The sequence below is a fragment of the Halomonas salipaludis genome (genome assembly GCF_002286975.1).
GTDB lineage: Bacteria > Pseudomonadota > Gammaproteobacteria > Pseudomonadales > Halomonadaceae > Franzmannia > Franzmannia salipaludis.
Genome location: NZ_NSKB01000006.1, coordinates 338,218 through 451,619, shown reverse-complemented (window position 1 = coordinate 451,619; position 113,402 = coordinate 338,218). Strand labels below are relative to the sequence as shown.

The following is a 113,402-nucleotide window of genomic DNA, read 5'->3' as shown; positions in this document are numbered from 1 at the left end:
AGCGCCTCGAGAATCTGCTGGGCACGGCCACGCTGGCCGCTCTCGGCGGCGATCAGCCCGGCCTCGAGCAGCGCCTGGGCCGGCGCCTGGCCGCTGGCCAGGGCCGCCTTGAGCGATGCGCCCTTCCACTCGCGCAGCGACAGCATCCACATCAGGTGACTGGGAATCGGCCCGGGGACCGTCACCGCGCCGCAGCAGTGCTTGGTCTTGCGCCCCGAGTCGCACCAGCAGGGCTCGTTGCGCCCCGGCCGCGCCAGCGGCTCACAGACGTAGCCGGCACGCTCGAGCGGGGTCTGCGACCACAGCTCTGGCGCCAGCGCCTGGGCCAGCGCCAGGTCGTCGCCGACCAGGGCGCGGCCCTCGTCGCGTGCCCAGGCCATGAACGACGGATAGTGCTCGTTGTCACGAATCGCGCCAAGGGCTCCCGATGCAAAGCCCAGCAGCTGTTCTACCCATACCGCCAGCATCGCCATCTCCGCCGAAAAAAATCGCGCTAGTCTAGCACGCCGGTGGGCTGGGACTCACCTCCGACACGGCGTCGGCGCGCCCACTCCAACAGCGGCTGGCTACGCGCCTGCATGTCGAGGCGCGCGCCGAGCCGCACCAGATTCCAGTAGTGGCCGTTGAGCGCCCGCGACAACAGCAGGGTATCGGCCGGCGGCTGCAGGCGATCCATCGCCGCCCACACCCGCGGGCTCAGCTCGCGCAGACGACGATGCACGCGCACATCGCCGAAATCCTGTTCGCCGGGGGCGAACAGCGGCGCCACCGCCTCGGCGGCCTCGCGATACAGCGCCAGCGGCGCGCCCTCGCCCTGGCGCCCGCCCATCTTGAGCAGCGCGGCATCCATCGCCAGGGGATCCCCCAGCAGGGTCGACTCGAGCAGCTCGATCAGCTGCGCCAGGCGCGTCTCAGGCACCGCGATCACCGCGCCCAGGTCGTAGATCACCAGCCGCCCCTGGTCGTCGCAGGCAAAATTGCCGGCGTGGGGGTCGGCGTGCAGTTCGCCGAAGCGAAACAGCTCCTCGGTGAGCCAGTCGGCCAACGCCTCGGCGATCTGCTGGCGCGTTGCCGGCTCGGCCTGCTCCAGGTCGCGCAGCGGGGTGCCCGGCACGTAGTACATGGCCAACACTCGCGCGCCGCAGTAGTCCAGCGCCGGGGCGGGTATCACGATCCGTCGGTGGTCGGCATAGCGCTGCCGATAGCGCGCCAGGGCCGCGGCCTCGGCGCGGTAGTCGAGCTCACCGCGCAGGCTCTCGGCAAGTTCCTCGAACAGCGCATCGAGACGCGCCTGGGGGACCTTGAACCAGCGCCCCAGGCGCATGATGCGGCGCACCTGGGCCAGGTCGCTCTCCAGCACGTCGACCAGCCCCGGATACTGCACCTTGAGCACCAGGGTCTCCCCTGAGTGGGTCACCGCACGGTGCACCTGGCCCATGGAGGCACTGGCAAAGGGCTGTTCCTCGACCTCACGGAAGTGTGCCTCCAGGTCGCCGTACTGCTCGACCAGGGTGGCACGGATCTGCGCCCAGGGCATCGGCTCGGCCTGGCGCTGCAGGCGCGCCAGCTCGTCGGCCAGGTCCGGCGGCAGCAGGTCGTCCCACTGCGAGATGATCTGGGCCAGCTTCATGGCCGGCCCCTTGAGCTCCGAGAGTCCGACGAACAGCGCCTCGCCCAGCGCCCGCCAGTCGCTGTTGCCGCCCATCCGGCTCTTGAGCATGGCGCCGCCGGTGCGTGCTCCCAGGCCCAGTAGGCGTCGTGTCCGTCCGCGCTCGCGCATATCGATACAAACCCTATACATTTATCAGAAACAGTACACCTGGCGAGACCGCCGCGATACTGGAAGAATATCCACCACCACAGATGACGAGACAGCCATGCGCCTGATCATCGCCGAAAAGCCCAGCCTGGCCAGGGCCATCGCCGACGCCCTGCCCGGCAAGCGCCGCAGCGTCGAGGGTAGCATCGAGGTCGGCGATACCACCGTCACCTGGTGTTTCGGCCATCTGCTCGAGCAGGCCCCGCCCGACGCCTACGACCCACGCTACAAGCAGTGGCGGCTCGACCACCTGCCGATCGTGCCGTCGCCCTGGCAGCTGATGCCGCGCCCCAAGGCACGCGGCCAACTGGCAGTGATTCGCCGCCTGCTCAAGGCATCCAGCGAGGTGGTCCACGCCGGCGACCCGGATCGCGAAGGCCAGCTGCTGGTCCAGGAAGTGATCGAGCACCTGCGCTGGCGCGGGCCGGTCAAGCGCCTGCTGATCAGCGACCTCAACCGCCCCGCGGTGGCCAAGGCCCTCGGCCGACTCGAGGACAACGCCCGCTACCAGCCACTCTACCGTGCCGCGGAGACCCGCGCCCGGGCCGACTGGCTGTACGGCATCAATCTGACCCGCGCCTGGACCCTGACCGGGCGCCAGGCCGGCCACGACGGCGTGCTCTCGGTGGGCCGGGTACAGACTCCGGTGCTCGGCCTGGTGGTACGCCGCGACCGCGAGATCGCCGACTTCACACCGCGCCCCTTCCACGTGCTATGGGCCGACTTCGCCGTCGCCCACGGCCAGGTCCGCGCCTGGTGGCAACCCGGCGAGCAGCACCCCCTCGACGACCAGGGCCGGCTGCTGGCCCGCGCGCCGGCCGCCGCACTGGCCGTCCGGCTACCCGGCGCCGAAGGCCGGCTCAGCGAACTCGACAGCCGCGACAAGCGCCAGGCGCCGCCGCTGCCCTACTCGCTGTCGGCGCTGCAGGTGGATGCCGCACGGCGCTACAAGTACTCGGCCAAGCAGGTACTGGACACCTGCCAGGCACTCTACGAGCGGCATACCCTGATCACCTACCCGCGCTCGGACTGCCGCTATCTGCCGCGCGGCCACCATGCGTCGCTGGCCAGCGCGCTGCCAACGCTGGGACAGGTCGATGCGACGCTGGCCGAGTGGTGCCGCGGCGCCGATTTCACGCGCCGCGGCCGGGCCTTCGACGATGCCAAGGTGGGCGCCCACCACGCCCTGGCGCCCACCGGCAAGATACCCGATATGGCAAGACTCTCGGCGCCAGAGGCCAATATCTACCGGCTGGTGGTGCGCAACGTGCTGGCGCAGTTCCACGCCCACCTCGAGACCCGCGAGGTCAAGGCCTGCTTCGAGGTGCTCGGCGAGCGCTTTGCAGCCAGCGGCAGCGAGGTGCTGGTGGCCGGCTGGAAACCGCTGTTCACCACCCGCGACGAGCCCCCGCCGCTGCCCACGCTGGTGCGCGGCGAGCCGGCGCGGGTCACCGCCGCCGCGGTCGAGGATCGCGAGACGCGTCCGCCGGAGCCCTTCAATGATGCCAGCCTGATCAAGGCGATGATGAACATCGGCCGCTACGTCGACGACCCGGACGTCAAGCGCACGCTGCGCGAGTCGGACGGCCTGGGGACCGAAGCGACCCGCGCCGGCATCATCGAGACGCTGCTCGAGCGCGGCTACCTGGTACGCGTCAAGAGTGCCCTGCGCGCCAGCCGCACCGGCCACGCGCTGATCGCCTCGCTGCCCGACCCGGCCACGCGCCCCGAGCGCACCGCGCTATGGGAGCAGCGGCTGAGCCGCATCGCCGAGGCCGATGATAGCGAACAGGCGTTCCTCGACGCGCTGCTCGGCGACCTGCGTAGCCTGCTCGACGCCGCCGACGCCGAGCGCATGCGCCAGGCGCTGGGCAGTGCCCAGGGCATCGAGGCGCCAGCGCCGCGGCGTGGCGGCCGCAAGCCCGCGGCGCGGCGCCGCGGCAGCAACGCCGCCGCTGGCAAGACCCGCCGGCGTCGCAGCAGCAAGGCCAGCGGTGGCCGCCAGTGACATCGCCACAGCTGATCGTCGGCTCCGGCGCCATCGGCCGGCTGCTGGCCGTGCGCCTCGCTGGCGTGGCGCCGGTGACCCTGCTCGGGCGCCGCGCACCACCCGCTGAGCTGACGCTGACCAGCCCCGAGGGTCACACACTCGCGCGGCGGTTGCCCGGTGCCACGCCAGCCAGCCTGGGTGCGCCGTTTCGCGGCACCCTGCACCTCACCACCAAGGCCTACGATGCCCAAGCCGCGCTGGATAGCCTTGCAGCGAAGCTCGCCCCCGATACACCGCTGGTGCTGTGGCAGAACGGCTATGGCGTGCAGCGAACCTTGACCCAGCGCTGGGGCGGCCCGGTACTCTGCGCCACCACCAGCGAGGGCGCCTATGTCAGCGAGGGCGGCGTGGTACATGCCGGCCACGGCGAGACCTTCCTCGGCCACCTCGACGGCGAGCATGCCGACCTTGCCGAGCAGCTGGCCGCGCTGCTCAGCCACGCCGGCCTGCACTGCCGGGCCGTCGGCGATATCGATACCCGGCTATGGCACAAGCTGGCCGTCAACGCCGCCATCAATCCGCTGGTGGCGCGCTGGCGGATCCGCAACGGCCAGCTCCGCGACCGGCCGTTTCGGCCGCTGGTCGAGGCGCTCATCGATGAACTGGTGCTGGTCATGAAGGCCGAGGGTATTGCGCCGCCTGCGGAGGGCTGGCGAGCCCGGGTGTGGCGGGTCATCGAGGGCACCGCCAACAACCGCGCCTCGATGCTGCAGGACGTGCTCGCCGGCCGGCCCACCGAGCGCGAGGCAATCCTCGGCCCGCTGCTCGCCGCCGCCCGGCGCCACGCTCTCGCGGCACCGCAGCTGAGCGCTCTCTACGATGCCGCTGATTGAGGCCAGCGCAGCCAGGCTTCCAGGCCACCCGTAGAAGCGTTTGTCAGCTGCAGCGTCAACTGCTGGCGGCGGGCCACTTGCAGGGCGATCGACAGGCCCAGCCCGCTACCCTCGATGTCGCGGTTGCTACCGCGACGAAACCGCTCGGTGACCGAGGCCAGCAGCGTCGCGTCGATGCCCGGCCCACTGTCGCGCACCACCAGCCACGCCGCGTCGTCGTCGCCCATCGAGACCTCTACCCAGCCGCCGTGGGGTGAATAGCGCAGCGCGTTATCGAGCAGGTTACGGATCAGCATGCCCAGCTCGGTGGCATTGCCCTCGACCCAGACCGCGTCATCGGTGGCGATGCTCAACAACTGTTGGCGAGCCCTGGCCTGGGGCCACATCTCTGCCGCCAGCGTCTGGGTCACTGCCAGCAAGTTGACCCGCTCGGCGCTGGTCTCGCTCTCCTGGTCGAGGCGCACCAGCGTCAGCAGCTGCTCGACGACCCGCTGCAAGCGCTCGATGCTGGCATAGGCGCGAGGCAGAGCATCCCGCTCACCTGCCATGGCGTTGTCGAGATGCACTTTCAGTGCCGCCAACGGCGTGCGCAGCTCATGCGCGGCATCGGCGCTGAAGCGCCGCTCACGGGCCAAGGCATCCTCGAGCCTGGCCATGAAGTCGTTCAAGGCATCGCGAAGCGGCCGCAGTTCGCGCGGCACCGCCAATCGAATGCGGCCAAGCTCGCGCTCGTTACGCCCGGCGACCTGCCGCGACAGGCTCAGCAGTGGACGCAACCCCTGGTGTATCACCAACCCCACCAGCAGCAGCAGCGCCGGCAGGGCGATCAGCAGTGGTAGCAGATTGCCCATCGCCAGCTGACGCGCCAGATCGTCATGGAAACGCTCGCGCAGACCGATACTCAGCCAGCGACGCTGGTCGTCGAGAATCAAGCTGAACACACGCCAACGTTCGCCAGCGTAGGTTTCCCAGCGATAGCCCTGCTGTTCGGGCGCCGGAAAAGGCCCGGCATCGTTCCACTCGGCCCCCATCAGCCAGGGCGTACCGTCGGCCTCCCAGAAGCCCAGGGTAAGCATGCGCTCGTCGGCATGGAAACGCTGGGCGATGCTCGCCTGCGGAGACGCCTGCCCCGCTTGCGGACTCGCAGCATCACCGAACCAGCGCGAGGGATGCCCCGGCTGATCGAGATGACGCGCAATGCGCGCATACTCCTGCTCCGGAGTACCCGGGGCCAGTAGTGACGCGACGATGCGGCCCTGCAGACTGAGCTGGACGTCGAGGACATCCTCGGCCTTGTGATGGGTGACCCGATAGATGACGGCGATGATGATCAGCGTGGCGACGGCAAGCACCAGTGTCAGCGTGACGATCAGATAGCGGCGGATCGAACGCATCAGGCCGGTACCTCCAGACGGTAGCCGATGCCACGCAGGGTCACGATCAAGGACCTATCGAGTTTCTTGCGCAAGTGGTGGACATGCACCTCGAGGGCGTTCGATTCGACGTCTTCATCCCAGCCATACAGCAGGCTCTCCAGCCGTGAACGGGGAATCACCTGTCCAGCATGGCGTGCCAGCTCCAGCAGCAAGGCGAACTCGCGACGCCCCAGGCTGATCGCTTGGCCCTGCCAGGTGACGGCATGCCGCGCCTCGTCGATCACCAGCGCGCCGAGCTGCAACTGGGCACAACGACGCCCCTCGCCGCGCCGTGTCACGACGCGCAGCCTGGCCAACAGCTCGGCGAGATCGAACGGCTTGAGCACATAGTCGTCGGCCCCGCCGTCCAGGCCTCGCAGTCGGTCGACCAGGGCATCACGGGCGGTGAGCACGACCACTGGCAGGGTATGACGGCGGCGCAGTAGCGCCAGCACCTCGAGTCCATCCATGTCGGGCAAGCCCAGGTCGAGGATCAGCGCCGAGAATGCATCGCTATCGAGTGCCGCCAGCGCGTCACTGCCATTGCGCAACCAGTCGACGGTATAGCCCTCCCGATGCAGGGCAACGCGCATGCCCTCGCCCAGCGATGGATCATCTTCTACCAACAGTATTCGCATCCCGCCGTTCCCTATCGAGCGTTGCAGGAGATCGGCCGCGCCGATGTTAAGTCTTCCTTAAGCCAAGACTGCCAGGGTAGTGCTTAGCGAGGTGCCACCTCGCCCTGTCATAGCCAAGTAAGCGAGAGTCTTTGCCATGTCCCTGTCACTCCATGCACCACGCACCTTGAGCCACCTGCAGCAACATCCCGTCATCGAACGCCCCGATGGGCCAGCGCATCTGTCATGGGATAGCCCCGCCATCGACATCATGCTCGATCTATCCCGGGTCGAGCTGCCGACCATCGCGCATGATGCCGCCATTGACGAGGCGCATGCCAGCATGCAGCAGCACCAGGCCCAGCAGCTGCTGGTGACCGATGAGCATGGCCGCCTGAGCGGTCTCGTGACCCGCCGCGAGCTCATCGGCGGTCGCCGCATCACCATTGCCATGCAGCAGCGCGACATTCCCAGGAGCGAAGTCACCGCGGGCATGGTACAGACGCCCTGCGAGGCCCTGCACGCCATGGCGCTGGCGCAACTGGAGCGACTAAGCCTCGGCCAACTGCTCGAGACCCTGCGGGCCTCCGGCGACCAGTACCTGCTGGTGACCCAGGGCGACCGAGATCAAACGCCGCGGCTGCGTGGACTGGTGTCGGCGGCGGATATCGGCCGTGCCCTGAAACTCGATATGACGTTACTGCCAGAAGCGCGCTCGTTTGCCGACATTTGCCAGGTGGTGCTGGGCCACGAGCTGTGAGCTGACCACACCAGGCTCAGGTGCGACGCTGGCCTAGCCGGTATTGCGCAGCCCGGCGGCGATCCCCGCCATGGTCACCATCAGCGCCCGCGACAGTTCGGGGCTGATCGCGCCGTCGGCGTCGCGGTTGCGCTGCAGCAGCTCGGCCTGCAGGCCATGCAGCGGGTCGATGTAGGGATTGCGCACCTCGATCGCCTGACGGATCAGCGGGGTGTTCTCGAGCAGCGCTTGCTGATCGAGGATCTCCAGCAGCACGCCCTGCAGCCGAGTGAAGCGCTCGCGCAGGTTCATGCCCAGCGCCAGCAGCGCCGGTTCGTCGACCAGGCGTCGCTCGTAGTAGGCAGTGATCTCGACATCGCCCTTGGCCAGCAGCATCTCGAGCATGTCGAGGTAGGTGCCGAAGAATGGCCATTCGCGGCGCATCTCGCGTAGCCGCTCGAGGCCGCCCTCCTCTTCCAGCCGAGTGATGAAGGCATCGCCGCTGCCCAGCCAGGCCGGCAGCATCAGACGGGTCTGGGTCCAGGCGAAGATCCAGGGGATCGCACGCAGCGTCTCGACGCCACCATCCTGGCGCCGCTTGGTGGGGCGTGAACCCAGCGGCAACCGCCCCAGCGCGCCCTCCGGTGTCACCGCGCGGAAATAGGGCACGAAGTCGGGATCCTCGCGCACCACCCCGACATAGCCGCGGTGAGCGATCTCGGCCAAGCGGTCCATCTCCTCGCGCCAGTGGGGCTTGGGCGCCGGCGGCGGCAGCAGGGTCGCCTCGAGCACCGCACAGGCGTAGATCTCCATCGAGCGCAGCGCGATCTCCGGCTGGCCGAACTTGAAACGGATCATCTCGCCCTGCTCGGTGACCCGCAGGCTACCGTTCACCGAGCCCGGCGGCTGGGAAAGGATCGCCGCGTGGGCCGGGCCGCCGCCACGACCGACGGTGCCGCCGCGGCCGTGGAACAGGGTCAGATCCACGCCGTGCTGCTCACACACCTCGACCAGGGTCTCCTGGGCACGATACTGGGCCCAGGCAGCAGCCAGCTGACCGGCATCCTTGGCCGAATCGGAGTAGCCGATCATCACCTCCTGGCTATCCCCCACTAGGCGCCGATAGCCGGGTAGCGCCAGCAGCCGATCGATCACATTGCCGGCACGATTGAGGTCATCGAGGGTTTCGAACAGCGGCGCGATGGGCAGCCGCACGTCGCCGCCGACCTCCTGCATCAATAGCGCCACGGCCAGCACGTCGGAGGGCTGCGCGGCCATCGAGATGATGTAGGTGCCCAGCGCTTCGCGCTGCTCGCGGGCGATGACGCGGAAGGTATCGATCACCTCGCGGGTCTCGGTGGAGCACTCCCAGCGGCGCGGGATCAGCGGCCGCCGCGATTCCAACTCGGTGAGCAGGAAGTCCTGGCGCTGCTGCTCGTCCCACTCGCGGTAGTGGCCCAGCTCGAGAAAGTCGGTGAGCTCCTCGAAGACCTGCCTATGGCGGCTCGCTTCCTGGCGCACGTCGAGCTTGGTCAAGGTGACGCCGAACACCGCCACCCGGCGCAGGGTATCCAGCAGGGTGCCATTGGCGATGGTGTCGAGGCCGACGTCGCACAGCGAGCGGTAGCAAGCCAGCAGCGGTGCGTAGAGCTGATCGCGGGTCTCGATGATCGGCCCGCCCTCGTGGCTGCGCCCGTCGAGGCACGCCTTGGCCCAGTCACGGGTCGCCTCGACCCGCGCCGTCAGGCGCTTGAGCAGCGCCCGATAGGGCTCGGCCTCGTCGCCGACCTCGGCCTTGAGGGCACTGTTGGCCTTCCACATCGACAGCTCGGCTTTGAGCTGCTCGAGGTCGCGCAGATAGAGATCGGCGGCCATCCAGCGCCCCAACAGCAGTACCTCGCGGGTGACCTTGGCGGTGACGTTTGGATTGCCGTCGCGGTCGCCGCCCATCCACGAGGCGAAGCGCAGCGGTGCGGCATCCAGCGGCAGGCGCTCGCCGGCGGTCTCGAGTAGCAGGCTATCGAGGTCGCGGTGGAAATCCGGCACCGCCTGCCACAGCGAGTTCTCGATCACCGCAAAGCCCCACTTGGCCTCGTCCACCGGCGTCGGCCGCTCGTGGCGGATCTCGTCGGTGTGCCAGGCCTGACTGATCAGCTCCTCGAGGCGGCCATGGGCGCGGCTCGACTGCTCGGGATAGTCACTCGCCGACTCGATCACCGACAGGCAGTCGTCGATGGCATCGTACTTCTGGATCAGGGTGCGCCGGATCACCTCGGTGGGATGGGCGGTGAGCACCAGCTCGACGCGCATTCCGGCCAGCGTCTCGACCAGCGTCCGCGGCGCATGCCCCTCGGACTGGGCGCGACGCAGCAGTTCGCCGAGCACCGGCTGTGAGCCCGGCTTGTAGTCCTCGACGCGGCGATAGCGGGCACGGTAGTGCTGCTCGGCGATATTGGCCAGGTTGAGGAACTGGTTGAAGGCGCGAGTCACCGGCAGTAGGTCGCGGTCGGGCAGCTTGCGCAGGAACTCGATCAGCTCGCGGCGGCTGGGCTGGTCGCCCTGACGGCCGCGCTTGGCAAAGCCGCGAATGGTCTCGATCTTGTCGACGAAGGCACTGCCCTGGTCGTCGGCAATGGTGCGCCCCAGGCTGTCGCCCAGCACGCGGACGTTATCACGCAGCGATTCGTGTAGGTCGTCACTCATGGGCAGCGCCCTCCTGGTGGCATTCATGGGTGGCTTCGCGGCGCTTGGCGTCTTGCCAGTGCGCCTCCATCTCGTCGAGGGTTACCGACGCCGGCTGCTGACCGCGCGCGGCCAGGGCCGACTCGACGTGGCGAAAGCGCCGCTCGAACTTGGCATTGGTGGTGCGCAGGCACTGCTCGGGGTCGGCCTTCAGCGTACGCGCCAGATTGGTCACCGCAAACAGCAGGTCGCCGACCTCTTCGGTGGCGTGGTCGCGGTCGCCGGCGTCAAGCGCCGCCTCGACCTCGGCCAGCTCCTCGCGGATCTTGTCGATCACGCCGCGGCTGTCGGGCCAGTCGAAGCCGACCCGCGCGGCGCGCTTGGAGAGCTTGGCGGCCCGCGACAGCGCCGGCAGCGTGCGCGGCACGTCGTCGAGCACCGAGCCGCCTGCCACGCCATCGGCGCGGGCGGCGCGCTCCTCGGCCTTGAGCGACTCCCAGCGGCTGTTGACCTGGCGGGTCTGCACCTGCTCGGCGCTTACTCCGGGAGGTCGCCGCGATGCCAGGCTGCCATCGGGGAAGACGTGGGGATGCCGATGCAGCATCTTGGCGGTCAGGGTATGCACCACGTCGTGGAAGTCGAAACGCCCCTCCTCGGCGCCAAAGCGGGCGTAGTAGACCACCTGGAACAGTAGGTCACCGAGTTCGCCGGGCAGCTCGTCGAAGGCGCGCCGCTCGATGGCATCGGCGACCTCGTAGGCCTCTTCGAGGGTATGCGGGACGATGCTGTCCCAATCCTGCTGGAGGTCCCAGGGACAGCCCTGCTGCGGGTCGCGCAGTACCGCCATCAGGCTCAGCAGGTCGTCTAGATCATAGCGTGACTGGCTCATGACTGGGGCCTCCGCTGGCGCCCGTGGCGCGGTTTGGCGCCGCTGCGCAGGCGCTTGACGTCGATCACGTTGGGCAGTTGCTGAATGCGCGAGAACAGCCGCCCCAGAGTTTCCAGGCCGTCGACCTCGACGGTAATCGACATCCGCGCGATGCCGTCGTCCTGGTTGGTCAGAGTGTTGACCGACAGCACGTTGACGCGGTCGTTGCTGAGCACCCCGGTGACGTCGCGCAGCAGCCCGGAGCGATCCCAGGCCTCGATCTCGATGTCCACCGGGTATTGCGTACGCGAGCGCTCGCCCCACTCCACCTCGATCACCCGCTGCGGCTCGTCGAGGCGCAGCTGCAGGATATTGGGGCAGTCCTGGCGGTGCACGGTGACCCCGCGCCCCTGGGTGATGAAACCGACGATCGCCTCGCCGGGCACCGGGTGGCAGCAGTTGGCCATGCTGGTCTTGAGGTTGCCGACCCCGAGCACGGTGATCGCATCACCGTCGCCCTTGGTCGGCCCGCGGCGTGGCTTGGCCAACAACCGATCGAGCTGCTCCTGGTCATCCGACTCGCCGAACAGCTGCTGGGCCTGATGCAGCACCTGGCCGATGCGCAGGTCGCCGGCGCCAAGGGCGGCGTACATGTCCTCGACGCTGGTGTAGTTGACCTTGCGCGCCAGGGTGAGGAGATCCATGTCCTCGACGTCGAGGCGCTTCATCTCCTTGTCGAACAGCGCCTTGCCTTCTTCGAGGTTCTGGCTGCGCGCCTGCTGCTTGAACCAGGCCTGGATCTTGGCCCGCGCCCGTGAGGTGCGCACGAAGCCCAGCGAGGGGTTGATCCAGTCGCGACTCGGGCCGCCCTTGGTGGCGGTGAGGATCTCGACCTGCTGGCCGGTCTTGAGCTTGTAGGTGAGCGGCACGATGCGCCCATTGACCTTGGCGCCACGACAGCGGTGGCCGATCTCGGTATGCACGCGGTAGGCGAAGTCGATGGGCGTGGCGACCTTGGGCAGGTCGATGACGTGGCCGTCGGGGGTGAACACATAGATGCGGTCCGGGGCCACGTCGCTGTTGAGCCCCTCGCGCAGGTCGCCAAAGTCGCCGACCTCGTCCTGCCACTCGAGCACCTGACGCAGCCAGGCGATCTTCTCTTCGTAGCTGCGGCTCTTGGCGTTGGTGTCGTGGCCCTTGTAGCGCCAGTGGGCACACACGCCGAGCTCAGCCTCCTCGTGCATGGCGAAGGTGCGAATCTGGATCTCCAACACCTTGTTCTCGGGTCCCAACACCGCGGTGTGCAGCGACTGGTAGCCGTTCTTCTTGGGGTTGGCGATATAGTCGTCGAACTCGTTGGGCACATGGTGCCAGCGCGAGTGGACGATACCCAGCGCGGTGTAGCAGTCGGCCACCTCGGGCACCAGAATACGCACCGCGCGCACGTCATAGACCTGCGAGAAATCGATGCGCTTGCGCTTCATCTTGCGCCAGATCGAATAGATGTGCTTGGCGCGGCCGTCGACCTGGCTGCGCGAAATGCCCTGGGCCTCGAGCAGCCCCTCGAGGGTCTCGACCACCTCGTGGATATAGCGGTCGCGGTCGAGGCGCTTCTCGGCCAGCTGCTTGGCGATCGACTTGTAGTCGTCCTCGTGCAGGTAGCGGAAGGAGAGGTCCTCGAGCTCCCACTTGAGATGGCCGATGCCCAGCCGGTGGGCCAGCGGCGCGTAGATGTCGAACACCTCACGGGCCACCCGCAGGCGCTTGTCGCGGGTGGCGTCCTTGACCTGGCGCAGCGCGCAGGTGCGCTCGGCGATCTTGATCAGCGCCACGCGCACGTCGTCGATCATGGTCACCAGCATCTTGCGCAGGTTGTCCTGCTGGTCGTGCTGGGTCATGCCGTGGCTCGGCGTCTGGTGGCTGATCGCCGCCATCTGCAGCACGCCGTCGATCAGCCCGGCCACCTCGCCGCCGAAGCGCTTGGCCACCGCCTCGATGCTGAGCAGCCCCTCGCGCACCGCGCGATATAGCACTGCCGCTTCCAGCGTTTCCTGGTCGAGCTTGAGCTCGCCGAGAATATCGGCCATCTCCAGGCCCATGCGAAAGCTCGAGCCGTCGGCCAGCCACGCCTTGTGCGGACGTTCGGCGTGCCTGGCCAGATGATCGGCGAGCTCGCAGGCCTCACGCATCTCGCCTTCGTCACGCAGAGTGACGTCCTCCTGCAGGCGTGCCAGCCATTGTTGTATGTTGACCGCCCCGTCGGCGGTCAGCGGCTGGTCTTCACGCACCTTAACCATGGGGTTGCGTTCCTCTCGTTGGGTGGCTCATCCGCCGCGTTCGAACAGCAGCATGGCTTCCAGATGAGCGGTCTGCGCGAACATGTCGGCCACGGCCGCGCGACGTATTCGATAACCGCCTTGCACAAGGCGTGCCGCATCCCGCGCCAGAGTGGCCGGGTCGCAGGCGATATACAGCACCTGAGGCACCGCGCTTGCCGCCAGCTGCGTACAGGCCGCCTCGGCGCCCTCGCGGGGCGGGTCGAGCAGTACCAGGCTCGGCGCCCAGGCCAGCACCTCGCGTACCGCGGCGGGCTGGGCGAGGTCGGCCTGGCGCGCCTCGACATTCACCAGGTCATTGCGCCGGGCGTTGGCGGCGAGGCGTTCGACCATCGCTGGGTTGCCCTCCACGCCTAGCACCTCGCCGCCGCGGCCGGCCAGCGCCAGGCTCAGGTTACCCACCCCCGCGTAGAGGTCGAGGATACGTGCCGCAGCATCGGGCGCGAGCCATGCCAGCGCGGTATCGATCAGTTGCTGGTTGACCGTGGCATTGACCTGCACGAAGTCGCCGGGCGCGAAGCCGAACGTCAGGCTGCGCCCATCGGCAGTGACACAATAGTGCAGATCGGGCGCTGGGCTTAGCCACTCCAGCTGCGCCTCGTCGCGCCCCAGCCACCACGCCAGGCTGACGCCCTGGCCGTCGGCAAAGGCCTGCCAGCGCACGCGGTCGCCAGCCTGCTCGCGCAGCTGACGCACTACCAGGGTGGCGCCCGCGTCGCTGTCGATGAGCTCGATGTGTCCGACATGGCGCGGCGCCTCCAGGGCCGCCAGTTGGCGGTGCAGCGGTGCCAGTAGCGCCGCCAGCCGCGGTACCAGAATGGTGCACTGCTCGATATCGAGCAGGTGGTGGCTACCCTTGGTGCGAAAACCTAGATGGATCGCGCCCTGGGCGTCGACCTTGACACCGAGTCGTGCCCGCCGTCGATAGCCGTGGCCGTGCGCGGCGAGTACCGCGGGATCCGCCGGCAGGGTCAGCCCCTCACGCGCCAGGTGCTCACCGAGCACCGCCAGCTTGTGCTGGCGCTGCCCGGCTTGATCGAGGTGCTGCAGGTCGCAGCCGCCGCACTGGCCGAAGTGTGGGCAGGCCGGCGCAACGCGTCGAGGGGAGGCCTCGAGCAGCTCACGCACATGGGCTTCGTCATAGCGCTTGCGCTGGCGATGTACCGCTGCCATGAGCCGCTCACCGGGCAGCGCGCGGTCGACGAAGACTGCCTTGCCATTGGCGCGATGGGCCACGCCGCGGCCGTCGTGGGCCAGGCGCTCGATCACCAGGCTGTCATCGGCGGCGCTGATGTCGCGACCCGGCGCCGGGTCGCGCTGGCGCAGTCCCGATGTGCCCGAGGCCGGACGCCCACGGCGGCGCTTGCCGAGCATCGCCATCAGGCCTCCGGCGCGTAGAGGCCGGTGGACAGGTAGCGATCGCCGCGGTCGCAGACGATGAACACGATCACCGCGTTCTCGACCTGCTCGGCGATGCGCAGTGCGCCGGCCAGCGCGCCACCCGACGAGACCCCGGCCAGGATACCCTCCTCGCGAGCCAGGCGGCGCATGTGCTCCTCGGCTTCATGCTGGCCGATGTCCAGCACCCGGTCGACCCGACTGGCATCGAAGATGCGCGGCAGGTAGGCCTCCGGCCAACGGCGAATCCCGGCGATGCTGGCACCATCCTCGGGCTGCAGGCCAACGATCTGCACCGCCGGATTCTGCTGCTTGAGGTACTCGGAGACGCCCATGATGGTGCCGGTGGTGCCCATCGAGCTGACGAAGTGGGTAATGCTGCCCTGGGTCTGCTGCCACAGCTCCGGCCCGGTGGTACGAAAGTGCGCCAGGGGGTTGTCGGGGTTGGCGAACTGGTCCAGCGCCTTGCCCTCGCCACGGGCGATCATGGTGTCGGCGAGGTCGCGGGCGCCTTCCATGCCGGCGTCCTTCGACACCGTGATCAGCTTGGCACCGAACGCTGCCATGGCCTGCTTACGCTCGCTGGAGGCGCTTTCGGGCATGATCAGGGTCATGCCGTAGCCCTTGATCGCCGCGGCCATGGCCAGGGCAATGCCGGTATTGCCCGATGTCGCCTCGACCAGGGTGTCGCCGGGATGAATCTCACCGCGGGCCTCGGCCTGCTGAATCATCGACAACGCCGGGCGATCCTTCACCGAGCCGGCCGGGTTGTTGCCTTCGAGCTTGGCCAGCAAGGTATTGTTGCGGCCTGCGGCAATGCGTTTCAGGCGCACCAGGGGCGTGTTGCCGACCACATCCTCGAGCGTGGGGAAGTGCATGCGAAGCGTCCTTCTCAACGGGTATATGTCGATTATATCCATGCCCGTCGGTGGGTGACAGGGATGGCCCCATGGTGTGGCATAATGCCGGCACCGATTGCCGCGCGGATCCAAGGCCATGCCGATCAGAACCCGACTGCTGTTGTTGGCGGTCGTCGTGCCGCTGGCACTGATGCTGACCCTGACCCTGCTCGCCCTGCTGCACGATAGCCAGATACGCCGCGCGGCGCTGGAGCAGCGCACCCTGGGTAGTGCCGAACTGCTGCGCCCCTCCCTCGAACACGCCCTGCTCGACCACCATCACACCTGGCTGCCCAACCTCCTCCAGCGCCTGCAGGACATTCCCGAGGTGCGCGCCGTCAGCCTGCGCGAGGGTGGCGGTGTCGCCACCCTCGAGCTGGGGCAACAGCAGCCGGTGCTCGACGACTATGCCGCGGCCCCGCCGCTGGGTGAGCGCGACGGCGACTGGCGGCTGGTGTTGCCCCTCGAGCACGCAAGCGAAGACTACTACCTGGATGTCAGCGTCGACACCACCGCGCTGACGCTCGCCTTCTACCGCCACCTGACGGCGGCGGCACTGGTGTGGCTGGTCTCGGGACTGCTGCTGTTCCTGCTCACCTATATCGTCTATCGCCGCATCGACCGCCCCATCGAGGAGCTGCAGGAACTGCTGCGACGCCTCAATGCCGGTGACTACCAGCTGCGCCTGGCTCGCCAGGGCCCGCCCGAGCTGGGGCGGTTGGCCGCCAGCGTCAACACCCTCTCCGATCATCTCGAGAACGCCCACGAGGACATGCAGCGGCACATCGACCAGACCACCCGCGATCTGCAGGAGTCAATGGAGACCATCGAGATTCAAAACATCGAGCTCGATATGGCCCACCGCCGGGCGCTCGAGGCCAATCGCATCAAGTCGGAGTTCCTGGCCAACATGAGCCATGAGATCCGCACCCCGCTCAACGGCATCATCGGCTTCTGCCAGTTGCTGTCGCGCTCCCCCCTCGACACGCGCCAGCGCGAGTGGCTCGACCACGTCAGCAAGGCCTCGGATAGCCTGCTGGCACTGATCAACGACATCCTCGATTTCTCCAAGCTCGAGGCCGGCAAGATGGAGCTCGAGTGCGTCAACCTCGATGCCCAGGCGTTGGTCGACGAGGTGCTCGGCCTGCAGGGCCCCCAGGCTCACCACAAGCAGTTGCACCTGCTGGGGCTGGTCTACGACGACGTGCCCGAACAGCTGCAGGGCGACCCGCTGCGCATCAAACAGGTGCTCACCAACCTGGTCCACAACGCCATCAAGTTCACCCAGCGCGGCGAGGTGATCGTCAGGGTGATGCTCGACGACAGCGACAACCAGCGGGTGACCCTCAGGATCAGTGTTAGCGATACCGGCATCGGCCTCAGCGAGAGCGCCTGCCAGCGACTGTTCCAGGCCTTCAGCCAGGCCAGCGCCAGCGACAGCCGGCACTATGGCGGCACCGGCCTGGGCTTGATGATCAGCCGCCAGCTGGTCGAACAGATGGGCGGCGAGATCGGCGTCGAGAGCGAACTTGGCCACGGCTCGACCTTCACCTTTACGCTGCCGCTCGAGGCCCAGCGGCTCGCCCCCCGGCCCCCGGAGCTGGCCCTCGGCGGCCTGCGCGTCGCCTTCGACGAGCCCCATCCGGCGACCCGCCATGCTCTCGCCCACCTGCTCGAGCAGTGGGGCGCCGAGCTGGTCACGCTGGATGCCGACAGTGCACCCGACCTGCTGATTGCCGGGCTGGCCCACGAGGATCTGGTGCCGGCGCGCCTGGCAAGCTGGCAGGCCTGCCTCAACGCTTGCCACTGCCCGTGCATCCTGCTGGTCCAGGCCGGCCCGCTGGAACTTCCCGACCTGCACCTGCCGCATGGCGGCGAGCTGCTCAGTCGGCCGCTGTCACGCCGGGTGCTGGCATCTAGCATCGAGCGCCTGATCACGCCCCAGGCACTGCCCGCGCCGGCTCCCGAACCGTGCCCGTCACAGCTGCTGGTGGTCGATGACAACAGCGCCAACCGCTTGCTGCTGGAAGCCATGCTCGAGGATCTCGGGCTCGACGCCCAGTTGGCCGCCAGCGGCGAGGAAGCGCTGGCGCTGGCGCAGGGCCAGCACTTCGATATGGTGCTGATGGATATTCGCCTGCCGGGCATGGACGGCATTGCCACCACCCAGGCACTGCGGCACCTCGACGAGCGCTGGCGGCAGTGCCCGGTGATTGCGGTCACCGCCCATGCCATGCAGGAAGAGCGCCAGCGGCTGCTGAGCAGTGGCCTGCAGGAGGTGCTGATCAAACCGGTCGATCATGCTGCGCTGCTCGACCTGCTCAAGCGCCGACTGACCATCGCCGAGCACCACGCCGAAGCAATACCGCCGGCGGACCAGGACGAGCTGGCGGTGGTCGACCTGCCCCTCGGTACCCAGCTGGCCGCCGGACGCGAGGCGCTCGCCTGGGACACCCTGCTGCTACTGGTCGACAGCCTCGACGCCAGCGAAGCCGCCCTGCGTAGTGCCTGGCAAGCCGGCGACGAAGAGGCCTTCCTGGATGCCATCCACGCCCTCAACGGCGCCTGCCGCTACTGCGGTGTGCCGCAGCTGGCGCTGCTCGCCGAAACCCTCGAGACGCGCCTGCGCAGCCGCGGTCTGAACGGCGTGGCGCCGCTGCTGGACGACCTCTATGCGGCCATGGCCCGCCTCGCCGACTGGCGTCGACAGCACGCCCCCTCCGCTCAGCCTTCGAGCACCACGAAGGCCAGTGCCAGTCCGTCATCGTCCGACAGCGACAGGTGAAGCGTCACCACCCCGGCGGCCTGGGCCTGCTCGCGGGCACGCCCGGCCAATGACAGCGAGGGCCGGCCGAGAGTGTCGTTGACCACCTCGATCTCGGTCCAGCGCATGCCGTGGCGCAGCCCGGTACCCAGCGCCTTGAGGAACGCCTCCTTGGCGGCGAAGCGCTTGGCGAGAAACGCGGCCGGCTGAGGGTGGTGGTGAAAGCGGGCCAGCTCGCTTGGCCCCAGCAGGCGCTGTGCGAAGCGCTCGCCGTGGCGCGCCATGCCCGCCGTAAAGCGGTCGATGCGCGCCAGGTCGTTACCGATCCCCAGGATCATCGCAGCTCAGCCATGCTCGTGGTCATGGTCATGCTCCTCGAGCGCCGCCAGCAGCCCGGCTTCCTGGCCGGCGATCACCAGCCGCTTCATCTCGGCCACCGCCTCCTTGAGCCCCACGAACAGCGCCCGGGCGATGATCGCATGACCGATATTGAGCTCGTGGATGCCGCCAATCGCGGCGATGGCCTCGACGTTATGGTAGTGCAGGCCGTGCCCGGCGTTGACGGTCAGCCCCAGGTCGAGGGCCATCTCGGCCGCCACGGCGATCCGCGCATGCTCGTCTCGCGCCGCCTGGCCGACGGCCTCGGCGTAAGCGCCGGTATGCAGCTCGATGACCGGCGCGCCGGCGCGTACCGCGGCCTCGATCTGGGCCGGGTCGGGATCGATGAACAGCGACACCTCGCAGCCTGCCGCCGCCAGCCGCCGGCAGGCGGCCTGTACCGCCGCGAAGCCGCCGACCACGTCCAATCCGCCCTCGGTGGTCAGCTCCTCGCGTTTCTCCGGCACCAGGCACACATGTGCCGGGCGTATCTCCTCGGCCAGACGCATCATCGCCTCGGTGACCGCCATCTCGAGGTTCATGCGGGTATTGAGGGTCTCGGCCAGCAGCCGCACGTCGCGCTCCTGGATATGCCGGCGATCCTCGCGCAGGTGAACGGTGATGCCGTCGGCGCCGGCCTCTTCGGCCAGCAGAGCGGCCTGGACAGGGTCAGGGTAGCGGGTGCCGCGAGCCTGGCGCAGGGTGGCGATATGATCGATATTGACGCCGAGCTGGATACGGGGCGCATGCATGGTGGAGTCTCCAGGAGTCGAGAGTCGTAAGAATCTAGGGGTTGGCTTGCGGTTTCAAGCTTACCGCTCGCGACGCAACCGCTTGTCGGCGAGCTGACGCATCAGCTCCCGCGAGCGCAGCGGCCGGCTACCCAACAGCGGCGCCAGCGCCGCACGGGTCACCGCCTTGGCAGGGCCGGCAAGCCCCGCGGCCTGCCACTGGCCGCTGGCCAGCAGGCGCAGGGTACGACCGTCGAGCCCCTGCGTGGCCCCTGCCGGCAGCGCCTCGAAGGCACGCGCCTCGGCGCGATAGACGTAGCGACGCTGGGGGTCGAGCTGGTGGTTCCCCAGGTCGCGGAACAGCGGTTCGGCGTCGAGCAGCTCGAGCAGCGCCAATTCCAGGCGGCGCAGCGCGCCGGCACGCGCCTCCGGCCGTGGCAAGGCCTCGAGGGTGGCACTGTAGAAGGCGAACACCTCGCGCCCCGGCAGTTCCAGAGGCAGCACCCGGGCCAGCAGCTCGTTGGCATACAGCCCGCACAGCAGGCCTTCTCCGGCCAGCAGCGCCGCGCTGCCGGTGCTCTCCATCAGCCGCAGGCGCTTGAGCTCGCCGCTGCCGACCCAGGTCACGTGCAGCGGCGCGAACGGCTGCAGGCGCCCCCGCGAACGGCTGCCGGGACGCTGTACGCCCTGGGCCACCGCCCTGACCCGACCATGATCCAGCGTCAGCAGATCGACCAGCGCACTGGTCTCACGGTACGGCCGCTTATGGAGCAGGAAGGCGGGTTCGGGCTGCATGATCGGTCCTTGGGCAACGCCGGGCGAGCACGCGACTCAGTCCAGGTGGTAGCCCAAGCTCTTGAGCGCGCGCTCGTCGTCCGACCAGCCGCGCTTGACCTTGACCCACAGGTTGAGCATCACCTTGCCACCCAGTGCACGCTCCATGTCGAGGCGCGCCTCGCGGCCGATGCTTTTGATGCGCTCGCCGTTCTCGCCGATCAGGATCTTCTTCTGGCCCTGACGCTCGACCAGGATCAGTGCACTGATATGGGTGACACGATCGGTCTCACGAAACTCCTCGATCTCCACCGTCATCTGATACGGCAGCTCGTCGCCGAGCTGGCGCATGACCTTCTCGCGCACCAGTTCGGCGGCCAGGAAGCGCTGGGTACGATCGGTGACCTGGTCGTCGGGGTAGTAGTGGATGCTCTCGGGCAGATGCTTGGCAACCTCGACCTCGAGTTCCGGCACGTTGCTGCCATGCTTGGCCGACAGCGGCAGGATCGCCGCGAAGTCGCGCTTGGCGCCGACCTCCTCGAGCCACGGCAGCAGGCTCGCCTTGTCCTCCAGCCAGTCGACCTTGTTGACCGCCAGGATCACCGGCGCCTTGACGTGGGTCAGCTTGTCGAGCACCACCTGGTCTTCGGGCATCCAGCGGGTGCGGTCGACGATGAAGACCACGCAGTCGACGTCGCGCAGCGCCTGGCTGGCGGCCTGGTTCATGAAGCGGTTGATCGCCTTGTTGCGATCCTTGGACATGATGTGCATGCCGGGGGTATCGACATAGATGACCTGGTCGTCGCCCTCGGTCTTGATGCCCATCACCTGGTGACGCGTGGTCTGCGGACGCCGCGAGGTGATGGAAATCTTCTGTCCGAGGATACGGTTCATCAGCGTCGACTTGCCGACGTTGGGGCGGCCGACGATGGCCACGAATCCACAGCGCTGGGTCATGCTCGCCCTCCTCGCGGTTCGAGCAGCGCCAGCGCCTTTTCGGCGGCCTGCTGCTCGGCATGGCGTCGGCTCGAGCCGACGCCGACGGTAGCGGCCTCGAGCATCTCGACCTGACATTCGATGGTGAAGGTCTGGGCGTGAGCCTCGCCCTCCACCGAGAGCACCTCATAGCGCGGCAGCGGCGACTGCCGCGACTGCAGGAACTCCTGCAGCCGGGTCTTGGGGTCTTTCTGGGTATCCTGCAGGTCGATGGCCTCGAGGCGCTGGGCGTACCACGACAGCACTCGGGCCTTGGCCACGTCCATGCCGGCATCCAGGTAGATGGCGCCGATCACCGCCTCGACGGCATCGGCGAGGATCGAGTCGCGCCGGTGGCCGCCACTCTTCATCTCGCCTGAGCCGAGCCGCAGGCATTCGCCGAGATCGAACTCACGCGCCAGCTCGGCCAGGGTCTGGCCCTTGACCAGCTGGGCGCGCAGCCGCGACAGCTGCCCCTCGCGGGCATCCGGGAAGCGCCGGAACAGTGCCTCGGCGATCACGAAGTTGACGATCGAGTCGCCGAGAAACTCGAGGCGCTCATTGTTCTGCCCGCCAAAACTGCGGTGGGTCATGGCCAGCTCCAGCAGGCCGATGTCGGCGAACGCATGGCCGACCCGACGGCTGAAACCATTCAAGGGGTTACTCACGAAACTCCTGCTCTTTGTTGTGTCCTGATTAAATGAATAGCCCGATGCACGGCATTTCGCCATGCATCAGGCCGTATCGCTTGAGCCAGCCAAGGCGTGGCGTCAGTGAATGCGGCGTACCGAGCCGAAGCTGGGCAGCCCGCCGTCCCAGTGCATCCATACCGCAAATGCCTGACCGACGATGTTCTCTTCGGGCACGAAGCCCCAGTAGCGACTGTCGTTGGAGTGGTCGCGGTTGTCGCCCATGGTGAAATAGTGGCCCTCCGGCACCTCCAGCTCGCGCATCTGCGGACCGGGGTCGCGGGGATTGTTGTAGATCTGGTGGGCCTGGTCACCGAGCAGCTCCTCGAGCAGCTGCTCGCCGGGCTGATCGCGGGGATCGGCCTCCAGCAGGCTACTCGGTACTGCCTCGCCGTTGACGTAGAGCTGCTTGCCTTCGTAGCGAATGCGGTCGCCGGGCAGCCCTACCACGCGCTTGATGAAGTTGACCGACGGCTCCTGAGGGAAGCGAAACACCATCACATCGCCGCGCTCCGGGTCGTTCATCTCGACCAGGCGGGTATTGATCACCGGCAGGCGCAAGCCATAGGTGAACTTGTTGACGAGGATGAAATCGCCCACTTCCAGGGTCGGGCGCATCGAGCCCGAGGGGATCTGGAACGGCTCGACCACGAAGCTCCTCAGCACCAACACCACCAGCAGCACCGGGAAGAACGAACGCGAGTAGTCGACCGGCCACGGCTCACGCGCCAGCTTGCGCCGCGAGTCGTCGTCGAGGCGCTCGCCGTTGCCGGCTTCCATCGCCGCCAGGCGCGCACGGCGTGCACGTCCCCACCACACCGCATCCAGCAACCAGACCATACCGGTGACCGCCACGGCCACCACCAGCAACAGCGAAAAATCCATGCCTATCCTCGTCCCTAGTCATTCACCTTGAGCACGGCGAGGAAGGCATCCTGGGGAATTTCCACCCTGCCGACCTGCTTCATGCGTTTCTTGCCCGCCTTCTGCTTTTCCAGCAGCTTCTTCTTGCGGGACACGTCGCCGCCGTAGCACTTGGCGGTAACGTTCTTGCGCAGCGCCTTGACCGTGGAACGCGCTACCACCTGACCACCGATGGCGGCCTGGATGGCCACGTCGAACATCTGCCGCGGGATCAACTCCTTCATCTTCTCGACCAGCAATCTACCGCGGCCGTGGGCGTGATCGCGATGGATGATCGCCGCCAGGGCATCGACCTTGTCGCCGTTGATCAGTACGTCGAGACGCACCAGCCTGGCCGCCTCGAAGCGCTCGAAACTGTAGTCCAGCGAGGCATAGCCCTTGGAGATCGACTTCAGGCGATCGAAGAAATCCATCACCACCTCGGACATCGGCAGTTCATACACGAGCTGGATCTGATTGCCCAGGAACTGCATGTCGAGCTGGGTGCCGCGGCGCTGCTCGCACTCGGCGATGACGTTGCCGACGAACTCCTGGGGCACCAGGATACTGGCACGCACGACTGGCTCGCGCATCTCGTCGACGTTGGCCATGTCGGGCAGCTTGGAGGGGTTGGAGACGTAGCTCACCTCGCCGTTGTCCATGGCCAGCTCGTAGACCACCGTCGGTGCGGTGGTCAGCAGATCGAGATCGTACTCGCGCTCGAGGCGCTCCTGGATGATCTCCATATGCAGGGTGCCGAGGAAGCCGACCCGGAAGCCAAAGCCCAGGGCGTCGGAGTTTTCCGGCTCGTAGGCCAACGAGGCGTCGTTGAGGGCCAGCTTCTCGAGGGCATCACGAAAGTCCTCGTAGTCGTCGGCGCTGACCGGGAACATCCCGGCGTAGACCTGCGGCTTGACCTTCTGAAAACCGGGCAGGCGCGGCACGTCGGGGGTCTTGGTATGGGTGATGGTATCGCCCACCGGGGCACCCTGGATCTCCTTGATCCCGGCCACCACGAAGCCCACTTCGCCGGCACGCAGCACGCCGGTTTCGCGGCGCAGGGGCGTGAACACCCCAACCTCGTTGACCTGCCAGTCGCGCCCGGTCGAGTTGATGCGAATCTTCTCGCCCTTCTTCAGGGTGCCATCGAACAGCCGTACCAGCGATACCACGCCCAGGTAGTTGTCGAACCAGGAATCGACGATCAGCGCCTGCAGCGGTGCCTCGGGGTCGCCCTTGGGCGGCGGAATATCGCGCACCAGACGCTCGAGCAGCGCCTCCATGCCCAGACCGCTCTTGGCCGAGACCTGGCAGGCGTCGGTGGCATCAATGCCGATGATCTCCTCGATCTCCTGGGCCACCTTGTCGGGGTCGGCCTGGGGCAGGTCCATCTTGTTGAGCACCGGCAGCACCTCGAGCCCCTGCTCCACCGCGGTATAGCAGTTGGCCACCGACTGCGCCTCGACGCCCTGGGCGGCATCGACCACCAGCAGCGCGCCCTCGCAGGCGTAGAGCGAGCGCGACACCTCGTAGGAGAAGTCGACGTGCCCCGGGGTATCGATGAAGTTGAGCTGGTAGGTGTTGCCGTCCTCGGCGTGGTAGTCGAGGGTCACCGATTGGGCCTTGATGGTGATGCCCCGCTCGCGCTCGATATCCATCGAATCGAGCACCTGCTCCTTGAGCTCACGGTCGCTCAGCCCGCCGCATATCTGGATGATGCGGTCGGAGAGCGTGGACTTGCCGTGGTCGATGTGGGCGATGATCGAGAAATTGCGGATATGTTTGAGCTTATCGTGGGACACGTCGTTGGCCATCGAGTCAGTTCTGCCTTTCAATGAATCGGCGTCCTACGCCAGGACGTCACTATCGAGACCGCTATCGCAACATAGGGAGGGTCGACAGGAGGGCAGCAGGCGCATGCCGGTGAGCAAATTGCGCTCATTGTACCGGCATGCGCCTGGCAGGAACAGCGAAGCCGCGCTGGCGTCGCCGTTGGCTTTACTCGTTGGCGTCGAGACGCAGCGCCACGAACAGCGAGCGACCGTCGCGGTAGAGACGTAGCGGCACGGCGCGATCACCGTCGATGGCCTCGACTACCTCGAGCAGCCGCTGCGGCGAGTCGATGCTCTGCTGATCCAGCGATACGATCACGTCCCCGGGCCGGATGCCTGCCGCGGCAGCGGCACCGTCTGGATCTACATCACGAACCTGGACGCCACCTTCAATCTCGAGGCGCTCACGCTCGGCTGCATCGAGCTCGACCACGCTGAGCCCGAGGCGCGTCTGGCGGTCGCTGGCGTCCTGCTCGGCGGCAGGCTCGTCGCCATTGGCATCCGGCCAGCTACCCACGGTGACATCCTGGGAACGCTGCTCGCCGTCGCGCATCAGGGTCAGCTCGACGTCGTTACCGGGGCTGACCCGACCGATCAGGCGCGGCAGCGTGGTCGAGGACTCGACCTCCTCGCCATCGACCTGCATGATCACGTCGCCGGCGCGCAGGCCGCTTTGCGCGGCGGGGCCTTGCGGGTCGAGATCGGCGATCAGCGCCCCGCTCGGGCTATCCATGCCGAACGACTCGGCCAAGTCCCGCGATACCGGCTGAATCACCACCCCCAGCCAGCCGCGGCTGACCCGACCGTCATCGCGCAGCTGGTCGGCGATATCCATCGCCACGCTGATCGGGATCGCGAACGAGACGCCCATGAAGCCACCGCTGCGGGTGAATATCTGCGAGTTGATGCCGACCACCTCGCCGCCGAGATTGAACAGCGGCCCGCCGGAGTTGCCGGGGTTGATCGCCACGTCGGTCTGGATGAACGGCACATAGGCATCCCGCGGCAGAGTGCGGTTGATGGCACTGACGATGCCTGCGGTCACCGAGTGGTCGAAGCCGAACGGCGAGCCGATGGCGGCCACCCACTCGCCGACCCGCAGATGATCGGAGTTGCCCAGCGTCAGGGTCGGCAGACCCTCGGCGTCGACCTTGAGCAGGGCCACATCGGTCTGGCTATCGGCGCCGACCAGCTCGGCCTCCAGCTCACGGCGATCGTTGAGCCGCACCAGGATCTCGTCGGCGCCATCGACCACATGGGCATTGGTCAGGATGTAGCCATCTTCGCTGATGATGAAACCCGAGCCCAGCGAATGGCGCTCCTGGCTGCGCCCACGCCCCTGGCCAGGCGGGATCGGAAACTGGTCGCCGAAGAAGTGGCGGAATATCTCGGGGATATCCTGCCCCCCCGGACCGCCGAACTGCTGGCTGCGCGACGGCACAACGCGAGTGCTGGCGATATTGACCACCGCCGGCGCGGCGTCCTCCACCAGCTCGGTGAAATCAGGCAGACTGCGGGCCTGGGCGGACTGCCAGGCGAAGGCAGCGATGGTCAGTAGTAACCACAGTGAAAGATGTCGTGTCGTGCGTTCCATAAGGCGCTCCTGCGACGGCGTTGGGACAATCAGTACGGGGGAATTCGGGGGCATCATGGCGTCGACTCCTGGGCGCTATCGTCAACGTCGCCCGCTACCCGCTCAGGCTGCCACTCGACCTGCTCGACGATCTGCAACAGCACCTGCGGCGGCAGCTCGCCCATGGCAACGATCTGCATGGGCTGGCCGCCCAGCTCGGCATGGCGCACCGCCGCGAAAGAGATGCCCAGGCGGTGCATGCCTGGCGACAGCACCTGGCCGTCGGCGTCGAGGGGCTCGACGAACAGGCTAAGGCTCGACAGCCCGTCGCTGAACAGGCGATGCCCCACGGCATCATCGTGAACGCTGCTGCGGGTGGATACTGGCTGCGGCGCGAAGCCCGGCGGCAGCCAGCCCGGCGCCCAAGGATCCGGTGGCGCCTGGCGCAACTCGTCGAGGCGTACGTGGCCATCGTGAAGATAGGCGTTCTCGAGCTCAGTGATCTGAAAGGTCTCGAGCACGCGGCCATTGTCGTCAAGGAGTAGCTGCTTGAGCGGTAGCGCGGTGGCACGGTCGAGCCATAGCCGATGCCCGTAGCGCAAGCTGTCCAGCGGCTCGATGTCCAGGCGTACGGCGTTACGCCCGGCAATGCGCTCGCTGCCGTCGAGCTGCAGCCGGTAGTGATCGCTGAGATGGGTCATGATCGCGGTGGGCGAGGCGGGCACCTCGCTGCCCTCCTCTGCCCAGCCACCACGACCGATGCGCCCACGGCGCTCGAACACCAGCGGCGGGCCGTCGAGAAACTGCGCCACTTCACGCTCGACGCCATCCTTCACCTCGTGAGATAGCGCCAGGGTGCGCGCGCCCTCACTGCTGATGCGTACCGCTCTGGCGTGAAACACATAGCAATGGTTGGCCCACAGGCTGAACTCGAACCAGCCTTCCGGCGAATCCGGCGCGGCCACCCCATCCAGCACCGAGCAGTCGAAACCGGCATCGCTGTCCCAGGCAGCGGCAAGGGCTTCCTGGCCAGAGGGTTGCTCAGCGGCGGCGGGCCCGGACAGCCCGAGCATCGCCACGGCTACCAGCAACACATGGCGACGTAGGGAGGTGTGTAGCGGAGTACGCTGCTGCGCAGTGCGCAGCGGATGACGGAAATACGCGGTCATCCCTGCCCTCATTAACGCTGCCCCAGGGTCTCGAGCCCCGACGCGCGCAGCAGCGGCATCCAGGCGTCGCCACTACGATAGGCCGCGCCCTCGGCGTGACGATCGAGATAGGACTGGAGGAGCTGTGCCTGCGCCTGGTCGCCGCGCTGGGACTGGCGTGCACTGGGCGCCATGAACATCGGCATCTCGGCGGATGCCCCCACGGTCATGATGCCACTGTTGCCACCACCGCCCTGGGCGGGAGACTGGAACATCGGCAGGTCGACCAGCGACGGGCGTGACACCGAGGCACCGGCACCTCCGGCAGTAGCAGGCACCGCCTGGGCCGCGCCCTGAGCACCACTGCCGCCGGCCAGGCTTGGCTGGCTCGCGGTACTGCCAGCGTCGCTTCCGTGATAGACCTGTACCCCGGTGATCACCATCAGCGACACGGCAGCGGCAATCGCCGCGCTACCGGTAAACGACAATCCGCTGCGCTTGCGCGCCAACGACTTGTCGGTGGCGGGCAACGGCTCGTCGGCAATCTTCGCCATGATGCCTGCCGAGAGGTCGGTGCTGACATCGACATCACGATCGCGCTGCATGAGGCTGCGGGCCAGATGGTAACGACGCCAGGCGTCGGCATCGTCGCTGTGCCCGTCAAGCGACTTGAGTACGCGACGCAGTTCGAGCTCATCACCCTCATCATCCATCAGGGCAGACAATGACTCTCGTGCCTGTTGATTCATTACTTACACCCTCATCCTCGACAGGGCCTGACGCCCATTGGTCATTAGAATCCTGATGCCATATGGCAACGGTCATGCCGCTACCCGACTGACGTGACCGGGCATCGGCTGCAGCACTGCCCGTCACACCATTGCCCCCGGGAAGCGCCAGCGGCGACCATCCTTGTGACGTCATCGCTCGCCAACAGTTCAGCGACATAGACGAAAAACTCATTCATGGATCATGTCTCGAGTCCGCGATGTGGTCACCAACGGCTGGATGTGCTTGTCCACCGCCTCACGAGCGCGAAAAATCCGCGAGCGCACCGTGCCTACCGGACAGTTCATGACATTGGCAATGTCTTCATAGGAGAGCCCGTCGAGTTCGCGCAGGGTGATCGCGGTGCGCAGATCCTCCGGCAGGTTCTCGATGGCCTCGAACACGGCGGCCTCCAACTGGTCGCGCGCCATTGCCGCCTCGGGGGTCTCGGTATCCGACAGCCGCCCGCTGTGATCGACGATCTCGGCATCGACGATATCCAGATCGCTGCCCGGAGGGCGCCGCCCACGCGAGACCAGATGGTTCTTGGCGGTGTTGATGGCGATGCGATACATCCAGGTGTAGAAAGCGCTCTCGGCGCGGAACTTGCCCAGCGCGCGGTAGGCCTTGATGAACGCCTCCTGGGCCACGTCATGCACTTCGGCGTGGTCGTGCACGTAGCGTCCGATCAGGCCAATGATCTTGTGCTGGTATTTCTTTACCAGTAGATCGAAGGCCCGGTTGTCTCCCTGCTGGGCACGCTCGACGAGTTGCTGGTCGGTTTCCCTCGTGCCCATTCAACCCCTCCCCGATCGGGAGAGTAACGTGGCGGGCATAGCAGGCAGTGCCAGCACAGCGGCAACATAAGCAAATCTGGTAGTCATGGCGTTAACCTGGGCCCTGTCAGGCAAAGTGTGATGGTTACCCGTAAGTGTTCCTGTTTATTGGCATTCCATCAAGCAGGGTCTACCGACCTCAACCAACGACCCGCTCAGACCGGAACGGTGCGCCGGAGTTCCATGCCGGCGTTGATTTTTCAGGCCCTGCCAGGCGATAGTAGTGGCACGGATTTTCCCCATTTCACGCGCGAATCACGTCACAGGTAGCGGCATGTCACAACAGCAGGTCAATAACCTCAACGTCCTCGCCCAGGACGTCCTGATCTCTCCCGATGCACTGAAGCAGGAAATTCCTCTGACCGAAGGCGCCGAGCGCACCGTGGTCGAGGGCCGCGAGACCATTCAGCGCATCCTCGATGGCAGCGACCCACGCCTGCTGGTGGTGGTCGGCCCATGCTCCATCCATGATGTGGATGCCGCCCTAGACTATGCCCGCCGCCTGCGCCGACTGGCCGACCAGGTCAAGGATAGCCTGTACATCGTGATGCGCGTCTATTTCGAGAAGCCGCGCACCACGGTGGGCTGGAAGGGACTGATCAACGACCCCCACCTCAACGGCTCGTTCGAGATCGAAGAAGGCCTGCATATCGCCCGCAGGCTACTGGTGGAGCTGGCCGAGATGGGCCTGCCGCTAGCCACCGAGGCGCTCGACCCGATCTCCCCGCAGTACCTCCAGGACTGCATCAGCTGGTCGGCGATCGGTGCGCGCACCACCGAATCCCAGACCCACCGCGAGATGGCCTCCGGCCTGTCGTGCCCGGTGGGCTTCAAGAACGGCACCGACGGCAGCCTCGACGTGGCGGTCAACGCCCTGCAGTCGGTGGCCCATCCGCACAACTTCCTGGGTATCGACCAAGCCGGCCAGGTGGCAATCATCCGCACCCGCGGCAACGCCTACGGTCACGTGGTGCTGCGCGGCGGCAACGGCAAGCCCAACTACGACAGCGTCAGCGTGGCGCTGGCCGAGCAGGAGCTGACCCAGGCCGGCATCAAGCCCAATATCATGGTCGACTGCTCGCACGCCAACTCCAACAAGGATCCGGCCTTGCAGCCGCTGGTGATGGAGAACGTCACCAACCAGATCCTCGAGGGCAACCGCTCGATCATCGGCCTGATGGTCGAGTCGCATATCGGCTGGGGCAACCAGAAGATTCCCGAGGATCACAGCCAGCTCAAGTACGGCGTGTCGGTCACCGACGCCTGCATCGACTGGGATGCAACCGTCGAGGCCTTCACGGCGATGCACGACAAGCTCAAGCCGGTACTCGCGGCGCGCATCCAGGCCGCCTGAGCCCAGCCCCCTGCAACCACACTGCGCCCGCCACTCGGCGGGCGCAGTGCGCTTGCGACAGCACTCAGCATGGCACTGAAGACGGCCCGACGGCTCAGGGCAGCTGCGCCACGCCGTCGATCTCGCGACTGAAGGGTGGCAGCGCATCGAGCAGCGCGCGACCGTAGCGGCGCGTCAGCACCCGGCGGTCGAGCAGCGTGATACGCCCGCTATCCTGCTCCTTGCGGATCAGCCGCCCGCAGGCCTGGACCAGCTTGATCGAGGCGTCGGGTACGCTGATGCGCATGAAGGGATTGCCGCCGCGGCTCTCAATCCACTCGGCCAGCGTCGCGCCCACCGGGTCGTCGGGCACCGAGAACGGCAGCCGGGTGATCACCACGTGAGTCAGGTAGTCGCCGGGCAGATCGATGCCCTCGGCGAAGCTCGCCAGGCCGAAGATGATACTGCCCTGCCTGGCGTCGACCCGCGCCCGATGGCGCTCGATCAGCTCGCGCTTGGGCAGCCGGTCCTGGGCCAGCACGCGCTCGCCGAGCGCCTTGGGCAGCGCCTTCTCCACCGCGCGCAGCTGAGCCCGCGACGAAAACAGCATCAGCACGGCTTCACGGCTGTCCAGTGCCGCGACGAAGTCGACGATGGCCCGCTCGTGGGCCTCGCGGTTGCCGGGATCGACCGCCTCGCGCGGCACGCTAAGCACCGCCCGGGAGTAGTCGAAGGGGCTCGGCAGGCGCTGGTAGCGGTAGCGATTGGCCAGCCCGGCGCGCTCCTGCAGGCGCTCGAACCGGCCCAGCGCGGTGAGCGTTGCCGAGGTCACCACCGCCCCGTAGCAGCTGCCCCACAGCGTCCGCGCCAGGGTATGGGCGGCGGAGACCGGGCTCGCCGAATAGACCAGCTCAGGCTCGCCGGCTACCGGCTCGAAGGTCAGCCAGCGCGCCCGCGGCGGCTCGGCCGGGTCGTCCTCCTCGCTGAATGCCAGCCACAGCGCATGCGCCTCCAGCGCACGACCGTGCAGCAGCGCAATCAGCGGCAGCCAGGGCTCGGCCTGCTCCTTGGGAAGCCCGGTGTGCTTGTCCGGGTCGAGGCTCTCGCGCAGGATATCGGCCATGCTCTCGAGGTTGCGCGCCAGCGAGGCAAACACCACCACCAGGGCGCTGGCCTGCTCACGCAGCGCCAGCGGTGCACGGCCCATCTCGAAACGGTGGTGGCGGCTCTCGTCGCCACTGCCCTGGGGCAGCTGGGCGAGCTGATGGCCCAGTGCCATGACCTCGCCCAGCCGCGGTTCGATAGCGGCGATCGCCTCGGGAAAACCGGCCAGCAGTCGCGCCAGGGTCGGCTGCACGGCGAGTGCCGCATTCAGCTCGGTAAGCGATTTCTTCAGCGTTCTCAGCCAGCGCAGCGCGCCGTTAACGGCAAAGCGGTGGGTAAAGTGCTCCACCGCCTTGTCCGGCAGATGGTGGCCCTCGTCGAAGACATAGATGCAGTCGGCGGGCTTGGGCAGCACCATGCCGCCGCCCAGCGACAGGTCAGCCAGCACCAGGTCGTGGTTGGCGACGACGATGTCGGCGCTGTCGAGATGGCGGCGGGCACGAAAGAAGGCACAGGCGTTGAAGTGGCCGCAGCGACGGTTGGTGCACTGACGATGGTCGGTGGTCAGCCGCCGCCACTGCGGATCGGCGATGGTCTCCGGCCAGCTGTCGCGGTCGCCGGCCCAGCGGCCGCTGCCATAGGCCTCGGCCAACTGCTTGACCAGGGCATGGAAGTCGTCGCCGTCGCGCGACTCCATGGCCTGCTCGAACATCGACAGGGTCGGGTTCTCCTCGGCACCGTCGAGCGCCTTCTCGAGATTGGCCACGCACAGGTAGCGGCCACGTCCCTTGGCCAGGGCATAGTCGAAGCTCAGCCCACTGTGGGCCTTGAGCGCCGGCAGGTCCTGATGCAGCACCTGCTCCTGCAATGCCACGGTGGCAGTGGAGATCACCAGTCGCTTGCCGCGCGCCTGGGCCACCGGTAGAGCCGCCAGCAGGTAGGCCAGGGTCTTGCCGGTGCCGGTGCCCGCCTCGAGCACGCAGACGTGCTCATCGCTGACCCGCTTGCCGCTATCGTCGGCCTCGATGCCCGCCAGGGTGCGGGCGATCTCGGCGATCATCAGCCGCTGGCCGTAGCGCGGCGTCAGCTCGAGCCCCTCGAGCACGCGGCGATAGGCGGTCTGGATATCGCCCTTCAGGGCCTCGTCGAGCATGGCCTCACTCTCTAGAGAACTTGAGGGGAATGGCTTGAGCGTATCGTCCCCCGCCCATCGCAGGGGAGCCGGGGGCAGGTTGGAGAGGAGGTCTTTTGCCATGGATGGCAAAAGTAGCGCCCATGGAAGGGTTCACAGCGCCTCCTCGTAAACCTGTCGACGGCTCCGAAGCCACCACCGCCAGGCATTCCCTGTACAGCAGTTGTTGGGCGTTACAGCAACCCTTCAGGGGGGTGCTCACAGGGTAGCTTGTCGTTGATATAGCGCTCGATCTCGGGCAATGAGAAGGCGTCTTCTTCGCCGACGAAGCTGATCGATACACCCTTGGCACCAGCGCGGCCGGTGCGGCCGATACGGTGCACGTAGTCTTCCGGATCCTCCGGCAGGGTGTAGTTGATCACGTGGCTGACGTCGTCGATATGGATGCCGCGCCCGGCCACGTCGGTGGCCACCAGCACCTGTACCTCGCCCTCGCGGAACTGCTCGAGGGTCTTGATGCGCTGCACCTGGGGCACATCGCCGGACAGCATCGCCACATTGATGTCGGCCTTGCGAAGCAGCTCGTCGAGCTTGCGCACCAGGTCGCGGCGATTGCCGAACACCATCACCCGCTCGAAGCTCTCCTGCTTGAGCAGGTTGATCAGCAGGCGCTGCTTGTCGTCGTCACCGACCATATAGACGCGCTGGTCAATGTCGGCGGCATTCTCCACCGTGACTTCGATCTCGACGTGGGCCGGATTCTCGGTCCACTGGCTGGCCAGGTTGAGGATGTCTTCGGTGAAGGTCGCCGAGAACAGGAAGGTCTGGCGCTCCTCCTTCTTGGGCGTATGCCGAATGATGCGCTTGACGTCGGGGATGAAGCCCATCGACAGCATGCGATCCGCTTCGTCGAGCACCAGCACCTCGACCTGAGTCAGGTCGACGTCGCGCTTCTCGTGGAAATCGAGCAGCCGCCCCGGCGTCGCCACCAGGATATCCAGGTTCTTGCCCAGGCTGTCGCGCTGCTTCTGGTAGTCCATGCCGCCGACCACGCTTGCCACGTTGAGCTGGGTGAAGCGCGCCAGCGCCTTGGCATCCTTCTCGATCTGCAGCGCCAGCTCGCGCGTCGGCGCGATGATCAACGCCCGCGGTGCGCCGGGCTTCTGGGCGTTGGGCGCCTCCTCCTCGAGGAAGTAGGCCAGCATCGACATCAGAAACGCCGCGGTCTTGCCGGTACCGGTCTGGGCCTTGCCGACGATGTCGCCGCCGAGCAGGGTCTGGGCCAGCGCCTCGGCCTGGATCGGCGTGCAGTACTCGAAGCCCTGGGCATGGATCGCACGCATCAACGGCAGCGGCAGATCGAAGTCGTGGAAGCGCCACTTGCCCGCCACCGGCGGGACCTGGAACTGACGCAGATCCCAGTTGGATTGCGACTTGCGCGGCTTGCGGCGACGACGCTTGGGCTTGCGGTTCTGGGCCGGTGCGGTGGTCTTTTCCGACTCGCTCATAGGCTGTGATTCTGTCCGTAATATGAGTGGATGTAATGCCAGTCCAAACCTGCCTGGACGTTTTCAGGCGGCCTATTGTAGCAGCCATTGACGACGAGGGCGCCCCCGGCTGTGTGGTACCCGTCGCGCCTGTTAGAATGGCACTACACGCAACAGGAGGTCAGGCGTCATGACACGCAGGAAGAAGACCCGTTCGCTGGCCGACAAGGTGACGCTGCGCACCGGCAAGCGCAAGGATTTCAAGAAATGGCGTCACGAGAATCCCGACCAGGTCACCTCGTCGCGCCGTTTCACCGAGAAGAAGCGCCAGCAGCGCAAACTGCAAGCGGTACGCAAGCTGGCCCGCCAGCAGCAGGCACCGAGCATCCAGGTGCATCCCGAGCGCGCCCCGGAGCGCGACGACTGATGCGCCTGGTCTCGTTCAATATCAACGGCATTCGTGCCCGGCTGCATCAGCTCGAAGCGCTGATCGAGGCGCACCGCCCGGCGCTGATCGGCCTGCAGGAAACCAAGGTACAGGACAGCGAGTTTCCCCGTGAGGCGGTGGAGGCGCTGGGCTACCGAGTCTATTTTCACGGCCAGAAGGGCCACTACGGCGTGGCCATGCTGTGCCGCGACGAGCCCGAGGCGGTGCACTACGGTTTTCCCGATGATGGCGAGGACGCCCAGCGGCGCATGATCGGCGTGCGTCTGGCCATCGCAGGCGGTGAGCCGCTGACGGTATGGAACGGCTACTTTCCCCAGGGCGAGAACGTCGAGCACCCCACCAAGTTCCCGCACAAGCAGCGCTTCTATGCCCAGCTGTCGCGGCTGCTGGAGGAGGATTGCCGCCCCCAGCAGCGCCTGGCGGTAATGGGCGACTTCAATATCTCGCCGCAGGATATCGATATCGGCATCGGCGAGGACAACCGCAGGCGCTGGCTGCGTGAGGGCAAGACCAGTTTTCAGCCCATCGAGCGCGAGTGGCTGGGGCGGGTCAAAGGCTGGGGCCTGAGTGACAGCTACCGGCTGCGCTACCCCGAGGTCGATGACCGTTTCAGCTGGTTCGACTACCGCTCGCGAGGCTTCGAACGCGAGCCCAAGCGCGGCCTGCGTATCGACCATATCCTGGTCACTGCGCCGCTGGCCGAACGCGTGGCCGATGCCGGTATCGACTACGAACTGCGCGGCATGCAGAAACCCTCGGATCACGCTCCGGTGTGGACCGAGCTATCGCTCTGAGAGCCGTGCCTGGGGCGGCGACCGATCCAGGCCGGTGAGCCACGCCTCGGCCTGTTCGGCGCCCAGTGAGGCGGCTCGCTGCCAGGCCGTCCTGGCAGCCTCCTCGCGCCCCCACGCATAGGCCAGCTGCCCCAGCCGAAGCCAGTCGGCAGCAGCACCGCTGCGTTCGGCCAGCGCCTGCCACGCCGCCAGTGCCGCCTGGCGATCTCGCGCCGCCTGCCAGGCCTGGGCCAAAAGGCGTCGGTGCGCCAGGCTGTCTGCCACCTCGCCCGCCTCGAGGGCAGCCTGCAACTGCTCGGCGCCACGCGCGGGCGTGCCCGCCGCCATATGCAGGCGCACCAGGGTCGACAGATCCTCATCCGCGGAGAACACCCCCAGCCGCCAGGCGGTGTCCCAGAACACCGCCGCCTGCTGATCGAGTCCGGCCTGCTGCGCCAGCGCCGCGGCGCGGCGCCACTCCTGGGCGGGCGAGTCGACGTCCAGTTCACCGCCAAGCAGCGCCAACGCCTGATCCCCGGCGCCGCTGTGCTGATAGATCGCCACGCCCAGGCGACGCTGGTTGGGCGACAGCGAGGCCGTCTCCGCGGTCGCCCGGGACAGCCACTCGCGGGCCTCGTCCCAGCGCTCGAGCCCCGCCAGGGTCCTGGCCATGCGCCAGTAGTCGTCGCTCTCCCCCGCATGACGCGCCAGCCAGTCGGCCAGCAGCTCGGCGCCCGGCTCGTGCTGGCCGGCCGACAGCCGCAGGCCGGCCTCCTGGTACTGCCAACGATCGCGCTGGCTCGATGACGCCTCGCCGCTGCTTCTGGCCTGCTCGAGATAGTCGGCGGCCTCTGCAAAGCGCTCCAGCCTGGCGGCGGCATGTGCCGCCAACTGGAGATACAGCGCACTCGCCCAGCGGTCTGCGGCATTGCCGCCCGCCAGCCGCCGCGACTGGGACTCGGCGTGCTGCAGCACCTCACCGGCCGCCCCCGCCTGAAGCTGCTGCTGCAGGCGCTCGAGATCGCCAATGAACTCCGCCGGCAGCGGCGGCTCGGCCAGCGCCGTCAGCGGCGTGGCAACCAGCCAGACCCAGACGAGACCCGCCAAGTGATGTCTAAGGCGCATCGCTCACCTCAACTGAAATTCGAGACGTTGCTGGGCCCGCCGCAACCCCCCGGCCGGCTCGAACTGCCAGCGCTGCACCGCTTCTATCGCGGCGCGGTCGAAGACGTTGCGCGGCTGCGCGCTGGTGACCTGGACGGAGGAGGGATCCACGCTGCCATCCGGCCGGATCACGAAGCGCAGTTCGACGAAGCCCTCCAACCCTCGCCGCTGTGCCCGCGAAGGATACTCCGGCGGCACCCGGCTGGTCGGCGACAGCTGGCCGACGTCCACCGGCGCCTGGCTGTCCGCTTGGACATCGCTCTGGCGGGTCGCGGTGGTGTCGGGCGCCACCTCGGTCGACTCGGCGACGGGGGACGGCTCGGGCTGTGGCTGTGGTTCCGGCTCGGGCTGTGGCTGTGGTTCCGGCTCGGGCTGCGGTTCCGGTTCGGGTGGAGGCGGCTCGGGCGTTACCTCGCTCATCTCCGGCAGCGTCTCATCCAACTCAAGCGGCACGTCGTCCTCCGGCAACGGCTCCGGATCCGGCAACGCGATGGAGTTCTCCTGGGGCGCCAGCTCGGGGGCGGATGGCGGCACCGCGGCAGGTGGCGGCGGAGGTGGTGCTTGCGCCGCTGGCTCGGCCACCTCCTCCTGGGCCACCTCGGGAGCCTCCACCATGGTCATCGTCAACGTAGTGTCGAGCATTTCGACCTCGGCCTCGGGAGGGGCCACCAGCAGTGCCAGCAGCCAGAACAGCGCCAATGCCAGCGCGATGCCGCCAAGCGCCGATACAGGCACTCGCGTCATGACCCGCTCCGGCTGGCCGCTACCGCCACCTGCTCGACACCGGCAGTGCGGATGCTGTCCATGACTTCAATCAGGATGCCGGTGGCCGCTTGCCGATCCGCCTGGATCACCACGCTGCCATCATCGCTGACCAGGTCGGCCACTGCGTCGCCGACGCGATGCAGATCGATGGCCTGGCCATCCACCCACACCGCCCCCTCCGCGGTGATGGCGACCATCACCTGCGCCTCCGGCTGGGGTGTCGCCGAACTCGACTCGGGGCGCTCGATCTCCACGCCGCTCTCGCGAATGAAACTGGTGGTCACGATGAAGAAGATCAGCATGATGAAGACCACATCGAGCATCGGCGTCAGGTTGACTTCACTGGCCTCGCCGCTGTCGGTCGTCATTCGGCGCCTACGCATGGGATTCCTCCACGGCACGCGCCAGGCGGTCATGCAGCCGCTGGTCTTCGCGCCGGATGATGTGTTCCAGACGACTGGTGAAAAGTAGCCCGACCACCGCCACCGCCATGCCGGTCAAGGTCGGCAGCGTGGCGCGCGCCACGCCGTCCGCCATCGAGCGTGCCTGGCCGCTGCCGCTGAGGGCCAGGCTATCGAATACCGCGATCATGCCGGTCACGGTGCCCAGCAGCCCCAGTAGGGGGCACAGGGCGACCAGCAGCTTGAGCCAGGGCAGCGGGCGGCGTAACCGCGCGATCAGCTCGCGCGTCCAGGTTTCACGTAGCGTACGGGCGCTCCAGCTAAGGTGATCGCTGCGCTGCGTCCAGCGCTCGATCAGCTGCCGACGATGGCGGCGATAGGTCACGCGAAAGTACCACCAGCGCTCCAACGACAGGCTGAACAGCAGCATGGCCACGACGGCGATGACCACCAGTACCTCACCGCCCGACTCGACCAGGCGCTCCAGGGGTTCAAGCCAACGCGGAATCATGCGACCTGCGCTCCTGGGATGTCGGTGCAGCATTCAGCGAGCCCGCTTCGAGGTGCCGGGCCAGTGCCGCACTGGCCTGGCCTTCGACGACACCGGTCAGGTGTCGGCTGCGGCCGGCCAGGGCGGTATGCATGAACAGCAGCGGCACGGCGGTCACCAGGCCCAGCACGGTGGTCACCAGCGCCTGGCTGATACCACCGGCCATCAACTGCGGGTCGCCGGTGCCGTAGACGGTAATCGCCTGGAAGGTCACGATCATGCCGGTCACGGTACCCAGCAAGCCCAGCAGCGGTGCGATGGCCGCCAGCAGCTTGACCAGTGGCTGGCCGCGCTCGAGTCTCGGCAATTCGGCCAGCACCGCTTCGTCGAGCCGCGCTTCCAGCGCCTCGGGTACCTGATTGGCCTGCAGCTCGCGAAAGCGCTGCAGCACCCTGCCCAGCGGGTTGTCACTACGCAGCTGCGCAAGCTGGGCAAGCTGCCGGCGCATGGTCAGAGTGACGCGCAGCAGGTAGCCATACTGCAGCAAGCCCACCAGCAAGCCGAAGGCTCCCAGGGCGACCACCACGTAGCCCACCACGCCACCCTGATGGAAGCGCTCCACCAGCGTGGGGCGCTGGGCCAGTGCCGCGATCACCTCGCCATGGGTTGGATCCAGGGCGACGTCACGCCGCTCGCCGGCATGAAATTCGGCCAGCCCCCCGGCCACCGAGCGCGGCGTGCGCTCGACCACCGCCAACCCCGCGTCCCCCACACCGCGACGCAGCAAGGCATCATCGGTAAAGGCCGCGAAGTCGCCCAGGCGCACCACACTACGCGGCACTATCTCGCCGTCCGCGCCGGCCACCGGCGCCTCGAACCGCACCACACGCCCGGTCTCTTGCGTCAGCCCCAGCAGCCGGTCGGCGAAAGCTTCCAGGTGCCCCAGCTCGAGCACGGCGACATCGTCCAGCCGCTCCGGCAACCGTCCCTCGCCGAGGGCCACCCAGCTGTCGTTGAGGGCGTCGCGCAACTCACCGGTATGACGCGACACCAGATCGAGGATCGCAGCCAGATCACTGCCCTGCTCCTGCTGCCGCGCCTCGAGCTCGGCACGCTGCTGGGCCTGGATCTCGCGCTGGTCGCTCAGCGCCGCATGGCGCTCCTGGGCCGCGCGATGCGCCTCACGACTCTGCTCCAGCGCCGCCTCGAGACTCTCACGATCATCGAGCAGCTCACTCAGGCGCGCCCGGTCGCGCGCCTCGGCCGCCTCGCGCTCGGCGCGTAGACTGCTCAGCGTCTCGGGATCGCCCTGCGCCATTACGCCAACGCTGAACAACACGCCCAGCATCAGTAGCGTCACCAACCTAAGCGTGCTCATGCGCCAACCTCCCCGGACAGTGGACCATCCTCGCGCTCGAGGGGCTGGGAGACCGGCAGCTGCAAGAGCTCGGGGGCGCGCTGGTCACGCGCCATGCGCAAGCCTTTGCGCACCTCGCGGCGCTGCTGGTCATCGAGCGGCGCCCAGCCGCCCTCTTCAGCCAGCCACACCCCGCCCTCGCGGCCATCCGGCGTGAGGTAATAGAGGCCCACACGCCCCAGACGCAGGTAGTCGACTTCGCGCCGCGTCGGCCGCGCGTCATCCGCCGCCAACACCAGGTGGTCGCGCCAGGCATCCATCTCCATCCCATAGGCGAGCTCACGGCGCCAGACATTCAGGATTCGCTCCATGCGTTCGGCATCATCGAGCTCGGGGTCGCCGAGCGCCTCCTCCAGGCTGGCCACCCGGGCACGCCGCTGTGACTGCATGAACGGCAGGTCATTCTCGACCCAGGCATCCAGCCTCGCCACCAGGCTCGCCTGCAGGGAAGGCAGGGCCTGACGCGTCACATCGAGGGTATCCAGCGCCGCTTCACGACGGCGTAGCTGCTCCGCCTGCTCGACCAGATGAGGAACGAGGCGCGCATTCTCCTGCTCGAGCCGCCGCGTCTCGCTTTCGCGTTCTCGCAGCTCGGCGAGCATCGCACGACTCTCGTCGTCCGCGGCGTCGATCTGGGCCTGGAGTTCCGCCTGCTGCCGCTGAGCGTCTCCCGCCTCCGCCGTCAGCGAGGCAGCGTTGGCCGTTGCGGCCAGCAGCAGGGCGCATAGCGCAGCGCCTGGGCGAAGATAATCTAAGCCTTTACCACGCACCGTTCTCTCCCGTCCTGATAGAAAGGTATCGACAAACAGGATACCACCCTGAGCGCGAATAACAATGACTTTCATTATCAAAGAGATGCCTGGCCGCGGGACGCCCCCAGGGACAGGCGGCGCAGGTTGGTCAACAGCGGGGTGCCGGTGACGGGGTCATGCATCAGGGTGCAGTCGATGTCATATAACTCGGCGACCAGCTCGCGGGTCACCACGTCACGCGGCTCGCCCTGGGCGACGATGCGCCCTTCGCGCATCGCCACCAGGTGATCGGCATAGCGACAGGCGCTAGCCAGGTCGTGCAGCACCATCGCCACAGTGCGCCCCTCGCCGGCCAATCGCCGCACCAGTTCGAAGACCTCCAACTGATGGCCCAGATCGAGCGCCGAGGTCGGCTCATCGAGCAGCAGCAGTGGCGTTTGCTGGGCGATGGTCATGGCGATCCAGGCGCGCTGCCGTTGCCCGCCGGAAAGCGCCTCCAGCGGACGCTCGGCCAATGCCTGCAGGTCGGCGGCCGCGAGCGCCGCCTCGACGGCCAGGTGATCCTGGTGTGACCACTGCCGCAAGAAGCCCTGGTGGGGCTGGCGACCGAAGCGGATCAGATCGCGCACCGTCAGCCCCTCGGGAGCAACGGCCTCCTGCGGCAGCAGCGCCAGACGACGCGCCAGTTCGCGGGCCGGCAGCCGCTGGATGTCCTTGCCGTCGAGCAGCACACGGCCGCCGCCCGGGGCATGGAGTCGCGCCAGCCCTGCCAGCAGGGTCGACTTGCCGCAGCCGTTGGGGCCGACGATGGCAGTCACCCGTCCCGGCGGCAGACGCAGGTCCAACCCTTCGATCACCCGCCGTTGACCGTGGGCCAGGTCGAGCCGGCGCGCCTCCAGCGAACTGCTCTCAGCCACGTCTCTCATGCCAGACTCCTGTGAGGCCTCAACAATATCCACAGCAACCAGGGGCCGCCGACGACGGCGGTGACGATCCCCACCGGCAGTTCGATGGGCGCCAGCAGCACCCGGCCGAGCAGGTCGGCCAGCACCATCACCAGCGCCCCGGCCAGCGCCGAGGCGACGATCGGCACGCCGCGAGGGCAGGAGAGCGAGCGGGCGATCTCCGGGCCGATCAGCCCCACCATGCCCACCGGCCCGGCCACCGCCACCGCCAGCCCGGTGAGCAGCACCGACACCGCCAGCACCTGCCAGCGCCGGCATCCCACCCGGGAGCCCAGCCCCTGGGCGACGGCGTCGCTGAAGCGCATCAGCGACAGCGCCCGGGATAGCTGCAGCGCCATCGCCAGCCCCACCGCCAACCCCGCGCCGAGCACCAACAGCGCCCCAGCAGGCCGCGCATTGAGCGTGCCCACCGTCCATGGGTAGGCCGCATTGGCGGTATCCATATCGACCCGCGCCAGCAGCAGCTGGGTGACGGCGCCGAACACCGCCCCCACCCCGATGCCGGCGACGATGAAGCGATAGCCGCGGCTGCCACCTCCAGCGGTCAGGCCGAAGGTGATCGCCGCCGCGGTTGCCGCCCCCGCCAGCGCCATCGCCGGCGGCGCCAGCGATACGCCGAGCCCCACCACCGAGGCCACCGCAAACGCCGTGGCGCCATTGTCGATCCCGATGATGCCCGGCGTGGCCAGGCGATTGCGGGCCAGGGTCTGCATCAGGCAGCCGGCTACCGCGAACGCCGCCCCGGTCAGGCAGGCGGCCACCAGCCGCGGCAGGCGCAGTTCGATCACCATGAAGCGAGCCACGGGGTCGCCGCCGCCCACCAGCACCGCGGCCAGCGAGCGCGGCGCCAGGTGCACACTGCCCAGTGCCAGATAGACGCCGCTGGCCACGAGCAGCGCCAGCAGCAGGCCGGCATTGGCCAGCGCGCTGCGCCGAGTGATCAGCAGGCTCGCCTCGCCGCCGCCCGGCCGCTGCCAGGCCAGCCGCCAGCAGCCGCTGGGCGGCGGCAGTGCAGGCGCGCGCTTGGCGGCAGTGGCGTCACGCGCCAGAGGAAATAACGACATCATGTCTCCGCGAGTAGCGCATCACGATTAAAGGATCGGCATACGCCTGGCGCGCACCACCGCCACCAGCACCGGGGCACCGCATAGCGCGGTGAGCACGCCAAGCGGCATCTCCGACGGCGCCACCAGCAGCCGCGAGAGAATGTCCGCCGAGATCACCATCAGCGGCCCCAGCGGCAGGCATAGCCACAGCACACGGCGGATGTCAGGCCCGGCCAGGGCCCGCGCCGCAAACGGCACCACCAGTCCGACGAAGGCGACCGGCCCGGCGACCGCCGTGGCCGCACCGACCAGCAGGGCCACGGCGACGATCACCAGTAGCCGCACCCGGCCCGGGCGATGGCCAAGCCCCGCGGCCACCCGCTCGCCCAGCGACAGCGCCGCCAGCGGCCGGGCAATGCTCACGACGATGGCCGCGGCCAGGGCAAGGCCGGGCAGCACCGCCAGCAGATCATCGGCACGCCGCCCCGAGAGGCTGCCGATCACCCAGAAGCGAATCTCGTCGGCGGCGCGCTGATCGAACAGCAGCAGCAAGGCGGTCAGTGACCCCAGCAGGCCGGAGAATGCCGCCCCGGCCAGCACCAGGCGTACCGGGTCGCTGCCCACGCCGCGCAGCCGCGTTACGCTCAGCACGCACAGGCAGCCGGCCAGGGCGCCGAGCTGCGCCGCCGACACGCGTAGCGTGGTGGCACTGGCCCCCAGCAACAGCGCCACCGCCACGGCAAAGGCGCTGCCTGCACTGACGCCCAGCAGGCCAGGCTCGGCCAGCGGGTTGCGCGTGACCGCCTGCAGCAGCGCCCCGGCAACGCCCAGCGCCAGCCCCACGGCGACACCGACCAGGGTGCGCGGCAGGCGCAGCGAACCGACCACGAAACGCGCCTCCGGATCGCCGCTACCCGCCAGTACCGCCAGCGCCCTACTGGGTCCGACCTCCCCCGCTCCCAGCAGCACGCTGAGCAGCACCACGCCCATCAATAGCAGCGCCAGCGTCAGCCAGGTGGCGGCCAGGCAGGGGCCAGGCCTCGCAAGCAGGGCCTGGCTCACGGCAGCAGCACGCGCTCGAGGTCATCGAGGATCGCCTGGGCGGCCAATGGCCCCTGGGCGCTGCTCCACAGCTGGCCGTCGACGCTGACCACGCGATCGCGCTGCACCACCGCGAGTCGTTCGAAGGCGGGCGACTGGCGGGCACCGGCCAGCGCCTCCTCGCCGTCTTCGTTGAGCGTCGCCAGGAACAGCCAGTCGTCATCGATACGCGACAGGTTCTCGAGGCTCAGCGGGTCGCTATGCCCGGCCTGCTCCGGCACCAGGCCGCCGTCGTGCACCTCGAGACCGGCAGCCGCCAGCACCCCGGTGCTGAACAGCTGCGACGACATCACTAGCGGCCCCTGGGGCATCCAGCGAACCAGGGTCGCTCCGCTGTCGATGCCGCGCTCCTCGATGGCCTGCGCCATCTCAGCGGCGCGCCCCTCGACGTCGACGATGGCCGCCTCGATCTGCTCCGCGCGGCCCAGTGCCTGAGCGTAGAGCCGCGCATCGTCCTTCCACGCCTCGCGGGTAAATCCCTGGGCCGGCGGCACCACGGTCGGGGCAATCCGCGACAGCAACGCATACTGCTCATCGCTGAGCTGGGGCGGGGCCAGAATCAGGTCAGGCCGCTGATGCAGCACCGCCTCGATATTGATCTCGCGCACCACGCCAACGATGGCGATCTCGTCCAGATAGTCGTCGAGGTAGCGCGCCACGCCGTCGCCGCCACGGGTGGTCACCGCACCCAGCGGCGTCACGCCAGCCGCCAGCGCGGTATCCAGGGCGCCCTCATGGAGGGTCACCACACGCTGCGGGTCGCTAGCCACCTCGACCGGCCCATGGGCGGTCTCCACACTGTGCGCATGCGCGTGAGTCGTCAGCAGCGTCATCATCAGGACCAGCAGTGGGCGGCGTGGCAGCAACGTGAAAGGCATCCAGTATCTCCTGCATCAGCAACGAGGGGCGTCGAGGCAGATGATAATAATGATTCTCATAAGCCACCGCATCATCATTGCATGAAACGCTGCGTTGCTCATCATGCAACGCGACTCAGATGCCAATGGCAAATGGAATCATTTCTATGTGAGCGGACCTTCATGGCATACTGGTGTTGCCCCGACAGACCGAGGAACCTCCTGGATGCGCGTGATATGCACGATCTCGACGAACTGACCGCCTTCGATGCGGTCATGCTATCCGGCAACCTGACCCGCAGCGCCACTCGCCTGGGCCTGTCCAAGTCGACGCTGAGCCGTCGCATCAGCCAGCTCGAGGCGCGTCTCGGCTACCCGCTGCTGCGCCGTCAATCCAACCGCCTGCTGCCCACCGAGGCCGGCGAGCTGTTCCACGGCTACTGCCAGCGCATGCTGGAGTTGGCGCAGCAGAGCCAGGCGGCTCTCGAAGCGCTGCACCACGATATCGGCGGCGAGCTGGTCATCGATGTGCACGCCGCCCTGACCCGCCCGTGGATGACCCAGGCACTGCACGACTTCATGGCCCGTCATCGACGTATCGATGTCACCCTGAGAACCCACGAGCGCTTTCATGCCAGCGCCGATAGCAGCGCCATCCATGTCACTCTCGGCCCCGTCATGGAGGAGAACCTGCGCTGCGAACAGCTGACGCTGCTGCGCCGCGGCATCTATGCCCACCCGGATTACCTGGCACGTCATGGGCGCCCGCAGCAGCCCGATGACCTGCTGGCGCACCACTGGATCGACCTGCTCGGCGAGGCCGAGGGCGGCCTGCCGATGAGTCACCGCGACGGTGCGCACTACCTGTTCCAGCCGCCCCGCTCGCGGCTGCGACTCGACCAACCCATGCTGCAGGCCGACGCCATCGCCCGAGGCCAGGGCCTCGGCATCATGCCGTGTTGGCTCGCCGAGCGCCGCGAACGTGCCCACCCCGGCGAACTCGAGGCCTGCCTGCCGGAGTGGCGTCTGCCGACGCTGCCGGTCAACCTGCTCTACGCCCACGGCCACCAGGCTGGCAAGGTCAGCGCCATGCTCGACTTCCTGCGCTGCCGCCTGCCCCCGGAGTGGGACGCAACATCCAGCCCCTCGAGCGTTGCATCCTGAGCAACGCAACGTTCCCGCATGCCCTCTCCCCTGACGCCAGGCGTTGTGGTTAGAATTCACCCGCACTTGATAATCAATAGCATTCAATAAACAGCATCATTCTAAGGTGAACTCATGATCCATGCGTCTCGACGCACCCTGGCCGTTGCCATCGCCGCGGCCGGTGCTTCCCTGACCGCCGTTGCCGAAGAGTCCCCGCGCCTCGACAGCATCGTGGTCACCGCCGCAGGCTTCGAGCAGGCACTGACCGATGCACCAGCGAGCATCTCGGTGGTGACCCGCGAGGAGCTCGAGCGCAAGCGCTTCTCCAACATTGCCGACGCCATCGCCGACGTGCCCGGCGTCGACGTGCGCAGCGGCACCGGCAAGACCGGCGGGCTCAATATCGGCATCCGCGGCATGCCCAGCGCCTATACCCTGATCCTGGTCGACGGGCGCCGCCAGAATGCCGCCGGCGACGTCACCCCCAACGGCTTCGGCGAGACCTCGACCAGCTTCATGCCACCGCTGTCGAGCATCGAGCGCATCGAGGTCATCCGCGGGCCGATGTCGACGCTCTACGGTTCCGACGCCATGGGTGGGGTGATCAATATCATTACCCGACCGGTCAGCGACACCTGGACCGGCAACCTGTCGCTCGACAGCACCTTCCAGCAAGACCGCGATGCCGGCAACTCCCAGACGCTCAACCTTTACACCTCGGGACCGCTGATCAAGGACGTCCTGGGCCTGCAGCTGCGCGGCCGGCTGTTCGACCGCGACAGCTCGCAGCGCCTGATCGAGGACGGCAGCGGACGCGATCCGCGCCCCAGCGAAGGGCGCATCCACTCGCTGGGCGGCCGCCTGACCCTGACACCGGACGACAGCCATGCGCTATGGCTCGACCTGGAGCGCTCGCGACAGGTCTACGACAACAGCGACAGTCGACTGGGTACCCGCGACGGCACCGACCGCAGCGGCAATCCGGCTCCCGGCACGGCGTCGGGCTATCGTGACGAATTGCGCTTCCAGCGCGACCAGATCGCGGTTGGCCATCGCGGACGCTTCGCGGCCGGCACCCTGGAGTCAAGCCTCACGCGCAGCACCACGGAAACCCTGGGCCGCACCATCCCCGGGGATGAAACCGGCCAGGCTTACGAGGGCTTTCCCACCATCGTGGTGGGTGAGGATCGCGACCTGGAAACCACCTCGACCATCCTCGACAGCAAGTTCGTGGCGCCACTGGGTGATCACATGCTGACACTCGGCGGCCAGTGGCATGACGCCGAGCTCAGCGATGGCCTGGCATCCGACGACTTCGATCAGACCAGTTGGGCACTGTTCGTCGAAGATGAGTGGTGGCTGCGTAACGACCTGGCGCTGACACTCGGCGGGCGCTACGAGCGCCATGACGCTTTCGGCGGCAATATCAGTCCGCGCGGCTATCTGGTGTGGAACACCACGGATCCCTGGACCCTCAAGGGCGGCGTCAGTCGCGGGTATCGCACCCCGTCGCTGAACGACCTGCATCCGGGGATCAATGGCGTGACCGGCCAGGGCGATACCCTGACCATCGGCTCCCCGGACCTGCAGCCGGAGAAGAGCACCAACTACGAGCTCGCTGCCGCATATGACAACCTCAACGGTTTCTCGGCCAATGCCACGCTGTTCTACAACCAGTTCGACGACAAGATCGCGAGTACCGAGCCGACCTTCATCAGCGGCCGGCCCGGCGTTCCGGACGGCGAATACTCCCAGCAGATCAATGTCGACGAGGCGCGCACCCAGGGCCTGGAGCTGTCGACCCGCTACCGGTTCGCCCCCGCCTGGTCGCTGAGCGGCGGCTACACCTATACCGATACCGAAATCACCTCCGGCGAGAGCCAGGGCCTGGTGCTCAGCAACACGCCCAAGCACAAGCTCACTGCGAGCCTCACCTGGGACGTCAACGAGCGCCTGAGCACCACCCTGGAGGGCGAGTACTACGCCTCCCGCGAGCGCTTCCCCGGCGGCCTTCCGACGTCGGGGCAGAATCTGTCGCTCTATGAGCAGGTGGGCAACAAGCTCGATGGCTATGAGCTGTTCAACCTGCGCGCCTCCTACCAGGTCTCCGACAGCGTGCGTCTGACCGGCACCGTCTATAACCTGCTCGACAAGGACTTCGGCAAGGCCGATGCCTATCAGCATGAAGGCGAGACCTACCACGCCTACCGCTTCACCCAGACCGGTCGTTCCACCGACGGTATCTACCTCGACGGCCGCAGCCTGTGGCTCTCGGCCAGCTACGCGTTCTGACTCCGCGCCTGACTGGCGTTTCGCATCGTTGTTTGCCCCGCCACCATGACGGGGCTTTTGCATGCCGACGATCCTGGCTAGGCCAGAGACGACAACGCCCCGCACTAGGCGAGGCGTTGTCAGCCAAGGCTTGGAGGGAGCGCTACTTAAAGCTTGCTCTCGAGCTCCGGCAGTACCTCGAACAGATCACCGACTAATCCATAATCCGCCACTTGGAAGATCGGCGCCTCCTCGTCCTTGTTGATCGCGACGATCACCTTGGAGTCCTTCATCCCCGCCAGGTGCTGGATGGCACCCGAGATACCCACGGCGATATACAGGTCCGGGGCGACGATCTTGCCGGTCTGGCCGACCTGCATGTCGTTGGGCACGAAGCCGGCGTCCACCGCCGCCCTGGAGGCGCCGATGGCGGCCCCCAGCTTGTCGGCGATGCCGTCGAGCAGCTTGAAGTTGTCGCCACTGCCCATGCCACGGCCGCCGGAGATGACGATCTTGGCGCCGCCCAGCTCGGGACGGTCGGACTCGGCGAGCGCTTCCTTGACGAAGCGCGACTGGGCGTTGTCGGCAACGTAATCGACCGCTTCGATGGCGGCGCTGCCAGTGCTGGCAACGGCGTCGAAGGCGGTGGTGCGCACGCTGATCACCTTGAGCGGGTCGTCGCTCTTGACCGTGGCGATGGCGTTGCCGGCATAGATCGGCCGCTGGAAGGTGTCGGCACTCTCCACTGCGATGATCTCGGAGAGCTGGCTGACGTCCTTGAGCGCGGCGAGCCGCGGTAGCACGTTCTTGCCGGTAGTGGAGGCGGCCGCCAGCACGTGGCTGTAGTCGTCGGCCAGGGCCACCAGCAGCGCGCCCATCGGCTCGGCCAGCTGGTGGGCGTAGACGGCGTGGTCGGCGACGCGCACCTTGCTCACCCCATCGAGCTGGGCGGCAGCCTCGGCGGCGGCCTGGACGCCGTCACCGGCGACCAGGACATGGATATCGCCGCCGATGGCGTTAGCCGCGGCAACCACGTGGGCGGTGGCGTCGGCGAGGTGGCCGTCGTGAAGATCGGCGAGAACCAGAATGCTCATATGATCGACTCCTGTTGAAGCACTTGTATCAAAGCACCTTGGCTTCGTTCTTGAGTTTGTCCACCAGCTCGTCGACGGAGCCGACCTTGACGCCGCCCTGGCGCTCGGGGGGCGGGGTGACCTTGAGCAGGCTGACCCGGGAGCCCACCTCGACACCCAGCTCCGCCGGGGTCTTGACGTCGAGCGGCTTCTTCTTGGCCTTCATGATGTCGGGCAGCTTGGCGTAGCGCGGCTCGTTCAAGCGCAGGTCGGTGGTGACGATGGCCGGCAGCGTGAGCTCGACGGTCTGCAAGCCGCCGTCGATCTCGCGGGTCACCGCGACCTTGTCGCCGTCGACCGCTACCTCGGAGGCGAAGGTGCCCTGGGGCAGGCCGCTAAGCGCCGCCAGCATCTGGCCGGTCTGGTTGTTGTCGGTGTCGATGGCCTGCTTGCCGAGGATCACCAGCCCCGGCTGCTCTTCCTCGACCACCTTGGCCAGCAGCTTGGCCACCGCCAGCGACTCGACCCGTTCGTCGGTCTCGAGGTGAATGGCGCGGTCGGCGCCCAGCGCCAGCGCGGTGCGCAGCTGCTCCTGGGCGGCCTTGGGGCCGACGGTCACCGCGACCACCTCAGTGGCCACGCCCTTCTCCTTGAGCCGTACGGCTTCTTCCACGGCGATCTCGCAGAAGGGGTTCATGGCCATCTTGACGTTGGTGAGGTCGACGTCGCTGTGATCCGGCTTGACGCGGATCTTGACGTTGTAGTCGATGACGCGTTTGACCGCGACCAGTACCTTCATAGTGTCCTCGCTTGGTTCACTCGCTGAAGTCGTGGATCGGCAGCGACTGGCATGCACCTGGCCGAGCGTCGCTTACCGCCCTAAGTAGGGGTGTTGCAGTGCGTCTATTATGCATATCATGGCCAACAACTAGAAGCAAACGACCGTTTTAATCGGAAACCGATATAACCTGTTATGCAGACAGTGAATCAAGCACAATGACAGGTAGTGACCAGACCGTGAAGGAGACAGCAGGTGGAACACGTAGAACGCGATTCGATGGAGGTCGACGTCGTCATCGTCGGCGCCGGGCCCGCGGGGCTGTCGGCGGCCTGCCGTCTGATGCAGCAGGCCAACGACGCAGGCCAGGAACTCACCGTGTGCGTGGTGGAGAAAGGCTCCGAGGTGGGCGCGCATATTCTCTCCGGCGCGGTCTTCGAGCCCCGCGCCCTGGCAGAGCTGTTCCCCGACTGGGAGGAGCGCGGTGCCCCGCTGACCACGCCGGCGATTCGCGACGAGCTGTATCTGCTCAAGGACGCCGACAAGGCCCACAAGCTGCCCAATGCGCTGGTGCCCAAGAGCATGCACAACACCGGCGGCGACCTGACTCGCTACGTGATCAGCGCCGGCAACCTGTGCCGCTGGCTCGCCGAGCAGGCCGAGAGCCTCGGCGTGGAGATCTTCCCCGGCTTCGCCGCCCAGGAGACCATCATCGAGGATGGCGTGGTCAAGGGCATCCTGATCGGCGACATGGGCGTGGCTGCCGACGGCCAGCCCAAGGACGGCCATATGCCCGGCATGGAGCTGCGCGCCAAGTACACCCTGTTCGCCGAAGGCGCCCGCGGCCACCTCGGCAAGCAATTGATCCGCGAGTACCAACTCGACGCGGGCAAGGATCCCCAGCACTACGGTATCGGTCTCAAGGAGCTGTGGGACGTGCCCGCCGACAAGCACGAGCCGGGCCTGGTGCTGCACGGCTCCGGCTGGCCGCTGACCAAGAATGCCCACGGCGGCTGGTTCCTCTACCACGCCGAGAACAGCCAGGTGGTGGTGGGACTGATCATGGATCTCTCTTACCAGAATCCCTGGCTGTCGCCATTCGATGAATTCCAGCGCATGAAGCATCACCCGCTGCTCAAGCAGTATCTCGAGGGCGGCTCGCGGGTCGCCTACGGCGCCCGAGCGATCACCAAGGGCGGGCTCAACTGCCTGCCCAAGATGACTTTCCCCGGCGGGCTGCTGATCGGCTGCGACGCCGGCACCCTCAATTTTGCCAAGATCAAGGGCCTGCACACCGCCATGAAGTCGGGCCTGGTGGCCGCCGAGAGCGTCTTCGAGGCGCTTGCCGCGGGCGACGAAGGCGGCCAGGAACTGACCGCCTTCACCACCAAGTGGCAAGCCAGCTGGGCCTATGCCGAACTCAAGGAGAGCGCCAGCTTCGGCCCGGCGATCCACAAGTACGGCACCGTCGGCGGCGGCGCCTACAACTTCCTCGACCAGCTGCTGGGCGGCAAGCTGCCGACTGTCCACGACACTACCCCGGACCATGCGGCGCTCAAGCCGGCCAGCGAGTTCGAGAAGATCGACTACCCCAAGCCCGACGGCAAGCTCTCCTTCGACAAGGCCTCCTCGGTGTTCCTCTCTAACACCAACCACGAGGAAGATCAGCCCTGTCATCTCAAGCTCGCCGACCCGGAACTGCCGATCCGCGACAACCTGCCGAAATATGCCGAGCCGGCACAGCGTTACTGCCCGGTGGGCGTCTACGAGGTGGTCGAGGACGAAGCGGGTCAGCCGAAGTTCCAGATCAACTTCCAGAACTGCATCCACTGCAAGACCTGCGACATCAAGGACCCGGCCCAGAACATCACCTGGGTGGCGCCGGAGGGCGGCGGCGGGCCCAACTACCCGAATATGTGATCCGGCCAGTGGCATTTTTTGTCGGCTTACGCTCCGCGCAGGGCGTCGCCCAGGGCCTCGACCACCCTCTCCTGCTGCCCCTGTTCCAGGTAGGGGTGCATGGGCAAGCTGAGCACCCGCTCGCAGGCCGCTTCGCAGACGCTCAGCCGGCACCCCGGGTCGGCCACCGCCGGCTGGCGATAGAGCGGCCGGGGATAGTGAATCGCGGTGGGAATCCCGGCCTCATGCAGCCGCGCCGCCACTGCGTCGCGCCCCTCCAGCTGCAGGGTGTACTGGGCATGGACGCTGAGATTGCCGGGCAGCAACCGCGGGCGATCGAGCGACAGCGCTGCCAGCAGCCGGTCATAGCGCTCCGCCACCGCCTGGCGCTGCGCCACCTCCGCATCGAAGTCGTCGAGCTTGACCAGCAGGATCGCCGCCTGCAGCGTATCCAAGCGACTGTTCATGCCCAGCTGCAGATGCCGGTAGCGCCCCGCGTCGCCGTGATTGATCAGGCGCCGCAGGTGCGTCGCCAGCGCCTCGTCATCGGTGAACAGGGCTCCCCCGTCGCCGTAGCAGCCCAGCGGCTTGCTGGGAAAGAAGCTGGTGCAGGCCACCTGGCTAAGGCTGCACGAGGCACGGCCATGGCGGTGGGCACCAAAGCTCTGGGCGGCATCTTCGATCACCGCCAGTCCGTGGCGCTCGGCCAGCTTGGTGATCGCCTGCATATCGGCGCACTGGCCGAACAGCGAGACCGGCATAATCGCCCGGGTACGCGGGGTGATCAGCGCCTCCAGCGCCTGGGGCTCGAGCAGCAGGCTATCGGGGTCAATCTCGGCGTAGACGGGTTTTGCCCCGCACAGCGCCACGCTTTCGGCGCTGGCCACGAAGCCGAAGCCCGGCACGATGACCTCGTCGCCTGAACCAATGCCGAGCCCCATCTGCGCCAGCTGCAGGGCCGCGGTGCCGCTGCCGCAGGCGATGCAGTGGGCCACCCCGACCCGCGCCGCGAGACGCTCCTCGAGCTCGACCACTTCCGGGCCCTGCACATAGCGCCCGTGGGCCAGCACGCCCTGGATGGCGGCGTCGAGGCGTGGCTTGAGCCGTGCCTGCTGGGCGGCCAGGTCGACGAAAGGCATCGCCATGATCAGCCCCCGCTGCGACCGGCATGCCGCGCCAGGCCCAGCGCACGCAGCCGCGGATGCAGCTCGTCGTCCAGCGCCGGCTCCGGCGTTGCCTCGCGAATCGCCTGCACCGCCGCCAGACAGGGGCGCACCGCCTCGATGCCGAAGCCGCGTCCGGCGAGGATCTCGCGATAGCTGACGGTATGCAGGTCGGTAAACCCGGCGGAAAACTCGAACGCCTCGCCGTCGCAGGTCACCGAACGGTAGGTAGGTTGCCGCCCGCGCACCTCCTCGGGGAGGTCCTCGGCATCGATGGACAGGAACCAGCGCACTCGTGCCCGGCGGTACTCCAGATAGCCACTGGCCTTGTGCTCGTCGCGGTGGTGCAACACCAGTCGCCGCAAGTCGCCGAACACCATCTGCAGCATATCGAAGAAGTGGATGCCTATATCGGCTACCACCCCGAAGGAGCGCCGCGGATCGCCCTTCCAGCTCTCCAGGTACCAGGGCCCGCGGGAGGTGATGTAGGTGAGTTCCACCTGGTGGCAGTCGCGCCCGTCGCACTCGACCCGGTCGCGCAGTTCGTGGATCACCGGGTGGTGGCGCAGCTGCATGATCGAGTACACCCGCCTGCCACTGTCCACCTCCACCCGGCGTAGCTCGTCGAGTTGCTCGACGCTGGCCACCAGTGGCTTCTCGCAGATCACCTCGCAGCCGAGGTAGAGCCCGGCAGTGACGTGTGCGCTATGCAGATGATTGGGCGAGCAGACCACCAGATAGTCGAGGGCCTGCCCCTTGCGCTTGCGCCACCAGGCATGCTCGAGAAAGCGTTCGAACTCGGTGAAGAAGGCGCAGTCGGTGGAGATCGAGTCGATCACACCCACCGAATCGTTGATATCGTAGGCGGCCACCAGCCGATGGCCGGTCGCCTGTATCGCCTGCATATGGCGGGGGGCGATATAGCCCGCCGCACCGATCAACGCAAAGTTCATCGCTGCCTACCTGGCGTCGGGTGGGACGTCACAGGGGTAAAGGTAGCGGATCAGTCGCCGCGTGCCACCGGACGCGCCGGATCCTCGATCCACCCACTCCAGGAGCCGGCATACAGCCGTGGCAGCGGCAGGCCGGCCACTGCGTAGGCAAGGATAGTGTGGCAGGCGGTCACCCCGGAGCCGCAGTAGCTGACCAGCGCCTCGGCGCGAGGCAGCTCCACTGCCAACTGCTCGGCGGGCTTGAAGCGGCCGCTCTCGTCCAGGTTGGCAGCGCTCGGCCGGCAGCGGGCGCCGGGGATGTGCCCGGCCACCGGGTCGATGGGCTCCTGCTCGCCGCGAAAGCGCGCCGGGCTGCGCGCATCGAGCTTGAGCGCCCGCCCCGAGAACACCTCGTCGGCGTCGACCCAGGCCGCCTCATCGAATGCCGGCCGCCAGTCGCTTGCCTCGGGCGCTGCGGCCCCCGGAACCAGCGCTCCGTCGACGGCCTGCCAGGCTGCCAGGCCGCCGTCGAGCACGTAGACCTCGGGATGGCCGGCCCAGCAAGCAAGCATCCACCAGGCCCGCGCTGCGGCCAGCTGGCCGCCCATGTCGTCGAACACCACCAGCGGCCGGGACGGCAAGACGCCCAGGCGCTGCAGGGTGGCAGTGAAATCCTCGCGGCTCGGCAGTGGATGACGGCCGCCCTGCCCCGGCGCTGCCGCCAGGTCGCGATCGAGGTCCAGGTGCAGGCTGCCGGGTAGGCTCGCCTGCTGCCATAGTGCCGCGCCGGCGCCTGGCTGGTTGAGGCGTGCGCGGCAGTCGAACAGCTGCACAGCGGAGCTGGCTGCCAGGCGACGTTGCAGCGTGGCGGCGTCAATCAGCGGTGATCTCATGCGGATTCTCCAAGCGGTTCCAGGGGCGCGCGCAGGGCGATCAGGCGGCGCTTGCCGGCGTGGGTGAAGCGTACTTCGATGACCGGATTGGCCGGGTCGCCCTCGACCACCTGAATCTCGCCCTCGCCGAACACCGCATGGCGTACGCGCTGGCCGACATCGAAGGCCGCCGCCGCGTAGTGGCCCGGCGGGCTGGCGACGCCGCTGGCGGCAGCGCTGACGTCCAGCGTTCGGCCGCTGGCCGTCAGGTAGCGCTCCACCAGCGCCGGCGAGACGACCGCCAACGGCGCCTGGGGTGGGTCGGCGGTGCCCAGCGCATCCGCTACCCGCTGGCAGTCATCCCAGGCACTTTCGGCAATGAAGCGGCTGGGCCGGTGCTCGCCGCCGTCGTGGACCATCAGCAGCTGCTCCCGGGCGCGCGTCATGGCGACGTAGAACAGCCGGCGCTCCTCCTCCAGGCGCTCCGGCGTCAGCGGATTGTCACGGCTATAGTGGGGAAAATCCTCCTCGTTGACGCCCCACAGTGCCACCAGCGGCCACTCCAGGCCCTTGGCGCCGTGCACGGTGGAGATCAGGATGCCGTCGGCATCGCCGGCGCTCGCCGCGGGATCGCGATCGGGCCGCTCGAGCAGGGCAATGAAGGCCTCCGGGTCATGGTCGAGCTCGGCGGCCTGCTCGATCAGCACATCGAGCAGCCGCACGTCCTCCTCGCCCTTCTCGCGCCGCGCCGCGGCGCGCTTGAGCACCTTCTCGGCATCGAGGCGCTCGACCACCTCGGCCAGCAGCCGCGACGGCGACCAGGCAGCCAGCTTGGGCAGGTCGCAGAGCAGCGACCAGCGGCGCTTGAGGTTGCGCCGCTGGATCGGCTTGAGGCTGGCCAGCAGCGGATCATCTCGGCTCGGCCACTGCTGCGACTCGGCGAGCCGCGTGGCCAGCGCCTGCAGCCGCTCGCGGGCCACGAAGGGCGTCGGCTGGGCGAGCAGCAGCAGCAGGTGCGCCGGGTCCTGGAGCAGCCGCGGCTGACGCGCCAGGCGCAGGTAGCCGGCCAGCGCCTGAACCAGCGGCAGCCGGAACACGAAACGGTCCTCGCGGGCCAGGCGGAACGGCAGCCCGGCGCGCAGCAGCTGCAGCTGTACCGATACCGACAGCGCCCAGCTGCGCACCAGGATACAGCCCTCGGCGAGGTGCCGACCGTCACGCTGCCAGACGCCTAGCGCCTCGACCAGCGCGCCGCCGCCCTGGGCCACGCTCAAGCGGGTATGGGGGTTGCCCGCCGCCGCCAGGCACAGCTGGTCGGGACGCCGCCGATTGGCGGCGATGGCATGATTGGCCGCCAGCGCCAGCGCATCACCGTGACGGAAGGTGGTCGACAGCGGGTAGTCGTGGGCGGCGCCGAAGGTGCGGGTGAAGTCCTCGAGCATGGTGTCGGGGCGCGCGCCGCGCCACTCGTAGATGCACTGGTTGGCATCGCCCACCGCCATCACCGCCGCACGCTCGCCGGCCAGCAGTGCCAGCAGTCGCTGCTGGGCTTCATTGATGTCCTGGTATTCGTCGATGATGACATGGTCGAGAAAGCCCTCAACCCGCTGGCGTAGCGCGGCGTCTGCCTCTAGCGCCCGTAGCGGCCGATACAGCAGGTCGGCATAGGTCATCAGGCGGTGCTGCTCGAGCAGCGCCTCGGCAGCGTCGAAGGCATCGACGAAGTGGCCGGTATCGTCGCCGAAGTCGAGGCGCTCGTAGAGCGCCTGGGGCGCCTCCATTTCGGCCTTGACCAGCTCGCAGAAGTGGCCGAAGGCCTCGAGCCGGTCGCCATCCAGCGCCGACTCCAGCATTGTCTCGTCGCCGTACAGACTCTGCTGCACGGCCTGGCGCAGCAGCCGCTCGCGCTGCCACTCCTGGGCCAGCAGCTCACGCGGCGCCAGTACCCCCCAGCGAGTCAGGGTGCCGGTCAGGCGATGGCCGATGGAGTGGAAGGTGCGCACGTCGGGCAGCGCCTGGCCGGCAGGCGCCCAGCGCGCCAGCTTGGCGGTGAAATCCTCCCGCGCGGCGCGGTTGAACATCAGCACCAGCAGCCGCGACGGCGCGGCGCCCTGGGCCAGCAGGTGCAGCACCCGCGCCACCATGGTGGTGGTCTTGCCGGCGCCAGCCACCGCGGCGACCCGGGCGTGGCCGCCGGTATGGCCGACCACCGCGCGCTGCTCGTCGGTCAGCTTCACATGGCCTCCAGTTCGCCGAGCGGCTGCCAGTGGCCGGCGCTGACCAGGCCGAGCTGCTCGCGGCCATCGATGCCGCGGCTCTCGCCCTCCTCCACCAGGCGGTAGAAGACGTTGCGCCCCAGCCGTGCGGCCAGGCCAAAGCGCACCGTGACCTGCGGCACCGGCGTGCCATCCGGCGTGGCGGTGACCGTCAGCCGCTGCTGCTCGCCCAACGCCACACGGTCGCCGACGTTGGTGGTCAGCCACCAGCTGTCGCCATCGCGCTCGGCATCGACGACCACGAAGGCGCAGTCCTCGACCGCGATTTGCCACTTCTCGACCGGGCTGACCAGGTAGTGCTCGCCGTCCGCCTCGCGGCGCAGCAGCGTCGAGAGCAGCCTCACCAGCGCAGTGCGGCGCATCGGCGTGCCCTCATGCACCCAGTGGCCGTCGGCGCGGATGGTCAGATCCATGCGCCCGCTCAACGCCGGGTGCCAGCGCTCGAGGGGCGGTATCGACCCGGTAGCTTGGGTGGCGCTCAGCAGCGGCTCGAAGGACATGGCGCTCTCCCGGTGGTGCGACGCGCTCAGACCAGCCCGGCGGCGGCCAGGCTATCGCGCATCTCGGCCGGCGCATGGGGCGCCGCCTGGCGAAACAGCCGATAGAAGTTGGCGGTGGTCTGCATCGCCACTTCATCGACGCTGATGCCGCGCTCGGCGGCGATGCACTCGGCCACCTCGACCACCCAGGCCGGCTGGTTGGACTTGCCGCGATGCGGCACCGGCGCCAGGTAGGGGCTGTCGGTCTCGATCAGCAGGCGGTCGAGAGGGATCTGGCGCGCCAGTTCGCGCAGCGCGCCGGCATTGCGGAAGGTGATGATCCCCGACAGCGAGATATAGAAACCGTGGCGCACCGCCTCGCGCGCCATGCCGAGGTCCTCGGTGAAGCAGTGCAGCACGCCGCCCACTGCCGGGTCGGTGTGCGCCTTGATCAGTTCCAGCGTCTCGTCTCGCGCCTCGCGGGTGTGGATGATCACCGGCAGCTCGAGCTCGCTGGCAACGATCAGCTGGCGGCGAAAGCGCTCGCGCTGGACCTCACGGCTGGGTACCGTCTCGGGTGAGCGCTGCAGGTAGTGATAGTCGAGACCGCATTCGCCGATGGCCACCGCCGTGAAGCGCTCGGCCACCTCCTTGATGGCCTCGACGCTGGGCTCCTCATCCACCCGGTGCAGCGGGTGCACGCCGGCAGAGATCACCACGTCGTGGTGCTCGCGGGCGATGGCGGCAACCGCGGGGACCTCCTCGAGGGTTACCCCGATGGCCAGAAACTGTCTTACCCCACGTTCCCGGGCCGCGTCCAGCGCGGCGCCGAGATCGCCGTCGAAGGCGCTGAGGTCGAGTCGGTCGAGATGGCAGTGCGAGTCTACGAACATGCGCTGAGATACCAGATCGATGAGTGAAGAGCGGAGCTAGAGGGTATAGGTCCCGGCACCCTTGTCCAGTTGCCCCGCCAGATGCGTTTCGATGCGATCGCGAACGGCCTTGCCGTCGGCGCTGAAGTGCACGCCGATACCCGGTCGACGGCGCCCCGAGACCCCCGGTGGCGAGATCCACACCACCTGCCCGGTGACCGGCAGGCGGTCGCTTTCATCGGGCAGCGTGAGCAGCAGGAAGACCTCCTGGCCGAGCGCATAGCGGGCCTCGGTGGGCACGAAGATGCCACCGCGCTCCAGCGACGGCATATAGGCCTGCAGCAGCGTCGGCACATCGGGAATCGGCAGTGACAGGGCTTCCTGAGCGGCCATGGGCGATGCCTCCTGGATATCCGGGGGAGTCACGAACGCAGCAGCGCCGACCAGCGCACCAGCCAGGCTTCCAGCACCAGCTGGGGATTGGGATTGCCGCCCACCGCCAGCAGGTGGCGCTGCTCCTGAGCATAGTCGAGCAGCCGGAACCAGTCGTGGATGCGTGCGTTCTTGACCGCCTGGCGATAGAGCGGCAGCAGGTCGGGATTGCGCAGCTCGCGGCGGTCTCCCGACAGCCCCAGCCGAATCAGGTCCTCGAGCCAGGCGATACCGTACCACAGGATGCGCTCCACCGATTGCCCCGAGAGCCGCGAGGCCTCGGCCACCGGCTCGGCACCGCGCACCAGCGCATCGAACAGCTCGTGCAGGGTCTGACGCAGCGCCCGCGCCTCGGGTTCGGCCATCTCGCGGGCCAGCAGAGGCAGCCCGCCCGCGGCCGTGAGCCAGAACGGCGCTTCATCGGCATCGCCGAGTTCCTCGCCGAGCCACGCCAGGCACGCCGCCGCCGGCGGTATCGCCAGGTTCCACTGCTGGCAGCGCGAGCGAATGGTGGGCAGCATACGCGACGGGATATCGGCCAGCAGCAGGAACAGGGTGCGCTCGCCGGGCTCCTCGAGGCTCTTGAGCAGGGCATTGGCCGCCGCCACGTTCATCGCTTCGGCCGGCTGCAGCACGATGACGCGATAGCCGCCCTGCTGGGCGGTCTGATTGACGAAGGCGTTGACCTCGCGGATCGGGTCGATGCGGATCTGGCGACTCTTCTCCACCGGCGACACCCGCAGCAGGTCGGGGTGGTAGCCCGAGGCCAGCATCGCACAGCTATGGCAGCGGCCGCAGGCCAGCGCGCCGGGCGCCTGACACAGGCTGCGCGCCACCAGTGCCTCGGCCAGCTCCTGCTTGCCGACGCCGTGGGCACCGCTGAGCAGCAGCGCATGAGGCAGGCGCCCGGCGTCCTGCTGGGCGGTGAGCCGCTCCCATAGCGCCTGCTGCCAGGGAAAAGGCGCGGGGACGCTCATGGCGAGGCCTCCAGCAGTGCTGCCAGGCGCTCACCGAGCTGGGCCTGAACGGCATCGAGCGTCCCGCCGGCATCGATCACCGCGATGCGCTCGGGCGCCTGGGCGGCGCGTGCCAGGTAGGCCTCTCGTACGCGGCTGAAGAATGCCTCGCGCTCCTGCTCGAAGCGGTCCGGCTGCGAGCCGCGCGTGGCCAGGCGCTGGCGGGCCGCAGCGACCGGCATATCCAGCAGCAGGGTCAGGTCGGGGCGCAGCTGGCCCTGCACGAAGTCTTCCAGGGCCGCGATGCGCGCCGCCGGCAGGCCGCGCCCGCCGCCCTGGTAGGCGAAGGTGGCATCGGTGAAGCGGTCGCACACCACCCAGGCGCCCCGCGCCAGCGCCGGGCGGATCACCCGCGCCAGATGCTGGGCGCGGGCGGCGAACACCAACAGCAGCTCGGCATCGTCGTCCAGCGGCTCGTCGCTGACGGGGTCGAGCAGCAGCTCGCGGATCGCCTCGGCGCGCGGCGTGCCGCCCGGCTCGCGACTGCGCACCACCTCGATGCCGCGGGCGCTGAGCCAGTCGCAGACCCAGGCCATGTTGGTGGTCTTGCCGACCCCTTCGCCGCCTTCGAGGGTGATAAAACGTCCGCGCTGCTGCATGGCTACTGCCGCTCCGTAATCAGCGATTCCGTATATACCGATTGACCGCGTTATTGTGCTCGCGCAGCGTACGGGAGAAGTGATGGGTGCCGTCGCCCCGGGAGACGAAATAGAGCGTCTCGCCGGGCAGCGGGTTGACCGCTGCCTCGAGCGACGCGCGTCCGGGCATGGCGATGGGCGTCGGCGGCATGCCGTCGATCACATAGGTATTGTAGGGCGTGGCTTCCTGCAGGTCGGCGCGGGTGATGCGCCCCTCGTAGCGCTCGCCCATGCCGTAGATCACCGTGGGGTCGGTCTGCAGGCGCATGCCCTGCTGCATGCGCCGCTTGAACACCCCGGCGATCTCGCGGCGCTCTTCCGGCGCGCCGGTCTCGCGCTCGATCAGCGAGGCCATGATCAGCGCTTCAAAGGGCGTGTCGATGGTCAGGTCGTCGTCGCGCGCCTCCCACACCTCCTCCAGCACCCGCTCCATACGGCTCAGCGCCTGCTGCAAGATCTCCAGGTCGCTGACACCTTTGTGATAGCGATAGGTATCGGGAAAGAACCAGCCCTCGGGATGCACGCCTTCACGGTCGAGCAGTGCCATCACCTCGTCGTCGGAGAGTCCTTGGGTGCGATTGTCGAGCTTGGGCGCGTTGTCGAGCAGCTGGCGCATCTGGCGGAAGGTCCAGCCCTCGGGAATCGTCAGCGGATAGGTGACCACCCGGTCGCTGCCCAGCAGCTCGATCAGCTCGCGGCCGCTCATGTCCGGCTCGAGCATGTACTCACCGGCGCGCAGGCGCGGCACCGACTCGGGTTCGATCCGCGTCAGCAGGCGAAACGCCCAGTCGTCGGCGATGATCCCACGCGCCGCCAGGTCAGCCACCACGCGATTGTAGCCGGCGCCGCGCGGTACCTCGTAGAGGGTGTTCTCGGCCACCGCCAAGGGCGCCTCGAGTCGCGATTCCCAATAACGATAGCCCGCATAGACGGCGGCTGCCGCCACCACGGCCAGCAACAGCAGGCCCTTGACCACTCGCATCTCGTGTCCTCGATCAATTGCGTCTCAGCGTATCGCCGGATAGCCCAGCAGCGCATGCCCGGCATCCTGCAATAGGCGGTGATGTGCGTCCAGCGTCCAGCGGCGCAGGCAGGCTCCTTCGGCGGCGTCGAGCTGCACCAGCGGCCATACGCCCTGCAGCGAGTTGCCCAGCCACACCGCCTCGGCGTCGAGCAGCGCTTCCGGGCCAGCCTCGACCTCGCTGATGGCCAGTTTCGACAGCAGCGCATCACGCAGGGTCCCGGCCACACCGCAGTACGCCAGCCGCGGGGTCTCGAGGCGCCCCTGCCGCGACCAGAACAGGTTCATGCAGGTCGCCTCGACCAGCTGCCCGTGGCTGTCGCTGAGCAGCCCCTCGGCGATGGCGTCGTCCTGCCACTCGCCCCGCGCCAGCACGTTCTCCAGGCGGTTGAGGTGCTTGATCCCAGCCAGTGCCGGCTGGCGCCCCAGGCGCAGCCGGCAGTGACGCACCCGCACGCCGTCACGCCAGCGCTCAGGCTGCGCGGCGAAGGCGGCAAGCTGCCAGCGCAGCCGCGGTGACGGCGCGTCCGGCGGCCGGTACCCGCGCCCGCCGCTGCCACGGGTGACGATCAGCTTGAGCACGGCGAGCCCGGCTGGCGCTTCGGCGCAGCAGGCACGCAGGGTATCGGCGTCGGGCGCGGTGAATCCCAGCCGCTCGGCACCGCGCTGCAGGCGCGCCAGGTGCTCGCGCCACAGCAGCGGCTGGCCATCACGCAGCAGCACGGTCTCGAACAGGCCGTCGCCATAGGCCAGTCCACGATCATCGAGGGGCAGCGGCTCCACGCGGCCGCCTCAGACCCGGGTGAAGATCAGCGAGCCGTTGGTGCCGCCGAAGCCGAACGAGTTGGACAGCGCCACGTCGATCTTCATCTCGCGGGCGGTGTGCGGCACGTAGTCGAGATCGCAACCCTCCTGGGGGTTGTCCAGGTTGATGGTCGGTGGCGCGACCTGATCGCGCATCGCCAGCACGCTGAATACCGCCTCCACCGCCCCGGCGGCACCCAGCAGATGACCGATCATCGATTTGGTGGAGCTTACCGCCACCGATTCGGCGCCACTGCCCATGACCTTCCTGACTGCACGGCTTTCGGCGAGATCGCCGGCGGGTGTGGAGGTACCGTGGGCGTTGATGTAGTCGATGCTGGCGGCGTCGATGCCGGCGTCGCGCACCGCATTCTGCATCGCCAGCGCCGCACCGCGGCCGTCTTCCGGCGGCGCGGTCATGTGGTAGGCATCATCGCTCATGCCGAAGCCCTTGAGTTCGGCGTAGATGGTCGCCCCACGCGCCTTGGCGTGCTCGTACTCTTCGAGCACCATCACCCCGGCACCATCGGAGAGCACGAAACCGTCGCGGTCACGATCCCAGGGGCGGCTGGCCGCGGCGGGGTCGTCGTTGCGCGTCGACAGCGCACGGGCCGCCGAGAAACCGCCCAGGCCAAGCGGCGTGGTGGCCATCTCGGCGCCGCCGCAGATCATCACGTCGGCGTCGCCGTAGGCGATGGTGCGGGCACTGTAGCCGATATTGTGGGTACCGGTGGTACAGGCAGTGGTAATCGCGATATTGGGGCCGCGAAAACCGTGCTGAATCGCCAGGTTGCCGGAGATCATGTTGATGATCGATCCGGGCACGAAGAATGGCGAGATGCGCCGCGCGCCGCCCTTGTTGAGGGCATTATGGTTGTGTTCGATCATCGGCAACCCGCCGATCCCCGAGCCGATTGCCACGCCGATACGATCGGCGTTCTCCTCGCTGCACTCGAGGCCGGCGTCGCTGATCGCCTGTGCTCCCGCAGCCACGCCGTACTGAATGAACAGGTCCATCTTGCGCGCGTCCTTGGGGTTCAGGTAAGGACTGATATCGAAGTCCTTCACCGAGCCGCCGAAGCGCGTGTTGAAGCCGCTGACATCGAAATGCTCGATGGCGGCAATGCCGCTCTTGCCGGCCACAATATTCGCCCAACTCGCGTCGACGGTGTTACCCACCGGCGTTACCAGACCGAGCCCGGTCACCACGACCCTTTTCCGAGACATCAGCTCTCCTCCAAACACCCTTGATGGCACGGCCACGCCAAGCAGGCCACGTGCCGTTTTGCGCGCATTATACCTGAACCTGAGCGGCCTGTGGCCGTCGCTAAAACATCCCCGCAACGGCCGTGTCGAACCGACTGTCAGCGGGCGTCAGCGTCATACGAAAACGGGAGCCGCCCTGCTGGCAGGACGGCTCCCGTAACGGCCACTGGCCGCGATCCGACAGCGTAATACGCTGACGTCACACCTTACTGGTGAGCGTTGACGTAGTCGATCGCTTCCTGAACGGTGGTGATCTTTTCGGCTTCTTCGTCGGGAATTTCGGTATCGAATTCCTCTTCGAGCGCCATCACCAGCTCGACGGTATCCAGCGAATCGGCGCCGAGATCTTCGGTGAAGGAGGAGGTGTTCTGGATGTCCTCTTCCTTGACGTTCAGGCGCTCGGCCACAACCTTCTTCACGCGCTCTTCGATAGTGCTCATTATGTGGTCACTCCAGTCGTTCAAAATAGCCGTTGAAAATCCAGCCGTTCGAAATCCGCTAGCCCAAAAAGCTGCGGGGTAGTGTATAGACCGCCCCAAGGCGACGCAACACGCGCGCCCCGAAGCGACCTGCGCGCAATCAGCGCATGTTCATGCCACCGTTGACGTGAAGCGTCTCGCCGGTGATGTAGCCCGCCGTCTCGCCGGTCAGGAAACCCACCGCGGCGGCGATCTCCTCCGGCTGACCGAGCCGCGACAGCGGGATCTGGCCAAGCAACATCTCGTGCTGCGCCTCGGGCAAGGCATCGGTCATGTCGGTGGCGATAAAGCCCGGCGCCACATTGTTGACGGTAATGTTACGCGACGCCACCTCGCGCGCCAACGCGCGAGAAAAACCTTCCATGCCGGCCTTGGCCGCAGCATAGTTGCTCTGGCCGAGATTGCCCATGGTCGCCACCACCGAGCTGATGCTGACGATACGCCCGAAGCGTGCCTTGGTCATGCCGCGCAGACAGGCCTTGCTGACGCGATAGACAGACTTGAGGTTGGTGTCCAGCACCGAGTCCCACTCGTCGTCCTTCATGCGCATCAGCAGATTGTCGCGGGTGATGCCGGCGTTGTTGACGAGGATGGTCGGTGCGCCGAACTCCTCGCCGATGGCCTTGATCAGCGCATCGACGCCGGCCTGGTCGGTGACATCCAGGCAGCGCCCGGCGCCCTGGATCCCCTGGGCCTTGAGATCGGCATCGATCTTCGCCGCACCGCTTTCGCTGGTCGCCGTACCGATCACCACACGCCCCTGGCGGCCCAGCTCATGGGCAATGGCGCGCCCGATACCGCGGCTAGCGCCGGTGACCAATGCAATTCTCGCTTCGCTCATAGCCTGTCCCGATTGAGTCATGATCCTGATCGACCGACGCTCTGCGTCAGCCCTGCTTGCCGGCCTCATGGGCCAGCTCGAGCGCCGCGCTCAGGCTGTCGGGGTCGTTGACCGCCAGCCCCTTGCTGCCGCGGGCGATACGCTTGTTGAGGCCGGTCAGCACCTTGCCCGGGCCGCACTCGATGAACACCTCGGCACCCTGGGCGGCCATCGCCTCGACGCAGGCGGTCCAGCGCACCGGACGATACAGCTGCTCGATCAACCGCGTGCGCAGGGTATCGACATCGGCATGCGCCAGCGCATCGACATTCTGCACCACGGTATAGCGCGGTGCACGCAGCTCGATCGCGTCCATCGCCGCTTCCAGCCGTTCGGCAGCGGGCCGCATCAGCGCACAGTGCGACGGCACCGACACCGGCAGCGGCAGCGCACGCTTGGCGCCGGCTTCCTGGCACGCCGCGATGGCGCGCTCCACTGCCGCCGCCGCGCCGGCGATCACCACCTGGCCGGGGGCATTATAGTTGACTGCCGAGACCACATCACCCTGGGCGGCCTGCTCGCAGGCCGCCTCCACGGCTGCGTCGTCGAGGCCCAGGATCGCCGCCATGGCACCCTTGCCCGCCGGCACCGCCGCCTGCATCGCCTCGCCGCGCAGCTTGACCAGCCGTACGCCTTCGGCGAAGGTCATCACGCCGGCGCACACCATGGCGCTGTACTCGCCCAGGCTGTGCCCGGCCATCGCCGCCGGGCGCGGCCCTTCGAGCTCCTGCCACACGCGCCAGATCGCCACGCTCGACGTCAGCAGCGCCGGCTGAGTACAGGCGGTGGCATTGAGGTCCTCTTCCGGCCCCTCCTGCACCACGTGCCAGAGATCGTATCCCAGCGCGTCCGAAGCCTCCTCGAAGGTCGTACGCACCACGCTGTAGCGCTCCGCCAGCTCGCGCATCATGCCCATGTGCTGGGAGCCTTGTCCCGGGAACATGAGGGCCAGGGATTGAGTCATGGCTATCACCTCTGGGGGTTGTCTGCGTCCATTCGACGGGGGTCGGCCCCGCTAACGCCTCGGCCGCACGCGACCGACGCGTTAGCACACCGCCACTGGTCCAGCTCCCGCGCCAGGTGCTGCGGCAGCGCCTGGTCGACCTCTTGCATGGCACGCCCCACCGCATAGCCGAAACCCGCGGCATCGGCCCCGCCGTGGCTCTTGACCACGATTCCGTTCAGCCCCAGCAAACTGGCGCCGTTGTAGCGCACCGGGTCGAGCTCACGCTTGAGGCGCCGCAGCGCCGGACGTGCCAGCAGCCCCACCAACCGGCTACTCCAGTGGGCATCGAAGGTCGCCTGCACGCGCTCCATCAACATTCTCGCCAGGCCTTCGCTGGCCTTGAGCACGGCGTTGCCGACGAAACCGTCGCACACTACCACATCGACCCGTCCGGAATAGATACCGTCGCCTTCGATGAAGCCGCGATAATCGAGTCCTGACATGTCGCGCAGCAGGGCATCCGCCTCGCGCACGCTGGCGCTGCCCTTGGTGCCCTCGACGCCGATATTGAGCAGTGCCACCCGGGGAGCCGCCAGACCATCCACGCGCCGCGCCATCACCTCACCCATCAGCGCGAAATCCACCAGTCGCGCCGCCGACGCCTCGACGTTGGCGCCCAGGTCGAGCAGATAGCAGCGGCCGCCCTCACGGGTCGGCACGGCGGTGCTGATCGCCGGACGCGGGATGCTCGCCACGGTACCCAGGACCCGCCGCGCCAGGGCCATCAGCGCGCCGGTATTGCCGGCGCTGACGCCGGCATCGGCATGCCCGCTGGCCACGTCATCGAGCATCATCGCCATGCTGCTGTCATGCGCTTCGCGCAGCGCCTGGGAGGGCTTCATGGCCTGATCGATGACGCGCGGCGCATCGCACAGCGTCAGCCGCTCTGCGACCACCTTCAGATCGGCAGGCAAGGCAGCGATTTCGGCCGCCAACAGCGGCCGAGGGCCGAACAGACAGGCAGAGAGTCGTGGCTGCGAAAGCAGCGCACGCGCGGCGCCCTGCACGGTGGCGCGGGGACCGAGGTCCCCGCCCATCGCATCGATGGCGACGCGCATGATCAGCGGGCGAGATACGCCAGGTCGAACGTCGACTTAAACGTCGACGACCTTGCGGCCACGGTAGAAGCCGTCCGGAGAGACGTGGTGGCGCAGGTGGGTAGTGCCGGTTTCCTTGTCCTGGGACAGGGTCGGCGCGCTCAGGGCGTCGTGGCTACGACGCATGCCGCGCTTGGAACGGGTCTTGCGGTTCTGTTGAACTGCCATGAGATATCACTCCAGAGTGTATCGATGATGAATCAGGATTTGTCTTTCAAGGTGCGCAGCACCTCGAAAGGACTGACAGCGGACGTCTCCTCGACTGCGGACGCCTCACCGCTGGTCAGCTGGTCGCGAGAGACGCGGCACTGCGCCTCCTCGTGGTAAATCACCTGCGGCAGGCTGAGGAGCAATTCGTCCTCGAGCACGCTAAGGAGATTCAGCTGTTCGTTTTCCACCAGCACCGGCTCATGGGTGCTCGGCAGTTCGGCCGCCAGATCGTCGCTGCTGACCATGCCGAGCAGAAACCGGCTTTCGACGCGCTGCGCCATTGGCGTCAGACAGCGCCGGCACGGCAGCTGCAGCTCGGCACTCAGCCAGCCGTCGATGATGCGTCGCCCCTGGGCATCGATGGCGAAGTCCAGGCGCACCTCGACATTGCCGTGCTGCTCGCCGCTCTCGGCGGCGAGACGTGCAAAGCCCTCGAGCGGCACCAGCCCCTCGAGACGTTCGCCATTGGCAGCGAGCCGGTAGGGCTCGACCTGCTGAGGAAGTCGTGTGGTCAACATAGGCGCGCAATGATAGGCACTCGCCCCGCCCCTGTCAAAGCCCTGATGCGCGGCATCGAGCGGTGCTGTACAAGCCAGCGCGGCACGAGGCAGACTGGCGCTCTATCGCGCTGCCGCCCCATCTCAAGGAGAGACGCATGCCGGACCTGGTACTTGCCTCCAGCTCGCGCTGGCGACGCCAACTGCTCGAACGCCTGGGCCTGCCGTTCAGTTGCGCCAGCCCCGACATCGATGAGACGCCACGCGCCGATGAAACACCCCAGGCGCTGGTCCACCGCCTGGCGCTGTCCAAGGCCAGCCGCCTGGCAGAGGCGTATCCCGCCCACCTGATCATCGGCTCCGACCAGGTCGCGGTCTTCGACGGCGAGATTCTCGGCAAGCCCGGCGATGCGGCCACCGCGCGCGCCAACCTGACGCGCTTTTCCGGGCAACGGGTACACTTCATTACCGGGTTGGCGCTGCTCGACAGCGCCCACGGCCGCCACCAGGTATCCCATGCCACCTACGACGTGGTATTTCGCCGGCTCAGCGAGGCCGAGATCGCCAACTATGTGGCCCGCGAACAGCCCTTCGACAGCGCCGGCAGCTTTCGCATGGAGGGGCTCGGCATCAGCCTGTTCGAGAAACTCGAGGGCGACGACCCCAATACGCTGATCGGCCTGCCGCTGATCCGCTTGTGCGCCATGCTGCGCGAGGCTGGCATGGATCCGCTGGGTGCGAGCCAAAACGACTAGGCAGCTTTTCGTAAGCGACGCGGCTTTTCCGGCGACAGGCCTACGCGGGGGCGCTGTAAACCCATCCCTGGGCGCTACCTTTTCCCTGCTACGCTTTCGCATCCCTGCTTCGCTTGCAGGACCGGGGTTGGCCATCCATGGCCAACCCGTTCGGCGAAAAGAACCTCCGCTTTGACCTGCCCCCGGCGCCGCTACCGAGTGACATCCAGCGGCTCGGCGCTTTAAGCTCGGCGCTATCAGGGCAACTGATAGCGCAGCGGCGAGTGCGAGCTAGGCAGCCCCATCCACTCTGCGGCCACGCGCCCGAAGTGGCGCGTGAAGCGCTCGAAGGGATCGAGGCGCGGCGTATAGTCACGCAGCTGCGGCTCGTCGAGCAGCTCGCGGGCCAGGCCATCGAGGCTCTCGATACCGTCGACCAGCCCCAGGCTCAGCGCCTGCTCGCCGCTCCATACCAGCCCCGAGAAGATCTCCTCGTCGTCGGCCAGGCGGTCGCCGCGTCCGGCGCGCACGGCATCGACGAACTGGCGGTGCGTGGTCTCCAGCACCTCCTGCCAGAACAGCCGCTGGCTGGGGTCGATCTCCGAAAAGGGATCGAGGAACGCCTTGTTGTCGCCGGCGGTGAACACCCGACGCTCGACGCCGAGCCGATCGATCGCCTCTTCGAGGCCGAAGCTGGCCGACACCACACCGATGGAGCCGACCAGGCTCGACGGCGCGACCAGGATCTCATCTGCGGCGGCGGCAATATAGTAGGCGCCGCTGGCGCCGATATCCTCGACCACCGCATAGATCGGCTTGTCGCCCTCGCCGCGCAGCCGCATGATCTCGTCGTAGATGCGCTGCGACTGCACCGGGCTACCGCCGGGGCTATTGATATGCAGCACCACCGCCGCCGCGCTGTCGCTCTCCCAGGCGCGCTGGAGCCCCTCGATGATGCGCTCGGCGTTGGCCGGCGATTCGCTGTCGATCACCCCCTTGACCTCGACCACGCCCAAATGGGGTTCGCCCGGCGGCACTTCGCGGGCGGGCCAGAACAGGCCATACAGGGTAGCCGACAGCGACGCCAGGATCAGCGCGGCAAAGAAGAAGCGAAAGAACAGCTTCCAGCGTCGTGTGCGACGCTGCTCGGTCAGCACGCCGCCCACCCAGCGGTCCATCATCTCGATCTGCGCCAGGCGCTGACGCTCGCGCAGGGTCTCGGCATCCTCACCCGGCGCGGCGGCTGGCTCGCCGGACCGTGCGGCGAGCGCCTCGCGCCGCTGCTCGGGGCTCAGCTCAGGCCCCTGGGTCCACTTGTCTTGGGCGGGGGGATCGTCTCGCTTGTCGTCACTCATCGGCGGTCCTGCTCGTGTAGGGGGTGAATCAAGACGGGCGGCTCAGGCGTGCAACCAGTCGATCAGTTCGGGGAAGGCATGGGCGGTGAAGCTTGGCTGGCAGGCGGCCAATCGTCGGGGCTCGTGAACGCCGTAGGTCACGGCGATACGATCCATGCCCAGCGCGCGGGCCATGTCCAGGTCGTATTCGGTATCGCCGACCATTACCGCATCCCCGACATCGACGCCGGTCTCGTCCAGGAGTTCCTCGAGCATCTGCGGGTGCGGCTTGGAGCGCGTCTCGTCGGCGGTGCGGCTGGCATCGAACCAGGCGCCGCTGCCGTTGGCGGCGAACACCCGATCGAGGCCGCGACGGCTCTTGCCGGTCGCCACTGCCAGACGTGTGCTACGCCCCGCGCGCAGCCGTGCGATGCCCTGCTCGACGCCGGGAAAGAACCGCAGCGGCGTCTGGTCGGCGGCGCGAAAGCGCAGCGCATAATGCTGACGAAGGGTCTCGGCGCGCGCCGCGCCGATCCCCGGACACAGCTTGTCAATCGCCTCTGGCAGGCCCAGGCCGATGATGTCGCGCACCGCGGCACGGCTCAGTTCGGCGAGGCCGGTATCGCGCGCTGCGGCCAGCATGCAGTCGACGATGCGCGCCTCCGAATCCATCAGGGTGCCATCCCAGTCGAAGATGATCAGTCGATAGCGCATCGGCGCTCCTGTGCAGCAATACAGTCGATGAATAAGATAGTCAGCGCGCCTTGCGGGCGCGGACCAGCACCGCCTCGAGCTCATCGCCCAGCGGCGCCTTGATATGCACCGGCCGGCCGCTGGTGGGCTCGGGAAAGGTCAGCGCCGCGGCGTGCAGGAACAGCCGCGACAGCCCCAGCCGGCCGGCCAGATGCTGACCCTCGCGGGAGCCGTACTTGTCGTCGCCGAGCAGCGGATGACCGGCATGCGCAGCATGCACGCGGATCTGGTGAGTGCGCCCGGTCACCGGCTCGGCCTCGATCAGGGTGGTGCCGGCGAAGGCTTCGCGCACCGCGAAGCGGGTCCGCGACACCTTGCCATCGGGGTCGACGCGCACCCGGCGCTCGCCATTGCCGGCCTCGAAGCGGTCGAGCCGGGCGCTGACGTAGTCGCGTCGCGCCGGCCAGCGACCGGCCACCAGGGCCAGATACTGCTTGTCCATCTGGCGCTGCTTCAAGGCGTTGTTGAGCGCCACCAGCGCCGGGCGCGACTTGGCCAGCAGCAGGCAGCCGGAGGTGTCGCGGTCGAGACGGTGCACCAGCTCCAGGAAATCGAGATCGTCACGCACCTGGCGCAGCGCCTCGATCAAGCCGATCTTGACCCCGCTGCCACCGTGCACCGCCAGCCCCGAGGGCTTGTTGATCACCAGCCAGTCGGGGCCCTCGACCAGCACGCTGCCAGCCAGCAGGTTGCGCAGGTTGTCGCTGACCTCGCGGGTCGCCTCCTCGGGGGCCAGCCGCAGCGGCGGGATACGCACCAGATCGCCGTCGACCAGGCGGTAGTCGACCTTGACGCGCTTCTTGTTGACGCGCACCTCGCCCTTGCGCACGATCCGGTAGATCAGGGCCTTGGGCGCCCCCTTCAAGCGGGTTCGCAGGAAGTTATCGATGCGCTGCCCGGCCTGCGCCTGGGTTACCTCGACCCACTGTACTGCCCTGCCCACTTCTTGCCCGTCGGCCATGCCCACCTCGACTCGCTATGATGCTCGAAGGCGGCATTCTACCTTAGCCGTCGCCGCTCTGCGCCAATTGCTGGTGCCAGGCATTGCTGGTATATTTCAGGCTCGCTCAAATGGGCAACCAGCGCCCGGACGATGCGCCTGCACGACAAACACGCAGGCCAGAGCGACGATCAAGGCCGCAGTCATGACGGCAACGCCGCATGCCCTGCCGCCGGTAGCAAGTAGCAGTAGATCACCAAGCAGTTGATAACAGATTTTGAACGCCACGCCCGACCCTGGACTCCTCCCGCCCCTTTCGGCGCGAGCAGTACCGGCCACGGGAATACCTAACAGCGTGCCGGGGGCCGGCGTTGGCGAATCGATGAATGCCAGGTGTCTGGCGGATGACCGCAGGGCCGGATGGGCACGACGCCTACCGAAACATGTCCTGCCTCCGCCGCGTACTCAACATGATCATGCCGTGGCAGGCGCCACCAGCCCCTGCCATGGCCGGGCGCAACCGCATCCGCGACATGCGCTGAGCACAAGCACGCAGCACCCAGAGGTTCGCCTTCGTCGACGCTCTGGAGCTCCTTCGTTGGAGCTCCCTGGCCGCCATCCGGCGCGCCTAGAATAGCGAGACAACATGAAACGAATGCTCATCAACGCGACACAGCCGGAAGAGCTGCGCGTCGCCCTCGTCGATGGACAACGCCTGTACGACCTGGATATCGAATCCGGCGCACGGGAGCAGAAGAAAGCCAACATCTACCGCGGCAAGATCACCCGCGTCGAACCCTCCCTGGAAGCCGCCTTCGTCGATTTCGGTGCCGACCGCCACGGTTTCCTGCCGCTCAAGGAGATCTCCCGCGAGTACTTCTCCAAGGAGCCCTCCGGCCGCCCCAACATCAAGGAAGTGCTCAAGGAAGGCCAGGAAGTCATCGTCCAGGTCGACAAGGAGGAGCGCGGCAACAAGGGCGCCGCCCTGACCACCTTCATCAGCCTGGCCGGGCGCTTCCTGGTGCTGATGCCCAACAACCCCCGTGCCGGCGGCATCTCGCGGCGCATCGAGGGGGACGAGCGCGCCCAGCTCAAGGATGCCATGGGGCAGCTGACCCTGCCCGACAAGATGGGCGTGATCGTGCGCACCGCCGGTATCGGCCGCTCCACCGAAGAGCTGCAGTGGGACCTCGACTACCTGGTGCAGGTGTGGGAGTCGATCACCGAAGAGGCCGGCAAGCGCCCTGCGCCCTTCCTGATCTATCGCGAGTCCAACGTCATCATTCGCGCCATGCGCGACTACCTGCGCCAGGATATCGGCGAGGTGCTGATCGATAGCCCCGAGGTGCACCAGGAGGCGCTGGCCTTCATCCGTCAGGTGATGCCCTCCTACCAGCAGAAGATCAAGCTCTACGCCGACGAGGTGCCGCTGTTCTCGCGCTTCCAGATCGAGTCGCAGATCGAGACCGCCTACCAGCGTGAAGTGAAGCTGCCCTCCGGCGGCTCGATCGTCATCGATCACACCGAGGCACTGGTCTCCATCGACATCAACTCGGCCCGCGCCACCCGCGGCAGTGACATCGAAGAGACCGCGCTGCAGACCAACTCCGAGGCCGCCGACGAGATTGCCCGCCAGCTGCGCCTGCGCGATATCGGCGGTCTGGTGGTGATCGACTTCATCGACATGAGCCCGGCGCGCAACCAGCGCGAGGTCGAGAACCGCATGCGCGACGCCCTCAAGCTGGACCGCGCCCGGGTGCAGATCGGCCGCATCTCGCGCTTCGGCCTGATGGAGATGTCGCGTCAGCGCCTGCGTCCCTCGTTGGGCGAAACCAGCGGCGTAGTCTGCCCGCGCTGCGACGGCCAGGGCACGATTCGCGACGTACGCTCGATGTCGCTGTCGATCATGCGCCTGATCGAAGAGGAGGCCATGAAGGAGCGCAGCGCCCAGATCCGCGCCATCCTGCCGGTGCCGGTAGCCACCTACCTGCTCAACGAGAAGCGTAGCGTGCTGGCCGAGATCGAGCGCCGCCAGGGCGTCCAGGTGGTGCTGCTGCCAAGCCCCGACATGGACACCCCGCACTACGATGTGCAGCGCCTGCGCGACGACCATATCAGCGACGAAGACGCCGACAAGTCGAGCTTCGAGCTGTCCACCGATACCGAGATCGGCCAGGAGCCGGACCTCAGCGACAGCAAGCCGATCCAGCGTGCCGAAGCGGCGGTCAAGAGCGTGGTCCACAACGCCCCGGCGCCAGCCTCCCTGCAGCAGGATGACACACCGGCCGCCAAGCCCGAGGCCGCTCCCGTAGCCCAGCAGCCGGCAACACCGGCGGCGGCCAACGACGGCGTATTCTCGCGGCTGGTCAAGGGCCTCAGCAAACTGCTCGGCAGTGAAGAGGCGCAGCCGCCCCAGCAGCCGTCCCAGAACGCCGCCAGCGACGCTCGCCAGTCACGCCCACAGCAGCGTAGCGACAGCGAGGGACGTCAGGAGCGCGGTGGCCGCGGCGGTCGCGGCAATAACCGTCGCGGCGGACGCAATGACACTCGCCAGGACGGCGGGCGCAACGAGGGCCGCCAGGAGAGCGATCGTCAACAGCAGAGCGAAGCGCGCCAGGCACGCGGTGACGCCAAGTCCGACGGCGCCAGCAACGCGCGCCCCAGCGACGACAACCGCAACGGCCGCGGCCGTGGACGTGGCCGCCAGGATGACGAACGGCGCAGCGCCAACCGCCCGAGCGATGCCCGCGGCAGCCGCGACGCGAGCAAGTCCCAGGCCGCCGAAGGCACCCCGGCCAAGACCCAGGACGCTCCCGTCGAGGAGAATAAGCCCAAGGACGACGGCAAGCCCAAGCGCACGCGCAACAACCCGCGCAACCGCACCCGCAAGCATGCCGTGAATCCACAGGCCGAGGCCGAGCAGCAGCGCCTGCAGGCCCAAGCCCAGGAGGCATCCAAGGCTGAGGACGCCAAGCCCGAAGCCGATGAGCCCAAGGCAGACGCGCCCCAAAAAACCGAGAAAGCCAAGGCTGAGAACGCCAAGACCGAGGACGCCAAGCCGGCCGCCGACGAGCCCAAGGCAGAGGCACCCCAAAAAACCGAGGACGCCAAGGCCGAGGCCACCAAGCCGGCCGCCGACGAGCCCAAGGCAGAGGCGCCCCAAAAAGCCGAGAAAGCCAAGGCCGAGGACGCCAAGCCGGCCGCCGACGAGCCCAAGGCAGAGGCGCCCCAAAAAGCCGAGGAAGCCAAGGCCGAGGACACCAAGCCGGCCGCCGATGAGCCCAAGGCAGAGGCGCCCCAAAAAACCGAGGACGCCAAGGCCGAGGCCACCAAGCCGGCCGCCGACGAGCCCAAGGCAGAGGCGCTCCAAAGAGCCGAGAAAGCCAAGGCCGAGGACGCCAAGCCGGGTGCCGCCGAGCCCAAGGCCGAGGCGCCCCAAAAAGCCGAGGAAGCCAAAGCCGAGGACGCCAAGCCAGTAGCCGATGCGCCCAAGGCGGAAGCACCTAAGGTCGAGGCCACCAAGCCAGCCGCCGCCGAGCCCAAGGCAGAGGCGCCCCAAAAAGCCGAGGAAGCCAAGGCCGAGGACGCCAAGCCAGTAGCCGACGAGCCCAAGGCAGAGGCGCCCCAAAAAGCCGAGGAAGCCAAGGCCGAGGACGCAAAGCCGGCCGCCGCCGAGCCCAAGGCAGACGCACCCAAGGCCGAAGAGCCCAAGGTTGACGCCAAGCCGGCCGCCGCGGAAGACAAGGCCGATGCGGCAGCGCGTCGCCGCCGCCGGCGTCGCGCCCACAACGACCCGCGCGAGATCCGTCGCCGCGAGCAGCAGCCCAAGGCTGACGACGGCCAAGCGTGATGGTCCCGGGCGCCGACGCCATGTCGGCGCCCTCTTTGCAGCGGACCACAACGACAACGCCCGCAGGCACTGCCTGCGGGCGTTGTCGTTGATGGCCTGCGGATACCTCAGCGTGCCAGACGCGGCTCCCGCGACAGCATCACCCCAAAACGCGCCTCGACCGCTGCGGCGACCTCCTCGGCAAACGCCAGCAGCCCCTCGGCGTCGCCGCCGCCATGGTGTACCAGCACCAGCGCCTGGCGCTCATGCACGCCGAACGCGCCGCGTCGCATCCCCTTGAGTCCGCAGCGGTCGATCAGCCAGCCCGCGGCCAGCTTGACCCGCCCATCGGGCTGGGCGAAGTGCGGCATATCCGGGGCTTGTTCGAGCAGTCGCCTCGCCTGCTCGGCGCTCACCAGCGGGTTCTTGAAGAAGCTGCCGGCGTTGCCGAGCTGGGCCGGGTCGGGCAGTTTCTCACGGCGAATCGCCGACACCGCCTCGGCAACCTCTAGCGGCGTCGGCTCGGCGCCCACCCGCGATGCCAGGTCGCCGTAGGCGAGCCGCGGCCGCGGTGCCTCGCTCAGCGTCAAGGTCAGCGCGGTAATGACCGCCCGCCCGGCCAACTCGCCCTTGAAGATGCTGTCGCGATAGCCGAATTGGCATGCCGCGGCGGACAGCGTCTGCTGGCGCCCCGAGGCCAAATGCAGCAGCTCGACGCTCTCCAGCACCTCCGCCAGCTCCACGCCATAGGCGCCGATGTTCTGGATCGGCGCCGCGCCGCAGTGGCCGGGAATCAGCGCCAGGTTCTCCACCCCCCACCAGCCGCGGGTGACGCTCTCCATCACCAGCGTGTGCCAATTCATGCCGGCCTCGGCGCGCAGCCTGATACGCCCGCCGGCATCGTGGTGATGGTGCCATCCGGCGAAGGTCGGCTGGACCACCAGGCCTTCCAGACGTCGCGGCAGGATCAGGTTGCTCCCTCCGCCCAGCACGGTCAGCGGCCATGCCTGCCGGCGCGCAGTCTCCAGCGCAGCGGCAAGCGTCGACGGCGTCTCGGCGGCGATGAAGCGTTCGGCCACGCAGGGCAGGCCCAGGGTATTGGCACGCTGCAGATCGTGATTAAGCGTGGGCGTCACCTTCACTGTACGTGTTCCAGGCGCTGACGCAGGTGCTCGATCAGGCCATCGGCGGCCCGCTCCACCAGGGCGAACACCTCATCGAAGCCCTGCTCGCCGCCGTAGTAGGGGTCGGGCACCGCGCGACCCGGCTCGCCGGCGAAGTCGAGCAGCAGCCCGACATGCGCGGTGCAGTCGTCGGGCCGCATCGCCTCGAGGCTGGCCAGGTTGTCATCGTCCATGGCCAGCAGATAGTCGAAGCGGGCAAAGTCCGCGGCGTCGAGCTGCCGGGCGCGCAGCTGGCTCACGTCGACCCCGCGCTGCCTCGCCGCCGCCTGGGCCCTGGCGTCCGGCGCCTTGCCGATGTGCCAGCCGCCGGTACCGCAGGAGTCCACCTCGACCACCTCGCTCAGACCGGCGTCGGCCAGGCGACGACGGAACACCCCCTCTGCGGTAGGGGAACGGCAGATATTGCCCAGACAAACGAATAGAATCCGCATATCACCTCCTTGCATCAGACTTGCTGCTCGGCCAGCCACTGGCGCACCCGGGCGAGATCCTCGGCGGTGTCGACGCCGGCCGGATGACGGTCACAGGCCAGCGCCACCTGGATGTGATGGCCATGCTGCAGCGCGCGCAGCTGCTCGAGCTGCTCGAGCTGCTCGAGGGGCGCCGGTGTCCAACGACGATAGGCATTCAAGAAGCCGACCCGGTAGGCATAGAGGCCGATATGACGCAGCCAGCTGTCGCTGTCGAGCAGCCCAGGCCGCTCGGCAAAGGCCTCACGATCCCACGGGATCGGGGCACGCGAGAAGTACAGCGCTCGCCCGCGGAAGTCGCGCACCACCTTGACCACATTGGCATTGAACAGCGTCTCGACATCGCTGATCGGCTCGGCCAAGGTAGCGATCGAGGCCTCGTCGTCGGCGGCCAGTCGCGCCGCCACCTGATCGATCAGCGATGCCGGCAGCAGCGGTTCGTCGCCCTGCACATTGACCACGATGGCGGTCTCGTCGAGCCCCAGCTGCTCGGCCACCTCGGCCAGCCGGTCGGTCCCCGAGGGGTGGTCGTCGCGGGTCATCAGCGCCTCGCCGCCCACCGCGCTGACCGCCTCGACGATGCGCGTGTCGTCGGTAGCCACCACCACCCGCAGCGCCGCACTGGCCAGCGCCTGGCGCCACACCCGCACCACCATCGGCTCGCCGCCGAGGTCGAGCAGCGGCTTGCCGGGCAGGCGCGACGACGCATAGCGCGCCGGCACTACCACCACGAAGTCGCTCATGCCGAGTCGCCCCCCGACGACCCCTTGCCGAGCTTCTCATCGGTATCCATGACCCGCGCTTCCTCCTCCAACATCACCGGGATGCCGTCGCGGATCGGAAAGGCCAGGCCATCGAAGTGGCACTTGACCTCGGCGGCCTCACGGTCGTACTTGAGCTTGCCCTGGCATAGCGGGCAGACCAGCATGGCCAGCAGTTGCTTGTCTAACGTCATGATATTGAGCCCTTGGTGTCCTTGCAGTGGTTGGTAGCCCCGGCGAGACGCGCTTCGAGCCAGGTCACGAAGGCAGTGTCCGGCTGAGCCTCGACCTCCAGCGCCCAGTGGCGTGGGTCGGCCATGGCCCGGCACTTGACCGCGTCCTTGGCGGTCATCACCACCGGGCGCGTGTCGTCGAATGCCAGCTCGTCGGCCTGGTAGTGATGATGATCGGCAAACGCATGCCGCTCCACCTCGAGCCCCAGCGCCGCCAGCGTGGCGAAGAAGCGCTGTGGGTGGCCGATGCCGGCAACGCCGTGTACCGCTGTCTCGAACGGCAGCGGGCGCAGTGCGTAGCGCGCGCCGCTGGCCAGATGATGCCAGCGCTGCGGCGCAAGCTGCATGCGATATCCGGATGGCGTGGTGGGCGAGTCGTGCTCGCCATTGAGCAGCACCGCATCGACCCGCGCCAGCCGTTCGACGGGCTCGCGCAGCGGCCCGGCCGGCAGGCAGCGCGCGTTGCCCAAGCCGCGCCGGGCGTCGACCACCACCAGTTCGATATCGCGCCCCAGCGCCAGGTGCTGCAGGCCGTCGTCGCTGATCACAATGTCGCAGCCGGCGTCGAGCAGCGCACGGGCGCCACGCGGCCGGTCAGGGTCGACCACCACCGGCACGCCGCACTGCAGGGCCAGCATCAATGGCTCGTCGCCGCAGGCGCTGGGCGGCGTATCGGCGTCGACCCGCAGCGGATAGCGCTCACTGCGCCCACCGTAGCCCCGCGACACGATGCCCGGTCGCCAGCCTTGTACCGCCAGCCAGTCGGCGAGCCAGGCGGTGAGCGGTGACTTGCCGGTGCCGCCGAGGGTGATGTTGCCGACCACGATGACCGGCACGGGTGCCCGCCACACCGGCTTGTCGCCGCGCAGGTAGGCACGCCTGCGGCGCTCGACCGCCCAGCGATAGAGCGCTTCCAGCGGCCGCAGCAGCGCGAGCCAAGCGTCGCCGCGGTAGGCCGCCGCTAGCCAGCGTTCGCCGAGCCGCACGCTCATGGCAGCGCCGAGTCCTGGAACTGCAGCCGGTGCAGCGCCGCATAGGCTCCGCCGCGGGCCAACAGCTCGCGGTGACTGCCCTGCTCGACCAGCCGGCCCTGCTCCATGACCAGGATGCGGTCGGCGCGCTCGATGGTCGACAAACGGTGGGCGATGACGAAGGTCGTGCGCCCCCGGCAGACCTCTTCCAGGGCACGCTGGATATAGCGCTCGGACTCGCTGTCCAGCGCCGAGGTGGCCTCGTCGAGGATCAGCAGCGGCGCATCCTTGAAGATGGCGCGGGCGATCGCCAGGCGCTGGCGCTGGCCGCCGGAGAGCATCACGCCGTTATCGCCGATCACCGTGGCATAGCCGTTGGGCAGCTTGTCGATGAACTCGTGGGCGTAGGCGGCCCGCGCGGCGGCCTCGATGGCTGCAGAGTCGGCATCCGGCACGCCGTAGGCGATGTTGGCCGCCACCGTGGCATTGAACAGCGTGACCTGCTGGGACACGATGGCGATCTGGCGGCGCAGTGGCGAGAGCTGGTACTCCTGCACCGCCACGCCGTCGATCAGCACCTCGCCCTGGCTGGGACGATAGAAACGCGGCAGCAGGCTGACCAGCGTCGACTTGCCGCTGCCCGAGCGCCCGACGATGGCGATCATCTCCCCCGCCTTGACCTCGAGATCGATGCCCTTGAGCACCTCCGGCTGGTCGTCGGCATAGCGAAAATGCACGTCACGCAGGCTGACGTCACCCACCAGCCGCTGCGGCAGGCGCTCGCCGCAATCGTCCTCGGGGGGCTCTTCGAGCAGTTGGAACAGCTCGCCGGAGGCGGCAATGCCCTTCTGAATCTCGCTGTTGATCTCGGTCAGCTGGCGCACCGGCTTGGCCATCAGCGAGGCCGCGGTGATAAAGGCCACGAACTCGCCGGCCGTCATGTCGTCGAGCAGCGCCGGCGACATCGCCAGCCACACCAGCAGCGCCAGCGACAGCGCGATCATCAGTTGGATCACCGGCGTGCTGATGGCCTTGGTCAGCGCCTCCTTCATGCTCTGCTGGCGGTTGTTCTCGCTGGCCTCGGCGAAGCGCGCCTTCTCGAACTCCTCGGCGCCGTGGGTGCGCACCACGCGATAACCGGATAGCGCCTCGGAAGCGACGTGGGTGACGTCGCCCATGGAGTGCTGGATACGCTGCGAGATGCGCCGGAAGCGCTTGCTGGCGTAGTTGACCACGCCACCGATCAGCGGGGTCACCGCCAGGAACAGCAGCGTCAGCATCCAGTTGGTCCACAGCAGGTAGCCGATCAGCCCGACCACGAACAGCCCCTCGCGGAGCAGGATGGTGATCGCGTTGGTGGCCGCGCCGGTGACCTGCTCGACGTGGTAGGTCACCCGCGAGATCAGGTGACCGCTGGAGTGAGAATCGAAGAAGCGCCCCGGCAGATGCAACATGTGGTTGAACACGTTGCAGCGCAGCGCATGGACCACGTTGCGCGCCACGTTGCTCATGAAGTAGGTGCCCAGAAAGGTCCCCACGCCGCGCGCGGCGAACATGCCGACCACGAACAGCGGCAGGAACAGCCGAAAGGCGGCGTCGGGAGTCTGGATGCCGTCGATCAGACGCTTCATCATCTCCGCCAGCGCGGTGCTCGAGGCGGCATAGATCGCATAGCCGACCACCGCCACAGCGAACGACCGCCAGTGCGGCTTTACGTAGCCAAGCAGTTGCTTGTAAAGGGCCCAGCCGGATTGTTGCGTCACTCTGACTCCCCGTATGTGGATGAATCGTGACCGTCTTGGGTAGCGAATGCAGGGTGATAACCTGTATCGAGTGGCGCCGATTCTACCCCATGACATCTGTCGCCGACACCGCCGCGCCACGCCGTCAGGTCGCGCATCGCCTCGCCGCGCGGCGCAGTCGCGTCGCCCAGCCGCCAACTGAGCGCACCGTCGAGGGCGGTATTCCACAGGCAGCGGCCGCGCAGCCGCCGCACCACTCCATCGTCAGGGTGGCCGAAGGGATTGTCGCGTCCGGCGCTGAACACCACCTGCCGGGGGGCGAGCAGCTCGACCAGCTGCGGCCCGGTGCTGGTATGACTACCGTGGTGGCCGGCCACCAGCAGGCTCAATGGGGCCTCCACGTCGAGCAGAAAGAAGCGTTCCACCCGGCGCCCCACGTCGCCGGTGATCAGCAGTCGCTGGGCACCGGCCTCGACCAGCAGCACGCAGGAGCGGTCGTTGCTCGACCACTCGGCGTTATCTCCGGGCGGCGGCCACAGCAGGCGAAACGTCACCTCGTCCCACTGCCACGACTGTCCGGCCTTACAGGGCGCGAAGGGGACCCCGATCTGCTCGCCACGCGGTGCCATGAACTGCCCCACCTCGTGTGCCGCCAGCGCCGCGACGCCACCCGCATGGTCGAGGTCATCATGGCTGACGATGACCCGGTCGAAGCGCTGTGGCCGCGACCACAGGTCGGCCAGCGGCATGTACCCGGAGCGAAAACGCGGCCCGGTGTCGTAGAGCAGACGGTGGTTGGCGGTGCGCAGATCGACCAGTTGGCCCTGGCCGACATCGTGTACCCGTACCTCCAACTGCCCCGGTGCCACCTCGGGCGGTGCCAGCGACAGCGGCACTACCCCCAACCCAAGGCTCAGCGCCAGGCACAGGCGTCGCGGCACGCCCGGCAGCGCCCAGCAGGCCGTCAACAGCACCAGGGCGAGGGCCAGCGGCACGCGCTGCCAGGGTGCCGGCAACCACGCCGGCAACCAGCTCATGGCCACACCGAGCAGGCCATACAGCGCCTCGGCCAGCACCCCGAACAGCCACCAGCACAGCGCCGACAGCGGCGGCAGCCAGGCCAGCAGCCAACCGAGCAACCCCAGCGGTACCATCAGCGAGCTGACCAGCGGCACCGCCAGCAGGTTGACCAGCGGTGCCGCGGGCGCCATCCGGTCGAAAGCCAGCAACACCGCTGCCGCCATCAACGGTGCCAGCAGCAGTTGGGTGCGCAGCAGCGCCCACAGCCAGCCGCGCACCCCACGCGGGCGCTGCCGTCCCTGCCAGATCACGATCAGCAGCGCCACGGCAAGAAACGACAACCACAGTCCCGGCCGCCATAGCGCAATCGGGTCGAACAGCAGTACCGCAGCCAGGGCCAGCCACCAGGCCTGCCACGGCCCCGGGGCGTGGCGCCCGCTGGCCACCCACAGGCCGACCAGGGTCATCAGCATGGCGCGCTGGGCCGGCGGCGCGAAACCGGCCAGCAGTGCATAGCCCACCGCGGCCGCGCCGGCCAGCCACCATGGCCAGGTCGCCAGGCGCCAGCGCGTGGGCGTGGCGAGCCGCGCGACGCCGCGCCCCAGCAGTAGGGTGAAGGCCGCGACCAGCCCCACGTGCAGCCCGGAAATCACCACCAGGTGGGTGGTGCCGGTGGCATTGAGTCGTGCCCAGTCGTCGTCGCTGAGGTACTCCGCGGCCCCCAGCGTCAATGCCGCCAGCCAACGCCGCGCCACCCCCTCCTCCAGGCGCCGGTCGAGATACGCGAGGCCCTGCCGGGCGGGCCGCGGCGCCGCCGCCAGCCGCAGCGGCGCAGGGTCGCGGCGCACATAGCCGCTGGCATCGATGCGCTCGCGCCACAGCCAGGCGGCATAGTCGAAGGTGTGGGGATTGGCGAAACCGGTCGGCGGACGCAGTCGCACGGCAAACTGCCAGCGCTCGCCAGGATGCATCTCGGGGGCCTGCCCCTCGGCGTCGAACAGCGTCAAGCGGACCCGCCGCAGGCGCTCGCAGGCCGGGCGCGGCGTGGCCTCGGGGCGGCACGCCTCGACCGCGACCAGCAGCCGCGTCAGCTCGCCCTGGGGCTCGACCTGCAGCAGCCGTCCTTGCAGCTGCAGGTCCTCGCGGGAGAGGCCCTGGGGCAGGCTCGCCGAGCCCGCCTGCAGCACCGGCCAGGCAGTGAGGGCAGCCACCAGCAGCAACGCCATCCAGCGCCAGCGCCGCCAACCCAGCAGCCCCGCCACCAGCCCTGCTTCGACCAGCCCCGCCGGCGCCAAATCGCCGACGATGATTCCGAATAGTGCCGCCAGCGCCAGCGGCAGCGCCCATCCCATGCGCATCGTCGCTCCACGTCCATGTGTCGCCGCTCAGGGTAGCACGGCAAATAGGATGCCAAATCATGGCGGGCGATAAGCCTAGTATGGATAATAGCTGACTTCGAGCCACCCCAGCGCCACACGAGCCCGCCATGCCGCGCCGACTGCTACAGCGCTATATGCCCCACCCCGATACCCTCAAGCGCAACCGATCGCTGCGCTTCATGGGGCATCTGATCGGCGACCCCTCGCTGTGGGTGCTATCGCGGCGCAGCGTGGCCAACGCCTTCATGGTGGGACTGTTCAGTGCGCTGCTGCCGATCCCGTGCCAAATGGTGGTGGCAGCCTTCGGCGCCTGGCTGCTGCGCTGCAATCTGCCACTCTCGGTGGGGCTGGTGTGGATCACCAATCCGCTGACCATGCCGCTGATCTTCTATGGCAACTACCGCATCGGCGCCTGGCTGCTGGACACCCCGGCCCGCGAGGCGCCCACCCGGCTGTCGACACGCTGGATTGCCGAGCAGATGGTCGACATCATGCCGATCCTGGTGGTGGGGTCGCTGGTCTCGGCGGTGGTGGTGGGGCTAGCCGCCAACCTGGTGATTCGCCTGATCTGGCGCTGGCAGGTATCGCGCAGCTGGCGCCGCCGACGCTTGCGTCGGCGGCGCTGTCGGCGCGACGGCGAGGAGTGCTGATCAGGCCGCCGTGAGACGGCCGCCGTCGAGGCGCATCACGCGGTCCTGGTGGGCCGCCAGCGCCGGGTCGTGGGTCACTACCACGAAGGCGCAGGCGGTGGTCCGCGCCAGCTCGTCCATCAGCGCCAGGATGCTCGCCGCGGTGGTCTGGTCGAGGTTACCGGTAGGCTCGTCCATCAGCACCAGGCTGGGGTCGGTGATCAGCGAGCGGGCAATCGCCACTCGCTGACGCTCACCGCCGGACAGCTCGCCGGGCTTGTGCTCGGCGCGCTCGGCCATGCCCACCCGGGCAAGGATCTCCCGCGCCCGGGCCTGGGCCTGCTTGCGCGACTGGCCGCGGATCATCAGCGGCAGCGCGGCATTTTCCAGCGCCGTCAGTTCGGCCAGCAGGTGGTGGAACTGATAGACGAAACCGATATGGCGGTTGCGAAACTTGCCCAGCGCCGCCTCCTTGAACTGTGCCAGCGACTCTCCCGCCACCTTGACCTCACCGGCACTGGGGCTGTCGAGCCCGCCGAGCAGGTTGAGCAGCGTGGTCTTGCCCGAGCCCGAGCTGCCGACCACTGCGACCCGCTCGCCAGCGCGCACCTCGAGGTCCAGCTCGTGGAGCACGGTCAGATCCTGTGGCCCCTCGCGGTAGGTGCGGGTCAGGCCGCGGCACTCGAGCAGTACCTTGCCCGCCGCCTGCGCGGCGGGATTATTGACGTCGTCACTCATAGCGCAGCACCTCGGCAGGTTGAATCCGTGCCGCACGCCAGGCCGGATAGAGCGTCGACAGGAAGGTCAGCACGAAGGCCGCACCAACGATGTTGCCGACATCGGCCCAGTCCAGCCGCGACGGCAGATGACTGATGAAGTAGACGTTGGAATCGAGGAACTGGATACCCAGCACCGATTCGAAGAAGTTGATGATGTCCGAGATGCTCAGCGCCAGGATCACCCCGAGTATCACCCCGATCAATATCCCGATGATGCCGATCGTCAGGCCCTGGACGATAAAGATGCCCATGATCGAGCGCGGCGTGGCGCCGATGGTGCGCAGGATAGCGATATCGGCATGCTTGTCGGTAACCACCATCACCAGCGTCGAGACGATATTGAAGGCCGCCACGGCGATGATCACCGTCAGCAGTAGGCCGATCATGCGCTTCTCCATCTGGATGGCCTGGAACAGGTTACCGTGGGAGAAGGTCCAGTCGATGCCGCGGTAGCCGCTGCCCAGCTCATCGATGATGGCACGGGTCTCACTGTTGGCGGCAAACAGGTCGTCGAGCTGCAGGCGCAGCCCCTCGACGTTGTCGCCGAGGCGCGCCAGGGTCTGCATGTCCTCGATATTGGCATAGGCCAGGCCGGCATCGAGGTCGGCGCCGACGCTGAAGATACCGCTGACCGTGAAGCGCTTGAGGCGTGGAAAGACCCCCGCCGGGGTGATCGAGGCCTCGGGCACCAGCAGCGTCACCCGGTCGCCGACACTGACGCCCAGGCTGCGCGCCAGCATCGAGCCGAGCACCAGATTCCACTCCCCGGGCTGCAGATCGTCGAGGCTGCCCTGCTGCATGTGGCGGCCGATGATCGATACGCGATCCTCCCATTCGGGCTCGATACCGTTGACCATGGCGCCCTCGTTGCGCCCGCCCACCGAGAACATGCCCTGCTGCTGGATATACGGCGCCGCGCCGATCACCCGCTCGCGCTGGGTCAACTCCTCGGCCAGCGACTGCCAGTCGCTGAGGCCTTCGCGCACCTCGATCTTGGTGTGTGGCACCATGCCCAGGATGCGATTGCGCAGCTCGTGGTCGAAGCCGTTCATCACCGACAGCACCAGGATCAGCACGGCGACGCCGAGCATCAGCCCCAGCATCGAGGTCAGCGAGATGAACGAGATAAAATGATTGCGGCGCTTGGCCCGCACGTAGCGCAGACCAAGCATGATGGGCAAGCGGTCGAGCATCGCGATCGGTTCCTTATCAGAAGGCGCACATGGTAAGGCTTTTTCGCCTCAGGTGCATCGTTGTCCGTGGCGGCATCCGGGCCGCCCGCGCCACAGCATGACAGGCTTGCATCCGCACCGACAGCGCCCTACATTGCGCGCTTTGGCCCCGGCCTCGCCGGCCACGATCCATCCAGCGTGAGAAGACCGCATGGCGTTACGTCTGTTCCCCGAATGGCACCCCCAGGATGCCGTCCAGTTGACCTGGCCCCACGCCGAAGGCGACTGGGCACCGACCCTGCCATGCATCGAGGCGACCCTGGAAGCCATGGTGGTGGCCATTGCCCGCTACCAAACGGTGCTGATCGCAGTAAGTGACGCGGCCACCCGCCAGCGGCTGGCACAAAGCTTCGCATGCCTCGGCGTGGCCGACGAGCGGCTGCGACTGGTGGTCGCAGCCGGCGACGACACCTGGGCTCGCGATCACGGCCCAATCGGCGTCGAGCAGGACGGCCAAGTGGTGTTGCGCGACTTCACCTTCACCGGCTGGGGCGGCAAGTTCGCCGCCGAGCGCGACAACCGGCTAAGCCAGCGGCTGGCCGAACAGGGCGTGTTCGCCGCCCCCCTCGACACCCGCGCCCTGGTGCTCGAGGGGGGCGCCATCGATAGCGACGGCCAGGGCACCCTGTTGACCACCGAAGCCTGCCTGCTCAATCCCAACCGCAACCCGCACCTCGATCGCCACGGCGTGGAAGCCGAGCTGGCCGCGGCGCTCGGTGCGAGCCGCGTGCTGTGGCTGGCCAACGGCCATCTCGAGGGCGACGACACCGACAGCCATATCGATACCCTGGCACGCTTCTGCGACCCGCAGACCATCGCCTATGTCCACTGCGACGACGAGCACGACGCCCACTATCCGGCACTCGCCGCCATGCGCGCCGAGCTCGAGGCGCTGCGCCAGGCCGACGGCTCGCCCTACCGGCTGGTGCCGCTGCCCTGGCCGCGGCCCTGCTTCGACCCCGATGACGGACACCGGCTGCCGGCCACCTACGCCAATTTCCTGATCATCAACAACGCCGTATTGGTACCTACCTATGCCGATGCCGCCGACGCCCGGGCGCTGACCGCGCTCGCCGGGGCCTTTCCCGGGCGCGATATCATCCCCATCGACTGTCGCCAGGTGATTCGCCAACATGGCAGTCTGCACTGCCTGACCATGCAGCTGCCCCGCGGCAGCCTGGCAGGCGCATCCCACTCAGCGGAGGGAACCCCATGAAGCATACTCTGACGGTTGGCCTGGTCCAGCAGGCGGCCTGGCCGGACAAGGCCAGGAGCCTCGCCGAGAGTGAGCGCGGCGTGCGCGACCTGGCGGCCCAGGGCGCCCAGCTGGTGATGCTCCAGGAGCTGCACGCCACCCACTACTTCTGCCAGTACGAGGACCCGGCGCTGTTCGATCTCGCCGAACCGCTGGACGGCCCCACCGGCCAGCGGCTGGCGGCGCTGGCCGCCGAGCTCGACATCGTGCTGGTCGGCTCGCTGTTCGAACGCCGCGCCGCCGGCCTCTACCACAACACCGCAGTGGTCTACGACCGCCAGCAGGGGCGCGTCGGCCACTACCGCAAGATGCATATCCCCGACGATCCAGGCTTCTATGAGAAATTCTACTTCACCCCCGGCGACGCCGATGCCGAGCAGGGCTTTCAGCCCATCGACACCTCGCTGGGGCGCCTGGGTCTGCTGGTGTGCTGGGACCAGTGGTATCCGGAGGCCGCGCGACTGATGGCACTGGCCGGCGCCGAGCTGCTGCTCTACCCCACCGCCATCGGCTGGCATCCGCCGGATGACGATGCCGAGAAGCGCCGCCAGAAGGACGCCTGGACGCTGATCCAGCGCAGCCACGGCGTGGCCAACGGCCTGCCGGTGCTGGTCGCCAACCGCGTCGGCCACGAGCCGGACCACAGCGAGGTGGGCCCAGGCATCGACTTCTGGGGTGGCAGCTTCGTGTGCGGCCCCCAGGGCGAACTGCTGGCCCACGCCGGCGAGCAGAGCGAGACCCTGCTGGTCGAACTCGACATGGCCCGCGGCGAAGAGACTCGGCGCATCTGGCCCTACCTGCGCGATCGGCGCATCGACGCCTACGGGGATCTGACCCGGCGTTATCGGGACTAGGGAGAGATTTGCGGATACGCGGCTACCCCGGGGACAGGCTTTCGCGGAGGCGCTATGAACCATCCCTGGGCGCTACCGATGCCCTGCTGCGCTCTCGCATCCTGCTTCGCTTGCAGGACCGGAGCTGGCCATCCGTGGCCAGCTCGTTCGGAGCAGTGCTCCGAACCCCTGGCATCGAACCTCCGCTCCAGCCTGTCCCCGGGGCCGCTCTTGTGGCTAACGTTTCAGCTTATTTCCAGAAATCGCGAATCGAGGCGATGCCCTGGGCGCCCACCGCGCGGGCGTGGTCGGCATCGAAGCGGGTCATGCCACCCAGCGCAAACACCGGCGTGCCGGCGGTCTCCACCAGCTGCTGGAAGTCGTGCCAGCCCAGCGGCGCCGCATCCGGGTGGGTAGGCGTGGTACGCAGCGGCGAGAGGGTGACGAAGTCGCAGCCGATCCGCGCCGCCTGCTCCAGCTGGGCGCGGTCGTGGGTCGAGGCGGCCAGCCACTTGCCCTCGGCGATGGGCCGCCGCTCGAGGCTCATCAGCCGCTCGCTGGTGAGATGGATGCCATCGGCGTCGACCTCATCGATCAGGCTCGGCTCGCCGTTGAGCAGTAGCCGCGCGCCGTGCTCGCGGCACAGCGCCAGCGCCTGCTCGGCGCGCGCCACATAGGCCTCGCGCGCCAGCGACTTGGCGCGCAGCTGCACCAGGCGAATGCCATCTTCGCGCAGCGCCCGCTCCAGCTTGGCCAGGAAGTCGGCGTCGGCCTCCTCCTCGGCGCTGATCAGATACTCGGTAGGCAGCATCACCGCACGCAGGATCGGCAGGTTGGCCGCCGGGAACGGATAGTTGACCAGCTCGTCCATGGGCACCCAGCGCACTGCCTGGCCCTCGCGGCCAAACGGCTCACCGGCAAACTCATGGACCTGCCACACGTCGAGCAGGATATGCTTGTCCGGGTACTCATGATGCACGCGGATCAGCGGTTGGGCGCGCAGGATCTCGACTCCCAGCTCTTCATGCAGTTCGCGGCGCAGCGCCTCGAAGCCGGTTTCGTAGGGCGCCAGCTTGCCGCCTGGAAACTCCCAAAGTCCGCCTTGATCGACGTTGGAGGGACGCCGCGCGATCAGCACCTCTTGTCGATCGCCACTGACGATGGCGGCTGCCGCCACATGTACCCGTCTCTTGACCATTATCCTCGTACCCTTGTCTTCACGGGCGCACCCGTACTTCTCTCAGCGTTAACCACGCTCAACTGCGGTAGTCGGCGTTGATCGATACATACTCATGGGACAGATCCGAGGTCCATACCGTGGCGTCGGCCTCGCCACGCCCCAGCCGGATGCGAATGGCGATCTCCTCGCCGGCCATCACCGCACTGCCGGCCTCCTCGGTGTAGCTGGCAGCGCGTCCGCCGTGTTCGACCAAGCGTACGTCACCCAGGTCGATGACCACCCGGTCGACGTCAAAGTCGGCCACCGGGGCGCGCCCCACCGCCGCCAGGATCCGCCCCCAGTTGGCATCCGAGGCGTAGAGCGCGGTCTTGACCAGCGGCGAATGCGCCACGGTGAAGGCCACATCGAGCGCCTCCTGGCGCGAACGCGCCTGGCTCACGTCGAGGGTCACGAACTTGGTCGCGCCCTCGCCGTCGCGGATGATCGCCTGGGCCAGCTCGACCAGCACGCCGTCGAGCGCCGCGCGGAAACGCGCCACGTCATCCTCAGCGCTAACCGCCGGACCTTGCCCGGTGGCGATCAGCATGCAGGCGTCGTTGGTGGAGGTGTCGCTGTCCACGGTGATGCAGTTGAACGAGCGCGCCACCCCCTCGCGCAGCCACTGTTCCAGGTCGGCCTGGGCGATGCTGGCATCGGTGGCGACGAAGGCGAGCATGGTCGCCATGTTGGGCTGAATCATGCCCGAGCCCTTGCTGATGCCGCTGATGGTCACCGTCTGGCCGCCGATCTCGACGCTCGCCGTAGCGCCCTTGGGGCGGGTATCGGTGGTCAGGATGCCCTCGGCAGCGGCGGCCCAGCCGCCGGCGGCGAGGCTGTCGAGTGCCGCGGGCAGGCCCGCCAGCAGCCGCTGCATGGGCAGCGGCTCGCCGATCACCCCGGTGGAGAACGGCAACACCGCGGTGCCGGCCACCTCGGCCAGGCGCCCCAGCTCGGCACAGCTGGCCTCGGCGTCGCGCATGCCCAGCTCACCGGTGCCGGCATTGGCATTGCCGGTATTGATCAGCAGGTAGCGCGGGGTCTCCGAGGCCAGGTGGCGCTTGGCGACATGTACCGGCGCCGCGCAGAAGGCATTGCGCGTAAAGGTCCCCGCCACCGTGGCGCCGGGGGCGATCTCGATCACTACCAGGTCGCGGCGGTCCGGCTTCTTGATCCCGGCCATGGCGGTACCCAGCCGCACTCCCTCGATTGCCGGCAGCGCCGGAAACGTGCCCTTGCCTACCGCCATGTGCTTCTCTCCTCGTATCAGCTCAGTTTGCCGCAGCACTGCTTGTACTTCTTGCCCGAGCCGCAGCTGCAGGGGTCGTTGCGCCCCACCTTGGGGCCTGCACGGCGCACCGGACGGCCGTCGGCGCCCGGTGCCGGCTGGGCGCGCTCGGCATCCGCCGCCGGATCATCGTCGAGCGCCTCATGGCGCGTGGCGGCGCCCGCTTTCTGACGTTCCAGCTCCTCGCGACGCTTACGCTCCAGCTCCTCGACCTCGTCCGGACGGCGCACCTTGACGTGGCTCAGAATGCGCGTGATATCGGACTTGATGTTGATCAGCAGATCCTGGAACAGGGTGAAGGATTCGCGCTTGTACTCCTGCTTGGGGTTCTTCTGCGCATAACCGCGCAGGTGAATGCCGCGGCGCAGGTGGTCCATGGCCTGCAGGTGCTCCTTCCAGCGCGAGTCGAGGACCTGCAGCATGACCTGTTTCTCGAAGCGCCGCATCAGCTCTTCGCCGACGGTCTCGACCTTGGCGGCATACACCTCGCGGTGCTGGGTCTGCAGCCGCTCACGCAGCTGCTCCTCGTGGAAGCGGTCATCGTCCTTGGCCCACTGCACCACCGGGGCATCGATATTGAACTCGGTCCTGAGGTGCTCCTGGAGCCCCTCGAGGTCCCACTGCTCCTGCAGGCTCTGGGGCGGCACGAACTCGCTGATCGCCAGATCGAGGACCTCTTCGCGGATGCCCAGCACGTTTTCGGAGACATCGTCGGCGCCGAGGATCTCGTTGCGCTGCTCGTAGATCACCTTGCGCTGGGCATTGGCCACGTCGTCGTACTCGAGCAGCTGCTTGCGGATGTCGAAGTTGCGGCTCTCGACCTTCTTCTGCGCCCGCTCGACGGCATTCGAGACCATCTTGTGCTCGATCGCCTCACCGCGCTCCAGGCCCAGGGCCTGCATCAGACGCTGCACGCGGTCGGAGCCGAACAGCCGCATCAGGCTGTCCTCCAGCGACAGGAAAAAGCGCGTCGAGCCGGGGTCGCCCTGGCGCCCCGAGCGGCCACGCAGCTGGTTGTCGATGCGCCGCGACTCGTGGCGCTCGGAGCCGATCACGTGCAGGCCGCCGGCCGCCAGCACCGCCTCGTGACGCGCCTGCCAGTCGGCCTTGGCGCTCTCGATGTCGGCGCTGCTGGGGTCGTCGAGCTTGGCGACCTCGGCCTCCCAGTTGCCGCCCAACACGATGTCGGTGCCGCGACCGGCCATGTTGGTGGCGATGGTGATGGCACCGGGACGCCCGGCCTGGGCGATGATCTCGGCCTCGCTCTGGTGCTGCTTGGCGTTGAGTACGTTGAAGTCGAGCTTGGCCTGGCGCATCAGGTCGGCGAGATACTCGGACGTCTCGATCGACGCGGTACCCACCAGCACCGGGCGGCCGGCCTCGGTCTCGGCCTGGACCTCCTTGATGATCGCCTCGAATTTCTCCTCGGCGGTGAGATAGACCAGGTCGTTGAGATCCTTGCGCGCCAGCGGCCGATTGGTGGGAATCACCATCACATCGAGGCCGTAGATCTGGCGAAACTCGAAGGCTTCGGTGTCGGCGGTGCCGGTCATCCCGGCCAGCTTGTCGTAGAGGCGGAAGTAGTTCTGGAAAGTGGTCGAAGCCAGGGTCTGGCTCTCGCGCTGCACCGTCACGCCTTCTTTCGCCTCCACCGCCTGGTGCAGGCCCTCCGACCAGCGGCGACCGGGCATGCTGCGCCCGGTGTGCTCGTCGACGATCACCACCTGGCCATCGCTGACGATATAGTCGACGTCGCGCTGGTAGAGGTGGCGTGCGCGCAGCGCCGAGTGCATGTGCTGCAGCAGGTTGAGGTTCTGCGCCGCATAGAGCGAGTCATGCTCACCGAGTAGCCCCTCACCGCGCATCAGCTCCTCGACCCGGTTGTGGCCCTCTTCGGTCAGCTCGACCTGCTTCTGTTTCTCGTCGAGGAAAAAATCACCGCTGGCCGGATCCTCAGGGTCGCTGCACTTGGTCAGGCCCAGCGCCAGCCGGTCGACGACCTTGTACATCTCGGTGTTCTCTTCCACCGGGCCGGAGATGATCAGCGGCGTGCGCGCCTCGTCGATCAGGATCGAGTCGACCTCGTCGACGATGGCGTAGTGCAGTCCCCGCTGGACCTTGTCCTCCAGCGAAAACGCCATGTTGTCACGCAGGTAGTCGAAGCCGAACTCGTTGTTGGTGCCATAGGTGATGTCGCAGGCGTAGGCGGCACGCTTCTCCTCGCCGTTCTGGCCGGCGTAGATGGTGCCCACCGACAGCCCCAGGAATTCGTACAGCGGGCGCATCCACTCGGCATCGCGGCGCGCCAGGTAGTCGTTGACGGTGACCACGTGGACACCCTTGCCAGGCAGCGAGTTGAGGTATACCGCCAGGGTCGCCACCAGGGTCTTGCCCTCGCCGGTCTTCATCTCGGCGATGCGCCCGCGGTGCAGGGCGAGACCGCCGATCATCTGCACGTCGAAGTGGCGCATCCCCATCACCCGCTTGCTCGCCTCGCGCACCGCGGCAAAGGCCTCGGGCAGCAGGCGGTCGAGGGTCTCGCCGCCGGCCAGGCGCTCGCGCAACTCGGCACTGACGTTACTCAGCGCGGCATCGTCGAGGGCTTCAAAGCGCGCCTCGAGCTGATTGATCTCGCCGACCGGCTTGGCCAGGCGTTTGACTTCACGGTCGTTCTTGGAGCCGACCATCTTGCGTAACATGGAATTCAACATTGCGTGTTCACTCGTAGCGTGTATCGATACGCGGCGCATCGACCGCCATTATGCGGTCGCCGCTGGAGCCCTTCGAGGGCGGCGTCAGGCGCGGGGAGCGAACACGAGAGGGGGACCTCGGCGTGACAGAACATCGACGCCGGCAACCCGGCGCAGCACGGGCGTCATGGCACTTGGGCGCAGGGGTCTACGCAGCACCCGGGGACGACGACGCACCCGCGGCAGCCAGCGGCGTCGGCGTGCCTGGCGCTGGCGCTCGGCGCGAATGCTATCCGGCACCAGCCAGCAGATCTGCACCACACGACTGACCAGGCGCACATCGCCCTGGGCCAGCCCCGCAGGCAGCAGGCAGCCAACCAGCAGGCCGGCCAGCCACCAGCGGCCGCGCAGCCGGCGTCGCGAACCGCTGGTTACGTCACGATCGCCACCCGGCGGCAGCGCCTCGCGTGAGGCAGGCTCGGCGTGACTCATGCTGTCGATGTACTCTCTGGCATGCTAGATTGCCCGTTATCGATTGGCGTCCTAAGTGCAAGCCCATGAGTATAAAGGTTAAGCGTTTCCGCGCCCAGCCCGTGGCCCGGCTACTCGGCGGCAAGGGCGAACTCGGCGGACTGATGCGCATGGCGCAGCTGATCGGACGCGCCCAGGAACTGCTGCGCGAGCAGCTGCCCGACGAGGTGGCCGAGCACGTCTTCGTCGGCGGCTACCGTGAGGGCAAGTTGACCCTGATCACCGACCGTGCGGTATGGCTGACCTGGCTGCGCTACGAGCAGCCGCGCCTGCTGGCACTGCTGCACCAGCATCGCGAGTTCGAGGCAGTGCTCGGCTTCACCCTCAAGGTGCGCCCGGTACGGCCGCCCAAGGCACCGCCGCGCCAGGCCCGCGAGCTCTCGGCCAGCGCCGCCGACGAACTGTCGAGCTGTGCCGCCGATACCGACGACCCGCGCCTCAAGCGCGCCCTGGAACGACTCGCCGGCCACGCCGAACGCGACAATTCGCACTAATTCCGCCGACACGGCATACAAAAAGCGCCGCTTCCGTGAAGAAGCGGCGCGTACATCAGCCCTGGTACCCAGCGAATCTAGTGTTCCGCCGACGCCTGCCGGCGGACGCGCTTACGCCATCGCCGGCGCAGCGTAGGAGATCGGCGCGCGCTGCGCCGCATCCTCGAAGGTGACGATTTCGAACGAGTCGGGGTTCGCCAGCATCTCGCGGCACAGCTGGTTGTTCAGCGCATGCCCCGACTTGATGCCGCGGAACTCACCGATCAGGCTGTAGCCGAGCTGGTAGAGATCGCCGATGGCGTCGAGCACCTTGTGCTTGACGAATTCATCGTCGTAGCGCAGCCCGCCTTCGTTGACGATGCGGTAATCGTCGACAACGATGGCATTGTCGAGGCTGCCGCCCAGCGCCAGATTGTGGGAGCGCAGAAATTCCAGGTCGCGCATGAAGCCGAACGTGCGTGCCCGCGACACCTCTTTGACGAACGACGTGGTCGAGAAGTCCACCGAGGTGGTCTGTTCACGCAGTTCGCTGACGGGGTGGTCGAAATCGATGGCAAAGGCCACCTTGAAACCATTGTGCGGCAGGAAGCGCGCTTCCTTGTCATCGTCGCGCACCACGATCTCGCGCTTGATGCGGATGAACTTCTTGGCCGCCTGCTGCTCCTCGATGCCCGCCGACTGGATCAGGAACACGAAGGGACCGGCACTGCCGTCCATGATCGGCACTTCAGGTGCGCTGACGTCGACGAAGGCATTATCGATGCCGAGACCGGCAAAGGCCGACATCAGATGCTCGACGGTCGCCACCTTGACACCATCCTGGGACAGTGCCGTGCACATGGTGGTATCGGTGACGTTCTCGGCGCGGGCCGGAATCATCACCTGGGGCTCGAGGTCGGTGCGCACGAAGATGATGCCGGTATTGGCCGGCGCCGGGCGCAGCGTCAGGTAAACTTTTTCACCAGAGTGCAGGCCGACACCGGTCGCACGAATGGTGTTCTTGAGGGTTCGTTGTCTAATCATGGGCAGTAGCCAGGCTGATATTAGTTATCAAACACTGTTCACTATAACAGCGAACGAGCGTTTCAACAAAAAAAACATCCCTGGCCCCACCTATACCGTCGATAGCACGCCTCAATCGGCCTGGCGACGCAGGAACGCCGGGATGTCCAGGTAGTCGTCGAGCTCCTGGGACTTGCGCTTCTCGGCCCGCGCCTTGACCGCCGCTTCCTGCTCGGACTTGGCGGCCTGCTGACGCATTACCGCCGGCTGCTGCTGCAGGGTGCGGTAGTCGGTCGACTCGGGACGCGCCGCCACGCTCTCGCGCGGTGCGGCCTTCTGCTGGCGGCCTTCGAGGCCCGCCGCGACCACGGTGACGCGCAGCTCATCGGTCATGTCCATATCGATGGAGGTACCCACGACGATGGTGGCGTCCTGGGAGGCGAACTCCTGGACGGTGGCACCCACGTCGTTGAACTCGCCGATCGACAGATCCGGCCCAGCGGTGATATTGACCAGAATGCCGCGCGCGCCGTGCAGATCGATATCTTCCAGCAGCGGGCTCTTGATGGCCTTCTCGGCCGCCTCGCGGGCGCGATTCTCGCCGGTGGCACCGCCAGTGCCCATCATCGCCATGCCCATCTCGGACATCACGGTGCGTACGTCGGCAAAGTCGACGTTGATGATGCCGGGGCTGGTGATCAGCTCGGCGATGCCCTGCACCGCGCCCAGCAGCACGTCGTTGGCAGCGCTGAAGGCAGTCAGCAGGCTGGCGTTCTTGCCCAGTACCGCGAGCAGCTTTTCATTGGGAATGGTGATCAGCGAGTCGACGTGCTCGGAGAGCTCTTTCATGCCCTCCTCGGCGGCACGCATGCGCTTGGGCCCCTCGAAGGGGAACGGCCGGGTCACCACCGCCACGGTGAGGATACCCAGCTCCTTGGCCACCTGAGCAACCACCGGCGCACCGCCGGTGCCGGTGCCGCCGCCCATGCCGGCGGTGATGAAGACCATGTCGGCCCCGCCGAGCAACTCGGCGATGCGCTCGCGATCTTCCATCGCTGCCTGGCGACCAACATCGGGACTGGCACCTGCCCCCAGCCCCTTGGTGATCTCGCTGCCGAGCTGGAGCACGGTCTTGGCGGCCACACGCTTGAGCGCCTGGGCGTCGGTGTTGGCGCAGATGAACTCGACGCCTTCGATGTTGCTCTCGACCATGTGATTGACGGCATTACCGCCGCCACCGCCAACGCCGATCACCTTGATGACCGCGCTGCTTGAGGGTGCGTTATCTACCAGTTCGAACATAAGCCCCGTCTCCTGGACCGCTCGCGGCCCGTATCAGAAATTTCCTTTGAACCAGCCCTTGATCTTGTCCAGTGCCGGAAAACCGTCCTTGAGTCCCCGCCGGGAGACGTCCTCCCTCTTCGGCTGTGCCGATAGTACTCGTCCGTGGCCGTGGAGGCCATGCCCCTGCCTGGCGTCACGCATGCCGTAATGTAGCAAACCGACCCCGGTGGAATAAATCGGATTGCGCACCACATCGGCCAGACCGCGGACGTTCTGCGGACTGGCGATGCGCACCGGCATGTGGAATATCTCCTCGGCCAGCTCGACCACGCCTTCCATCCGCGAGGTGCCGCCGGTGAGTACCACCCCCGCCGCCACCAGATCTTCGTAGCCGCTGCGCCGCAGCTCCTCGCGCACCAGCGTGAACAACTCTTCATAGCGCGGCTCGACCACCTCGGCCAGGGCCTGGCGCGACAGGTCCCGCGCAGGGCGCTCGCCGACGCTTGGTACCTTGATCATCTCATCGCTGGAGGCCAGCTGGGTCAGCGCGCAGGCGTACTTGACCTTGATGTCTTCAGCGTATTGGGTCGGCGTGCGCAGCGCCATGGCAATGTCATTGGTGACCTGGTCGCCGGCAATCGGAATCACCGCGGTGTGGCGGATGGCGCCCTCGGTGAACACCGCGATGTCGGTGGTACCGCCACCGATATCGACCATGCACACGCCCAGCTCACGCTCATCCTCGGTCAACACCGCATGGCTCGAGGCCAACTGCTCGAGGATGATCGCATCGACCTCGAGGCCGCAGCGCCGCACGCACTTCTCGATATTCTGCACCGCATTGAGTGCCGCGGTGACCAGGTGCACCTGTGCCTCGAGGCGCACCCCGGACATGCCCAGCGGCTCGCGAATGCCGCCCTGCTTGTCGATGGAGAACTCCTGGGGCAGCACATGCAGTACCCGCTGCCCTTCGGAGATGGCCCGCGCCCGCGCCGAATCGATTACCCGTTCGATATCGTAGGTGCTGACCTCGCGCTCCTTGATCGCCACCACGCCGTCGGAATTCATCGAGCTGATATGGCTCCCGGCGATACCGACATAGACCGAATGAATATCGCAACCGGCCATCAGTTCGGCTTCTTCCACGGCACGCTGAATCGACTGCACCGTGGATTCGATATTGATCACCACGCCCTTCTTCATGCCCCGCGACGGATGCGAACCGATGCCGGCAATTTCGATACCGCCATCGTCGGTGGGTTGCCCCACGATCGCCACGACCTTGGATGTTCCGATATCCAGCCCGACTACCATATTGGAAGCGTTGGGTTGTCCTGCCATGGGTCGCGGTCACTCCTCAAACTTGTCGGTATTAAGTGTCCATTAAAGTGCGTCATTAGACATAGGCACAATTATAGGAACAACTTGTGTTGTTTCACCAGTAGTCGATGAAAAACATACGTCAGAATACGGGGCTTTTTAAATAAAAGGAACACCCCATAGCGAGACCTGGCGGGAACTCAGCGAAAAAAAGCGGTTATCAGCCCTGCTCTTCGTCGCTGCCCCCAGTCTCGGTTTCTCCATGCCAGGCAACCGCCACCCCGTTGGGATAACGCAGATCGATGTAGCGAATATGCGACGCCTGGGCACCCAACTGGCGCTGCCAAGCGGCGCTCAAACGTGCCAGACGGGCGTCGCGGTCATTACGCCCAAGCATCACCCAGGCACCATCATCGAGCTGCAGACGCCACGCACCGCGCGCCTCGAGTCGCAGCTGGGTGATGGTCAGGCCGAGGGTATCGAGCCGCGTCGACAGATCATGATAATAGGCCAGCACTTCGGGGCCACTGCCCTCCGGGCCCGCCAAGTCAGCGAGGTCGCCGGGCGGCGACACTGGCCCGAAAGCGAAGGGCTGGCCCTCGGGATTGAGCAGGAAATCGTCGTTCCAGCGTGCCACCGGCACCTGCTCGACCAGCTCGAAGGTCAGCGCATTGGGCCACTCCCGTGAGACGCGCACTTCCGCCAGCCACTCCACGTCGCGGGCCTCGCGGCGCAGCTCGCCGAGGTCCACCGACAGCCAGGTACGCCCCTGGATCAGCGGCGCCAGCTCCTCACGCAGGTAGCCGGCACTGACATGACTCAGCTCGCCGCTGATGGAGACCCGCTCTACCGGGCGGTCGAGCCACAGCCACAGCGCACGGCCACCCGCCACCATCAGCACCACAAATAGCATCAGCCCGACCAGGGACCCTCTCGCGGCGTGACTCATGAGGCCTCAGCGCTCCCTGGGCTGGTCGAGGGTGGTCGCCAGGATGCGCCGCACCAGGGCATCGAAGTCGTAGCCGGCGTGGGCCGCCGACTGCGGCACCAGGCTGTGATCGGTCATGCCGGGGACGGTATTGACCTCGAGCAGCCAGAAGCGGCCCTCGGCATCGCGCATCACGTCGACCCGCCCCCAGCCCTCGCCGCCGATGGCCGCGAAGGCGCGCCGGCACAACCCTCCCAGCTCGGCCTCTTCGGCATCGCTGAGCCCACAGGGCAGGTGATAGAGGGTTTCATTGGAGAGATACTTGGCCTCGTAGTCATAGAAGCCGCTGGGCACCTCGACGCGAATCGCCGGCAACACCTCGTCGCCGAGCAGCGACACCGTATATTCGGGCCCCTGGATGAAGCGCTCGGCCATCACCCGGGCATCGAAACGCGCCGCTGCATGATAGGCCGCGGCCAGCGCCTCACGACTGTCGACGATGCTGATGCCCAACGTCGACCCCTCGTGCACCGGCTTGACGATCAGCGGCAGGCCGAGCCGCTCGCAGACCCGATCCCAGTCGGCATCCTCAGCGAGAATCACGCTCTCCGGGGTGGGCAGGCCCAGCGCCTGCCACACCTGCTTGGTGCGCTGCTTGTCCATGCCCAGCGACGAGGCCAGCACGCCGCTGCCGGTATAGGGAATGCCGAGCAGCTCCAGCGCACCCTGTAGGGTGCCATCTTCACCGCCGCGCCCGTGCATGGCGATGAACACCCGGTCCGGGGCCAGTGCCTCGAGACCGGCAAGCCCACCGTCGGCCAGATCATAACCGCTCACCTCGAGCCCACTGCGCTGCAGCGAGGCGAGCACCGCGGCACCGCTCATCAGCGACACCTCGCGTTCGGCGGAGTGACCGCCAAACAGCACCACCACGCGGCCGCAGGCGTCACGCAAGGATGCATCCGTCATAGTGCCACCTCGTCGAGATCCAACTGCGCCTCGGCCAGCGCCTGGGCGATACCGCCCACGTCGCCGGCACCCTGGGTGATCAGGATATCGCCGGGGCGCAGCACATTGGCGAGCAGCCCCGGCAGTTCGGCCTTGCTGGCGACGAACAGCGGATCGACCTTGCCGCGCTGACGGATCGAGCCGGCCAGGCTGCGCCCCTCGGCGCCGGGCAGCGGCGCCTCACCGGCGCTGTAGACATCCAGCAGCAGCAGCGTATCGACCCCGGACAGTACTCGCACGAAGTCCTCGTAGAGATCGCGGGTCCGCGAATAGCGGTGCGGCTGGTAGACCATCACCAGCCGCCGCTCGGGCCAGCCGGCGCGCACCGCACGGATCACCATCTCCACCTCGCGCGGGTGGTGGCCATAGTCGTCGACCAGCATCACCTCGCCGTCGCCGCCCGGCGACGCGAAATTGCCGTGCACCTGAAAGCGCCGCCCAACGCCGGCGAATCCGGCCAGGCCGCGCTGGATCGCCGCATCGCTGACGCCGGCGTCACTGGCCACGGCGATCGCCGCCAGCGCATTGAGGGCGTTGTGCTCACCGGGCATCGCCAGCCGCACCGCGAGCGGCGCCAGTCCGCCGGGACGATGCGCCGTGAAGTGCACCTCGCCGGCCTGCTGCACGAAGTCGGTGATACGGTAGTCGGCATCGGCGCTGAAGCCGTAGGTAACGAACTGGCGATGCACGTCGTCGAGCAGCCCGCGCACGTGGTCGTCGTCGATGCACAGGATCGCCAGGCCGTAGAACGGCAGGTTGTGCAGGAACTCGATGAAGGTGCCCTTGAGCCGCTCGAAGTCGCCGCCGTAGGTGGCCATGTGGTCGGCATCGATATTGGTGACGACGGACACCATCGGCTGCAGATGCAGGAAGGAGGCGTCCGACTCGTCGGCCTCGGCGACCAGGTAGTCGCCCTCGCCGAGGCGCGCATTGGTGCCGGCGCTGGTCAACTTGCCGCCGATCACGAAGGTCGGATCGAGCCCGGCCTCGGCCAGCAGCGTGGCGGTCATGCTGGTGGTAGTGGTCTTGCCATGGGTACCGGCCACCGCAATACCGTGGCGGAAACGCATCAGCTCGGCGAGCATCTCGGCGCGCCGCACCACCGGTACACGATGATCATGAGCCCAGCGTATCTCGGGGTTCTCGGCATCCACCGCGGTCGATACCACCACCACATCGGCACCCTCGGCATGGCGCTGGTGATGACCGATGCAGACCTCGACCCCGCAGCCGCGCAGGTGCTCGACCACGCTCGATGCCTTGAGGTCGCTGCCGCTCACCCGATAGCCCTGGTTGGCGAGCACCTCGGCGATACCGCACATGCCGGCACCGCCGATACCCACGAAGTGAATGCGCCGAATGCGCCGCATGCCGAGGCCAGCGACGCTGGTTTGTGAAGCGTTGATATCAGTCAAAAGCAGTCTCCATGCAGCCGGCCACCAGGCGTTCGATGGCGTCGAGGCGCGCTTCGCCTCGCGCCTGCACGGCCATGGCGGCAAGCGTATCGGGGGCCAGCAGCACCTGCAGGCGCGCGGCCAGGGAATCTGGGGTCAGGGTCGCCTGGGGCATCAGCTCGGCGGCACCGGCGTCCACCAGCGCCTGGGCGTTGGCGGTCTGATGGTCGTCTACCGCATGCGGAAAGGGCACGAACAGTGCCGGCTTGGCGGCGGCGGCCAGTTCGGCCACGGTCAGCGCACCGGCGCGGCACACCACCAGGTCGGCCCAGTCGTAGGCCGCCGCCATGTCGTCGATGAATTCGCTAATCTCGGCGCTGACCCCGGCAGCGGCGTAGGCCTGGCGGGTCGCCTCAGCCTTGTCGCGTCCGGCTTGATGATGAACCGCAGGGCGCCGATTTTCCGGCAATTGCGCAAGCGCATCCGGCAGGCAATGGTTAAGCGCCTGAGCGCCCAGCGAGCCGCCCACCACCAGCAGGCGCAGCGGTCGCTGGCCCATCGCCGCGGCGCTGCGCGGCTGGGCTCCCAGGGCTGCGATCTCCTCGCGCACCGGGTTACCCACTACCTCGGCGCGCCCGCCAAAAGCCTGGGGAAAGGCGGCATAGACGCGTCGCGCCAGGCGCGACAGCGCCTTGTTGGTCATCCCGGCCACGGCGTTCTGCTCGTGGATGATCAGCGGCCGGCGCATCAGCCACGCTGCCAGCCCGCCAGGACCGCTAGCGAAACCGCCCAGCCCCACCACCAGCTGCGGGTCGAGCTCGCGAATGACGCCACGCGCCTGAGCTACGGCACGCAGCAGCCGCCACGGCGCCTTCAACCAGCCGGCGGCGCCGTTACCGCGCAGGCCGGCGATGTCGATGCGGTGCAGCGGGATACCGGCGTCCGGCACCAGGCGATTCTCGATGCCACGCGGGCTGCCCAGCCACTCGACGTGGACGTCTAGGGCCGCCAGACCGCGCGCCAGCGACAGCGCCGGAATCACATGCCCGCCGGTGCCGCCGGCCATGATCAATACGCGCCGGGGAAAACGCTGACTCACTTGGCGTCTCCTGTCGAACGTGCACTACCGGCGCTGCGCGCCCGCGGTGCGGTGGGTTGGGCACGCCGCAGGGCGCGCCGCGTCTCGGCATCGGCGCGAATCAACAGACCGACCATCGCCGCGCTGACCAGCAGGCTCGACCCGCCATAGCTGAGCAGCGGCAGCGTCAGGCCCTTGGTCGGCAGCATACCGGTACTCACCGCGATATTGATGAACGCCTGGGAGCCGATCACCAGCGCGATACCGTAGCTGAGGTAGGCGGCGAACGGCAGCCGGGCAAGTTCCGCGCGGCGACCGATGGTCAGCGCGCGAAACACCAGCAGCGCGAACAGTCCGACCACCGCGATGGCGCCGAACAGGCCGAGCTCCTCGGCGATCACGGCAAACACGAAGTCGGTGTGCGCCTCGGGCAGGTAGAAGAGCTTCTGCACGCTGTTACCCAATCCCAACCCCAGCCAGTGGCCACGGCCAAAGGCGATCAACGCCTGGGTCAGCTGGTAGCCGCTGGCGAACTGATCGGCCCAGGGGTCGGCGAAGCTGGTCAGGCGTGCCAGGCGATAGGGTTCGGCGATGGCGACATAGAAACCCAGCAACCCCACCACCATCAGCAGCAGCCCGAAACGCCATAGCGGCGCACCGGCCATCAGCAGCATGCCCATCACGCAGCCGGTCATCACCACCACCGCGCCGTAATCGGGCGCCAGGATCAGCAGCAGCGCGATTAGCGCCACCACCAGCAGCGGGCGCAGGAAGGCGCCCCAGTGCTGGCGCACCTCGACCAGGAAGCGCTCCAGGTAGCCGGCCATGTAGGCGATCAGGCACAGCTTGGTGACCTCGGAGGCCTGCAGGTTGAAGGGCACCCCAGGCAGTGACAACCAGCGCTTGCTGCCATTGATCTCGCGACCGAAGATCAACACCAGCGCCAGCAGCACGATCCCTACCAGCAGCAGCAGCGGGCCGTTGACCTTCCACCACACCAGCGGCACTCGCGACGCGCCGATACCCACGCCCAGCGCCAGCACCACGAAGATGCCGTGGCGGATGCTGAAGTAATAGGGATTGCCGGTGAGGCTCGAGGCCACCTCGGTGGAGGCCGAGGTGACCATCACCCAGCCGATCAACAACAGCGACACAGCCGCCAGCAGCAGCCAGGCGTCGAACGGCTGATCCGCGGTGGAGAAGCGCGCCCCCCAGGAGCGGCGCCGAGTTCCTGCCTTCATGCGTCAACCTCCCTCTGCCGGGCCAATACCCAACGGCGGAAATGTTCGCCACGTTCCTGGTAGTTGGCGAACTGATCGAAACTCGCGCAGGCCGGCGACAGCAGCACGCAGTCGCCGGGGCTCGCCAGAGTTTTCGCCAACGCCATGGCCGCCACCAGATCCTCGACGCAGTGCGTTTCGACGGCTGCGCCCAGTGCCCCGGCCAGGCGCTCCGCGTCCACCCCGAAGAGTAGCGCCGTACGCACGTACTCGCCCGCGGGCGTGGCCAAAGGCGAAAAATCGGCCCCCTTGCCGACACCGCCAGCAAGCAGGATCAGCTTGCCAGAGAGCGTCGGCCCAATGCCGCGAATCGCCGCCAGGGTCGCCCCGACATTGGTGCCCTTGGTGTCGTTGATCCAGCTCACGCCATCGATCTCGGCGATCCACTCACAGCGATGCGGCAAGCCGGCAAAGCGCCCCAGCACACCGCGCATGGCCGACACCGGCAGCCCCAGATGATGGCCCACGGCCAGCGCCGCCAGCGCATTGGCCTGGTTGTGGCGCCCCGGGAGTCGCACCTCACCAGCCGGCATCAGGGGGTCGCTGCCATGCATCAGCCACGCCTCCCCGGCGTGCTGGCCGATGCCCCACTCGCCGGCCCTGGGGGCCTGGGTAGTGAAACGGTCCTGTGCTGGCAAAGGGGACTCGGGCCAGGTCATGGAGTCCTCGGCGTTGACCACCGCATGGCGGGCGCCATGGAAGACCCTGAGCTTGGCGGCACGGTAGCCGTGCATATCACGATGGCGATCGAGGTGGTCGTCGGAGAGGTTCAGGAAGACCGCGCTCTCGGCGCCCAAGCACGGCGTGGTCTCGAGCTGGAAGCTCGACAGCTCGAGCACATGGAGGTCGGCATCCGGCGTGTCGTGCAGCAGGTCCAGCGCCGGCGTTCCCAGGTTCCCCCCCACCGCCACCCGGCGCCCCGCCTGCTGGACCATCTCGCCGAGCAGGGTGGTCACGGTGGACTTGGCATTGGAGCCGGTGATGGCGACGATCGGCGCCTGCGTCGCGCGCACGAACAGCGCGATCTCCCCCACCACCAGCGGCTCGCCGGTGGCCGCCCGGGTGCGTCCGGTCAACTCGGCGAGCCCCGGCGTGGCAGGATCGACCCCGGGGCTCAGCACCACCTCCTCGACCTGGCTCAAGTCGAGACCGGTGAGCGGCCCACAGTAGATCTCGACACCCGGGTGTGCGGCGTGGAAGTCATCGAGGCCGGGCGGCGCCGAGCGGGTATCGGCGACCATGTAGGGCACCTTGCAGCGGCTCAGGTGGCGGCATATCGCCCGCCCCGAGATACCCAGCCCCACCACCAGCGTCATGCCCGCCGGTACGCTGACCCGTGCCGCTGCCTGAACCACGTCAGCGCACCTTCAGGGTGGCCAGGCCGACCAGCACCAGTACCACGGTGATGATCCAGAAGCGCACGATGACCCGCGGTTCCGGCCAGCCCTTGAGCTCGAAGTGGTGATGCAGCGGTGCCATGCGGAAGATTCGACGGCCGGTCAACTTGTAGGAGCCGACCTGCAGGATCACCGATACCGTCTCCATCACGAACACTCCGCCCATGATGAACAGCACGATCTCCTGGCGCACGATAACGGCCACCACCCCCAGCGCTGCGCCAAGTGCCAGCGCGCCGACATCGCCCATGAAGACCTGGGCCGGGTAGGTGTTGAACCACAGGAAACCGAGACCGGCGCCGGCGATGGTGGCGCAGAACACCGCCAGCTCGCCGGCGCCGGGAATCATTGGGATCTGCAGATAGTTGGCGAACACCGCGTTACCACTGGCGTAGGCGAATACCGCCAGGCCCATGGCCACCAGCACAGTAGGCATGATCGCCAGGCCGTCGAGGCCGTCGGTGAGATTGACGGCATTGGAGCTGCCGACGATCACGAAGTAGGTCAGCACGATGAAGAACACCCCCATCGGCACCACGATGTCCTTGAACAGCGGCACGATCAGGCTGGTCTCCACCGGGCTCGCCGCGGTGGTATAGAGCAGCACCGCGGCGGCCAGGCCGATCACCGACTGCCAGAAGTACTTCCAGCGCGCCGGCAGACCGCGCGGGTTCTTCTCCACCACCTTGCGGTAGTCGTCGACCCAACCAATCGCACCGAAGCCCAGCGTGACGCCGAGCACGATCCACACGTAGTGGTTGGCAAGGTCTCCCCACAGCAGGGTGCTCACGGCGATCGCCATCAGGATCATCGCCCCGCCCATGGTCGGCGTACCCGCCTTGGAAAGGTGCGACTGTGGGCCGTCGTCGCGCACCGCCTGGCCGATCTGCCGCTCGACCAGGCGGCGGATCATCAGCGGTCCCAGCCACAGACAGAGCAGCAGTGCGGTGATGGTCCCCAGAATCATGCGCAGGGTGAGGTAGTTGAAGACATTGAAGGCGCTCTGGAATTGCGCCAGAAAATTGGCCAGATAAAGCAGCATGTGTCGCGTTCACCTTGATGCATCAGCGCGCAGGGCGGCAATCACTCGTTCCATGCCGGCACTGCGCGAGCCCTTGACCAGCACGCTGGCCCCTGGCGGCAGATGGTTGAGGGCATGGCGCACCAGCGCCTCCCAATCGTCGAAATGGCAGCCGGCAGCGCCGCAGGCCGTCGCAGCCTCGCGCGCGGCGTCACCGGTGGTGCCGAGAAAATCGATCCCCTTCTCCTGCGCATAGCGTCCGACCTCGGCATGCAGCCGCGGCGACGCCTCGCCCAACTCGCCCATGACGCCCAGCAGGCACCAGCGCGGTCCCGGCATGTCGGCCAGCGCATCCAGCGCCGCTTTCACCGCGCCGGGGTTGGCATTATAGGTATCATCTATCAGCCGCGTACCGCGCAGGCCCGCGACCACGGCCATGCGTCCCGCCATCGGCGCCGCTACCGTGAGCCCACGGACCACGGCGTCACCGTCGAGCCCCATGGCCAGGGCCGCCGCTGCTGCTGCCAGCGCGTTGGCCACGTTATGACGGCCCAGTAGCGCAAGCGTCACGCGCCCCAGTTGGCGACCATCGAAGGACAGCGTGAAAGCATAGCGCCCCAGCTCGTCACAGGCCAGCGCTCCGGCCGTGACCCGTGCTCCGGCATCGCTGAGACTGAAGTCGATCACCTCACGCTCGCCGGCCAGGCGCCGCCATAGCGGATAGAAGCGATCGTCACGGTTGAGCACCGCGACTCCCCGCGGCCCGAGTCCGGCGAGGATCTCGGCCTTGGCCAGGGCAATCTGGCCCATGCCGCCGAACTCGCCAACGTGGGCCCCGGTGACATTGGTGATCAGCGCCACGTCGGGCACCGCCAGCACGGTGGTCCAGGCGATCTCGCCCAGATGGTTGGCGCCCAGTTCGATCACCGCATGGCGATGCTCGTCGCACAGCTCGAGCAGCGTCAGCGGCACACCGATATCGTTGTTGAGGTTTCCGCGGGTGGCCAGCGTCGCCCCCTGCTGAGCGAGCAGACCGGCAAGCAGTTCCTTGACCGTGGTCTTGCCGCTATTGCCGGTAATCGCCGCCAGCTGCCGGCCACCGGCCTGCGCCCAGGCCCGCCGCCGTGCCAGCCCCAGCAATCCCAGGGCGAGGCGGCTATCGGGCACCACCAGCTGCGGCAGCGGATCGTCGAGGCGCTGCTCGACCACCGCCGCCGCCGCGCCGGCGGCACGCGCCTGGGCAATGAAATCGTGGCCATCGAAGCGCTCGCCGCGCAGCGCCACGAACAGCGCCCCCGCAGCCAGCGCCCGAGTGTCGGTGGTGATGGCGCCGAGCGCCAGGCCCGCCTCGTCCGGCGCTGCGACGCCGAGCGCCGCGGCCACCTCACCGAGGGTGTTCAACCCCGCGCTCATGAGCGTTCTCCGCGCCGTGCCAGCGCCGCCTCGGCCTCGACCAGGTCGCTGAAGGCGTGGCGCACGCCGGCGATCTCCTGATAGGCCTCATGGCCTTTGCCGGCGATCAGCACGATATCCTCGGGCCCGGCCGCGGCCAGCGTACGAGCAATCGCCTCGCGGCGGCCATCGACCTCCCACACACTGTCGGCCTGGGGCGCACTCAACCCGGCGCGAATCTCCCCGCGAATCGCTGCCGGGTCTTCACTGCGCGGATTGTCGTCACTGATCACCACCCGCCCGGCCTGAGCCTCGGCGACCTGCCCCATCAGTGGCCGCTTGCCGGGATCGCGATCGCCGCCGCAGCCGAACAGGCACCACAGGGTCGCCGTCTCACCGAGGTGGGCGCGCAGCGCGCGCAGGGCATTGTCGAGGGCGTCCGGCGTGTGTGCATAATCGACCACCACGCTCGGCCCGCCGGGCGCCGCCAGGCGCTGCATGCGCCCGGGCACCGGCGCAAGCGCGGCGGCCGCCGCCAGCAGCGCGTCGAGATCCTCCCCCAGGCCGTAGAGCGTGGCCATCGCCAGCAGTACGTTATCGAGGTTGAAGCGCCCCATCAGGTCCAGCTCCAGCACCCGCTCGCCCAGCGGCGTGGCAATCAGCGCCCGCTGGCCGGACGCGTGAGGCAGCCACTCGACGACCCTCAGCGTGGTCGCCTCATCCTCGCCGCAGGCCAGCACCCGCACCCGCTCCGAGATCCCGGCCAGCATCAGCCGTGCCAGCGGATCGTCGGCGTTGACCACCGCCAGTTCGAGCTCGTCGCGCTTGAACAATTGCGCCTTGGCCGCGGCATAGGCGGCCATGCTGGGGTGGTAGTCGAGATGATCGCGACTCAGGTTGGTGAACACCCCCGCCGCCAGCCGACAGCCGGCCAGGCGCCCCTGGTCGAGGGCGTGGGACGAAACCTCCATGGCCACCCGCGTGACGCCCTGGTCGCCGAGCTCGCCGAGTGCGGCCTGCAGCGCCAGCGGTCCGGGAGTGGTCTGGCCGCTATCGGCCAGGCTGCCGACGCGCCCGGCGCCAAGGGTACCAACCACGCCGCAGGTACGCCCCAGCGCTTCGCTCAGTGCGGCAATGTAGTGGGTCACCGAACTCTTGCCGTTGGTACCGGTGACGCCAATCAGCTGCAGGCTCTCCGCTACGCCACACAATTCGCGCCCCAGCGCCCCCAGCTGCGCCTTGAGCCCGGGCAGACCGAGCACGCGCGGATCCGCCGGCGGCGACTCGCCGTCGTCGAGATGATAGAGCACCGCTGCGACCCCGGCGGCCAGCGCCTGGTCCACGAAATCGCGGCCGTCGAGGTTGACCCCCGGCAGCGCCACGAACAGATCGCCGGCCGCCAGCCGGCGACTGTCGAGTTCGAGGCGCAGGTGCTGGGTGGCGGGGAGGCGCGCAACCGCGGCGTCGGGCCAGCGTTCGCTCAGCGCCTGGGTCAGTCGTTGGCGATCGACCTGCATCTGATGTCCTTTCAGGGGGGAATGGGCTCGAGGTTCTGCCGGTCGACCTCGACCGGCTCGCTGCGCTGGTCCGGCGGCACGTCGAGCAGGCGCAGCGCATTGCCGACGACCCGCGAGAACACCGGTGCCGCCACTGCCCCGCCGTAATACTCCCCGCCGCGGGGGTGATCGATCATCACCACCGTGACGATACGCGGGTCGGAGACCGGCGCAATGCCGGCGAACACACTGCGATAGGCGTCCTCGGAGTAGCCGCCGGCGGCGGTCTTGCGCACCGTGCCGGTCTTGCCGGCGACCCGGTAGCCAGGTACCGCCGCGCGCCGCCCGCCGGTGGTGGGCTGCACCGACTCTTCCATGATCCGCAGCAGATCATAGGCCACCGCCGGGTCGATGGCCGGGGTGCTGGTCGGCGGCTCATCGAGCTTGAGCAGCGACGGCGACAGCCGCTGGCCCCGGTTGGCGATGGCAGTATAGGCACTGGCCAGCTGCAGGGTCGACACCGACATGCCGTAGCCATACGAGAGCGCCGCGCGCTGGCTGCGCGACCAGCGCGTCGGCGCCGGTAAGGTGCCGGTGGATTCGCCGGGGTAGCCGGTTTCGGGGCTCTGGCCGAGCCCCAGCTGGCGATACTTGTCGGGCACCGCCGTTTCGTCGAGCTCGAGGACGATGCGCGACATGCCGATATTCGACGACTTCTCGAGAATCTCGGCGAGGTCGAGTTCGCCGTAGTTGCGGAAATCGCGAATCGTGAAGCGATCGATGCGCATCCAGCCCGGCGAGGTGTCGATCACCGTGTCGCGGCTGTACTCGCCGCTCTCCAGCGCTGCGGCCATGGCCAGCGGCTTCATCACCGACCCCGGCTCGAAGACATCGACGATGGCCTGGTTGCGCAGGCCGCGCGGGTCGATGCCGGCACGGTTGTTGGGGTTATAGGAGGGCTGGTTGGCCATCGCCAGCACCTCGCCGGTGCGTGCGTCCATCATCACCAGGCTGCCGCCATCGGCGCCGTGCTCGGTGACCGCCGCCTTGAGCTCACGATAGGCCATGTACTGCAGGCGCTGGTCGATGGACAGCGTCAGGTCGCCGCCGGGGCGCGCCTCACGCAGCAACTGCAGGTCGCGCACCAGCCGCCCACGACGGTCCTTGAGCACGCGCCGCTGCCCGGGGGTCCCGGCCAGATAGGGGTGGTAGGCCAGCTCGAGTCCTTCCTGGCCCTGGTCGTCGACGTTGGTCACGCCGAGCAGCTGGGCGGCGACCTCGCCGGCCGGATAGTAGCGGCGGTACTCGTTTTGCCCGTAGACCCCGGGCAGGCGCAGGTCGAGGACCCGCTGGGCGTCATCCGGGGTCTGCATGCGCCGCAGGTACATGAACTCGCGCTCACTGAAGCGCGCCAGGCGCTCGTTGAGCTGGTCGAGGTCGGTGCCCAGCGCCTGGGCCAGCATCAGCCGCTGGATGGTGTCTTCCGGCAGTTCCTGGGGGTTGACCCACAGGCTCACCACCGGCGTGGAGATGGCCAGCGGCTCGCCGTTGCGATCGGTGATCATGCCGCGGTGAGCGGGAATGGTATCGGTGCGCAGGGTACGGGCGTCGCCCTGCCCCTGCAGGAAGGGGCGATCGATCACATGCAGGTTGACGATGCGCACCGCCAGCAGGCCCAGGCCGATCAGCACCAGCCCCACCATCAGCGCGTAGCGTCCGCCGCCCAGCGGCTGATTGGGCGGCGGCCGGCGCGGCGTGACGGCATCCCGGGGGTCGGCTCTCATGGGCGGATGACCTCGACCTCGTTGACATCGGGCAGGCGCATGTCGAGGCGCTCGATGGCCAGGCGTTCGATACGCGCCGGCGACGACCAAGCGCTCTCCTCGAGCAGCAGCTGCCCCCACTCGGTCTGCAGCTGGTTCTGCTCACGCTCGAGCTGCTGCAGGCGGGCATACTGCACGCGAGTCAGGTGGCTGGAGGCGATCACCGCCATGGCACTGACCAGGGTCGCCACCACCAGCCCAATCACCACCAACAGGTGCAGTCGTTGACGCCATCCCAACAGCCCGGCAAACCGCTTGCGTCGCTGACTCATCGCCCGCCCTCAGCTGCGCTTGCGCGCGGCACGCATCACCGCACTGCGCGCCCGCGGATTGTCGTCGACCTCGTCGGCGCCGGGGCGGCGCGCCTTGCCCAGCGCCTCGAGACGCCGCTCGAGTTGATCATCGCGGATCGGCATGCCGCGCGGCAAGTGACTATCGCCACGCACGTGGTCGCGAATGAAGCGCTTGACCCGCCGGTCCTCCAGCGAATGGAAGCTGATCACCACCAGGTGCCCACCGGGGGCCAGCGCCTCTAGCGCTGCCTCGAGCGCCGCATCGAGCTGCTCCAGCTCGGCGTTGACCTGGATACGCAGCGCCTGGAAGACCCGCGTGGCGGGGTGCTTGTGCTTCTCCCAGGCCGGGTGGGCGGTCTTGACCACCTCGGCCAGGTCTGCGGTGCGGGTGAAGGGCCGTTCGCTGCGGCGGGCGATGATCGCCCGCGCCAGCCGCTTAGCATAGCGCTCCTCGCCGTAGGCCTTGAACACGCCGGCCATCTCGGCCTCGCCGGCACGCGCCAGGAACTGCGCCGCGCTCTCGCCCTGATCGGGGTCCATGCGCATGTCCAGCGGGCCGTCGCGCAGAAAGCTGAAGCCACGCTCGGGGTCGTCGAGCTGCGGCGACGAGACGCCGATATCGAGCAATATGCCGGCCAGCTTGCCGTGCACGCCATGGGCCTCGGCGATCTCGCCGAGTCGCGCGAACTCGCCGCGCTCGATGCTGAAGCGCGGGTCGTCGATGCTACCGGCGGCGGCCAGCGCCTCGGGATCACGGTCGATGGCGACGAGCCGGCCGCCGTCGCCGAGCCGTTCGAGGATTGCCCGCGAGTGGCCGCCGCGTCCGAAGGTACCGTCCAGATAAATGCCGTCGGGGTCGTGCAGCAGCGCCTCAACCGCACCGTCGAGCAGCACGCTCGAGTGTCGATAGGAGGACGGGGCCGCGGCATTCTCGGGTGAGGACATGAATTTCTCGATGCGGGAACTGCGGGTGGCCGAAAAATCGCGGTCAGCGACGGGAATGGGAGGGAGTCAGCCGATAAGCCGGGTTCTGTCGTGGACAGCCATTCCTCTAGGCGCTGCGTTGCCGCAGCGCTCAAGCAACCTACCCGGACCCAGCGCGGGCCACGCCATTGGGTCCCTATTTGGTCTTGCTCCGAGTGGGGTTTACCGTGCCACGCACTGTTACCAGGCGCGCGGTGCGCTCTTACCGCACCCTTTCACCCTTACCGGCCTCCCGAAGGAGACGTAGGCGGTCTACTCTCTGCTGCACTAGCCGTCGGCTCGCGCCGCCCAGGCGTTACCTGGCACTCTGCCCTATGGAGCCCGGACTTTCCTCCCCCACCCACACTGCAAGCAGCGCGGCTGGCGGCGACTGTCTGGCCGACTCCCAAGCCGGGAAGAATAACAGCGCGCCAGCCCCCTCTCAAGCGGCCAGGAGAGAAACTCAGGGCAATCGCAGAGAGCAGCACCGCTCGGGACTGATCCGTCGACAGGCCTGCGAGGAGGCGCTGTAAACCCGTCCCTGGGCGCTACTTTTTCCTTCCCTGGAAAAAGACCTCCTCTTCGACCTGTCCCCGGCGTCCCTCGCTGGAGGCAACCGCGACAGTGACTCAGCCGGCATCCTTGAGCGCCTGGGCCCGTGCATACCAGGATTTCTTGGCGCCGCCCAACACCCGCGCTGCCACCGAGGCGGCCTGCTTGACGCCGACCCCTTCGGCCAGCAGCGCAGCGAGCAGCCGATCGGCCTCGAGCAACGCCTGGTCGGTTTCCTCGCGCGGCGGCGCGCCGCCGATCATCACCACGAACTCGCCGCGGGCCTGGTCCGGGTCCTCCTGCATGCGCGCCAGCAACATCTCGGCACTGCCGTCGAGGAAAGTCTCGAAGGTCTTGGTCAACTCCCGCGCCAGCACCACGCGGCGCTCGCCGAGCGCTGCTGCCAGGTCTTCCAGCGTCGCACGGATACGGTGCGGCGACTCATAACAGACCAGCGTCTCGTCGCGGCCCGCCAACGACTCGAGTCGCGCCCGGCGGGCTGCCGACTTGGCCGGCAGGAAACCGATGAAGGTAAAGCGGTCGGTGGGCAGGCCCGCCGCACTGAGCCCCGCCACCAGCGCGCAGGGGCCCGGCACCGGCACGATACGGTGGCCGGCCGCGCGCAGCTCGCGCACCAGCACGAATCCCGGATCGCAGATCAGCGGCGTGCCGGCGTCGCTGATCAAGGCCACGTCATCGCCGGCGACCAGGCGCTCGGCCAGTTGCGCCACCCGCGCCGCCTCGTTGTGCTCGTGCAGCGACAGCATCGGCCGCTCGAGGCCGAGATGACGCAGCAGCCGCGCGCTGTGACGGGTATCTTCGGCGGCGATCAGCGCCACTTCGCCGAGCAGCCGCGCGGCGCGCGGGGAGAGGTCGTCGAGATTCCCAATCGGCGTGGCGACCACGTACAATGCCCCATACGCTGAGTCAGACATAACGGTTCCTCTGATAGGACCCAGACAAGGGAATAGGATTTATGGACAAATCGCCTCGCGGCCTGCTGCTTGCCGCCCTGCTGGCGCTGATGGTGGCGGGCTGTGCCGCGCCCACCGGGATAGTCGACAGGCTCACCGATCCCGAGCCCGAGACCCTGCTCGAACGCGCCGCCGACCAGCCCCCCGGAGAGGCTGCCGCCACGCGCCTCGAGGCGGCCGACATCCTAGCACGGCGCGGCGACGAGGCGCAGGCCTTCGAGGTCGCCGAGAGCCTCGACGACAGCCTGCTCGAGGACGCCCAGCGCGTGCAGTGGGCACTGCTGCTGTCGGGCCTGGCCTATGACCTGGAAGACGATACCAGGGTGCTTCAGGCGACCCGTATCCTCGACGAGGATATCCGCATGGAGAGCGATGACCGCAACGCCCTGCGCTATCGCCAGGGGCTCTCGCTGGGCCGCCTCGGCGAGCCGCTGGCGGCCTCGCGCGCCCTGCTACGGGTCCAAGCCGACACCGACAACCCGGTGCTCAACGATGACATCTGGCGCCAGTTGACCCGCCTCAATCGCCAGG

General features: G+C 67.7%; 102 protein-coding genes and 1 other RNA gene (2 of these 103 only partly in view). 18 read left to right on the top strand and 85 right to left on the bottom strand.

The window, feature by feature from the left end:
* Both CK498_RS17765 and CK498_RS17760 read right to left on the bottom strand, forming a co-directional pair.
* Positions 1-467 carry the beginning of an SEC-C domain-containing protein gene (locus CK498_RS17765; protein ID WP_095622178.1) on the bottom strand. It extends 1,354 nt beyond the left edge of the window, so only the first 467 of its 1,821 coding nucleotides appear in the window; it begins with the start codon at positions 465-467; its stop codon lies beyond the left edge, outside the window.
* 26 nt (positions 468-493) lie between these two features.
* Positions 494-1,780 carry an ABC1 kinase family protein gene (locus CK498_RS17760; protein ID WP_095622177.1) on the bottom strand — a complete coding sequence of 429 codons (1,287 nt, stop codon included), beginning with the start codon at positions 1,778-1,780 and terminating at the stop codon, positions 494-496.
* Between the two features lie 97 nt (positions 1,781-1,877).
* Between CK498_RS17760 and CK498_RS17755 the strand changes: the two genes are divergently transcribed.
* Entirely contained in the window at positions 1,878-3,827 is a 1,950-nt protein-coding gene (locus CK498_RS17755) for a DNA topoisomerase III (RefSeq protein WP_095622176.1), read from the top strand.
* The gene (locus CK498_RS17750) at positions 3,824-4,702 is read left to right on the top strand and encodes a ketopantoate reductase family protein (protein WP_095622175.1); all 879 of its coding nucleotides are present in this window, start codon (positions 3,824-3,826) and stop codon (positions 4,700-4,702) included. The genes CK498_RS17755 and CK498_RS17750 overlap by 4 nt, the downstream gene beginning before the upstream one ends.
* Here CK498_RS17750 and CK498_RS17745 read toward each other — a convergent pair.
* Both CK498_RS17745 and CK498_RS17740 read right to left on the bottom strand, forming a co-directional pair.
* Complete coding sequence (locus tag CK498_RS17745; protein WP_095622174.1) at positions 4,684-6,096, bottom strand: ATP-binding protein; 1,413 nt, start codon at positions 6,094-6,096, stop codon at positions 4,684-4,686. The genes CK498_RS17750 and CK498_RS17745 overlap by 19 nt on opposite strands.
* Positions 6,096-6,755 (bottom strand): response regulator, encoded by a 660-nt coding sequence (locus tag CK498_RS17740; RefSeq protein ID WP_095622173.1) that lies wholly within the window; start codon positions 6,753-6,755, stop codon positions 6,096-6,098. Before CK498_RS17740 ends, CK498_RS17745 begins: the two co-directional genes overlap by 1 nt.
* A gap of 136 nt (positions 6,756-6,891) precedes the next feature.
* Between CK498_RS17740 and CK498_RS17735 the strand changes: the two genes are divergently transcribed.
* Positions 6,892-7,494: a CBS domain-containing protein gene (locus CK498_RS17735; RefSeq protein ID WP_095622172.1), complete on the top strand. Its 603-nt coding sequence runs from the start codon at positions 6,892-6,894 to the stop codon at positions 7,492-7,494.
* A 33-nt stretch (positions 7,495-7,527) separates the two neighbouring features.
* On the opposite strand, the gene ppc is transcribed toward CK498_RS17735, so the two are convergent.
* Genes ppc through cysM form a run of 5 tightly spaced genes read right to left on the bottom strand, consistent with a single transcriptional unit; the run spans position 7,528 to position 15,635 of the window.
* Positions 7,528-10,176 (bottom strand): phosphoenolpyruvate carboxylase, encoded by a 2,649-nt coding sequence (gene ppc / locus CK498_RS17730; protein WP_095622171.1) that lies wholly within the window; start codon positions 10,174-10,176, stop codon positions 7,528-7,530.
* Positions 10,169-11,044, bottom strand: a complete 876-nt coding sequence (gene mazG, locus CK498_RS17725; protein WP_095622170.1) for a nucleoside triphosphate pyrophosphohydrolase — start codon at positions 11,042-11,044, stop codon at positions 10,169-10,171. The genes ppc and mazG overlap by 8 nt, the downstream gene beginning before the upstream one ends.
* The gene (gene relA / locus CK498_RS17720) at positions 11,041-13,320 is read right to left on the bottom strand and encodes a GTP diphosphokinase (RefSeq protein ID WP_095622169.1); all 2,280 of its coding nucleotides are present in this window, start codon (positions 13,318-13,320) and stop codon (positions 11,041-11,043) included. The genes mazG and relA overlap by 4 nt, the downstream gene beginning before the upstream one ends.
* 27 nt (positions 13,321-13,347) lie before the next feature.
* On the bottom strand, positions 13,348-14,739 hold the full coding sequence (locus CK498_RS17715) for a methyltransferase domain-containing protein (protein WP_095622168.1): 1,392 nt from the start codon (positions 14,737-14,739) through the stop codon (positions 13,348-13,350).
* The gene (gene cysM / locus CK498_RS17710) at positions 14,739-15,635 is read right to left on the bottom strand and encodes a cysteine synthase CysM (protein ID WP_095622167.1); all 897 of its coding nucleotides are present in this window, start codon (positions 15,633-15,635) and stop codon (positions 14,739-14,741) included. The genes CK498_RS17715 and cysM overlap by 1 nt, the downstream gene beginning before the upstream one ends.
* Before the next feature lie 118 nt (positions 15,636-15,753).
* Between cysM and CK498_RS17705 the strand changes: the two genes are divergently transcribed.
* Complete coding sequence (locus CK498_RS17705) at positions 15,754-18,441, top strand: ATP-binding protein (RefSeq protein WP_095622166.1); 2,688 nt, start codon at positions 15,754-15,756, stop codon at positions 18,439-18,441.
* Here CK498_RS17705 and acpS read toward each other — a convergent pair.
* The 11 genes from acpS to rpoE all read right to left on the bottom strand — a co-directional run bounded on the left by acpS (position 18,381) and on the right by rpoE (position 28,988).
* Positions 18,381-18,758 carry a holo-ACP synthase gene (gene acpS, locus CK498_RS17700; protein ID WP_095622165.1) on the bottom strand — a complete coding sequence of 126 codons (378 nt, stop codon included), beginning with the start codon at positions 18,756-18,758 and terminating at the stop codon, positions 18,381-18,383. The two genes, CK498_RS17705 and acpS, sit on opposite strands and share 61 nt — an antisense overlap.
* A 6-nt stretch (positions 18,759-18,764) precedes the next feature.
* Positions 18,765-19,550 carry a pyridoxine 5'-phosphate synthase gene (gene pdxJ, locus CK498_RS17695; protein ID WP_095622164.1) on the bottom strand — a complete coding sequence of 262 codons (786 nt, stop codon included), beginning with the start codon at positions 19,548-19,550 and terminating at the stop codon, positions 18,765-18,767.
* A gap of 60 nt (positions 19,551-19,610) precedes the next feature.
* A complete protein-coding gene (recO, locus tag CK498_RS17690; RefSeq protein WP_095622163.1) occupies positions 19,611-20,324 on the bottom strand; it encodes a DNA repair protein RecO in 714 nt (237 codons plus the stop codon).
* A gap of 36 nt (positions 20,325-20,360) precedes the next feature.
* Complete coding sequence (gene era, locus CK498_RS17685) at positions 20,361-21,260, bottom strand: GTPase Era (RefSeq protein ID WP_095622162.1); 900 nt, start codon at positions 21,258-21,260, stop codon at positions 20,361-20,363.
* On the bottom strand, positions 21,257-21,946 hold the full coding sequence (gene rnc, locus CK498_RS17680) for a ribonuclease III (RefSeq protein ID WP_095622161.1): 690 nt from the start codon (positions 21,944-21,946) through the stop codon (positions 21,257-21,259). Before rnc ends, era begins: the two co-directional genes overlap by 4 nt.
* Positions 21,947-22,048: 102 nt before the next feature.
* Complete coding sequence (lepB, locus tag CK498_RS17675; RefSeq protein WP_095622160.1) at positions 22,049-22,852, bottom strand: signal peptidase I; 804 nt, start codon at positions 22,850-22,852, stop codon at positions 22,049-22,051.
* A 14-nt stretch (positions 22,853-22,866) separates the two neighbouring features.
* Positions 22,867-24,684 carry a translation elongation factor 4 gene (gene lepA / locus CK498_RS17670; RefSeq protein ID WP_095622159.1) on the bottom strand — a complete coding sequence of 606 codons (1,818 nt, stop codon included), beginning with the start codon at positions 24,682-24,684 and terminating at the stop codon, positions 22,867-22,869.
* Positions 24,685-24,868: 184 nt separating this feature from the next.
* Positions 24,869-26,296 (bottom strand): DegQ family serine endoprotease, encoded by a 1,428-nt coding sequence (locus CK498_RS17665; RefSeq protein ID WP_095622158.1) that lies wholly within the window; start codon positions 26,294-26,296, stop codon positions 24,869-24,871.
* A gap of 53 nt (positions 26,297-26,349) precedes the next feature.
* On the bottom strand, positions 26,350-27,444 hold the full coding sequence (locus tag CK498_RS17660) for a MucB/RseB C-terminal domain-containing protein (protein WP_229359128.1): 1,095 nt from the start codon (positions 27,442-27,444) through the stop codon (positions 26,350-26,352).
* Between the two features lie 11 nt (positions 27,445-27,455).
* Positions 27,456-28,148 (bottom strand): sigma-E factor negative regulatory protein, encoded by a 693-nt coding sequence (locus tag CK498_RS17655; RefSeq protein ID WP_324615556.1) that lies wholly within the window; start codon positions 28,146-28,148, stop codon positions 27,456-27,458.
* Between the two features lie 234 nt (positions 28,149-28,382).
* Positions 28,383-28,988: an RNA polymerase sigma factor RpoE gene (gene rpoE, locus CK498_RS17650; protein WP_095622156.1), complete on the bottom strand. Its 606-nt coding sequence runs from the start codon at positions 28,986-28,988 to the stop codon at positions 28,383-28,385.
* Between the two features lie 313 nt (positions 28,989-29,301).
* On the opposite strand from rpoE, the gene CK498_RS17645 reads away from it, so the two are divergent.
* A complete protein-coding gene (locus CK498_RS17645) occupies positions 29,302-30,381 on the top strand; it encodes a 3-deoxy-7-phosphoheptulonate synthase (RefSeq protein ID WP_095622155.1) in 1,080 nt (359 codons plus the stop codon).
* Between the two features lie 94 nt (positions 30,382-30,475).
* Here the strand turns inward: CK498_RS17645 and dinG are convergent, their stop codons facing one another.
* The gene (dinG, locus tag CK498_RS17640) at positions 30,476-32,617 is read right to left on the bottom strand and encodes an ATP-dependent DNA helicase DinG (protein WP_095622154.1); all 2,142 of its coding nucleotides are present in this window, start codon (positions 32,615-32,617) and stop codon (positions 30,476-30,478) included.
* A 212-nt stretch (positions 32,618-32,829) separates the two neighbouring features.
* Positions 32,830-34,104, bottom strand: coding sequence for an ATP-dependent RNA helicase RhlB (rhlB, locus tag CK498_RS17635; protein WP_095622153.1), 1,275 nt, complete (start codon positions 34,102-34,104; stop codon positions 32,830-32,832).
* Between the two features lie 169 nt (positions 34,105-34,273).
* On the opposite strand from rhlB, the gene CK498_RS17630 reads away from it, so the two are divergent.
* Complete coding sequence (locus tag CK498_RS17630; protein ID WP_076748435.1) at positions 34,274-34,510, top strand: hypothetical protein; 237 nt, start codon at positions 34,274-34,276, stop codon at positions 34,508-34,510.
* A complete protein-coding gene (gene xthA, locus CK498_RS17625; RefSeq protein ID WP_095622152.1) occupies positions 34,510-35,325 on the top strand; it encodes an exodeoxyribonuclease III in 816 nt (271 codons plus the stop codon). Before CK498_RS17630 ends, xthA begins: the two co-directional genes overlap by 1 nt.
* Here xthA and CK498_RS17620 read toward each other — a convergent pair.
* The 10 genes from CK498_RS17620 to CK498_RS17575 form a co-directional block, all read right to left on the bottom strand.
* A complete protein-coding gene (locus CK498_RS17620) occupies positions 35,314-36,429 on the bottom strand; it encodes a hypothetical protein (protein ID WP_095622151.1) in 1,116 nt (371 codons plus the stop codon). The two genes, xthA and CK498_RS17620, sit on opposite strands and share 12 nt — an antisense overlap.
* Before the next feature lie 3 nt (positions 36,430-36,432).
* The gene (locus CK498_RS17615) at positions 36,433-37,212 is read right to left on the bottom strand and encodes an energy transducer TonB (RefSeq protein ID WP_095622150.1); all 780 of its coding nucleotides are present in this window, start codon (positions 37,210-37,212) and stop codon (positions 36,433-36,435) included.
* Positions 37,209-37,616: an ExbD/TolR family protein gene (locus tag CK498_RS17610; protein WP_095622149.1), complete on the bottom strand. Its 408-nt coding sequence runs from the start codon at positions 37,614-37,616 to the stop codon at positions 37,209-37,211. Before CK498_RS17610 ends, CK498_RS17615 begins: the two co-directional genes overlap by 4 nt.
* Positions 37,609-38,145 (bottom strand): MotA/TolQ/ExbB proton channel family protein, encoded by a 537-nt coding sequence (locus tag CK498_RS17605; RefSeq protein WP_095622148.1) that lies wholly within the window; start codon positions 38,143-38,145, stop codon positions 37,609-37,611. The genes CK498_RS17610 and CK498_RS17605 overlap by 8 nt, the downstream gene beginning before the upstream one ends.
* Positions 38,126-39,502, bottom strand: a complete 1,377-nt coding sequence (locus CK498_RS17600) for a MotA/TolQ/ExbB proton channel family protein (RefSeq protein ID WP_095622147.1) — start codon at positions 39,500-39,502, stop codon at positions 38,126-38,128. Before CK498_RS17600 ends, CK498_RS17605 begins: the two co-directional genes overlap by 20 nt.
* Positions 39,499-40,311 carry a DUF3450 domain-containing protein gene (locus CK498_RS17595; protein ID WP_229359127.1) on the bottom strand — a complete coding sequence of 271 codons (813 nt, stop codon included), beginning with the start codon at positions 40,309-40,311 and terminating at the stop codon, positions 39,499-39,501. Before CK498_RS17595 ends, CK498_RS17600 begins: the two co-directional genes overlap by 4 nt.
* Before the next feature lie 77 nt (positions 40,312-40,388).
* Entirely contained in the window at positions 40,389-41,219 is an 831-nt protein-coding gene (locus tag CK498_RS17590) for an ABC transporter ATP-binding protein (RefSeq protein ID WP_095622145.1), read from the bottom strand.
* Positions 41,216-42,322, bottom strand: coding sequence for a FecCD family ABC transporter permease (locus CK498_RS17585; RefSeq protein ID WP_217987799.1), 1,107 nt, complete (start codon positions 42,320-42,322; stop codon positions 41,216-41,218). The genes CK498_RS17590 and CK498_RS17585 overlap by 4 nt, the downstream gene beginning before the upstream one ends.
* Before the next feature lie 27 nt (positions 42,323-42,349).
* The gene (locus CK498_RS17580; protein ID WP_095622232.1) at positions 42,350-43,294 is read right to left on the bottom strand and encodes a FecCD family ABC transporter permease; all 945 of its coding nucleotides are present in this window, start codon (positions 43,292-43,294) and stop codon (positions 42,350-42,352) included.
* 68 nt (positions 43,295-43,362) lie between these two features.
* A complete protein-coding gene (locus CK498_RS17575) occupies positions 43,363-44,283 on the bottom strand; it encodes an ABC transporter substrate-binding protein (protein ID WP_095622143.1) in 921 nt (306 codons plus the stop codon).
* Between the two features lie 216 nt (positions 44,284-44,499).
* Here CK498_RS17575 and CK498_RS17570 point away from each other — a divergent pair, with 216 nt between their 5' ends.
* Both CK498_RS17570 and CK498_RS17565 read left to right on the top strand, forming a co-directional pair.
* Entirely contained in the window at positions 44,500-45,426 is a 927-nt protein-coding gene (locus CK498_RS17570; protein WP_095622142.1) for a LysR family transcriptional regulator, read from the top strand.
* Between the two features lie 114 nt (positions 45,427-45,540).
* Positions 45,541-47,700, top strand: a complete 2,160-nt coding sequence (locus tag CK498_RS17565; protein ID WP_095622141.1) for a TonB-dependent receptor domain-containing protein — start codon at positions 45,541-45,543, stop codon at positions 47,698-47,700.
* 146 nt (positions 47,701-47,846) lie between these two features.
* Here CK498_RS17565 and CK498_RS17560 read toward each other — a convergent pair whose 3' ends face one another.
* Positions 47,847-48,773, bottom strand: a complete 927-nt coding sequence (locus tag CK498_RS17560; protein ID WP_095622140.1) for an electron transfer flavoprotein subunit alpha/FixB family protein — start codon at positions 48,771-48,773, stop codon at positions 47,847-47,849.
* Between the two features lie 28 nt (positions 48,774-48,801).
* Positions 48,802-49,551 (bottom strand): electron transfer flavoprotein subunit beta/FixA family protein, encoded by a 750-nt coding sequence (locus CK498_RS17555; protein ID WP_095622139.1) that lies wholly within the window; start codon positions 49,549-49,551, stop codon positions 48,802-48,804.
* A 234-nt stretch (positions 49,552-49,785) separates the two neighbouring features.
* Between CK498_RS17555 and CK498_RS17550 the strand changes: the two genes are divergently transcribed.
* Positions 49,786-51,450, top strand: coding sequence for an electron transfer flavoprotein-ubiquinone oxidoreductase (locus tag CK498_RS17550; RefSeq protein ID WP_095622138.1), 1,665 nt, complete (start codon positions 49,786-49,788; stop codon positions 51,448-51,450).
* Between the two features lie 26 nt (positions 51,451-51,476).
* On the opposite strand, the gene CK498_RS17545 is transcribed toward CK498_RS17550, so the two are convergent.
* The 18 genes from CK498_RS17545 to CK498_RS17460 form a co-directional block, all read right to left on the bottom strand.
* Positions 51,477-52,574, bottom strand: a complete 1,098-nt coding sequence (locus CK498_RS17545; RefSeq protein WP_324615554.1) for a DegT/DnrJ/EryC1/StrS family aminotransferase — start codon at positions 52,572-52,574, stop codon at positions 51,477-51,479.
* Positions 52,575-52,576: 2 nt separating this feature from the next.
* Positions 52,577-53,545: a Gfo/Idh/MocA family oxidoreductase gene (locus CK498_RS17540; protein ID WP_095622137.1), complete on the bottom strand. Its 969-nt coding sequence runs from the start codon at positions 53,543-53,545 to the stop codon at positions 52,577-52,579.
* A 50-nt stretch (positions 53,546-53,595) separates the two neighbouring features.
* Positions 53,596-54,417 carry a sulfurtransferase gene (locus tag CK498_RS17535; RefSeq protein WP_095622136.1) on the bottom strand — a complete coding sequence of 274 codons (822 nt, stop codon included), beginning with the start codon at positions 54,415-54,417 and terminating at the stop codon, positions 53,596-53,598.
* On the bottom strand, positions 54,414-56,633 hold the full coding sequence (locus CK498_RS17530) for an ATP-dependent helicase (RefSeq protein WP_095622135.1): 2,220 nt from the start codon (positions 56,631-56,633) through the stop codon (positions 54,414-54,416). The genes CK498_RS17535 and CK498_RS17530 overlap by 4 nt, the downstream gene beginning before the upstream one ends.
* Positions 56,630-57,172, bottom strand: coding sequence for a DUF1285 domain-containing protein (locus tag CK498_RS17525; protein WP_095622134.1), 543 nt, complete (start codon positions 57,170-57,172; stop codon positions 56,630-56,632). Before CK498_RS17525 ends, CK498_RS17530 begins: the two co-directional genes overlap by 4 nt.
* A 26-nt stretch (positions 57,173-57,198) precedes the next feature.
* A complete protein-coding gene (locus CK498_RS17520; RefSeq protein WP_095622133.1) occupies positions 57,199-58,044 on the bottom strand; it encodes a TatD family hydrolase in 846 nt (281 codons plus the stop codon).
* A 36-nt stretch (positions 58,045-58,080) separates the two neighbouring features.
* Positions 58,081-58,416 carry a PilZ domain-containing protein gene (locus CK498_RS17515; RefSeq protein WP_095622132.1) on the bottom strand — a complete coding sequence of 112 codons (336 nt, stop codon included), beginning with the start codon at positions 58,414-58,416 and terminating at the stop codon, positions 58,081-58,083.
* 29 nt (positions 58,417-58,445) lie between these two features.
* The gene (locus tag CK498_RS17510; RefSeq protein ID WP_095622131.1) at positions 58,446-59,432 is read right to left on the bottom strand and encodes a DNA polymerase III subunit delta'; all 987 of its coding nucleotides are present in this window, start codon (positions 59,430-59,432) and stop codon (positions 58,446-58,448) included.
* On the bottom strand, positions 59,429-60,070 hold the full coding sequence (gene tmk / locus CK498_RS17505; RefSeq protein WP_095622130.1) for a dTMP kinase: 642 nt from the start codon (positions 60,068-60,070) through the stop codon (positions 59,429-59,431). The genes CK498_RS17510 and tmk overlap by 4 nt, the downstream gene beginning before the upstream one ends.
* A 19-nt stretch (positions 60,071-60,089) precedes the next feature.
* A complete protein-coding gene (gene mltG, locus CK498_RS17500) occupies positions 60,090-61,091 on the bottom strand; it encodes an endolytic transglycosylase MltG (protein ID WP_095622129.1) in 1,002 nt (333 codons plus the stop codon).
* A 24-nt stretch (positions 61,092-61,115) separates the two neighbouring features.
* Positions 61,116-61,913, bottom strand: coding sequence for an aminodeoxychorismate lyase (gene pabC / locus CK498_RS17495; RefSeq protein WP_095622128.1), 798 nt, complete (start codon positions 61,911-61,913; stop codon positions 61,116-61,118).
* Between the two features lie 9 nt (positions 61,914-61,922).
* Positions 61,923-63,161: a beta-ketoacyl-ACP synthase II gene (gene fabF, locus CK498_RS17490; RefSeq protein WP_095622127.1), complete on the bottom strand. Its 1,239-nt coding sequence runs from the start codon at positions 63,159-63,161 to the stop codon at positions 61,923-61,925.
* A 245-nt stretch (positions 63,162-63,406) separates the two neighbouring features.
* Positions 63,407-63,640, bottom strand: coding sequence for an acyl carrier protein (acpP, locus tag CK498_RS17485; protein ID WP_016414620.1), 234 nt, complete (start codon positions 63,638-63,640; stop codon positions 63,407-63,409).
* 139 nt (positions 63,641-63,779) lie between these two features.
* The gene (gene fabG, locus CK498_RS17480) at positions 63,780-64,520 is read right to left on the bottom strand and encodes a 3-oxoacyl-ACP reductase FabG (protein ID WP_095622126.1); all 741 of its coding nucleotides are present in this window, start codon (positions 64,518-64,520) and stop codon (positions 63,780-63,782) included.
* A gap of 46 nt (positions 64,521-64,566) precedes the next feature.
* Positions 64,567-65,523, bottom strand: coding sequence for an ACP S-malonyltransferase (gene fabD / locus CK498_RS17475; protein ID WP_095622125.1), 957 nt, complete (start codon positions 65,521-65,523; stop codon positions 64,567-64,569).
* 5 nt (positions 65,524-65,528) lie between these two features.
* Positions 65,529-66,623, bottom strand: a complete 1,095-nt coding sequence (gene plsX, locus CK498_RS17470; RefSeq protein WP_095622124.1) for a phosphate acyltransferase PlsX — start codon at positions 66,621-66,623, stop codon at positions 65,529-65,531.
* A gap of 36 nt (positions 66,624-66,659) precedes the next feature.
* Positions 66,660-66,830 (bottom strand): 50S ribosomal protein L32, encoded by a 171-nt coding sequence (rpmF, locus tag CK498_RS17465; protein WP_010627954.1) that lies wholly within the window; start codon positions 66,828-66,830, stop codon positions 66,660-66,662.
* Positions 66,831-66,862: 32 nt separating this feature from the next.
* Complete coding sequence (locus CK498_RS17460; protein ID WP_095622123.1) at positions 66,863-67,390, bottom strand: YceD family protein; 528 nt, start codon at positions 67,388-67,390, stop codon at positions 66,863-66,865.
* Between the two features lie 137 nt (positions 67,391-67,527).
* Between CK498_RS17460 and CK498_RS17455 the strand changes: the two genes are divergently transcribed.
* Entirely contained in the window at positions 67,528-68,124 is a 597-nt protein-coding gene (locus CK498_RS17455) for a Maf family protein (protein ID WP_095622122.1), read from the top strand.
* A 236-nt stretch (positions 68,125-68,360) separates the two neighbouring features.
* Here CK498_RS17455 and sppA read toward each other — a convergent pair whose 3' ends face one another.
* Genes sppA through rluC form a run of 3 tightly spaced genes read right to left on the bottom strand, consistent with a single transcriptional unit; the run spans position 68,361 to position 71,151 of the window.
* Positions 68,361-69,458 (bottom strand): signal peptide peptidase SppA, encoded by a 1,098-nt coding sequence (sppA, locus tag CK498_RS17450; protein WP_095622121.1) that lies wholly within the window; start codon positions 69,456-69,458, stop codon positions 68,361-68,363.
* 42 nt (positions 69,459-69,500) lie between these two features.
* Positions 69,501-70,151: an HAD-IA family hydrolase gene (locus CK498_RS17445; protein WP_095622120.1), complete on the bottom strand. Its 651-nt coding sequence runs from the start codon at positions 70,149-70,151 to the stop codon at positions 69,501-69,503.
* Between the two features lie 40 nt (positions 70,152-70,191).
* On the bottom strand, positions 70,192-71,151 hold the full coding sequence (gene rluC / locus CK498_RS17440; protein ID WP_095622119.1) for a 23S rRNA pseudouridine(955/2504/2580) synthase RluC: 960 nt from the start codon (positions 71,149-71,151) through the stop codon (positions 70,192-70,194).
* A 383-nt stretch (positions 71,152-71,534) separates the two neighbouring features.
* On the opposite strand from rluC, the gene CK498_RS26205 reads away from it, so the two are divergent.
* The gene (locus CK498_RS26205) at positions 71,535-71,672 is read left to right on the top strand and encodes a hypothetical protein (protein ID WP_176475825.1); all 138 of its coding nucleotides are present in this window, start codon (positions 71,535-71,537) and stop codon (positions 71,670-71,672) included.
* Positions 71,673-71,776: 104 nt separating this feature from the next.
* Positions 71,777-74,980 (top strand): ribonuclease E, encoded by a 3,204-nt coding sequence (rne, locus tag CK498_RS17430; RefSeq protein WP_095622117.1) that lies wholly within the window; start codon positions 71,777-71,779, stop codon positions 74,978-74,980.
* A 107-nt stretch (positions 74,981-75,087) separates the two neighbouring features.
* On the opposite strand, the gene murB is transcribed toward rne, so the two are convergent.
* The 7 genes from murB to CK498_RS17395 are packed head-to-tail and all read right to left on the bottom strand — an operon-like array spanning position 75,088 to position 82,698.
* A complete protein-coding gene (gene murB, locus CK498_RS17425) occupies positions 75,088-76,101 on the bottom strand; it encodes a UDP-N-acetylmuramate dehydrogenase (protein WP_229359126.1) in 1,014 nt (337 codons plus the stop codon).
* Complete coding sequence (locus CK498_RS17420) at positions 76,098-76,574, bottom strand: low molecular weight protein-tyrosine-phosphatase (protein ID WP_095622116.1); 477 nt, start codon at positions 76,572-76,574, stop codon at positions 76,098-76,100. The genes murB and CK498_RS17420 overlap by 4 nt, the downstream gene beginning before the upstream one ends.
* A gap of 14 nt (positions 76,575-76,588) precedes the next feature.
* Complete coding sequence (gene kdsB / locus CK498_RS17415; protein WP_095622115.1) at positions 76,589-77,356, bottom strand: 3-deoxy-manno-octulosonate cytidylyltransferase; 768 nt, start codon at positions 77,354-77,356, stop codon at positions 76,589-76,591.
* Positions 77,353-77,568 (bottom strand): Trm112 family protein, encoded by a 216-nt coding sequence (locus CK498_RS17410; RefSeq protein ID WP_095622114.1) that lies wholly within the window; start codon positions 77,566-77,568, stop codon positions 77,353-77,355. Before CK498_RS17410 ends, kdsB begins: the two co-directional genes overlap by 4 nt.
* Positions 77,565-78,599 (bottom strand): tetraacyldisaccharide 4'-kinase, encoded by a 1,035-nt coding sequence (gene lpxK, locus CK498_RS17405; RefSeq protein ID WP_095622113.1) that lies wholly within the window; start codon positions 78,597-78,599, stop codon positions 77,565-77,567. The genes CK498_RS17410 and lpxK overlap by 4 nt, the downstream gene beginning before the upstream one ends.
* Positions 78,596-80,341, bottom strand: a complete 1,746-nt coding sequence (gene msbA, locus CK498_RS17400) for a lipid A export permease/ATP-binding protein MsbA (RefSeq protein ID WP_229359125.1) — start codon at positions 80,339-80,341, stop codon at positions 78,596-78,598. The genes lpxK and msbA overlap by 4 nt, the downstream gene beginning before the upstream one ends.
* Entirely contained in the window at positions 80,338-82,698 is a 2,361-nt protein-coding gene (locus CK498_RS17395; RefSeq protein ID WP_095622111.1) for a DNA internalization-related competence protein ComEC/Rec2, read from the bottom strand. The genes msbA and CK498_RS17395 overlap by 4 nt, the downstream gene beginning before the upstream one ends.
* Positions 82,699-82,826: 128 nt before the next feature.
* On the opposite strand from CK498_RS17395, the gene CK498_RS17390 reads away from it, so the two are divergent.
* Positions 82,827-83,369, top strand: coding sequence for a DUF2062 domain-containing protein (locus CK498_RS17390; RefSeq protein ID WP_095622110.1), 543 nt, complete (start codon positions 82,827-82,829; stop codon positions 83,367-83,369).
* Here CK498_RS17390 and CK498_RS17385 read toward each other — a convergent pair whose 3' ends face one another.
* Positions 83,370-84,086 carry an ABC transporter ATP-binding protein gene (locus tag CK498_RS17385; RefSeq protein ID WP_095622109.1) on the bottom strand — a complete coding sequence of 239 codons (717 nt, stop codon included), beginning with the start codon at positions 84,084-84,086 and terminating at the stop codon, positions 83,370-83,372.
* The gene (locus CK498_RS17380) at positions 84,079-85,320 is read right to left on the bottom strand and encodes a lipoprotein-releasing ABC transporter permease subunit (RefSeq protein ID WP_095622108.1); all 1,242 of its coding nucleotides are present in this window, start codon (positions 85,318-85,320) and stop codon (positions 84,079-84,081) included. The genes CK498_RS17385 and CK498_RS17380 overlap by 8 nt, the downstream gene beginning before the upstream one ends.
* Before the next feature lie 190 nt (positions 85,321-85,510).
* On the opposite strand from CK498_RS17380, the gene CK498_RS17375 reads away from it, so the two are divergent.
* Together CK498_RS17375 and CK498_RS17370 are read left to right on the top strand one after the other, a co-directional pair.
* Positions 85,511-86,575, top strand: coding sequence for an agmatine deiminase family protein (locus CK498_RS17375; protein WP_095622107.1), 1,065 nt, complete (start codon positions 85,511-85,513; stop codon positions 86,573-86,575).
* A complete protein-coding gene (locus CK498_RS17370) occupies positions 86,572-87,468 on the top strand; it encodes a carbon-nitrogen hydrolase (protein ID WP_095622106.1) in 897 nt (298 codons plus the stop codon). Before CK498_RS17375 ends, CK498_RS17370 begins: the two co-directional genes overlap by 4 nt.
* Before the next feature lie 229 nt (positions 87,469-87,697).
* Here the strand turns inward: CK498_RS17370 and CK498_RS17365 are convergent, their stop codons facing one another.
* The 4 genes from CK498_RS17365 to CK498_RS17350 all read right to left on the bottom strand — a co-directional run bounded on the left by CK498_RS17365 (position 87,698) and on the right by CK498_RS17350 (position 93,133).
* On the bottom strand, positions 87,698-88,645 hold the full coding sequence (locus CK498_RS17365; RefSeq protein WP_095622105.1) for a Nudix family hydrolase: 948 nt from the start codon (positions 88,643-88,645) through the stop codon (positions 87,698-87,700).
* 58 nt (positions 88,646-88,703) lie between these two features.
* A complete protein-coding gene (gene argJ / locus CK498_RS17360; protein WP_095622104.1) occupies positions 88,704-89,912 on the bottom strand; it encodes a bifunctional glutamate N-acetyltransferase/amino-acid acetyltransferase ArgJ in 1,209 nt (402 codons plus the stop codon).
* Between the two features lie 17 nt (positions 89,913-89,929).
* Positions 89,930-92,662, bottom strand: coding sequence for a preprotein translocase subunit SecA (gene secA, locus CK498_RS17355; protein ID WP_095622103.1), 2,733 nt, complete (start codon positions 92,660-92,662; stop codon positions 89,930-89,932).
* A gap of 84 nt (positions 92,663-92,746) precedes the next feature.
* On the bottom strand, positions 92,747-93,133 hold the full coding sequence (locus CK498_RS17350; RefSeq protein WP_229359124.1) for a hypothetical protein: 387 nt from the start codon (positions 93,131-93,133) through the stop codon (positions 92,747-92,749).
* Positions 93,134-93,198: 65 nt separating this feature from the next.
* Here CK498_RS17350 and CK498_RS17345 point away from each other — a divergent pair, with 65 nt between their 5' ends.
* Positions 93,199-93,666, top strand: a complete 468-nt coding sequence (locus CK498_RS17345) for a DUF721 domain-containing protein (RefSeq protein ID WP_095622102.1) — start codon at positions 93,199-93,201, stop codon at positions 93,664-93,666.
* 111 nt (positions 93,667-93,777) lie between these two features.
* On the opposite strand, the gene lpxC is transcribed toward CK498_RS17345, so the two are convergent.
* The 17 genes from lpxC to rsmI form a co-directional block, all read right to left on the bottom strand.
* Positions 93,778-94,689: a UDP-3-O-acyl-N-acetylglucosamine deacetylase gene (gene lpxC, locus CK498_RS17340; protein ID WP_095622101.1), complete on the bottom strand. Its 912-nt coding sequence runs from the start codon at positions 94,687-94,689 to the stop codon at positions 93,778-93,780.
* A 111-nt stretch (positions 94,690-94,800) separates the two neighbouring features.
* Complete coding sequence (ftsZ, locus tag CK498_RS17335; protein WP_095622100.1) at positions 94,801-95,970, bottom strand: cell division protein FtsZ; 1,170 nt, start codon at positions 95,968-95,970, stop codon at positions 94,801-94,803.
* Positions 95,971-96,003: 33 nt separating this feature from the next.
* Complete coding sequence (gene ftsA, locus CK498_RS17330; protein ID WP_095622099.1) at positions 96,004-97,293, bottom strand: cell division protein FtsA; 1,290 nt, start codon at positions 97,291-97,293, stop codon at positions 96,004-96,006.
* A gap of 199 nt (positions 97,294-97,492) precedes the next feature.
* Positions 97,493-98,221, bottom strand: a complete 729-nt coding sequence (locus tag CK498_RS17325; protein WP_095622098.1) for a cell division protein FtsQ/DivIB — start codon at positions 98,219-98,221, stop codon at positions 97,493-97,495.
* Between the two features lie 6 nt (positions 98,222-98,227).
* Positions 98,228-99,169, bottom strand: a complete 942-nt coding sequence (locus CK498_RS17320) for a D-alanine--D-alanine ligase (protein ID WP_095622097.1) — start codon at positions 99,167-99,169, stop codon at positions 98,228-98,230.
* Positions 99,166-100,578 (bottom strand): UDP-N-acetylmuramate--L-alanine ligase, encoded by a 1,413-nt coding sequence (murC, locus tag CK498_RS17315; protein WP_176475833.1) that lies wholly within the window; start codon positions 100,576-100,578, stop codon positions 99,166-99,168. The genes CK498_RS17320 and murC overlap by 4 nt, the downstream gene beginning before the upstream one ends.
* Before the next feature lie 37 nt (positions 100,579-100,615).
* The gene (gene murG, locus CK498_RS17310) at positions 100,616-101,668 is read right to left on the bottom strand and encodes an undecaprenyldiphospho-muramoylpentapeptide beta-N-acetylglucosaminyltransferase (RefSeq protein WP_095622228.1); all 1,053 of its coding nucleotides are present in this window, start codon (positions 101,666-101,668) and stop codon (positions 100,616-100,618) included.
* A 29-nt stretch (positions 101,669-101,697) separates the two neighbouring features.
* A complete protein-coding gene (ftsW, locus tag CK498_RS17305) occupies positions 101,698-102,921 on the bottom strand; it encodes a putative lipid II flippase FtsW (RefSeq protein WP_095622095.1) in 1,224 nt (407 codons plus the stop codon).
* On the bottom strand, positions 102,918-104,276 hold the full coding sequence (murD, locus tag CK498_RS17300; protein WP_095622227.1) for a UDP-N-acetylmuramoyl-L-alanine--D-glutamate ligase: 1,359 nt from the start codon (positions 104,274-104,276) through the stop codon (positions 102,918-102,920). The genes ftsW and murD overlap by 4 nt, the downstream gene beginning before the upstream one ends.
* Positions 104,277-104,316: 40 nt before the next feature.
* Complete coding sequence (gene mraY / locus CK498_RS17295; RefSeq protein WP_095622094.1) at positions 104,317-105,399, bottom strand: phospho-N-acetylmuramoyl-pentapeptide-transferase; 1,083 nt, start codon at positions 105,397-105,399, stop codon at positions 104,317-104,319.
* Positions 105,400-105,408: 9 nt separating this feature from the next.
* Positions 105,409-106,791: a UDP-N-acetylmuramoyl-tripeptide--D-alanyl-D-alanine ligase gene (locus CK498_RS17290; RefSeq protein WP_095622093.1), complete on the bottom strand. Its 1,383-nt coding sequence runs from the start codon at positions 106,789-106,791 to the stop codon at positions 105,409-105,411.
* Positions 106,788-108,287, bottom strand: coding sequence for a UDP-N-acetylmuramoyl-L-alanyl-D-glutamate--2,6-diaminopimelate ligase (locus CK498_RS17285; protein WP_095622092.1), 1,500 nt, complete (start codon positions 108,285-108,287; stop codon positions 106,788-106,790). The genes CK498_RS17290 and CK498_RS17285 overlap by 4 nt, the downstream gene beginning before the upstream one ends.
* Before the next feature lie 11 nt (positions 108,288-108,298).
* The gene (locus CK498_RS17280) at positions 108,299-110,050 is read right to left on the bottom strand and encodes a peptidoglycan D,D-transpeptidase FtsI family protein (RefSeq protein WP_095622091.1); all 1,752 of its coding nucleotides are present in this window, start codon (positions 110,048-110,050) and stop codon (positions 108,299-108,301) included.
* A complete protein-coding gene (gene ftsL, locus CK498_RS17275; RefSeq protein ID WP_095622090.1) occupies positions 110,047-110,361 on the bottom strand; it encodes a cell division protein FtsL in 315 nt (104 codons plus the stop codon). Before ftsL ends, CK498_RS17280 begins: the two co-directional genes overlap by 4 nt.
* Positions 110,362-110,370: 9 nt before the next feature.
* On the bottom strand, positions 110,371-111,327 hold the full coding sequence (gene rsmH, locus CK498_RS17270; RefSeq protein WP_095622089.1) for a 16S rRNA (cytosine(1402)-N(4))-methyltransferase RsmH: 957 nt from the start codon (positions 111,325-111,327) through the stop codon (positions 110,371-110,373).
* Positions 111,328-111,385: 58 nt separating this feature from the next.
* An RNA gene (rnpB, locus tag CK498_RS17265) (RNase P RNA component class A) lies at positions 111,386-111,752 on the bottom strand.
* A gap of 222 nt (positions 111,753-111,974) precedes the next feature.
* Positions 111,975-112,832, bottom strand: coding sequence for a 16S rRNA (cytidine(1402)-2'-O)-methyltransferase (gene rsmI, locus CK498_RS17260; protein WP_095622088.1), 858 nt, complete (start codon positions 112,830-112,832; stop codon positions 111,975-111,977).
* 41 nt (positions 112,833-112,873) lie between these two features.
* Here rsmI and CK498_RS17255 point away from each other — a divergent pair, with 41 nt between their 5' ends.
* Positions 112,874-113,402: the beginning of a penicillin-binding protein activator gene (locus tag CK498_RS17255; protein WP_095622087.1), read on the top strand. The gene runs 1,334 nt beyond the window's last position; only the first 529 of its 1,863 coding nucleotides appear in the window; its start codon is at positions 112,874-112,876; its stop codon lies beyond the right edge, outside the window.

What these genes read in the sequence shown, in the direction of transcription:
- CK498_RS26205 (WP_176475825.1), top strand. Translation starts at nt 71,535, where the DNA reads ATGACCGCAGGGCCGGATGGGCACGACGCCTACCGAAACATGTCCTGC.
- CK498_RS17560 (WP_095622140.1), bottom strand. Translation starts at nt 48,773, where the DNA reads ATGAGCATTCTGGTTCTCGCCGATCTTCACGACGGCCACCTCGCCGAC.
- CK498_RS17515 (WP_095622132.1), bottom strand. Translation starts at nt 58,416, where the DNA reads ATGGCCGCTCAGGAAGCCCTGTCACTGCCGATTCCCGATGTGCCGACG.
- CK498_RS17615 (WP_095622150.1), bottom strand. Translation starts at nt 37,212, where the DNA reads ATGACGCGAGTGCCTGTATCGGCGCTTGGCGGCATCGCGCTGGCATTG.
- CK498_RS17455 (WP_095622122.1), top strand. Translation starts at nt 67,528, where the DNA reads ATGCCGGACCTGGTACTTGCCTCCAGCTCGCGCTGGCGACGCCAACTG.
- CK498_RS17570 (WP_095622142.1), top strand. Translation starts at nt 44,500, where the DNA reads ATGCACGATCTCGACGAACTGACCGCCTTCGATGCGGTCATGCTATCC.
- lpxC (WP_095622101.1), bottom strand. Translation starts at nt 94,689, where the DNA reads ATGATTAGACAACGAACCCTCAAGAACACCATTCGTGCGACCGGTGTC.
- CK498_RS17745 (WP_095622174.1), bottom strand. Translation starts at nt 6,096, where the DNA reads ATGCGTTCGATCCGCCGCTATCTGATCGTCACGCTGACACTGGTGCTT.
- cysM (WP_095622167.1), bottom strand. Translation starts at nt 15,635, where the DNA reads ATGCACTTCCCCACGCTCGAGGATGTGGTCGGCAACACGCCCCTGGTG.
- CK498_RS17535 (WP_095622136.1), bottom strand. Translation starts at nt 54,417, where the DNA reads ATGAGATCACCGCTGATTGACGCCGCCACGCTGCAACGTCGCCTGGCA.
- tmk (WP_095622130.1), bottom strand. Translation starts at nt 60,070, where the DNA reads ATGCAGCAGCGCGGACGTTTTATCACCCTCGAAGGCGGCGAAGGGGTC.
- acpP (WP_016414620.1), bottom strand. Translation starts at nt 63,640, where the DNA reads ATGAGCACTATCGAAGAGCGCGTGAAGAAGGTTGTGGCCGAGCGCCTG.
- fabF (WP_095622127.1), bottom strand. Translation starts at nt 63,161, where the DNA reads ATGTCTCGGAAAAGGGTCGTGGTGACCGGGCTCGGTCTGGTAACGCCG.
- CK498_RS17320 (WP_095622097.1), bottom strand. Translation starts at nt 99,169, where the DNA reads ATGACGGATGCATCCTTGCGTGACGCCTGCGGCCGCGTGGTGGTGCTG.
- CK498_RS17445 (WP_095622120.1), bottom strand. Translation starts at nt 70,151, where the DNA reads ATGCGCTATCGACTGATCATCTTCGACTGGGATGGCACCCTGATGGAT.
- sppA (WP_095622121.1), bottom strand. Translation starts at nt 69,458, where the DNA reads ATGAGTGACGACAAGCGAGACGATCCCCCCGCCCAAGACAAGTGGACC.
- rsmI (WP_095622088.1), bottom strand. Translation starts at nt 112,832, where the DNA reads ATGTCTGACTCAGCGTATGGGGCATTGTACGTGGTCGCCACGCCGATT.
- CK498_RS17365 (WP_095622105.1), bottom strand. Translation starts at nt 88,645, where the DNA reads ATGGTCAAGAGACGGGTACATGTGGCGGCAGCCGCCATCGTCAGTGGC.
- CK498_RS17325 (WP_095622098.1), bottom strand. Translation starts at nt 98,221, where the DNA reads ATGAGTCACGCCGCGAGAGGGTCCCTGGTCGGGCTGATGCTATTTGTG.
- plsX (WP_095622124.1), bottom strand. Translation starts at nt 66,623, where the DNA reads ATGCGCGTCGCCATCGATGCGATGGGCGGGGACCTCGGTCCCCGCGCC.
- CK498_RS17395 (WP_095622111.1), bottom strand. Translation starts at nt 82,698, where the DNA reads ATGCGCATGGGATGGGCGCTGCCGCTGGCGCTGGCGGCACTATTCGGA.
- fabD (WP_095622125.1), bottom strand. Translation starts at nt 65,523, where the DNA reads ATGACTCAATCCCTGGCCCTCATGTTCCCGGGACAAGGCTCCCAGCAC.
- CK498_RS17380 (WP_095622108.1), bottom strand. Translation starts at nt 85,320, where the DNA reads ATGCTCGACCGCTTGCCCATCATGCTTGGTCTGCGCTACGTGCGGGCC.
- CK498_RS17600 (WP_095622147.1), bottom strand. Translation starts at nt 39,502, where the DNA reads ATGAGCACGCTTAGGTTGGTGACGCTACTGATGCTGGGCGTGTTGTTC.
- rsmH (WP_095622089.1), bottom strand. Translation starts at nt 111,327, where the DNA reads ATGTCCTCACCCGAGAATGCCGCGGCCCCGTCCTCCTATCGACACTCG.
- CK498_RS17540 (WP_095622137.1), bottom strand. Translation starts at nt 53,545, where the DNA reads ATGAACTTTGCGTTGATCGGTGCGGCGGGCTATATCGCCCCCCGCCAT.
- CK498_RS17555 (WP_095622139.1), bottom strand. Translation starts at nt 49,551, where the DNA reads ATGAAGGTACTGGTCGCGGTCAAACGCGTCATCGACTACAACGTCAAG.
- CK498_RS17460 (WP_095622123.1), bottom strand. Translation starts at nt 67,390, where the DNA reads ATGTTGACCACACGACTTCCTCAGCAGGTCGAGCCCTACCGGCTCGCT.
- rhlB (WP_095622153.1), bottom strand. Translation starts at nt 34,104, where the DNA reads ATGAGCGAGTCGGAAAAGACCACCGCACCGGCCCAGAACCGCAAGCCC.
- CK498_RS17420 (WP_095622116.1), bottom strand. Translation starts at nt 76,574, where the DNA reads ATGCGGATTCTATTCGTTTGTCTGGGCAATATCTGCCGTTCCCCTACC.
- CK498_RS17520 (WP_095622133.1), bottom strand. Translation starts at nt 58,044, where the DNA reads ATGTTCGTAGACTCGCACTGCCATCTCGACCGACTCGACCTCAGCGCC.
- CK498_RS17630 (WP_076748435.1), top strand. Translation starts at nt 34,274, where the DNA reads ATGACACGCAGGAAGAAGACCCGTTCGCTGGCCGACAAGGTGACGCTG.
- CK498_RS17705 (WP_095622166.1), top strand. Translation starts at nt 15,754, where the DNA reads ATGCCGATCAGAACCCGACTGCTGTTGTTGGCGGTCGTCGTGCCGCTG.
- ftsZ (WP_095622100.1), bottom strand. Translation starts at nt 95,970, where the DNA reads ATGTTCGAACTGGTAGATAACGCACCCTCAAGCAGCGCGGTCATCAAG.
- CK498_RS17370 (WP_095622106.1), top strand. Translation starts at nt 86,572, where the DNA reads ATGAAGCATACTCTGACGGTTGGCCTGGTCCAGCAGGCGGCCTGGCCG.
- CK498_RS17375 (WP_095622107.1), top strand. Translation starts at nt 85,511, where the DNA reads ATGGCGTTACGTCTGTTCCCCGAATGGCACCCCCAGGATGCCGTCCAG.
- murG (WP_095622228.1), bottom strand. Translation starts at nt 101,668, where the DNA reads ATGGCCGGCGGCACCGGCGGGCATGTGATTCCGGCGCTGTCGCTGGCG.
- CK498_RS17590 (WP_095622145.1), bottom strand. Translation starts at nt 41,219, where the DNA reads ATGAGAGACGTGGCTGAGAGCAGTTCGCTGGAGGCGCGCCGGCTCGAC.
- CK498_RS17575 (WP_095622143.1), bottom strand. Translation starts at nt 44,283, where the DNA reads ATGCCTTTCACGTTGCTGCCACGCCGCCCACTGCTGGTCCTGATGATG.
- lepB (WP_095622160.1), bottom strand. Translation starts at nt 22,852, where the DNA reads ATGGATTTTTCGCTGTTGCTGGTGGTGGCCGTGGCGGTCACCGGTATG.
- mazG (WP_095622170.1), bottom strand. Translation starts at nt 11,044, where the DNA reads ATGAGCCAGTCACGCTATGATCTAGACGACCTGCTGAGCCTGATGGCG.
- mraY (WP_095622094.1), bottom strand. Translation starts at nt 105,399, where the DNA reads ATGCTGCTTTATCTGGCCAATTTTCTGGCGCAATTCCAGAGCGCCTTC.
- CK498_RS17740 (WP_095622173.1), bottom strand. Translation starts at nt 6,755, where the DNA reads ATGCGAATACTGTTGGTAGAAGATGATCCATCGCTGGGCGAGGGCATG.
- CK498_RS17410 (WP_095622114.1), bottom strand. Translation starts at nt 77,568, where the DNA reads ATGACGTTAGACAAGCAACTGCTGGCCATGCTGGTCTGCCCGCTATGC.
- CK498_RS17545 (WP_324615554.1), bottom strand. Translation starts at nt 52,574, where the DNA reads ATGGCGATGCCTTTCGTCGACCTGGCCGCCCAGCAGGCACGGCTCAAG.
- acpS (WP_095622165.1), bottom strand. Translation starts at nt 18,758, where the DNA reads ATGATCCTGGGGATCGGTAACGACCTGGCGCGCATCGACCGCTTTACG.
- CK498_RS17715 (WP_095622168.1), bottom strand. Translation starts at nt 14,739, where the DNA reads ATGGCGATGCTCGGCAAGCGCCGCCGTGGGCGTCCGGCCTCGGGCACA.
- CK498_RS17585 (WP_217987799.1), bottom strand. Translation starts at nt 42,322, where the DNA reads ATGTCGTTATTTCCTCTGGCGCGTGACGCCACTGCCGCCAAGCGCGCG.
- CK498_RS17385 (WP_095622109.1), bottom strand. Translation starts at nt 84,086, where the DNA reads ATGAGTGACGACGTCAATAATCCCGCCGCGCAGGCGGCGGGCAAGGTA.
- secA (WP_095622103.1), bottom strand. Translation starts at nt 92,662, where the DNA reads ATGTTGAATTCCATGTTACGCAAGATGGTCGGCTCCAAGAACGACCGT.
- ftsL (WP_095622090.1), bottom strand. Translation starts at nt 110,361, where the DNA reads ATGAGTCAGCGACGCAAGCGGTTTGCCGGGCTGTTGGGATGGCGTCAA.
- pdxJ (WP_095622164.1), bottom strand. Translation starts at nt 19,550, where the DNA reads ATGCATGCGCCCCGTATCCAGCTCGGCGTCAATATCGATCATATCGCC.
- kdsB (WP_095622115.1), bottom strand. Translation starts at nt 77,356, where the DNA reads ATGAGCGACTTCGTGGTGGTAGTGCCGGCGCGCTATGCGTCGTCGCGC.
- CK498_RS17660 (WP_229359128.1), bottom strand. Translation starts at nt 27,444, where the DNA reads ATGACCGCGTATTTCCGTCATCCGCTGCGCACTGCGCAGCAGCGTACT.
- CK498_RS17510 (WP_095622131.1), bottom strand. Translation starts at nt 59,432, where the DNA reads ATGAGCGTCCCCGCGCCTTTTCCCTGGCAGCAGGCGCTATGGGAGCGG.
- lpxK (WP_095622113.1), bottom strand. Translation starts at nt 78,599, where the DNA reads ATGAGCGTGCGGCTCGGCGAACGCTGGCTAGCGGCGGCCTACCGCGGC.
- CK498_RS17345 (WP_095622102.1), top strand. Translation starts at nt 93,199, where the DNA reads ATGAGTATAAAGGTTAAGCGTTTCCGCGCCCAGCCCGTGGCCCGGCTA.
- era (WP_095622162.1), bottom strand. Translation starts at nt 21,260, where the DNA reads ATGACCCAGCGCTGTGGATTCGTGGCCATCGTCGGCCGCCCCAACGTC.
- recO (WP_095622163.1), bottom strand. Translation starts at nt 20,324, where the DNA reads ATGCAGCCCGAACCCGCCTTCCTGCTCCATAAGCGGCCGTACCGTGAG.
- murD (WP_095622227.1), bottom strand. Translation starts at nt 104,276, where the DNA reads ATGACGCTGGTGGTGGGGCTGGGTATCTCGGGGCGGGCGATATGCCGC.
- argJ (WP_095622104.1), bottom strand. Translation starts at nt 89,912, where the DNA reads ATGGCGGTAGGCAAGGGCACGTTTCCGGCGCTGCCGGCAATCGAGGGA.
- ftsA (WP_095622099.1), bottom strand. Translation starts at nt 97,293, where the DNA reads ATGGCAGGACAACCCAACGCTTCCAATATGGTAGTCGGGCTGGATATC.
- CK498_RS17280 (WP_095622091.1), bottom strand. Translation starts at nt 110,050, where the DNA reads ATGAGAGCCGACCCCCGGGATGCCGTCACGCCGCGCCGGCCGCCGCCC.
- CK498_RS17665 (WP_095622158.1), bottom strand. Translation starts at nt 26,296, where the DNA reads ATGGAACGCACGACACGACATCTTTCACTGTGGTTACTACTGACCATC.
- CK498_RS17735 (WP_095622172.1), top strand. Translation starts at nt 6,892, where the DNA reads ATGTCCCTGTCACTCCATGCACCACGCACCTTGAGCCACCTGCAGCAA.
- dinG (WP_095622154.1), bottom strand. Translation starts at nt 32,617, where the DNA reads ATGCTCGACGAGGCCCTGAAGGGCGATATCCAGACCGCCTATCGCCGC.
- CK498_RS17610 (WP_095622149.1), bottom strand. Translation starts at nt 37,616, where the DNA reads ATGCGTAGGCGCCGAATGACGACCGACAGCGGCGAGGCCAGTGAAGTC.
- CK498_RS17565 (WP_095622141.1), top strand. Translation starts at nt 45,541, where the DNA reads ATGATCCATGCGTCTCGACGCACCCTGGCCGTTGCCATCGCCGCGGCC.
- CK498_RS17620 (WP_095622151.1), bottom strand. Translation starts at nt 36,429, where the DNA reads ATGCGCCTTAGACATCACTTGGCGGGTCTCGTCTGGGTCTGGCTGGTT.
- CK498_RS17290 (WP_095622093.1), bottom strand. Translation starts at nt 106,791, where the DNA reads ATGAGCGCGGGGTTGAACACCCTCGGTGAGGTGGCCGCGGCGCTCGGC.
- CK498_RS17755 (WP_095622176.1), top strand. Translation starts at nt 1,878, where the DNA reads ATGCGCCTGATCATCGCCGAAAAGCCCAGCCTGGCCAGGGCCATCGCC.
- CK498_RS17645 (WP_095622155.1), top strand. Translation starts at nt 29,302, where the DNA reads ATGTCACAACAGCAGGTCAATAACCTCAACGTCCTCGCCCAGGACGTC.
- CK498_RS17390 (WP_095622110.1), top strand. Translation starts at nt 82,827, where the DNA reads ATGCCGCGCCGACTGCTACAGCGCTATATGCCCCACCCCGATACCCTC.
- murC (WP_176475833.1), bottom strand. Translation starts at nt 100,578, where the DNA reads ATGCGGCGCATTCGGCGCATTCACTTCGTGGGTATCGGCGGTGCCGGC.
- ftsW (WP_095622095.1), bottom strand. Translation starts at nt 102,921, where the DNA reads ATGAAGGCAGGAACTCGGCGCCGCTCCTGGGGGGCGCGCTTCTCCACC.
- CK498_RS17760 (WP_095622177.1), bottom strand. Translation starts at nt 1,780, where the DNA reads ATGCGCGAGCGCGGACGGACACGACGCCTACTGGGCCTGGGAGCACGC.
- rpmF (WP_010627954.1), bottom strand. Translation starts at nt 66,830, where the DNA reads ATGGCAGTTCAACAGAACCGCAAGACCCGTTCCAAGCGCGGCATGCGT.
- CK498_RS17350 (WP_229359124.1), bottom strand. Translation starts at nt 93,133, where the DNA reads ATGAGTCACGCCGAGCCTGCCTCACGCGAGGCGCTGCCGCCGGGTGGC.
- CK498_RS17525 (WP_095622134.1), bottom strand. Translation starts at nt 57,172, where the DNA reads ATGTCCTTCGAGCCGCTGCTGAGCGCCACCCAAGCTACCGGGTCGATA.
- relA (WP_095622169.1), bottom strand. Translation starts at nt 13,320, where the DNA reads ATGGTTAAGGTGCGTGAAGACCAGCCGCTGACCGCCGACGGGGCGGTC.
- rne (WP_095622117.1), top strand. Translation starts at nt 71,777, where the DNA reads ATGAAACGAATGCTCATCAACGCGACACAGCCGGAAGAGCTGCGCGTC.
- CK498_RS17285 (WP_095622092.1), bottom strand. Translation starts at nt 108,287, where the DNA reads ATGCAGGTCGATCGCCAACGACTGACCCAGGCGCTGAGCGAACGCTGG.
- rpoE (WP_095622156.1), bottom strand. Translation starts at nt 28,988, where the DNA reads ATGGGCACGAGGGAAACCGACCAGCAACTCGTCGAGCGTGCCCAGCAG.
- ppc (WP_095622171.1), bottom strand. Translation starts at nt 10,176, where the DNA reads ATGAGTGACGACCTACACGAATCGCTGCGTGATAACGTCCGCGTGCTG.
- xthA (WP_095622152.1), top strand. Translation starts at nt 34,510, where the DNA reads ATGCGCCTGGTCTCGTTCAATATCAACGGCATTCGTGCCCGGCTGCAT.
- mltG (WP_095622129.1), bottom strand. Translation starts at nt 61,091, where the DNA reads ATGCGAGTGGTCAAGGGCCTGCTGTTGCTGGCCGTGGTGGCGGCAGCC.
- rluC (WP_095622119.1), bottom strand. Translation starts at nt 71,151, where the DNA reads ATGGCCGACGGGCAAGAAGTGGGCAGGGCAGTACAGTGGGTCGAGGTA.
- fabG (WP_095622126.1), bottom strand. Translation starts at nt 64,520, where the DNA reads ATGAGCGAAGCGAGAATTGCATTGGTCACCGGCGCTAGCCGCGGTATC.
- CK498_RS17605 (WP_095622148.1), bottom strand. Translation starts at nt 38,145, where the DNA reads ATGATTCCGCGTTGGCTTGAACCCCTGGAGCGCCTGGTCGAGTCGGGC.
- CK498_RS17580 (WP_095622232.1), bottom strand. Translation starts at nt 43,294, where the DNA reads ATGGGCGTGGTGCTGCTCAGCGTGCTGCTGGGAGCGGGGGAGGTCGGA.
- lepA (WP_095622159.1), bottom strand. Translation starts at nt 24,684, where the DNA reads ATGGCCAACGACGTGTCCCACGATAAGCTCAAACATATCCGCAATTTC.